The organism is Pseudomonas sp. ADAK18 (genome assembly GCF_012935695.1).
GTDB lineage: Bacteria > Pseudomonadota > Gammaproteobacteria > Pseudomonadales > Pseudomonadaceae > Aquipseudomonas.
On record NZ_CP052859.1, the window covers coordinates 1,529,996 to 1,644,052 of the forward strand.

Annotated in this window: 99 protein-coding genes and 1 riboswitch (1 of these 100 running past the window's edge); of the genes, 43 read left to right on the forward strand and 56 right to left on the reverse strand. The window is 60.7% G+C overall.

Translation table 11 applies throughout. The features are described 5' to 3' along the window. The first annotated feature begins 91 nt into the window (after nt 1-91). A complete protein-coding gene (locus HKK55_RS06895) occupies nt 92-505 on the forward strand; it encodes a PaaI family thioesterase (RefSeq protein WP_169353958.1) in 414 nt (137 codons plus the stop codon). Between the two features lie 189 nt (nt 506-694). Here HKK55_RS06895 and HKK55_RS06900 read toward each other — a convergent pair whose 3' ends face one another. The 3 genes from HKK55_RS06900 to HKK55_RS06910 are packed head-to-tail and all read right to left on the reverse strand — an operon-like array spanning nt 695 to nt 3,286. Continuing rightward, nucleotides 695-1,876, reverse strand: coding sequence for an acetyl-CoA C-acetyltransferase (locus HKK55_RS06900; protein ID WP_169353959.1), 1,182 nt, complete (start codon nt 1,874-1,876; stop codon nt 695-697). Between the two features lie 11 nt (nt 1,877-1,887). After that, nucleotides 1,888-2,553 (reverse strand): CoA transferase subunit B, encoded by a 666-nt coding sequence (locus HKK55_RS06905; RefSeq protein ID WP_169353960.1) that lies wholly within the window; start codon nt 2,551-2,553, stop codon nt 1,888-1,890. A 34-nt stretch (nt 2,554-2,587) separates the two neighbouring features. Then, nucleotides 2,588-3,286 carry a CoA transferase subunit A gene (locus tag HKK55_RS06910; protein ID WP_155584608.1) on the reverse strand — a complete coding sequence of 233 codons (699 nt, stop codon included), beginning with the start codon at nt 3,284-3,286 and terminating at the stop codon, nt 2,588-2,590. A 133-nt stretch (nt 3,287-3,419) separates the two neighbouring features. On the opposite strand from HKK55_RS06910, the gene HKK55_RS06915 reads away from it, so the two are divergent. Then, nucleotides 3,420-4,322, forward strand: a complete 903-nt coding sequence (locus HKK55_RS06915; protein WP_169353961.1) for a LysR family transcriptional regulator — start codon at nt 3,420-3,422, stop codon at nt 4,320-4,322. Between the two features lie 123 nt (nt 4,323-4,445). Here the strand turns inward: HKK55_RS06915 and HKK55_RS06920 are convergent, their stop codons facing one another. From HKK55_RS06920 to HKK55_RS06945, 6 genes are all read right to left on the reverse strand, one after another. Beyond that, entirely contained in the window at nt 4,446-4,775 is a 330-nt protein-coding gene (locus HKK55_RS06920) for a hypothetical protein (protein ID WP_169353962.1), read from the reverse strand. A gap of 458 nt (nt 4,776-5,233) precedes the next feature. Beyond that, nucleotides 5,234-6,085, reverse strand: a complete 852-nt coding sequence (locus HKK55_RS06925; protein ID WP_169353963.1) for an NAD-dependent protein deacetylase — start codon at nt 6,083-6,085, stop codon at nt 5,234-5,236. 7 nt (nt 6,086-6,092) lie between these two features. Beyond that, a complete protein-coding gene (locus HKK55_RS06930) occupies nt 6,093-6,533 on the reverse strand; it encodes a CBS domain-containing protein (protein WP_169353964.1) in 441 nt (146 codons plus the stop codon). A gap of 134 nt (nt 6,534-6,667) precedes the next feature. Continuing rightward, entirely contained in the window at nt 6,668-8,617 is a 1,950-nt protein-coding gene (locus HKK55_RS06935) for a DNA topoisomerase III (protein ID WP_169353965.1), read from the reverse strand. Nucleotides 8,618-8,910: 293 nt separating this feature from the next. Beyond that, nucleotides 8,911-10,533, reverse strand: a complete 1,623-nt coding sequence (locus HKK55_RS06940) for an MFS transporter (RefSeq protein WP_169353966.1) — start codon at nt 10,531-10,533, stop codon at nt 8,911-8,913. A 64-nt stretch (nt 10,534-10,597) separates the two neighbouring features. Next, complete coding sequence (locus HKK55_RS06945; RefSeq protein ID WP_169353967.1) at nt 10,598-12,244, reverse strand: GMC family oxidoreductase; 1,647 nt, start codon at nt 12,242-12,244, stop codon at nt 10,598-10,600. Between the two features lie 129 nt (nt 12,245-12,373). On the opposite strand from HKK55_RS06945, the gene HKK55_RS06950 reads away from it, so the two are divergent. Beyond that, nucleotides 12,374-13,261 carry a LysR family transcriptional regulator gene (locus HKK55_RS06950; RefSeq protein WP_169353968.1) on the forward strand — a complete coding sequence of 296 codons (888 nt, stop codon included), beginning with the start codon at nt 12,374-12,376 and terminating at the stop codon, nt 13,259-13,261. A gap of 155 nt (nt 13,262-13,416) precedes the next feature. On the opposite strand, the gene HKK55_RS06955 is transcribed toward HKK55_RS06950, so the two are convergent. The 4 genes from HKK55_RS06955 to HKK55_RS06970 all read right to left on the reverse strand — a co-directional run bounded on the left by HKK55_RS06955 (nt 13,417) and on the right by HKK55_RS06970 (nt 18,627). Next, nucleotides 13,417-15,276 carry a DUF3857 domain-containing transglutaminase family protein gene (locus HKK55_RS06955; protein WP_169353969.1) on the reverse strand — a complete coding sequence of 620 codons (1,860 nt, stop codon included), beginning with the start codon at nt 15,274-15,276 and terminating at the stop codon, nt 13,417-13,419. A gap of 151 nt (nt 15,277-15,427) precedes the next feature. Then, nucleotides 15,428-16,525, reverse strand: coding sequence for a DNA alkylation repair protein (locus HKK55_RS06960; protein WP_169353970.1), 1,098 nt, complete (start codon nt 16,523-16,525; stop codon nt 15,428-15,430). Between the two features lie 164 nt (nt 16,526-16,689). After that, the gene (locus HKK55_RS06965) at nt 16,690-18,036 is read right to left on the reverse strand and encodes a glutamine synthetase family protein (RefSeq protein ID WP_169353971.1); all 1,347 of its coding nucleotides are present in this window, start codon (nt 18,034-18,036) and stop codon (nt 16,690-16,692) included. Between the two features lie 33 nt (nt 18,037-18,069). Then, nucleotides 18,070-18,627 carry a helix-turn-helix domain-containing protein gene (locus HKK55_RS06970; RefSeq protein ID WP_169353972.1) on the reverse strand — a complete coding sequence of 186 codons (558 nt, stop codon included), beginning with the start codon at nt 18,625-18,627 and terminating at the stop codon, nt 18,070-18,072. A gap of 87 nt (nt 18,628-18,714) precedes the next feature. Between HKK55_RS06970 and HKK55_RS06975 the strand changes: the two genes are divergently transcribed. Further along, on the forward strand, nt 18,715-19,083 hold the full coding sequence (locus tag HKK55_RS06975; protein WP_178128832.1) for a DUF4440 domain-containing protein: 369 nt from the start codon (nt 18,715-18,717) through the stop codon (nt 19,081-19,083). Between the two features lie 130 nt (nt 19,084-19,213). On the opposite strand, the gene HKK55_RS06980 is transcribed toward HKK55_RS06975, so the two are convergent. From HKK55_RS06980 to HKK55_RS06990, 3 genes are read right to left on the reverse strand one after another with little or no spacing between them, the layout of a single operon-like run. Beyond that, nucleotides 19,214-21,382: a WG repeat-containing protein gene (locus HKK55_RS06980; protein ID WP_237151319.1), complete on the reverse strand. Its 2,169-nt coding sequence runs from the start codon at nt 21,380-21,382 to the stop codon at nt 19,214-19,216. A 37-nt stretch (nt 21,383-21,419) separates the two neighbouring features. Beyond that, the gene (locus HKK55_RS06985) at nt 21,420-23,321 is read right to left on the reverse strand and encodes a M48 family metallopeptidase (RefSeq protein WP_169353975.1); all 1,902 of its coding nucleotides are present in this window, start codon (nt 23,319-23,321) and stop codon (nt 21,420-21,422) included. Between the two features lie 21 nt (nt 23,322-23,342). Then, nucleotides 23,343-23,942 (reverse strand): LemA family protein, encoded by a 600-nt coding sequence (locus HKK55_RS06990; RefSeq protein ID WP_169353976.1) that lies wholly within the window; start codon nt 23,940-23,942, stop codon nt 23,343-23,345. 176 nt (nt 23,943-24,118) lie between these two features. Between HKK55_RS06990 and HKK55_RS06995 the strand changes: the two genes are divergently transcribed. Then, the gene (locus tag HKK55_RS06995) at nt 24,119-25,303 is read left to right on the forward strand and encodes an MFS transporter (RefSeq protein WP_169353977.1); all 1,185 of its coding nucleotides are present in this window, start codon (nt 24,119-24,121) and stop codon (nt 25,301-25,303) included. 168 nt (nt 25,304-25,471) lie between these two features. Here the strand turns inward: HKK55_RS06995 and HKK55_RS07000 are convergent, their stop codons facing one another. The 3 genes from HKK55_RS07000 to HKK55_RS07010 form a co-directional block, all read right to left on the reverse strand. Further along, entirely contained in the window at nt 25,472-25,741 is a 270-nt protein-coding gene (locus HKK55_RS07000; protein WP_155584592.1) for a DUF1652 domain-containing protein, read from the reverse strand. Nucleotides 25,742-25,751: 10 nt separating this feature from the next. Continuing rightward, entirely contained in the window at nt 25,752-26,003 is a 252-nt protein-coding gene (locus HKK55_RS07005; protein ID WP_169353978.1) for a CsbD family protein, read from the reverse strand. Nucleotides 26,004-26,134: 131 nt separating this feature from the next. Further along, complete coding sequence (locus HKK55_RS07010; protein ID WP_169353979.1) at nt 26,135-27,631, reverse strand: PAS domain S-box protein; 1,497 nt, start codon at nt 27,629-27,631, stop codon at nt 26,135-26,137. 184 nt (nt 27,632-27,815) lie between these two features. Between HKK55_RS07010 and HKK55_RS07015 the strand changes: the two genes are divergently transcribed. From HKK55_RS07015 to HKK55_RS07025, 3 genes are all read left to right on the forward strand, one after another. Then, on the forward strand, nt 27,816-28,784 hold the full coding sequence (locus HKK55_RS07015) for a hypothetical protein (protein ID WP_169353980.1): 969 nt from the start codon (nt 27,816-27,818) through the stop codon (nt 28,782-28,784). A 129-nt stretch (nt 28,785-28,913) separates the two neighbouring features. Then, nucleotides 28,914-29,534 carry a hypothetical protein gene (locus HKK55_RS07020; RefSeq protein ID WP_169353981.1) on the forward strand — a complete coding sequence of 207 codons (621 nt, stop codon included), beginning with the start codon at nt 28,914-28,916 and terminating at the stop codon, nt 29,532-29,534. Between the two features lie 15 nt (nt 29,535-29,549). Then, complete coding sequence (locus tag HKK55_RS07025) at nt 29,550-29,891, forward strand: FKBP-type peptidyl-prolyl cis-trans isomerase (protein WP_169353982.1); 342 nt, start codon at nt 29,550-29,552, stop codon at nt 29,889-29,891. 315 nt (nt 29,892-30,206) lie between these two features. Here the strand turns inward: HKK55_RS07025 and HKK55_RS07030 are convergent, their stop codons facing one another. The 7 genes from HKK55_RS07030 to ctlX form a co-directional block, all read right to left on the reverse strand. Beyond that, nucleotides 30,207-30,704, reverse strand: a complete 498-nt coding sequence (locus tag HKK55_RS07030) for an Lrp/AsnC family transcriptional regulator (RefSeq protein ID WP_029296543.1) — start codon at nt 30,702-30,704, stop codon at nt 30,207-30,209. A gap of 14 nt (nt 30,705-30,718) precedes the next feature. Continuing rightward, nucleotides 30,719-31,573, reverse strand: a complete 855-nt coding sequence (locus HKK55_RS07035; RefSeq protein WP_237151320.1) for an ABC transporter ATP-binding protein — start codon at nt 31,571-31,573, stop codon at nt 30,719-30,721. 3 nt (nt 31,574-31,576) lie between these two features. Next, a complete protein-coding gene (locus HKK55_RS07040; RefSeq protein WP_169353983.1) occupies nt 31,577-32,290 on the reverse strand; it encodes an ABC transporter permease in 714 nt (237 codons plus the stop codon). Then, the gene (locus HKK55_RS07045) at nt 32,287-32,988 is read right to left on the reverse strand and encodes an ABC transporter permease (protein WP_169353984.1); all 702 of its coding nucleotides are present in this window, start codon (nt 32,986-32,988) and stop codon (nt 32,287-32,289) included. Before HKK55_RS07045 ends, HKK55_RS07040 begins: the two co-directional genes overlap by 4 nt. A 247-nt stretch (nt 32,989-33,235) precedes the next feature. Beyond that, nucleotides 33,236-34,015 (reverse strand): ABC transporter substrate-binding protein, encoded by a 780-nt coding sequence (locus HKK55_RS07050; RefSeq protein WP_169353985.1) that lies wholly within the window; start codon nt 34,013-34,015, stop codon nt 33,236-33,238. 406 nt (nt 34,016-34,421) lie between these two features. Beyond that, complete coding sequence (locus HKK55_RS07055; protein ID WP_169353986.1) at nt 34,422-35,468, reverse strand: ornithine cyclodeaminase; 1,047 nt, start codon at nt 35,466-35,468, stop codon at nt 34,422-34,424. Between the two features lie 11 nt (nt 35,469-35,479). Beyond that, nucleotides 35,480-36,406, reverse strand: coding sequence for a citrulline utilization hydrolase CtlX (gene ctlX / locus HKK55_RS07060; protein WP_169353987.1), 927 nt, complete (start codon nt 36,404-36,406; stop codon nt 35,480-35,482). Between the two features lie 299 nt (nt 36,407-36,705). Between ctlX and HKK55_RS07065 the strand changes: the two genes are divergently transcribed. Next, a complete protein-coding gene (locus HKK55_RS07065) occupies nt 36,706-37,596 on the forward strand; it encodes a GNAT family acetyltransferase (RefSeq protein ID WP_169353988.1) in 891 nt (296 codons plus the stop codon). Between the two features lie 150 nt (nt 37,597-37,746). Here HKK55_RS07065 and HKK55_RS07070 read toward each other — a convergent pair whose 3' ends face one another. From HKK55_RS07070 to HKK55_RS07090, 5 genes are all read right to left on the reverse strand, one after another. Continuing rightward, nucleotides 37,747-38,766, reverse strand: coding sequence for a branched-chain amino acid aminotransferase (locus HKK55_RS07070; RefSeq protein WP_169353989.1), 1,020 nt, complete (start codon nt 38,764-38,766; stop codon nt 37,747-37,749). A gap of 226 nt (nt 38,767-38,992) precedes the next feature. Continuing rightward, a complete protein-coding gene (gene lpdA, locus HKK55_RS07075; protein ID WP_169353990.1) occupies nt 38,993-40,369 on the reverse strand; it encodes a dihydrolipoyl dehydrogenase in 1,377 nt (458 codons plus the stop codon). Nucleotides 40,370-40,372: 3 nt separating this feature from the next. After that, nucleotides 40,373-41,641 (reverse strand): dihydrolipoamide acetyltransferase family protein, encoded by a 1,269-nt coding sequence (locus HKK55_RS07080; protein WP_169353991.1) that lies wholly within the window; start codon nt 41,639-41,641, stop codon nt 40,373-40,375. After that, nucleotides 41,642-42,700: an alpha-ketoacid dehydrogenase subunit beta gene (locus HKK55_RS07085; protein ID WP_155584576.1), complete on the reverse strand. Its 1,059-nt coding sequence runs from the start codon at nt 42,698-42,700 to the stop codon at nt 41,642-41,644. A gap of 1 nt (nt 42,701) precedes the next feature. After that, nucleotides 42,702-43,937 carry a 3-methyl-2-oxobutanoate dehydrogenase (2-methylpropanoyl-transferring) subunit alpha gene (locus HKK55_RS07090; RefSeq protein ID WP_169353992.1) on the reverse strand — a complete coding sequence of 412 codons (1,236 nt, stop codon included), beginning with the start codon at nt 43,935-43,937 and terminating at the stop codon, nt 42,702-42,704. A gap of 195 nt (nt 43,938-44,132) precedes the next feature. Here HKK55_RS07090 and HKK55_RS07095 point away from each other — a divergent pair, with 195 nt between their 5' ends. Continuing rightward, nucleotides 44,133-44,618, forward strand: a complete 486-nt coding sequence (locus HKK55_RS07095) for an Lrp/AsnC family transcriptional regulator (RefSeq protein ID WP_155584574.1) — start codon at nt 44,133-44,135, stop codon at nt 44,616-44,618. A 75-nt stretch (nt 44,619-44,693) separates the two neighbouring features. On the opposite strand, the gene HKK55_RS07100 is transcribed toward HKK55_RS07095, so the two are convergent. Beyond that, complete coding sequence (locus tag HKK55_RS07100) at nt 44,694-45,557, reverse strand: MBL fold metallo-hydrolase (RefSeq protein ID WP_169353993.1); 864 nt, start codon at nt 45,555-45,557, stop codon at nt 44,694-44,696. Between the two features lie 95 nt (nt 45,558-45,652). Here HKK55_RS07100 and HKK55_RS07105 point away from each other — a divergent pair, with 95 nt between their 5' ends. From HKK55_RS07105 to HKK55_RS07115, 3 genes are read left to right on the forward strand one after another with little or no spacing between them, the layout of a single operon-like run. After that, a complete protein-coding gene (locus HKK55_RS07105; RefSeq protein ID WP_010166774.1) occupies nt 45,653-45,988 on the forward strand; it encodes a helix-turn-helix transcriptional regulator in 336 nt (111 codons plus the stop codon). A 50-nt stretch (nt 45,989-46,038) separates the two neighbouring features. Next, a complete protein-coding gene (locus tag HKK55_RS07110; protein ID WP_169353994.1) occupies nt 46,039-47,283 on the forward strand; it encodes an FAD/NAD(P)-binding oxidoreductase in 1,245 nt (414 codons plus the stop codon). A 9-nt stretch (nt 47,284-47,292) separates the two neighbouring features. Further along, a complete protein-coding gene (locus HKK55_RS07115) occupies nt 47,293-48,099 on the forward strand; it encodes a sulfite exporter TauE/SafE family protein (RefSeq protein ID WP_169353995.1) in 807 nt (268 codons plus the stop codon). 188 nt (nt 48,100-48,287) lie between these two features. Here HKK55_RS07115 and HKK55_RS07120 read toward each other — a convergent pair whose 3' ends face one another. From HKK55_RS07120 to pvdM, 3 genes are all read right to left on the reverse strand, one after another. Then, on the reverse strand, nt 48,288-49,115 hold the full coding sequence (locus HKK55_RS07120) for a formylglycine-generating enzyme family protein (protein WP_237151360.1): 828 nt from the start codon (nt 49,113-49,115) through the stop codon (nt 48,288-48,290). 74 nt (nt 49,116-49,189) lie between these two features. Beyond that, nucleotides 49,190-50,467 (reverse strand): aminotransferase class V-fold PLP-dependent enzyme, encoded by a 1,278-nt coding sequence (locus HKK55_RS07125; protein ID WP_169353997.1) that lies wholly within the window; start codon nt 50,465-50,467, stop codon nt 49,190-49,192. Nucleotides 50,468-50,487: 20 nt separating this feature from the next. Next, entirely contained in the window at nt 50,488-51,840 is a 1,353-nt protein-coding gene (gene pvdM / locus HKK55_RS07130) for a pyoverdine-tailoring dipeptidase-like protein PvdM (RefSeq protein ID WP_169353998.1), read from the reverse strand. Nucleotides 51,841-52,014: 174 nt separating this feature from the next. Between pvdM and HKK55_RS07135 the strand changes: the two genes are divergently transcribed. Next, entirely contained in the window at nt 52,015-53,619 is a 1,605-nt protein-coding gene (locus tag HKK55_RS07135) for a PvdJ/PvdD/PvdP-like protein (RefSeq protein ID WP_169353999.1), read from the forward strand. Between the two features lie 129 nt (nt 53,620-53,748). Further along, nucleotides 53,749-54,783 carry a hypothetical protein gene (locus tag HKK55_RS07140; RefSeq protein WP_169354000.1) on the forward strand — a complete coding sequence of 345 codons (1,035 nt, stop codon included), beginning with the start codon at nt 53,749-53,751 and terminating at the stop codon, nt 54,781-54,783. A gap of 45 nt (nt 54,784-54,828) precedes the next feature. Here the strand turns inward: HKK55_RS07140 and HKK55_RS07145 are convergent, their stop codons facing one another. Genes HKK55_RS07145 through HKK55_RS07155 form a run of 3 tightly spaced genes read right to left on the reverse strand, consistent with a single transcriptional unit; the run spans nt 54,829 to nt 59,371 of the window. Further along, nucleotides 54,829-56,217: an efflux transporter outer membrane subunit gene (locus HKK55_RS07145; RefSeq protein ID WP_169357797.1), complete on the reverse strand. Its 1,389-nt coding sequence runs from the start codon at nt 56,215-56,217 to the stop codon at nt 54,829-54,831. Nucleotides 56,218-56,224: 7 nt separating this feature from the next. Further along, nucleotides 56,225-58,198, reverse strand: a complete 1,974-nt coding sequence (locus tag HKK55_RS07150; RefSeq protein WP_169354001.1) for a MacB family efflux pump subunit — start codon at nt 58,196-58,198, stop codon at nt 56,225-56,227. Next, nucleotides 58,199-59,371, reverse strand: a complete 1,173-nt coding sequence (locus tag HKK55_RS07155) for an efflux RND transporter periplasmic adaptor subunit (protein ID WP_169354002.1) — start codon at nt 59,369-59,371, stop codon at nt 58,199-58,201. Nucleotides 59,372-59,640: 269 nt separating this feature from the next. On the opposite strand from HKK55_RS07155, the gene HKK55_RS07160 reads away from it, so the two are divergent. Both HKK55_RS07160 and HKK55_RS07165 read left to right on the forward strand, forming a co-directional pair. Beyond that, on the forward strand, nt 59,641-60,123 hold the full coding sequence (locus HKK55_RS07160) for a sigma-70 family RNA polymerase sigma factor (RefSeq protein ID WP_169354003.1): 483 nt from the start codon (nt 59,641-59,643) through the stop codon (nt 60,121-60,123). 126 nt (nt 60,124-60,249) lie between these two features. Next, on the forward strand, nt 60,250-61,587 hold the full coding sequence (locus HKK55_RS07165; RefSeq protein ID WP_169354004.1) for a lysine N(6)-hydroxylase/L-ornithine N(5)-oxygenase family protein: 1,338 nt from the start codon (nt 60,250-60,252) through the stop codon (nt 61,585-61,587). A gap of 721 nt (nt 61,588-62,308) precedes the next feature. Here the strand turns inward: HKK55_RS07165 and HKK55_RS07170 are convergent. Further along, a complete protein-coding gene (locus HKK55_RS07170; RefSeq protein WP_169354005.1) occupies nt 62,309-63,250 on the reverse strand; it encodes a transporter in 942 nt (313 codons plus the stop codon). Between the two features lie 202 nt (nt 63,251-63,452). On the opposite strand from HKK55_RS07170, the gene HKK55_RS07175 reads away from it, so the two are divergent. From HKK55_RS07175 to uvrA, 6 genes are all read left to right on the forward strand, one after another. Beyond that, nucleotides 63,453-64,490 (forward strand): AraC family transcriptional regulator, encoded by a 1,038-nt coding sequence (locus HKK55_RS07175; RefSeq protein WP_169354006.1) that lies wholly within the window; start codon nt 63,453-63,455, stop codon nt 64,488-64,490. 76 nt (nt 64,491-64,566) lie between these two features. Next, a complete protein-coding gene (gene lexA, locus HKK55_RS07180; protein ID WP_169354007.1) occupies nt 64,567-65,184 on the forward strand; it encodes a transcriptional repressor LexA in 618 nt (205 codons plus the stop codon). After that, nucleotides 65,184-65,801 (forward strand): translesion DNA synthesis-associated protein ImuA, encoded by a 618-nt coding sequence (imuA, locus tag HKK55_RS07185; RefSeq protein WP_169354008.1) that lies wholly within the window; start codon nt 65,184-65,186, stop codon nt 65,799-65,801. Before lexA ends, imuA begins: the two co-directional genes overlap by 1 nt. A 7-nt stretch (nt 65,802-65,808) precedes the next feature. Next, complete coding sequence (locus HKK55_RS07190) at nt 65,809-67,224, forward strand: DNA polymerase Y family protein (protein WP_169354009.1); 1,416 nt, start codon at nt 65,809-65,811, stop codon at nt 67,222-67,224. Further along, nucleotides 67,200-70,298, forward strand: a complete 3,099-nt coding sequence (locus tag HKK55_RS07195) for an error-prone DNA polymerase (protein ID WP_202020920.1) — start codon at nt 67,200-67,202, stop codon at nt 70,296-70,298. Before HKK55_RS07190 ends, HKK55_RS07195 begins: the two co-directional genes overlap by 25 nt. 133 nt (nt 70,299-70,431) lie before the next feature. After that, nucleotides 70,432-72,963, forward strand: a complete 2,532-nt coding sequence (gene uvrA / locus HKK55_RS07200) for an excinuclease ABC subunit UvrA (RefSeq protein ID WP_169354011.1) — start codon at nt 70,432-70,434, stop codon at nt 72,961-72,963. Between the two features lie 55 nt (nt 72,964-73,018). On the opposite strand, the gene HKK55_RS07205 is transcribed toward uvrA, so the two are convergent. Genes HKK55_RS07205 through HKK55_RS07220 form a run of 4 tightly spaced genes read right to left on the reverse strand, consistent with a single transcriptional unit; the run spans nt 73,019 to nt 77,651 of the window. Beyond that, nucleotides 73,019-74,284 carry an efflux RND transporter periplasmic adaptor subunit gene (locus HKK55_RS07205; protein ID WP_169354012.1) on the reverse strand — a complete coding sequence of 422 codons (1,266 nt, stop codon included), beginning with the start codon at nt 74,282-74,284 and terminating at the stop codon, nt 73,019-73,021. Further along, nucleotides 74,274-75,758, reverse strand: a complete 1,485-nt coding sequence (locus tag HKK55_RS07210; protein ID WP_169354013.1) for a TolC family protein — start codon at nt 75,756-75,758, stop codon at nt 74,274-74,276. Before HKK55_RS07210 ends, HKK55_RS07205 begins: the two co-directional genes overlap by 11 nt. Continuing rightward, nucleotides 75,751-76,950, reverse strand: a complete 1,200-nt coding sequence (locus HKK55_RS07215; protein ID WP_169354014.1) for an ABC transporter permease — start codon at nt 76,948-76,950, stop codon at nt 75,751-75,753. The genes HKK55_RS07210 and HKK55_RS07215 overlap by 8 nt, the downstream gene beginning before the upstream one ends. Continuing rightward, the gene (locus HKK55_RS07220) at nt 76,947-77,651 is read right to left on the reverse strand and encodes an ABC transporter ATP-binding protein (protein ID WP_169354015.1); all 705 of its coding nucleotides are present in this window, start codon (nt 77,649-77,651) and stop codon (nt 76,947-76,949) included. Before HKK55_RS07220 ends, HKK55_RS07215 begins: the two co-directional genes overlap by 4 nt. Nucleotides 77,652-78,006: 355 nt before the next feature. Between HKK55_RS07220 and HKK55_RS07225 the strand changes: the two genes are divergently transcribed. Further along, complete coding sequence (locus tag HKK55_RS07225) at nt 78,007-78,762, forward strand: TetR/AcrR family transcriptional regulator (RefSeq protein WP_169354016.1); 756 nt, start codon at nt 78,007-78,009, stop codon at nt 78,760-78,762. A gap of 195 nt (nt 78,763-78,957) precedes the next feature. Here the strand turns inward: HKK55_RS07225 and HKK55_RS07230 are convergent, their stop codons facing one another. Next, nucleotides 78,958-79,839 carry an alpha/beta fold hydrolase gene (locus HKK55_RS07230; protein ID WP_169354017.1) on the reverse strand — a complete coding sequence of 294 codons (882 nt, stop codon included), beginning with the start codon at nt 79,837-79,839 and terminating at the stop codon, nt 78,958-78,960. Between the two features lie 103 nt (nt 79,840-79,942). On the opposite strand from HKK55_RS07230, the gene HKK55_RS07235 reads away from it, so the two are divergent. Next, nucleotides 79,943-80,806 carry a LysR family transcriptional regulator gene (locus HKK55_RS07235; protein ID WP_169354018.1) on the forward strand — a complete coding sequence of 288 codons (864 nt, stop codon included), beginning with the start codon at nt 79,943-79,945 and terminating at the stop codon, nt 80,804-80,806. Here the strand turns inward: HKK55_RS07235 and HKK55_RS07240 are convergent, their stop codons facing one another. Continuing rightward, a complete protein-coding gene (locus HKK55_RS07240; RefSeq protein WP_169357798.1) occupies nt 80,807-81,868 on the reverse strand; it encodes an FUSC family protein in 1,062 nt (353 codons plus the stop codon). 95 nt (nt 81,869-81,963) lie between these two features. Then, on the reverse strand, nt 81,964-83,589 hold the full coding sequence (locus HKK55_RS07245) for an NADP-dependent glyceraldehyde-3-phosphate dehydrogenase (protein ID WP_169354019.1): 1,626 nt from the start codon (nt 83,587-83,589) through the stop codon (nt 81,964-81,966). Between the two features lie 139 nt (nt 83,590-83,728). Here HKK55_RS07245 and HKK55_RS07250 point away from each other — a divergent pair, with 139 nt between their 5' ends. Then, nucleotides 83,729-84,595 (forward strand): Dyp-type peroxidase, encoded by an 867-nt coding sequence (locus HKK55_RS07250; protein WP_169354020.1) that lies wholly within the window; start codon nt 83,729-83,731, stop codon nt 84,593-84,595. 21 nt (nt 84,596-84,616) lie between these two features. On the opposite strand, the gene HKK55_RS07255 is transcribed toward HKK55_RS07250, so the two are convergent. Continuing rightward, nucleotides 84,617-85,369, reverse strand: coding sequence for a carbonic anhydrase (locus HKK55_RS07255; RefSeq protein ID WP_169354021.1), 753 nt, complete (start codon nt 85,367-85,369; stop codon nt 84,617-84,619). A gap of 261 nt (nt 85,370-85,630) precedes the next feature. On the opposite strand from HKK55_RS07255, the gene HKK55_RS07260 reads away from it, so the two are divergent. Continuing rightward, entirely contained in the window at nt 85,631-86,995 is a 1,365-nt protein-coding gene (locus HKK55_RS07260; RefSeq protein WP_169354022.1) for an MFS transporter, read from the forward strand. A 70-nt stretch (nt 86,996-87,065) separates the two neighbouring features. Beyond that, the gene (locus HKK55_RS07265) at nt 87,066-88,190 is read left to right on the forward strand and encodes an MFS transporter (RefSeq protein ID WP_169354023.1); all 1,125 of its coding nucleotides are present in this window, start codon (nt 87,066-87,068) and stop codon (nt 88,188-88,190) included. A 141-nt stretch (nt 88,191-88,331) separates the two neighbouring features. Here the strand turns inward: HKK55_RS07265 and HKK55_RS07270 are convergent, their stop codons facing one another. Then, complete coding sequence (locus HKK55_RS07270; protein WP_169354024.1) at nt 88,332-88,865, reverse strand: DUF3087 family protein; 534 nt, start codon at nt 88,863-88,865, stop codon at nt 88,332-88,334. Between the two features lie 152 nt (nt 88,866-89,017). Here HKK55_RS07270 and HKK55_RS07275 point away from each other — a divergent pair, with 152 nt between their 5' ends. Next, nucleotides 89,018-89,191 carry a hypothetical protein gene (locus HKK55_RS07275; protein ID WP_169354025.1) on the forward strand — a complete coding sequence of 58 codons (174 nt, stop codon included), beginning with the start codon at nt 89,018-89,020 and terminating at the stop codon, nt 89,189-89,191. Nucleotides 89,192-89,214: 23 nt separating this feature from the next. Further along, nucleotides 89,215-89,409: a DUF6021 family protein gene (locus HKK55_RS07280; protein ID WP_169354026.1), complete on the forward strand. Its 195-nt coding sequence runs from the start codon at nt 89,215-89,217 to the stop codon at nt 89,407-89,409. A gap of 56 nt (nt 89,410-89,465) precedes the next feature. On the opposite strand, the gene HKK55_RS07285 is transcribed toward HKK55_RS07280, so the two are convergent. Beyond that, entirely contained in the window at nt 89,466-89,714 is a 249-nt protein-coding gene (locus HKK55_RS07285) for a DUF6555 family protein (protein ID WP_169354027.1), read from the reverse strand. Between the two features lie 158 nt (nt 89,715-89,872). Between HKK55_RS07285 and HKK55_RS07290 the strand changes: the two genes are divergently transcribed. The 9 genes from HKK55_RS07290 (at nt 89,873) to HKK55_RS07330 (ending at nt 103,126) form a co-directional block, all read left to right on the forward strand. After that, on the forward strand, nt 89,873-90,706 hold the full coding sequence (locus HKK55_RS07290) for an arylamine N-acetyltransferase (protein WP_169354028.1): 834 nt from the start codon (nt 89,873-89,875) through the stop codon (nt 90,704-90,706). A 141-nt stretch (nt 90,707-90,847) separates the two neighbouring features. Further along, a complete protein-coding gene (locus tag HKK55_RS07295) occupies nt 90,848-91,216 on the forward strand; it encodes a cytochrome c5 family protein (RefSeq protein WP_169354029.1) in 369 nt (122 codons plus the stop codon). Nucleotides 91,217-91,301: 85 nt separating this feature from the next. Further along, entirely contained in the window at nt 91,302-92,630 is a 1,329-nt protein-coding gene (locus tag HKK55_RS07300) for a D-arabinono-1,4-lactone oxidase (protein WP_169357799.1), read from the forward strand. Nucleotides 92,631-92,698: 68 nt separating this feature from the next. After that, nucleotides 92,699-93,907 carry a DSD1 family PLP-dependent enzyme gene (locus tag HKK55_RS07305; protein WP_169357800.1) on the forward strand — a complete coding sequence of 403 codons (1,209 nt, stop codon included), beginning with the start codon at nt 92,699-92,701 and terminating at the stop codon, nt 93,905-93,907. Between the two features lie 497 nt (nt 93,908-94,404). Beyond that, on the forward strand, nt 94,405-97,173 hold the full coding sequence (mgtA, locus tag HKK55_RS07310) for a magnesium-translocating P-type ATPase (RefSeq protein WP_169354030.1): 2,769 nt from the start codon (nt 94,405-94,407) through the stop codon (nt 97,171-97,173). A 16-nt stretch (nt 97,174-97,189) separates the two neighbouring features. After that, on the forward strand, nt 97,190-97,906 hold the full coding sequence (locus HKK55_RS07315; protein WP_169354031.1) for an MgtC/SapB family protein: 717 nt from the start codon (nt 97,190-97,192) through the stop codon (nt 97,904-97,906). Between the two features lie 380 nt (nt 97,907-98,286). Then, nucleotides 98,287-98,913, forward strand: a complete 627-nt coding sequence (locus HKK55_RS07320; protein ID WP_169354032.1) for a response regulator transcription factor — start codon at nt 98,287-98,289, stop codon at nt 98,911-98,913. Nucleotide 98,914: 1 nt separating this feature from the next. After that, nucleotides 98,915-102,544, forward strand: coding sequence for a transporter substrate-binding domain-containing protein (locus HKK55_RS07325; RefSeq protein ID WP_169354033.1), 3,630 nt, complete (start codon nt 98,915-98,917; stop codon nt 102,542-102,544). 147 nt (nt 102,545-102,691) lie between these two features. Further along, nucleotides 102,692-103,126: a response regulator transcription factor gene (locus HKK55_RS07330; RefSeq protein ID WP_169354034.1), complete on the forward strand. Its 435-nt coding sequence runs from the start codon at nt 102,692-102,694 to the stop codon at nt 103,124-103,126. Here the strand turns inward: HKK55_RS07330 and dkgB are convergent. The 5 genes from dkgB to HKK55_RS07355 all read right to left on the reverse strand — a co-directional run bounded on the left by dkgB (nt 103,123) and on the right by HKK55_RS07355 (nt 108,621). Further along, complete coding sequence (gene dkgB, locus HKK55_RS07335; protein ID WP_169354035.1) at nt 103,123-103,926, reverse strand: 2,5-didehydrogluconate reductase DkgB; 804 nt, start codon at nt 103,924-103,926, stop codon at nt 103,123-103,125. The two genes, HKK55_RS07330 and dkgB, sit on opposite strands and share 4 nt — an antisense overlap. Nucleotides 103,927-104,158: 232 nt before the next feature. Further along, complete coding sequence (locus HKK55_RS07340) at nt 104,159-105,085, reverse strand: ABC transporter substrate-binding protein (RefSeq protein ID WP_169354036.1); 927 nt, start codon at nt 105,083-105,085, stop codon at nt 104,159-104,161. Further along, a complete protein-coding gene (locus HKK55_RS07345; protein WP_237151321.1) occupies nt 105,082-105,429 on the reverse strand; it encodes a ferredoxin in 348 nt (115 codons plus the stop codon). Before HKK55_RS07345 ends, HKK55_RS07340 begins: the two co-directional genes overlap by 4 nt. An 11-nt stretch (nt 105,430-105,440) precedes the next feature. Beyond that, complete coding sequence (locus HKK55_RS07350) at nt 105,441-107,366, reverse strand: TonB-dependent siderophore receptor (RefSeq protein WP_169354038.1); 1,926 nt, start codon at nt 107,364-107,366, stop codon at nt 105,441-105,443. A gap of 92 nt (nt 107,367-107,458) precedes the next feature. Next, nucleotides 107,459-107,665, reverse strand: a riboswitch (cobalamin riboswitch). Nucleotides 107,666-107,754: 89 nt separating this feature from the next. Next, the gene (locus tag HKK55_RS07355) at nt 107,755-108,621 is read right to left on the reverse strand and encodes a LysR family transcriptional regulator (RefSeq protein WP_169354039.1); all 867 of its coding nucleotides are present in this window, start codon (nt 108,619-108,621) and stop codon (nt 107,755-107,757) included. A 93-nt stretch (nt 108,622-108,714) separates the two neighbouring features. Between HKK55_RS07355 and HKK55_RS07360 the strand changes: the two genes are divergently transcribed. The 4 genes from HKK55_RS07360 to HKK55_RS07375 all read left to right on the forward strand — a co-directional run bounded on the left by HKK55_RS07360 (nt 108,715) and on the right by HKK55_RS07375 (nt 111,455). Next, nucleotides 108,715-109,269 (forward strand): DUF4865 family protein, encoded by a 555-nt coding sequence (locus tag HKK55_RS07360; RefSeq protein ID WP_169354040.1) that lies wholly within the window; start codon nt 108,715-108,717, stop codon nt 109,267-109,269. 69 nt (nt 109,270-109,338) lie between these two features. After that, nucleotides 109,339-109,905, forward strand: a complete 567-nt coding sequence (locus HKK55_RS07365) for a histidine phosphatase family protein (RefSeq protein WP_169354041.1) — start codon at nt 109,339-109,341, stop codon at nt 109,903-109,905. A 59-nt stretch (nt 109,906-109,964) separates the two neighbouring features. Continuing rightward, nucleotides 109,965-110,723, forward strand: a complete 759-nt coding sequence (cobF, locus tag HKK55_RS07370; RefSeq protein ID WP_169354042.1) for a precorrin-6A synthase (deacetylating) — start codon at nt 109,965-109,967, stop codon at nt 110,721-110,723. Nucleotides 110,724-110,735: 12 nt separating this feature from the next. Beyond that, nucleotides 110,736-111,455: an alpha/beta hydrolase gene (locus tag HKK55_RS07375; RefSeq protein ID WP_169354043.1), complete on the forward strand. Its 720-nt coding sequence runs from the start codon at nt 110,736-110,738 to the stop codon at nt 111,453-111,455. 155 nt (nt 111,456-111,610) lie between these two features. Here the strand turns inward: HKK55_RS07375 and HKK55_RS07380 are convergent, their stop codons facing one another. Then, nucleotides 111,611-112,192 (reverse strand): hypothetical protein, encoded by a 582-nt coding sequence (locus HKK55_RS07380; RefSeq protein WP_169354044.1) that lies wholly within the window; start codon nt 112,190-112,192, stop codon nt 111,611-111,613. Between the two features lie 72 nt (nt 112,193-112,264). Then, nucleotides 112,265-114,057 carry the 3' portion of a monovalent cation:proton antiporter-2 (CPA2) family protein gene (locus tag HKK55_RS07385; RefSeq protein ID WP_169354045.1) on the reverse strand. The gene runs 16 nt beyond the window's last position, so 1,793 of the gene's 1,809 nt are visible here — the last part of the coding sequence; its start codon lies off the right edge, out of view; it ends in the stop codon at nt 112,265-112,267.

Sequence of the window (114,057 nt, forward strand, 5' to 3'; positions counted from 1 at the left end):
AGTATCGCCGGGGATTTGCGGGGCTGATCTTGATAGCTGCGATAGGCACGCCGAGTTACACCTCAAGCCAGACTCCCAAGAGGAACTCGTCATGATCACTATTCCTGAAGGTTTCATCCCTCTAGCCCGCAGCAGCCCGCTGTTGGACCTGCTTGGTCCGGTGTATTGCCGGGGCGAAGGCCTGCAACTGGAAATCGGCCTGCGTGCCGACCCGCGTCACGCCAATGGGCGCGGCACAGTACATGGTGGTGTGTTGGCAACCCTGGCGGATATCGGCATGGGTTACGCCATGGCGTTTTCCAGCGAGCCGCCGCTGGCACTGATTACGGCGAGCATGACCCTGGACTATATGGGCGCCGTGCAGGTGGGAGAGTGGATCGAGGTGCGGCTGGATAACCACAAGCGTGGCCGGCAGATGGCGTTTGCTACAGTCAGCTTGCAGGTGGGGGAGAAGGTGGTAGTGCGGGCGAGTGCGGTGTTTGCGGTGCCGCAGGTCCAGGGCTGATCACGATTTTTTGACCAAGCAAGACCTGTGGCGAGCGGGCTTGCCCGCGTTGGGCTGCGAAGCGGCCCTAAAACCTGACACCTCAATCGGTCTGAAAAAATGCGGTGTCTGTATTGGGGCTGCTTCGCAGTCCAACGCGGGCTTGCCCGCTCGTCACAGTCGGGCCTGTTCTGTGTTGCTCGCTACAAGTCAGCTGCGTTCGAGCGCCAATGCCACACCCTGACCGCCACCGATGCACAAGGTCGCCAGACCTTTCTTGGCATCACGCTTGATCATTTCGTGAAGCAGGGTCACCAGCACTCGGCAACCTGACGCACCGATCGGGTGACCGATGGCAATCGCGCCGCCGTTGACGTTGACCTTGGCCGCATCCCACTCCAGTTCCTTGCCCACTGCCAGCGACTGCGCGGCAAAGGCTTCGTTGGCTTCGATCAGGTCCAGGTCATCCAGTTTCCAGCCGGCCTTGTCCAGGCAACGACGGGTGGCCGAGACCGGGCCAATGCCCATGATCGCCGGATCAACGCCAGCATTGGCGTAGCTCGCGATGCGGGCCAGTACCGGCAGGCCGAGGGACTTGGCCTTGTCAGCACTCATCAACAGCACCGCAGCGGCGCCGTCGTTGAGGCTGGAAGCATTGCCAGCGGTAACGCTGCCGTCTTTCTTGAACGCCGGCTTGAGCTTGGCCAAGGATTCTGCCGTCGTGCCAGCACGGGGTTGTTCGTCCACCGAGAAGGCAATCGGGTCGCCCTTGCGTTGGGGAATCAGGATTGGCGTGATCTCATCGGCAAAACGCCCGGCCTCAACGGCGGCAGTGGCTTTTTGCTGGGACGCAGCGGCGAACGCATCCTGGGCTTCACGGCTGATGCCGTACTTGTCCACCAGGTTCTCGGCGGTGATGCCCATGTGGTAGTCGTTGAACGCATCCCACAGACCGTCGGTGATCATGCTGTCGAGCATCTTGGCGTGACCCATGCGCAGGCCGGTGCGGGCGGCTGGTAGGACATAGGGCGCAAGGCTCATGTTCTCCATGCCGCCGGCGATGATCACGTCGGCGTCACCGCAACGGATCGCTTGCGCTCCTAAATGCAGGGCCTTGAGGCCTGAGCCGCAAACCTTGTTCAGGGTCATGGCCGGCACGGCGTGTGGCAGGCCGGCGAGGATGGAAGCCTGGCGTGCGGGGTTCTGGCCCGAGCCTGCGGTGAGTACTTGGCCGAGGATTACTTCGTCCACTTGCGCGGGGTCAAGGCCCGTCTGCTCCAGCAGGCGGCGGATCACCGCAGCGCCCAGCTCCGGTGCCGGGATACTGGCCAGGGAGCCCTGAAAGCTGCCCACGGCGGTGCGGGTGGCAGCAACAATGACGACGTCTTGCATGGAATCTTTCCTCACTGGGCAGCGAACTGCATTTCTGGAACATGGTCCGGGACGATCAGTTTACCGGCGGTCTTGCTGACAATCTCTTCAACACTGACGCCAGGTGCGCGTTCCTTGAGGACAAAAGCGCCATTTTCGATTTCCAGGTAAGCCAGGTCCGTCAGTACGCGCTTGATGCAGTTGGCACCGGTCAGCGGCAGGCTGCAACGGCTCAGCAGCTTGGACTCACCGTCCTTGGAGGCGTGGGTCATGATCACGATGATGTTGTCCGCACCGGCTACCAGATCCATGGCACCACCCATGCCTTTGACCAGCTTGCCGGGGATCATCCACGAGGCGATGTTGCCCTGGACGTCGACTTCAAAAGCACCCAGCACCGTCAGGTCGACATGCCCGCCGCGAATCATCGCGAAGGACTCGGCGGAGGAAAAGATCGAGGCGCCGACGCGGGCGGTGACGGTCTGTTTGCCGGCGTTGATCATGTCGGCATCGATGGTTTCTTCGGTCGGAAAGGGGCCCATGCCCAGCAAGCCGTTTTCCGACTGCAGCATCACTTCCATGCCGTCGGGGATGTAGTTGGCCACCAGGGTCGGAATGCCGATGCCGAGGTTGACGTAGAAACCGTCCTGCATTTCGCGGGCGACGCGTTGAGCCATTTGTTCGCGGGTAAGCGCCATGTTTTGTCTCCTTATTATTCGGGCTGGGACGGGATTATTTGCGGACGGTGCGCTGTTCGATGCGCTTCTCGAAGGTGCCGCAGATGATCCGGTCGACGTAGATGCCAGGGGTGTGGATCTGCGACGGGTCCAGCTCGCCCGGTTCAACGATTTCTTCGACTTCGACCACGGTGATCTTGCCGGCGGTGGCGGCTAGCGGGTTGAAGTTCTGTGCGGTGTGGCGGTAGATCACGTTACCGAAGTGGTCGGCTTTCCAGCCTTTGACGATGGCAAAGTCGCCGGTGATGGATTCTTCCATCAGGTATGGGCGACCGTTGAATTCGCGGGTTTCCTTGCCTTCGGCCACTGGGGTGCCAACGCCGGTGGCAGTAAAGAAGGCCGGGATACCGGCGCCGCCAGCGCGCATTTTTTCCGCCAGGGTACCTTGGGGCGTCAGGACCACTTCGATTTCGCCGCTGAGCAATTGCTTCTCGAACAGGGCGTTTTCACCGACGTAGGAGGCGATCACTTTGCTGATCTGCTTGCCTTCCAGCAACACGCCCAAACCGAAGCCGTCGACGCCGCAGTTGTTGGAAACCACGGTCAAGTCGCGGGTGCCTTTGCGCTTGATCTCATTGATGAGGTTTTCCGGGATCCCGCACAGGCCAAAGCCACCGGCGAGGACCGTCATACCGTCTTCCAGACCCGCCAGCGCTTCCTCATAGGACGCCACGCGTTTATCGAAACCTGCCATATGCACCTCTTTTATTGTTTGTGGGCTAGCCATATGCCCCGAGTGTTGCGCTGACGAATTGATTTGTTAAGTTGTTTTTTAAGGTTGATTGATTTAAAAAACAGCACAATCGTCGGTTGTCTGGAGCAGCGTCATGACAGTTAAACAGATGCGGGCCTTTCTTGCCGTGGCCCAGAGCCTGAGTTTTGCCGCCGCGTGTGAGCGCTTGCACCTTTCCCAGTCGGCCTTGAGCTTGACCATCAAAGGCCTGGAAGAAGGGTTGGGTGGGCGCTTGTTCAGCCGCAATACCCGCAACGTCGCGCTGACGCCCGAAGGCGAGTCGCTGTTGCCCCTGGCCCGGCGCCTGATTGCCGACTGGGATAACGCCGAGGACGAACTGCGCCAGCGCTTCACCTTGCAGCGCGGGCGGGTAACAGTTGCGGCGATGCCATCGTTCGCCGGCAACTTGCTGCCGCCGGTGCTGAAGATCTTTCGTGCGCGCTATCCCCAGGTCAACGTAACGGTCAACGACGTGATCAACGAGCAGGTGCTGGAGATGGTTCGCGACCGTCAGGTGGAGTTAGGCGTGGCGTTCGAGCCGTCGGCCGGTTCGTCCTTGGCGTTTACCCCACTGTATTTGGATCGTTTTATTGCGGTCGTGCCGGGTGATTCGCCATTGGCCCGGATGGCCGAGATCGACTGGAAAACCTTGCTGGAGCAACCCTTCATTACCTTGCAGCGACCATCCACGGTGCGGGTGATGTTGGAAGAACACCTGGGGGCCCTGAACATGAAGTTGCCGGTGGCATTGGAGAGCCATCAATTGGCAACAGTGGGCAAAATGGTTGCCAGTGGATTGGGTGTCAGCGCGGTGCCGGCGCTCTGTGCGCGGCAGATGGAGGAGGCGGGCGCCCATTGCATCACCCTTCGGGCCCCGGTGATCGAACGGCCGATTGGTGTCTTGACCAAACCCGGTCATGAACTGTCGGCGGCGGCCCAAGCCATGTTTGATATTTTTCGAGATGAGGCGGGGAAGGGATGTTTCCCAGGGCTTTAAGTTGGCACAAATACGTGTGGGAGCTGGCTTGCCTGCGATAGCTATTTAACATTCAACATAGTTGTCGACTATTAAACCGTTATCGCAGACAAACAGCTCCCACCTTTAATCGAGTGGCGGGTTTCAGCAGTATCTATCGATTACTTTAACCTGCGAGTGGCCCTTGAGGTTCTGCCATTCGGTATTAAGTGTGTGGAACACCTGCTCGATAAAGTTGCGATCGGCGGCAGCCTTTTTGCCGACATAACCCTGGCCACGGCGGTACATCTTCAGGCGTGCGGCCAGTTCGCGGTTATTGTTGTCGAACTCTTCTTCCAAGGTATGGGGCGCCAGGCAGTCAATATGGACCTGGCCCGATTTACCAATCCAGAGGATATGGTCGTCGAGCTTGTCTTTCTGCGCTGCGAACATCTCAGCCAATTCTTCAATAGTTGGTTGGTTGTTCAGATTCATGTGTAAGCCCCTTGACCAGTTGGCGATCTTCAGTTGATTCGTTAGTTGTCTCCGGTTCCGAAAACCGGGCGTCAGTGACGGTCTGCCGAGTACGGGCAGGGTCTTGAACCTGATGCATGTAGTCTTGCTGATGAACTGCTACGCAATGGTTTCATAACGAAGACAAGCAGCGTTTGAGCTCCTTGTACCGATCCTTTCGGGCCGGTCAGCTTCATCAATCTGCCTTGTGGGCAGTGCACATCCGGAAAAAACAGCTCGGCGGTCAGACGAGCTTGTTCAAAACGCGTGTTACCAACGCTCCCGATCCGGGAGACGCTTGAATCATGCAATTACAAAAAGGTTACGTCAACGATTATGTAGTGATTATTTTTGAGCACTACATAAATCGTTGTGGGGGCGGGAGAATGCGTGGAAACGTGACTTATGCGTCATTTTTTGTGCGGTTGGTCGGGTGGTTTCTACTGCCCCAACCGCTCTACCAAGAGGGGTAGCAAACGCTCACAGGAGGCTTCGATCTTTACCTGCAGTAGCTCATCACCCCGGGTTTTACCCAGGTTGATGGCGATGACAGGTTTGTCCTGGTCAACCATCGTCTTGCACAGGCGAAAGGCCGAATAGGCCATCAGCGACGAGCCCACCACCAACAATCCTTCGGCGTGCTCCACGGCGGCCATCGCCCTGGTTGCGGTGGCTTGGGCGACGTTCTCACCAAAAAACACCACGTCGGGTTTCAGCCGCTGGCCATTGCAATGCGGGCAGTGGGGCACCAGGAAACGCTCTTCGAAGGCAGGGTCCAGCAACGTGTCGCCGTCGGGGGCCTGGATGGCGTCGACACCGGCGAGGTAGGGGTTCTCGGCCTCCATCAGGTGCTGTATCAGGTCGCGCTCGCTGCGCAGATGGCAGTCGAGGCAGAGCACCCGGTGCAAGCTGCCATGCAATTCAATCACGTCACGGCTGCCAGCCTGATCATGCAGAGTGTCGACGTTCTGCGTGATCAGCCCCGTGATGAGCTGACGCTCTTGCAAGGTCGCCAGCGCGAGATGGGCCTTGTTCGGCTGCGCGAGGCGTACCCTCGGCCAACCGAGCATCGCCCGCGCCCAGTAGCGTCGCCGCGCTTGCGCGGTGGCCAGAAAATCCTGATACATCATCGGCGCCTTGCCCCGGCGCACGCCTTCGCTGTCGCGATAATCGGGAATCCCCGAAGACGTGCTGATACCCGCACCGGTCAGGACCAGAAACCGCCGTTCGGCCATGGCCCGGTGCAGGATGTCGAGGTGAGTATCGGTTTGATGGTCCAGGGGATCGAGCATGGAGCCCTCATTCGCCGCGAATGTATTGTTCCAATTGTTTGATCAGGTCGGCCTGTTCGGCGATGGCTTCCTTGACCAGGTCACCGATGGACAGCAGGCCAAGGAGTTCTCCGTTCTCTACCACAGGCAGGTGCCGCAGATGGCGGTCGGTCATGATATTCATGCAGGTCTCGACACTCTGGTGGGTGTCAACGGTAATCACCGGTGAATTCATGATCTCGTAGGCCTTGGTCGTCACGGAGGACAAACCATGGAGGATCACCTTACGGGCGTAGTCACGCTCACTGATTATCCCGGCTACCTTTCCATCCTTCATGACCGGCAAGGCCCCGACGTTTTTCGACGCCATCACGATCAGCGCCTCAAACACCGTGTGGTCATGGGGAATGGTGTGGACTTGCTGGTTTTGCTGGTCTTTGGACTTGAGCAGTTGCGCAACGGTTTTCATGGAGGCCACTCCGGTGTTGTTATCGTTGGGAGGTTAGCAGTTCCTACAGAATCCTAGACCGCCCGCGACGGGGCAAGGTCCAAAGCGCCACATAACCGGTCGAAAAACGTCATTGTCGGGAATTTTTGGTTGTTTCAGCCTTTGCTTGCCGGTTTTGTTGCCCTTTTCGGAGCTGCGCTTGTCTTGCGCTTGGCCGGTTTGCGTTTGTTTTTCCACGGCACGGCGCCACGTCCTGCGGGACTGGCCGGACCGCTGATGGTCAAGCGCATGCCAGTGCAGCGCGCTATCTGCTTGCTCATCCAGGCGGCCTGTTTGGCGACAAATTCTTCCAGGCTCATTTCACCGCTCTGGACCATGTCCAGGGCTTGTTCCCAGATGGCCGTAGTGCCTGGATCGGCAATCGCCCGAGGCACCGCATCGATCAGGCTGAACGCCGCCGGTGTCGCCGACAGGGCCTTGCCGTTTTTCACCATATAACCCCGGTCCAGCAAGCCCTGGATAATCCCGGCACGGGTGGCTTCGGTGCCAATCCCGGTGGTGTCCTTGAGTTTCTGTTTGAGCAGTGGGTCTTCCACCAGTTTGGCGACGTTTTTCATCGCCTTGATCAGGTTACCTTCAGTGAAGGGCTTGGGCGGCTGGGTCCACAAGTCCTTGAGGTTGACCTTGGCCACGGCGTAATCATTACCCTGTACCAGCATCGGCAAGGATTGCGGCGCAGGGGCTTCACGACCTTTGGCTGGTGCCAGTGCTTCGGGCAATGCACGTTTCCAACCGGGTTCGACGATGACTTTACCCACCGCCCGCAAGGCTTCGCCCGCGCAATCGAAGTCAGCCTGAGTACGGTCGTATTCGTGGTTGGGCAGGAACTGCGCCAGGTAGCGGGCGCGAATCAGGGTGTAGACCGCCCGGTGTTTACCGGTCAGTTGCCCGAGGTCCTTGCCTGCGCCGGTGGGGATGATGCCGTGGTGGGCGCTGACCTTGGCGTCGTTCCAGGCTCGGGAGCGGCGTTGCGGGTCGATGTGCGGCATCAACGTCTGGACCGCCTGATCAGCCCGACCCAGCGCAGCAAGAATGCCTGGCGCGTCGCTGTGTTGGCTCAGGGGCAAGTAGCCGCAATCGCTGCGCGGGTAGGTGATGACTTTGTGGGTTTCGTAGAGTGATTGGGCAATGTCCAGGGTTTCCTGGGCGCCCAGGCCGAGCTTTTTCGAGCAGATTTCCTGCAGCGTGCCGAGGTCGAAGGGCAGGGGTGCGACTTCGCGCATGCGCTCGGTGCGCAGCTTGATCAACCGCGCGGTAGCGGCGTTGCTCATGGCGGCTGCCGCATCCCTGGCCAGTTGCGGGTTCAGGCAACGGCCCTGGTCGTCACAGGCGTCTTCGGTGGCGCGCCATTGGGCGGTGAAGGTGATGTGGTCGTGGAGCAGATCGACATCGATGGCCCAGTAGGCCACGGGGACGAAGTCGGCGATGCTGCGATCGCGGTCGACCACCAGGCGCAGGGTCGGGGTTTGCACCCGGCCGACCGGCAATACGCCCTGATAACCGGATTGGCGCCCCAGCAAGGTAAACAGGCGACTCATGTTCATGCCAATCAGCCAGTCGGCTCGGGATCGCCCGAGGGCCGAGTGATACAGGCTGAAGGTTTCAGCACCGGGTTTGAGCGCGGCCAGGGCCTTGCGGATCGAGGCCTCATCCAGTGCTGACAGCCACAAGCGCTGGATCGGCCCGCGATAACGGCAATGCTCCACCAGTTCCCGGGCGATCATTTCGCCCTCACGGTCGGCGTCGGTGGCGATTACCAGTTCCTGGGCTTCCCCGAGCAGGCGCTTGACTGCCTTGTATTGGCTGGCGGTTTTGGGTTTGACCAGCATCTTCCATTTTTCCGGGACGATGGGCAGGTCGGCCAGTACCCAGCGTTTGTATTTGGCGTCATAGGCGTCGGGCGGGGCGGTTTCCAGCAGATGGCCAATGCACCAGGTCACCGTGACGCCCGGCCCCAGCCAGCAACCGTCGCCACGCCGGCTTGCACCGAGCACGGCGGCGATATCCTTGGCCTGGGACGGTTTTTCACAGAGGAACAGCCGCATGGTCACCACATTCGAATCGGATTGATGGTGTGCAGGATGCTCAGTACAGCGGATTTCAGCAACTATTATCTGTATGGATGTACAGCAATTTATGTGTTCAACCCAAAAACCAAATGTGGAGGCTTGCGCGTGAAGGCCTTTGTAGCCGCTGCCGAAGAATGAGGCTGCGATGCGTGTCCGCAGGACCGCCCTGGGGCCGCTACGCTGCCCATCGCAGCCTCATTCTTCGGCAGCGGCTACAACGGTCCCCGCGAGCACATTGGAACTCCAGCGCAATGAGACTTGGGCATTCTTCAGTTGTTATCGATGTCCACATTCCTGGTTTCTTTCAGGCAAATCAGCCCGACAATCAAACTCACCCCGGTAATCACCACCGGGTACCACAAGCCGTAGAAGATATCGCCGGTGTACACCACCAAGGCAAACGATACCGTCGGCAGGAAGCCGCCGAACCAGCCGTTGCCGATGTGGTAGGGCAGGGACATCGAGGTGTAGCGGATGCGGGTGGGGAACAGTTCCACCATCAGCGCCGCCAGCGGTCCGTAGCACATCGCAGCGATAAGGATCAGCGCGACGATCAGCACCACCACCATGGTTTTGTTGACCTGTGCTACATCGGCCGATTGCGGGTAACCCGCCAGTGTCACCGCACCTTTCAGGGCGGCCTCGTCATAGCCGTCGATACGCACGTCACCCACGCTCACTTGCACCGCACTGCCCGCTGGGGCCGCAGCACTGTGGTAGGGCAGGCCCTGTTTCACCAGGAAGGTCTTGACCTTGTCGCACGGGCTGTCGAAACGCGCCTTGCCCACCGGGTCGAACTGGAAGGTGCAGGTGGCCGGGTCCGCCAATACGGTGATGGGCGCCTGGGTACTGGCCTGGTCCATCGCCGGGTTGGTGTAGTGGGCCAGGCCCTTGAAGATCGGAAAGTACAGCGCGGTGGCCAGCAGCAGGCCGACCATCAGCACCGGCTTGCGCCCCAGCTTGTCCGACAGCCAGCCGAAGAAGATAAAGAATGGTGCACCGATCACCACACTGATGATCAGCAGCATATTGGCCAGGGCCGGGTCCATCTTCAGGAACTGGGTGAGGAAGAACAGCACATAGAACTGCGCGGCGTAGAACGTCACGGCTTGCCCGGCGTTGATGCTGAACAGGGCGATCAGCACCACCTTGAGGTTTTCCCACTTACCGAAGGACTCGCGGATCGGCGCCTTGCTGGTCTTGCCTTCTTCTTTCATTTTCAGGAAGGCCGGCGACTCATGCAGGCTCATGCGGATCCAGGTGGAGACCCCCAGCAGCACGATCGACAGCAGGAACGGCAGGCGCCAGCCCCAGACTTCGAATTGGTCACCGGTGAAGTAACGGCAGGCCAGTACGACCAGCAACGACAGCAGCAGGCCGAGAGTGGCGGTGGACTGAATCCAACTGGTGTGGAAGCCGCGCTTGCCGGCCGGTGCGTGCTCAGCCACGTAAGTGGCCGCGCCGCCATACTCGCCGCCCAGGGCCAGGCCCTGAAGCATGCGCAGCGCCACCAGAATGATCGGCGCGGCGATGCCGATGCTCGAATAAGTGGGCAGCAGGCCGACGCAAAAAGTCGCCAGGCCCATCAGGATAATGGTGGCGAGGAAGGTGTATTTGCGCCCAATCATGTCCCCCAGTCGACCGAACACCAGCGCGCCAAACGGGCGCACCACAAAGCCTGCCGCAAAGGCCATCAGCGCAAAGATGAACGCTGTGGTGTCGTTGACCCCGGCAAAGAATTGCTTGCTGATCACCGCCGCGAGGGCGCCATACAGGAAAAAGTCATACCACTCGAACACCGTCCCCAAGGAGGAGGCGAAGATGACTTTTTGCGTGTCGTTACTGGATCGCACGCCGATAACGGGGTCCAGGGGTTGAGCATGTTCTGACATTGGGTAGCCCTCACAGTGATTATTTATTGTTGTTCCACTGTCGACGCCGGATCGGCGCCGCTGTTCAGATTGCGGTAACGAGTTCTTTCTCCGGGGCGAAGCTCCTTGTGTTCGGCGAAAGGATTAGCTGCGCGGCTTTTTCCGCGATCATCAGCGTCGGTGAGCAGGTGTTGCCGGAGGTGATGCGCGGCATGATCGAGGCATCGGCGATACGCAGGCCGGGGACGCCATGCACCCGCAATTGCGCGTCGACCACGGCGTCCTTGTCACTGCCCATGCGGCAGGTGCCCACCGGGTGAAAGATGGTGGTGCCGATCCGCGCGGCGGCTTCTTGCAGTTGTTCGTCACTCTGCAATTCTTCGCCGGGCAAGTACTCCACTGGGTTGAATTGACGCAGCGCAGGTGCGCCGACGATACGTCGGGTCAGACGAATCGCGTCGGCGGCGACCCGCAAGTCTTCCGGATGGCTGAGGTAGTTAGGGCGGATCAGCGGCGCATCAGCCGGATTGGCCGAGCGAATATCGATGCGTCCACGGCTTTGCGGACGCAGGTCACAGACCGACGCGGTAAAGGCCGGGAAGGCGTGCAAGGGCTCGCCGAAGCGCTCCAGGGACAGCGGCTGCACGTGGTATTCGAGGTTGGCCGAGGTCTGCTCCGGCCCCGAGCGTGCAAACGCGCCAAGCTGGCTGGGCGCCATGGACAGTGGGCCGCTGCGGTCGTAGAGGTAACGCAAACCCATGCCCATCTTGCCCCACAACGTGCCGGCGATCTGGTTCAGGGTGCGAGCGTTTTCCAGCTTGTAGATCAGCCGCAATTGCAGGTGATCCTGCAGGTTGCCGCCGACACCGGGCAATTCATGCAATACCTCAATCCCCAGCGGCTTGAGCACACTGGCCGGGCCAATGCCGGAACGTTGCAGGATGCCGGGCGAGCCGACGGCGCCGGCGCACAGGACGATTTCCTTGCGCGCTCGCCAGGTGATTTGCTGGCCTTGCTGGCGCCCGATGACGGCGGCGGCGCGGCCGTTTTCCAGCGGCACACGGTCGACTTCAACGCCGGTCAACACCGTGAGGTTGGGGCGCTGGCGAATCGGCTTGAGAAACGCCTTGGCCGCGTTCCAGCGCACCCCGGATTTCTGGTTGACCTGGAAGTAACCGCACCCTTCGTTATTGCCCTGGTTGAAGTCGCTGATGTTGGCAATGCCGCTTTGCTCGGCCGCATCGCGAAAGGCATCGAGGATCGGCCAGTGCAGGCGCTGCTGTTCCACGCGCCATTCACCGCCGTCACCGTGAAACGGCGAGTCGCCGGCAAAATGGTTTTCGCTCTGCCTGAACAGTGGCAGCACGTCGTCCCAGGCCCAGCCGGGGTTGCCTTCAGCCGCCCAGCCGTCGTAGTCCCGGGCCTGACCGCGCATATAAATCATGCCGTTGATCGATGAGCAGCCGCCCAGCACCTTGCCTCGTGGGTAGCTCAGGGCACGGCCTTGCAGGCCTTCCTGGGCTTCGGTCTTGAAGCACCAATCGGTGCGCGGGTTGCCGATGCAGAAGAGGTAGCCGACGGGGATATGAATCCAGGGATAGTTATCGCGCCCACCGGCTTCAAGCAGCAGCACGCGATGGGCAGGGTTGGCAGAGAGCCGATTGGCCAGCAGGCAGCCTGCGGGGCCGGCGCCTACCACTACGTAATCGTATTGCGCAGTTGCAATGGGCATCTGAGGTCTCGCTTGTTTTTCTTATTGGTTCCATCCTAGTTGTTAGTTTTCGTCTTAAAAATGTTAGTTTTTACCCACCTGCTGTGCGTTTTTAGACAGTGCTGCTCTTATTGAGTGAGGGGAGGCGAGATGTTCGACTGGAATGATCTACGGTTCTTTCTTGAGTTACAGCGTAGCGGACGCCTGCTCACTGCCGCGCAACGCCTGAAAACCACCCACGCCACGGTGGCCCGGCACATCGAGGCGATCGAGAAAAGCCTCGGCACCGCGCTGTTTGTCCAGCACGCCCAAGGCTATGAATTGACGCCATCCGGCGAAGCGCTGCTCAAGCACGCCGAGGCCATGGAAAACGTCGCGCTGCTGGCCGAGGAGGAGTTGACTCATTCCGCCGCACCCCTGGGCAAGATTCGCCTTGGCGTGGCCGAAGGGCTGGGCGTGATGTTTCTGGCCGGGCGCATGGGTGGTCTGTTCGAGCGTTATCCGGGGCTGGAAGTGGAACTGGTGGCGGTACCGCGCTTTGTCAGCATCCTCAACCGCGAAGCGGAAATCAGCATCCACCTGGAACGGCCCAGCGTCGACCAACTGGTGACCCGCAAACTGACCGACTACCGCCTGGCCCTTTATGCCAGCCGCAGCTACCTGGACCGAACGCCGCCGATTGAAAAGCGCGAAGACCTGGCGGTACATGCCTGGATCGATTACGTCGATGACCTGCTGTTCAGCCAGGAACTGAAATTCCTCAGCAGCTTTTGCCGCAATCCAAAGGTGGTGTTCCACAGCACCAGCGTCATCGCCCAGCACCAGGCGGCGCGCTCGGGGTTGGGGATTGCCGTGTTGCCGTGCTTCATGGCGGCAGGGGATCCGGATTTGGTGCCGCTGTTGCCGGGGGAAAGTATCCAGCGCAGTTACTGGATCAGTTCAAGGCGCGAGCTGCACAAGTCGGTGCGGTTGCGGGTGTTGTGGGATTACGTGGTGGAATTGTGCGCGCGGGAGCAGGGGTTGTTGCTGGGGCAATGATGATCGCTGATCAAAATGTGGGAGCGGCGGTGCGACGATTCGACTTGCTCGCGAAAGCAGGGTGTCAGTCAATATATTTGCTGACTGATTCACCGCATTCGCGAGCAAGCCCGCTCCCACAGAAGCCCACTCCCACATTGGATTTGCGCTGAGGCTTAGAGCTTCACCACCTGACGCACCTGCTCTCCACAGGCGCGGGCTTCGTTGAGCATTTTCTCAAACGGCGCACTGACGATCTCATCATGGCTCAACCAGCGTTTTTTCTGGACGAGCGTGTAGTGGTAGCGCCAGTCGCCTTTGACCCGATCACCTTTCAGGTCGAGGTCGTACCACGGCGAGCGCACTTGGCAGCCCTGGATATCCTTGTCGAACCGGCCACCGGAAAGGGTGATGGTGTAGTCGAGCGTCTCGGGGTTGCCCATGTACAAATCCCCCAACTGGGCATTGCGCCGGTAGTTGAGCAGTCCATCCCAATTGTCTTGCAGCAGGCTGTCGGTGTAGAGGTGGTCGCCCCCCAGCGGCTCCATCGGACGCAGGTCGGTCAGGGTTGCGCTGACCTTGTAGGTGGCCGGAACCACAAACGCGGTGGCAGGGCGTTTGACCTGACAGTCGGTGATCTGCTTGCCGAAGTTGTCGCAGATGTTCTGGTCAGTGGCCGTGGTGCCTTGTTGGCGATCGGCGACGCTCAGGTGCATCAGCGGCAGGCCGCGGAAGTCGACGGTGGCTGAGACGTGGGCGTTGCCCTTGGCATCGAAGTGTTCATGTTTGTCGAGGATCAGCGTGGTGTCGGCGGACTGCAGCGGGATGTGTTCTTCACGCACCTGGCCCTGGGCGTCGCTCACCAGTACCCAGCGGTCTTGGATGTCGGGCAGGGTCTGGCCGGGGGCGAAGACCGGGTTGGTCGGGTCCAGCCACCACACCTTGCCGTCGACTTCGGCACGGACGATGGCGTGGTTCGGCGCATTAGTGCCCGGAATCAGTAGGGATTCGACCACATCGCCTCGGCTGACCCACGCGCTTTCGGCCTTGATCCCGCTGGCCTTGAGCATCGCTGCCAGCAAGGTCGACAGGTCTTTGCAGTCGCCGTAACCGTGCTGTTCGATCTGCGCCAGGCTGAACGGTATATAACCGCGATCCGACGCGCGCCAGTCGCCCAAGTAGCGGTAGTGATCGTTGATGTGCTGCATCAGCGCCGAGACTTTTTGCGCGTGTGGCAAGTCGAGAGCGCTGGCCACGGCGGCGGCGCTGTGGGTTGGCAAATTCGCGCCGAGGATTTCGTTGTAGCGCTGGGCAAAAGGGCCAAAGTACTGCTGACGATCCAGCGAACTGCCCACTTCGATACGCGGGTTCATACGGATGTAGGCGTTGGCGGACTCGTTGATGTAGTTGACGTAGGTCGGGGCCTTTTGCACCACGTCCAGGGTCTTGCGGTTGGCCGACGGCGTGAGGGTGAAGCCGTCCATCAACTCGCTGCGCCACTCGATCGGGCGTTCGGCGGTGAAGCGTATCTTGAACCGGTCGCGGCGTGCAGCGCTGGGGCCGAACTGCAGGGCGTAGTGGAACTCGGTCATCAAGGGCTTGGCGGCGTGATGCTCGCGCACCGTGTAGCGCACTTGTGTACCGACCCGCAGGTTAGGGAAGGCCAGGGAGGTTTGTTTCTCCCGGGAAAAGCCCTGGTCCGGGTTGGGGGCGGTGCGGGTGTCGATCTGTGTCTTGTCCAGGGGAACCGGTTTGCCGCCGGGTTCTATGGATTCAGCCTTGAGCAATTCGAACCCGTCGCCTTCCGGGTAGCTGAAGTCGATCCGCGAGAGCATTTCCCGGCCGCTGGGCTTGAGAATGGTGTAGTGGTAGGTGGTGGTGCAGTCCGTGCTGGCGTCGCGATTGAAGTGACAGTGCAGTTCGGTGTCACTGGCCAGCGGCGCTTCGGCCACAGGTTGCAGCGCGGCAAACACGGGGTGGCTGACAAGCCCCAGACTGGCGCAAATCAAAGGGCGGTAAAACGGTAAACGGTGCATGGGCGCCTCAAGTGGAACATTGTCACAGGCACCATACTGGTACCGAGAAGGCGCCAAATGATAATGGATCGCAAATGATAATGCCAGTATTGTCCGACAATTTATTTCTCTGAAATGCCCGAGATAGAGCCTTCCGTTGTGTGAGAGTAGTTCAGGATTGCAGTTCGAACTCAGTGCTGGCCAGCTTTTCGCCATTAACCAGCACATGCACCGTGTGCTTGCCAGGGTAGTGCTTGCGGGTGGTCAATTCACGTATGTGTTGGGCTCGGGTAATCGCGTGGTGTTCACCGACGCCTAAGGTGAAGGCCTTGAGCTTGAATACTTTGGCGGCGCTATGGCCGGCACTTTTCACGTAGTCGATGGCGTAATCCACCACCAGTTTCTGCGGGGCGTTGGCGATCGATTCCAGGGTGAAGGACAGGTTGATTCGGTCACCCAGTTTGACCACCGCAGGCGTCACCTTCAGGTGCTGGATGTTCACCTCGGCTTTAGCACCCGCGCCCATGATCGTCAGCGCCCGGGTGTTGCCCTGTTTGATCAAACTGCGCAGGGCATGGCGGGCGATCCAGGCGGTGTGGGGATTATCCAGCGACCAGCCTTCGATCAGGGTCAGCACCCAGTCCGGATGGTCCTTGGTGATGTCATTGAGGTGATTGGCCACTGACTTGCGTACGTAAAGACTGCTGTCGGCCTTGAGGTTATCGAGGATCGAGGCGCAGAGCGTTGGGTCTGCCTGCACCTGGGCCAGGCGAAACGACCAGGGCAATCTCGGCCTGGAACCTTCACTTGCCAAGCGTCGCACGTGCTCGTTGGCGTCCAGCGACCACTGTTGCATCACCATCAAGGTGCGTTCGAAGTCCCGTAGCAGGAAATGCCGCACGGCAAATTCGGCGGAACCAAAGGTGGTGAAATACTTGAGGGCCGCCATGGAACGCTTGAAGTCATCGGTGCCGTAGCTCGCCACGAAGTGAGGCAGGAACAGGCTGACGAAGCTGCTGTTGATCCGAGGTGCGAGGGCATACAACAGTTTTAGCGTCTGCGGATAATCCAGCGGAATCACCGCGTGCAGGCTTTCGCTGACCCGGGCCATGCGCTGCATCACCGACAGCTCAGCCAGCCCGGCCTTGGCGTGCTTGAGGAAGCCCTTGGCGTTGAACGCCGGGTACACCGCGGTCATCTCAGTGGCGATGTGTTGCAGGCGTTCGACGTTGAAGATTTCCTTGAGGGCCGGGGCGCTTTGGTCGGTCATGGGCAATTCCTTTTATTGTGTAGCCGCTGTCGAGGCACGAGGCTGCGATGGGCTGCGAAGCGACCCCCGAGGGCGCTCCTGCGGACACGCATCGCAGCCTCGTGCCTCGGCAGCGGCTACAGGTTTATAGGTTTATAGGTTTATAGGTTTATAGGTTTATAGGTTTACAGATACCAGCGATATTCCCGCGCATGGATCTCCTGCTGGAAGGCCAGATGGTCCTGGCGTTTGTTTTCGCAATAGACGTCGACAAACTCCGCCCCCAACCCTTCGCGCAATGCCGGTTGATGCTGCATGGCACGCACTGCATCGAGCATTTCCAGAGGGAAATCTGCACCGCTATTGCGGTCTTCGTTCAGGGGCGCGATGGGCTCGAGGCCGGCGTCCAGGCCATGCTCCAGGCCCACCAGAATGGCGGCGAGCACCAGGTACGGATTGGCGTCGGCACTGGCCAGCCGATGTTCAATCCGCAGGTTGCGCGGGTCGGACTCAGGGATACGCACACACGCATCGCGATCCTCAAACCCCCAGCAAGCACGGGTCGCGGCATTGACCGTACCACCCAGGCGGCGGAAGGCGTTGTGGTTGGGCGAGAAAATCGGCATGCAATGGGGCAGCAGTTCCAGGCAACCGGCCACCGCGTGGCGCAGCGGTTGCTGCTGATGGGCTGCCAATAGGTTATTGCCCGCCGGGTCATACAGGCTGACATGCACATGCATGCCGCTGCCCGGATGCTGCAAGTACGGCTTGGCCATGAAGCTGGCGCGGTAACCGTGCTTGAGGGCCACACCACGGGTGCTGCGGCAGAACAGGGCGGCCCAGTCGGCGGCGCGCAGGCCGTCATCCAGGTGGCCGAAATTGATTTCAAACTGGCCCGGGCCCAGTTCTGCGGTGATCACGGTGATGTCGAGGCCTTGGGCCTTGGCGGTTTGCGCCATGTCATCCAGCACCGTGCCAAAGCGCGACAGGCGCTCGATGTGCAGGTTGGGCTGATCGTCGCTGTCACCGCTCAACGGGTCGCGGGCAAATTGCGGCAGGCCGTCGTCGAGTTTTTTATCGAACAGATAAAACTCCAGTTCGAAGGCCACCACCGGGTGAATCCCCTTGCGGTGCAGGCGCTCCAGAACCTTGGCCAGCACTTCGCGAGGTTCGAACTCGATAGGCGCGTCGGTGCCGTCCGAGGTGATCAGCATCTGCCCCAGGGGTTGCGCCTCCCAGCTCACCGGTTTGAGGGTGCCAGGCACCAGGCGGCGATTGGCATCCGGGTCGCCGTCGTTGAAGCAGTAATCGCCAATCTTGAACAGACCGCCCTGGGCGCCGAGCAGCACGGCGTTCTGTGGCAGTTTCAGAGGGCTGCCGGCGGCGACTTTCTCCAGCATCTCCACCGGGTAGCGCTTGCCGTAGAAGTGCCCGGGAATGTCCAGGGCGATCAGGTCGACGTAGCGCACCTCAGGATGGTTCTGGCGAAAGGTCCGGACTTCGGCCAACAGCGTGGAAGACTTGCTTTGCACGGGTGACGCTCCTTTGTGTGCCGTGATCGGCGCTCAGTTATAGACCCACAGGACGCGGGCGGGCAGATCGGTCAGGTTGCCGTAACGGCAGTGGGCGAAGCTGGCCAGGTGAAAGCTGTCGCCGGGGCCCAGGGTCACCGAATCGGTTTCGCCCTCGACCCACAGCGTCAACTCACCCTCCAGCACGTAGCCGGCTTGTTCGGCACGGTCGCTCATGGTCTGTTCGCCACTGTTGGCGCCGGGGGCGAGCAAACTGTCGAGGATCGAGAACGCCCCCTGCATGCTCGGCGAGACCAGGATGTCGGTGATGCCGTTGGCGTAATACACCGTGCGCCGTTCGTTGGGCCGGGTGACCCAATCCACTGCCTTGGGTTTGGACAGGCTGTAGAAGTAGGTGGTGGGCACATCCAGGGCGTGGCTGATAGCGGTCAAGTCGGCCACCGTCGGCCGGGACAGGCCGCGCTCCACCTGGGACAGGAAACCCACCGACCGGTCGATTTTTTGCGCCAGTTGGGTCAGGGTGAGTTTCTTGTGCTTGCGCAGGTCGTGGATCAGGATCGCCAGGGCGGCCAGTTCTTCTTGTTTGTCCATGGGGTGGCGTCGTGAAATTCTTGTCAAGAAATTTCATGAAAAATTACAGGATTAATTTCATGGGTGCAATGACTGGGGGAGGTGGTGATGGATTTATATGCGCATTTGCAGGAGTTGGAGGGTGAACTTCATCAGTGCTCGACGCGTACTGATGGGGAGAGACTGGCGCAGTTGCTGGCGGATGATTTCGTCGAATTTGGGGCCAGTGGTCATGTATGGGGCAGTCGGGCCGAGGTGATTGCCGGGTTGCGGGATGAGGTATTTTCGGCTCGCAGCATGAGTGAGTTTGCGCTGAAGGTGTTGGCTGAAGGTGTTGTGCTGGTGACGTATCGTTGTCGCCGGACGGCAACTGTGGTTACAGCGGGGGCAGATTCGTTGCGCAGTTCAGTGTGGCGGGAGGAGGAGGGACGGTGGCGGATGGTGTTTCATCAGGGCACGCCCGTTGCTGAGTTGTGAGCCCCGGCGAGGCTGCGATGACGTCGGCACAGCAAACATTGATGCTGCCTGACCCACCGCTATCGCAGCCTCGCTGGGGCTCGACAGCTCCCACAAGGGCTTCACTTCTCCGGTTGATTGAGGTCGGTGTTCACTCCCGCACATAGCTATTCGTTTGCTTGCCATCGGCATCAAACACATTGATCCGGTTTTCCTCCTTGGCGTCCCACACCTGATACATCGCATCATTGCTGTTGGCCTTGATCTCGGAATAGAGCCGATGCCCCAGCTTTTTAACCAGCGTGTTGTCTTTGTCGATCAGCACCAGGCCATCGAAGCCTTCCATCTCGACGGCGGCGAGGCTTTTCTGGAAGAAGTTGATTGCTTCATAGGTAGGCGGTACCCGCACCTTGCCGGTCAGGTCAATGGCGCCGTAACGCTCATCCTTCCTGATCACCGCCATGCCATTGGAAAAGCTCTCGACTTGATCGTACGGCAGGCTGATGGGCAGGGTTTTGCCCTGGGTGTCGATGAAGGCGAACTTACGGGTCTTGCGGTCCTGTATCAGCAGCGGCTGGTCGTCGGCGAAGACGCCGAGTGCAGTGAAACCAGGCGGGGTGATTTTTTTCAGGGCCAGGTCGTAGACGTCATGCTGATCCTTGTCAGTGGCGGTGGTGTAGATAAACCCATCCTTGGCACTGATGGAACGATAACGCGGCGGTAGCAGTTCCTTGCCCGAGAGGGACCAGATGCCGTAGTAGGCCTCGGTCTGGTAGGTCTTGGTACCAGGCCGGGCAATGAACAGTGAGCCCACCACCTCTGGATTGACGTATTTCATCGGCACCACGATCTGCTGCTTCTTGATGTCGAAGACACCGTAGGGGCCATTGGTGATCTGTTCGACGACGATCAGGTCGTCGTTGATCTGTTGCTCGATAATGTCGAACGGCAGTTGCTTGAGGGTGTTAGTGCCGGGCGTGAACATGAAGTACTTGGTGATGAGTTGCCGCCACCCGTCATCGTCACCGTCACCGAGGGGTTTTTCACCCACCACCATGTTGTAGATTCCCGGCACCTGGCTGTAGTCGACCCGTTCAAAGCGTGGTTTCACCACCCAAATGCCATTCTTGTCGATGAAGCCGTTCTTTTCGGTCTTGTTGTCGTAGGCGATGTAGCGTTCCTGGGCCGCCACACTATTGTTCATGTCCAGCGTCAGTGTCTGGGGTTGGGCCGGGTCCAGCAGATAGATCACGATGCTTTCGGGGGTATCTTCAAAGCGGTAATGGGCCTGGATGTTGTTCAGGTCGTTGTCGGTACTCGGCAGGTTCTTGGCGAACTGCTCCAAGTGATCCTGCACGGCTGCGGCACTCTTGAAGCTCGAAAAGTTGTCTTCCATGCGCAGCAACTCGTCGTAGTACTTGCGCAGGTTGGCCTTTTGCCCGGTGGTGGGCGAGGAGTTGGAGCTGTTGCCCCCACTGAACAGAGGCTTGCCGTCGGCGGTCAAGCCTTGGATCACATAGGTTTTACCCTTGGGCGTAGCCAGCAGCAGGGATGCGCTGGCGTCGGCCAGGGCGGTCAGTTGATACACTTCGCCACCGTCAGCGGTGACTTTCGGATGGGCCTTGTCCAACACCACCTTCTTGAAGCCGGGATAGCTCTGGTAAGTGAGCGCGACGCTGATGCGCTCCACCGGTTTATTCAGCGTGAGCTCCGCCTTGGTGGTGTCCTGCTCTTGCTCGTCAACGCTGCTGTCCTTGACCGCGATCTCGGCGAACGGTTGTTGCGTGCCATCGCGAAAATAAACGGTCTGTACCTGATAGCGCTCTTCCGCCTGCAGGCCGGGCAGCGCACCGCGTTTGAGCACGTCGCGAATGGGCTCGACCGCCAGTTTCAGCCCGGACTGGTTGTCGAAAAACAGTTGCTGGAACTGCGCCGGTGTTTGCTTGAGGGATACCAGTGCAGCTTGCAGATCTTGAGTGGGGAAGGGCACAAACGGCTGCTCATATTGCAGCTCTTTTTTCTCCTGGGGGTCCGCTGGCGTGGCTTTAGTCGAGGAAACCTCCAGGCGCATGCCCTCGATCATCGCGATACGGTTAATGCTGTCGCGTACATCGAGGACCAGGTAGTTGAGGCGTTTTTTCGCTTCCGGCAGCGACAGTGCCTTGAGGTCCTCGACGCTGCCTTCATTGAGCTGTTCCTCGCTGTACTCAACCCCGGTGAGCAGGCCATTGTCTTCGCGCCTTTCCATCAGGTAATACGCCGAGCCGCCGATCACCGCGATAACAATCAGGGAACTGGCGAGAAGCTTGGTTCGGGTCATGGCTGTTTTCATTGTTATCAGACTCGATGATGGGCGGTCAGGGGGTTGCCAGTAAGGGCGGCATCGGGCAATCCAGTACGTCGGCCACGGCCCGCATCAGCTCTGCTTCGGCAGGCGTGATTTGACCGTCTTGCTCGATACACACGGCCATGGCCTTGAGCAGGGTGGGCTTTTCCAGGGGCTTGAGTTGGCGTAGGCGGTTGAGGGCGGTTTCAAGGTCTTGCCATTCGTTGGCTCCGGCGGCATTCAGCGTCAATGCCGGCAATGGCAGGCTGGAACTGGCTTGATCGAAGGCCTGTCGGACCAGAGCAGGTTCGCTGTTGCCAGCGCGGGCGAGTGAACCGAGCAGCAAGGCGATGTCGTTTGCCACTTGGTCGAGGTTGTATTTGGCGCTGACCTTGGGCGCGCCCAATACGTTGCGTTCAACGATGCGCAGCAGGGTCCATTCCATCAGGTCGATGCGGTCATCCGCCAGGATCAGCAGGGCCAGGTGGCTTCTGAAGGTCTTGAACTGTTCGACGCTCAGTTGCTTGAGGGCCGGGATCGCCAAGTCGATAAGCGGCAGGCGCAGGTGCTGATCCAGGCTGGCCAGGACAGGGCGCAGGGCTTCCAGAGCCTGGGCGATATCGGGCGCAAGTTTGGGCAGCAGGCGCTCCAATTGCTGGGCTTGTAAGAACGGCACTGGGTCCAGCAGTAGCCCGCAGATCAAGGCCTGGGCACCGTTGCTGCTATGGGCGGCGTCCCGCAAGGCGTCGGGCAGGTTATTCAGGGCCGACTGCGCGTGGTCCAGGTGTGCCGGGCCGGGCTCACCAATGGCGGCGATGGATTGCTGGATGGCCAACAGGTCGAACACCAGCTCCTTGGCGGGGGCGGGTTCGTTCAAGCCGGCCTGGAAACCGGTGCTGGGCGGCGGTTTCTCTCCCAGGAACTCCACAGCGGGAAACTGCCCATCCCACTGTGGGTCGACCCGTTGAATGCGCACTTCCAGCGGCGGATGGGTCGCCATCATGCCGCTCATGGCGGCCTTCACGCCGGCGCCAAAATACAGATGGCTGAACTCAGCCGCATGGGCCGCCTGCAACTGCGAGCCCTGGGCGTGGCCGCCGATTTTCTTCAGCGCGCCGGCAATGCTCTGGGGGTTGCGGGTGAATTGCACCGCCGAAGCATCGGCGAGGAATTCCCGCTCGCGGCTGACGGCCGCCTTGATCATGTTGCCGAAAAACGTCCCGGTATACCCCAGAACCCACAGTGCGCCGCCGACCGCCATGATCGCCATCGCCCCGTTATTACCGCTCTTGTTACTGCTTGAAGATGAACCGCGATAGGACACCCCGCGCAGAATCAACGCGCCGATCAACCCCAGCAGCAACAGCCCGTGGATCACCGCCGTCAGACGGGTATTAAGGCGCATGTCACCGTTGTAGATATGGCTGAACTCGTGGGCGATCACCCCTTGCAGCTCTTCGCGATTGAGCAGGGCCACGGCGCCCCGAGTAACGCCGATCACCGCGTCCTGGGGCGTTAACCCGGCGGCGAAGGCGTTGATCGAATCGTCATCCAGTACGTAGACTGCTGGCACCGAGGTGCCCGAGGCGATGGCCATTTCTTCGACGATGTTGAGCACCCGGCGTTCGTCCAGGCCTTGCGGGTCGAGGTTGATCAATCGGCCGCCCAGACGTTCGGCAATCACCTTGCCACCCGCCCGTAGCTGGATGGTTTTGTAAAGGCTGCCCAGCAACACCACGGCGAACACCACAATGGAGACGTCCAGCAGCAGTTGCCAGTTGGAGAAGTTCACCGACAGGTCTTTCTGGCTGCGCAGGATCACGATCAGCACCACGCTGGTGACCACGATCAGGCTCAGCACCGCCGCGCCCATCAACAGCACCAGCCGCCCGGTGTGGCGCCGGGCGCGGTCTTGGTGTTCGAAAAAGTTCATCAGGCCATCCGTGGGCGAGGGTTAGTTGAACGACACCTTGGGCGCGTCCTGGATCTGTACGCTGTCGGCAAACTCCAGCAGGCTGGCATCGGCGCTGTGCCCGAACACGTTGGCGAACAATACCGGCGGGAAGGTCTGCTTGTAGGTGTTGTAGGCCATGACCGAGTCGTTGAACGCCTGGCGCGAGAAAGCCACCTTGTTCTCGGTGCTGGTCAGTTCTTCGCTCAATTGCTGCATGTTCTGCGATGCCTTGAGGTCCGGGTAGGCTTCCATGGTCACGTTAAGGCGGCCCATGGCGCTGGTGAGCGCCCCTTCGGCCTGGCCCAGTTGTGCCATTGCCTGCGGGTTGCCGGGTTGGGCTGCCGCTGCCTTGAGGCCGGCCAGTGCGGTATTGCGCGCCGCGACTACCGCTTCGAGGGTTTCGCGCTCATGGCTCAGGTAGGCCTTGGCGGTTTCCACCAGGTTGGGGATCAGGTCGTAGCGGCGCTTGAGTTGCACTTCGATCTGGGCGAAGGCGTTCTTGAAGCGATTACGCAGGGTCACCAGCTTGTTGTAGATCCCGATGGCGTAGAACACCAGCAGGGCGGCGATGACCAGAATCACGATGGTGGTGACAGACATGGGGATATCCTTATCGGCTGCGAGGGAGTGAGCGATCTTAGCTTATAAACAATGCATTTATTTTTTGCATAAGTGCATAAATCAGCCTTTTTTGTCCTTCATCTTGGGTTAAGGTACATCCGCCCGCCGGCCGCACCAGCGTCCTTGAGCGGCGCCCTTGAAAGAATGAGAGCAGGATGCTGAAGACAATAAAAAACTACCCCCGTGCCGTGAATCTGTTGCTGTCGGCCACGTTGATCCTGACGCTGGCCAGGGCGATTACCTTTCCGTACCTGGTGATTTACCTCACCGACCAGTTTGCCCTGAGCATCAGCCAGGTCGGCCTGGTGATCGGCAGTTCCTTGATCGTCGGCTCGCTGCTCAGTGTGTATGGCGGTTTCCTGGTGGACCGGATCAGCAGTTATCGGCTGTTGCTCGGCTTGAGCCTGTTGTTTGCCCTGGGATTCCTCGGGACAGTCCTGGCGCGCGGAATCGAGTCATTCTATGCCTGCCTGATCCTGATCAGCCTGGCTTACTCGGTGATCGACATCGCAGTCAAAGCCGGCTTTGCCAGCCTGTTGCCCGAAGACGCACGCAGTGAAGTGTTTTCCATCAAGTACACCCTGACCAATATCGGTTACGCGGTGGGGCCGTTTTTTGGGGCGATGGTGGCGAAGGTCGATATCAGCCTGCCTTTTATGTTCTCGGCGGCCTTGGGGGTGGTTTTCTTCCTGCTGTATTGGCGTTGGGGTGACAAGACCCTAACCGCCGCTGAGGTTGCGCGAAAGCCAGTGCCATTCCTGGCCGTTCTCCGGGTGCTGGTGCGGGATCACCGGTTGGTGTGTTTCACCCTGGGCTGCTTGCTCAGTGCTGTGGTGTTTGGCCAATTCACGGCGTACCTGTCTCAGTACCTGGTAACCACCAGCACAGCGGAGTATGCCTACAGCGTTATCAGTGCGGTGCTCACCACTAACGCATTGGTGGTGATTGGCTTGCAGTATGCGATTGGTCGGCGCATCTCCCATCGCCACCTCAGCCGCTGGCTGATGCTGGGCTTGGGCATGTTCATGCTAGGGGTGATTGGGTTCGCGCTGGCCAGCAACCTGTGGTGGTGGGTGGCGGCGATGGTGATTTTCACGGTGGGGGAGATCATCGTGATTCCGGCCGAGTACATGTTTATCGACCGGATTGCCCCGGACCACCTGCGGGGCATGTATTACGGGGCGCAAAACCTGTCCAACCTCGGTGCCGCCCTGGGGCCGGTGTTGTGCGGGCTGGTACTGGCCAGCCTGCCGGCCCACTACATGTTTTACATGTTGGCGGCGTTTATTGTCGGTGGCGGGGTGTTCTACTTTATTGGGGCGTCACTGAAGGCACGCTGATCTGTAGATAACGTCTTGCGCGTCACCAGGCAAGAGCCCTGTCAGGTCATACATTTGGCCCGTTGTAGCCGCTGCCGAGGCACGAGGCTGCGATAAGGGCCGAAGGACCTTCAGCAGTTTCAAGACCCTGGCGACTGCTGTGCAGCCGATCGCAGGCTGCGCCAGCGGCTACACAGGGGCGAGGGGCAAGTCATCCAGATTGACCCGGCCCACTGTGTTGCTTTGCAGCTCGTAACGCAGTTCCTCGACCATCGTTTCCACGTCTTGCGGGGTTTTCAGTTTGTTGACACTGATCCCCGTCACCACCAGGTCCACCCGGCCGGTTTCGGCATCGAAGACCTTCAGGGTCAATGACGCGTCCCGGCACAGGGTGAATTCGCAGGTCAGGGGCAGCAAGGCTTCTTCGATGCAGTTGCGCAGTTGCGAGAGGCTAAACATTCAGGCCCCCTCAGCGACGACGCAGCAACAGGCCCAGCACCAGGCCGACACCGGCCACAATGGCCACGGTCGCCAGGGGTTTGTTCTTGGCAAAGTCACCGACGGTGTCCAGCGCATCGCCGTAGGTTTGCTGCAATTGGCCGGCCGCCTGACGGGCCAGGCCTTCGGCTTGCAGCTGTTCGTCACCGGTCAGGTCACCGACAAAACCCTGAGCCTTGCCAGCCACTTTTTCGACGGCGCCTTTGACGTGTTCGCTTTTCATGGTGAATTCCTTAAAGGGCAAAAAAACGCTTTGGCACGGGATTCAAGCCCTGTGCCCACCCTTCAAGGTTAAGTAGTGCATCCTCACCAGATAAGGCGAATTTGCACCGGTCGCACTAGTGCATTTGCACTCTATTTCTTCGGCTTCACCCGATGCTCACCGGCGAACAACCCTCGCTCCCTCGCCCAGACAATGGCTGCACTGCGGCTATGCACGCCGAGTTTGGAATACACCGTCGCCACATGGTTGCGCACGGTGTTCGGCGCCAGTTTCAGGCGTGAGGCGATCTCTTTGTCGGCCAGGCCTTCACAGATCAAACCCAGCACATCGCGCTCGCGGGCGGTGAGGTCGGTGAAGGAAACGCTGGGCAGGTTGGGGCTGTTGACGTTTTTGGCGTTGGCCAGTTTCTCAATCAGCGTCTGGCTGAACCAGGAGGCGTCCTGCATGACTTCTTCAATGGCCGCCACCAGTTCCAGCTCCGAGCGCTTGCGTTCGGTGATGTTCATCAACACCAGCAGGTAGCAGGGCACGTCCTGGATACTGACGGTGTCGGCGGACAAGACGCAGTCGATCACTTCGTTGCCTTTCTTGCGGATCTTCAGGTCCAGGCTGTCGACATTGCCGGCCTTCTCCAGCGCGGCGAACACTCGCGTGCAATTCTGGGCACCGTCGATAAAGTCGATCTCTGCCACGGATTTGCCGATCAGTTCTTCACTGGTGTAGCCGGTGGTGCTCATGAAGGCTTCGTTGATGTCCACCACCTGCTGGTTGTCGGCGCTGCACACCAGGGTCGGAACCGGCGTCAGTCGAAAGGACTTGGCGAACCGTTCTTCGCTCTGGCGCAACGCGGTTTCAGCTTTGCGCCGAGGCTCAAGGTCGGTGAAGGAAAACAGCATGCAGTCTTCTTCGTTCATGTCCAACGGCTGGCCGGCTACGATCACCAGTTTACTGCCGCCTTCGGGCAGCCTCAGTTCCGCCTGCATCTGTGGGATGGTCGCGCCTTCTCCCAGGCGCTGGATCGCCAGGTCCTTGCGTTCGGCCTGTTCCAGCACATCGAGTTCATACACCGAGCGGCCGATCACCTGGTCGCGGTTGTAGCCGGTCATCTCAAGGAAGCCCTGATTGACCTTGATATAACGCAGGTCGCTCAAGCGGCAAATAACCGCAGGCGCAGGGTTGGCGTTGAAGGTCTTCTCGAAGCGCTGCTCGGCACTGGCCCATTCGGTGGCGTCGCTGAGGATTAACACCAGCAACTCCGGCTCGCCGGAAGCGTCGTTGAGCACCAGACTGCGCAGGCGGTGGACCCAGGTTTTTTCGTCGTCGCCAGTGGGTGTGACTTCCACCACCACATCGCTGAATTCTTCCCCGTCCGCCACCCGGCTAAGCGGGTAGTTCTCCAGGGGCAGCGGGTGATTGTTGCGGTAGCGCAAGGCGAAACGGGTTGCGTATTCCTTGGTGTTGGCCCCCAAGGCTTCGACGTTGTCGACACCATGCATGGCCAGCGCGGCTTCGTTGGCCCAGAGGATCGTCTGGTCGACCTCTGTAAGGATCACCCCGTCGGACAGCCCGGAGATGATCTGTTGCAGTTGGCGGCGGTTGGTTTCTTTGGCGAGGACGGCCTGGCTCATGGTTTCTCCGGGGGGGGTAGGTCGCGTGAGAAGTACGACACCTGGGGCTCAGGATAGTGCAGAGAAAGTCCCGGGCGCGGGGTGCGAATGCACCAGTGCGCCTAGTGCAATTGTGCCGAGACCGCAGAACGCGGGCTCGACACACTGAGCCGGTCTGTACTTACTCACTGTCAAAGGATCGATCATGACCACTGTCTATGAAAGCAACCGTTCGCTGTTTCGCGTGTCCTGGGGCTCGGTATTGGCCGGTAGTGCAATTGCCCTGGTGACGTACCTGGTACTGAGCGTGCTGGGCACCGCGATTGGCGCCAGTGCTGTCAATCCGATGGCGGCCGGTAACCCGTTGAGTGGCTTCGGCACCGGGGCCGGGATCTGGCTGTTTGTCTCGACCCTGTTGGCCATCGGCGTCGGCGCGTTTGTTGCCGGGCGCACGGCACCGGATCGCGGCGGCCTGCATGGCGTCCTGAGCTGGACCATCACCACCTTGCTGACCACCTGGTTGCTGGCGGCGTTGGCCACCAGTGTGGTGGGCGCCGCCGGGAATGTCGTCGGTAAAGGCCTGTCGGCAGCCGGCAGCGGGATTGCCGCCGTCGCACCCGGCATCAGCGACAGCGTCAAACAGCAACTGGACGAGAAGGGCATCAGCCTGGATTGGAACAGCTTGCAAGGCCAGTTGGACACCTTGCTCAAGCAGACTGGCAAGCCTGAGCTGGACCCGGCCAACATCGAACACAAAGCTGACCAGGCTGCAGCGGATGGCAAGCAATCGGCCAGCGACGCCGCCACTAACCCGGCCCAGGCCACTGAAGAACTGAAACAGTGGTTCGAGCGGGTCAAGGCATCCGGTGAGCCCGCCTTGAATGCAGCGGACAAAGAAGCGCTGGTCAACATCGTCGCCGCCCGCACCGGCAAGAGCCAGGCCGAAGCTACTCAGATCGTCGACAACTATGCCCAGGCCTATCAGCAGGCGGTGCAGAAGGTTGAAGAACTGAAGAAGCAAGCCGAACAGAAAGCCCGTGAAGCCGGCGAAGTTGCCGCCAAGCAACTGTCCCGTGCCGCGTGGAGCACCTTGCTGATGTTGCTTCTGGGCGCAGCGCTGAGCTTCGGTGTCGGCCGGATGGCAATTTCTACCCGTAAAGTGCCATTGGCCTGATGCACCACCGTGCAGGCGCCGGCCTGGTTCCTGCACAGTGAACAAGGCAAATTGATGTCTTATCGGCATCACCTTCCGTGAACGCGTAAACTGTCGACTTTTTTACGCGGATCACGCGAAGGTGAGCTTTTGAACCTGGCAAAAACCATAGCCCTCTTACTACTGACCTCCCTGCTGGCAGCCTGCGGTACTTCGCCGCCACGCACTCCTGATGATCTCTGCGGCATCTTCCGGGAAAAGGACGATTGGTACGACGCGGCCAAGGTCACCCAGAAGCGCTGGGGTGTGCCGATCCAGGTGCCGTTCGCCATCATGTACCAGGAGTCGGGCTTCCGGCAGAACGCCAAGACCCCGCGCAAATACCTGTTGTGGATCATCCCCTGGGGCCGTGTAACCACCGCTGCCGGCTATGCCCAGGCCAAGGATGAAGTGTGGAGCGACTACCGCAAAAGCACCGGCCGTAGCTGGGCCAGCCGCCAGGACTTCGACGACGCCATCGACTTTGTCGGCTGGTACATGGACAAGACCGCCACCATCAACGGTGTGTACAAATACGACGCCTACGGCCAGTACCTGAACTACCACGAAGGCTGGGGCGGTTATCGTCAGCGAACCTATGCCAGTAAAGCGTGGTTGCTGCCTGTTGCCGGGAAGGTCAAGGCGCGCTCCGATATGTACGCGCGGCAATATGCGGGGTGTAAGGCGGATCTGGATCGGGGGTTCTGGAGTCGGTTTTGGCATTGGTTGTGAGTGAGGTCTAAAGGTATGAACAACGAACTAAAAATCACCGACACCCGCCTGGGCGACGGCAAAGCCGTGGTCAAGGGGGCGCTGATCACCACGCAATACACTGGCACCCTGGAAGACGGCACGGTGTTCGATTCATCCTGGGAGAGAGGCAAGCCGTTCCAGTGTGTCATCGGTACCGGACGTGTGATCAAGGGCTGGGACCAAGGCCTGATGGGCATGAAAGTCGGCGGGATTCGGACACTGTTTGTGCCGGCGCACCTGGCTTATGGCGAGCGGTCGATGGGCGCCCATATCAAGCCCAACAGTGATTTGCGCTTTGAGATTGAGTTGTTGGAAGTACTGACGCGGGACGATTGAGGGGTGGCAAACATGGAGGTTGCGACAACAAGCAGTGCGGGGCTGGGAGGGGATCAAAGATGGCGCGGCTATCCAGGTCAAGCCGCTGGCTGGTGCAGATATTGAGTTTAGTCTTGCGGGATCGCCCCGATGCTCCGTGAGTCTGAGCACGGTTGAAGTGTGGGAGCTGGCTTGCCTGAGATAATGTGTAGCCGCTGCCGAGGTACGAGGCTGCGATGGGACCGGGGTCGGGCTCGACCGTAGCGGCCCCAGGGGCGGTCCTGCGGACACGCATCGCAGCCTCGTGCCTCGGCAGCGGCTACAACGTATCGGGCATCAGGCCAACTCGGTCGCGGTGTTTTTCACCACCGCCAACTCCGGATGCGCCACCAATTTATCAATGTGCAATTCGTCATTGTTCAACCAGGTTTCCGTCAGCACCCGGTAGTGCTCCATGTCCCGGCAGCGCATGCGCAGGCTGTAGTCGAACGGCCCGCTGATCAGTTGGCATTCGAACACCTGTGGGCAGGCTTTGACGCAGGCTTCGAAGGCTTTTTGCGCCGAGCGTCCGCTCTGGTTGGAGAGGGCCACCAGCACCAGCAGCGACAGCCCCGGCGAGACCATCTGTACATCGATGATCGCGCCGTAACCGCGGATCACCCCCCGTCGTTCCAGTTTGCGTACCCGTTCCAGGCAGGGCCTGGGGGTCAGGTGCACCAGTGATGAGAGTTTCTCGTAGGTGATACGCCCCTGATGACGCAGCACATCAATGATGGCCTCGTCGATGCGATCCAGCGCAGGGGAGGAATGGGGTCCGTTGGCCTTGGTATCCATGGTTGGCTTCGTGTTCACTTCAAACGGTTGGAAAGAAATTGCTGCAGGCGTTCGCTGTTGGGGTGGTCAAGGATCTCGGCGCCGCCGTGTTCTTCGACTCGGCCCTGGTGCAGGAATAACACCTGGCTGGACACCTTCCGGGCAAAGCCCATTTCGTGGGTGACCATGAGCATGGTACGACCTTCCTCAGCCAACGTCTGTATGACTTTGAGGACTTCTCCTACAAGTTCAGGGTCAAGTGCCGAGGTGGGTTCGTCGAACAGGATAATCTCCGGCTCCATGGCCAGGGCCCGGGCAATCGCCACCCGCTGTTGCTGGCCGCCGGAGAGAAACGCCGGGTATTGATCGGCAGCCCGGCCCGGCAGGCCGACCTTGTCCAGGTACATCCGTGCGCGTTTTTCCGCCTCGGAGGCACTCACGCCCAGCACGCGTCGAGGCGCCATGCAGATGTTTTCCAGCACGGTCATGTGGCTCCACAGGTTGAAGTGCTGGAAGACCATGGCCAGGCGTGTACGCAGGTTTTGCAGTTGGGCTTGATGAGGGGCCTGGACACCGGAGCGGCCCTGGCGCATTTCAATGCTGATGCCATCCAGGGTGATTACCCCAGCGTCCGGCTGCTCAAGAAAGTTGATGCAGCGCAGCATCGTGCTTTTGCCGGAACCGCTGGCGCCGATCAGGCTGATCACGTCGCCATTGCGCGCGTTCAGCGAGACGCCTTTGAGCACCTCGTGTTCGCCATAGCGTTTGTGCAGGCCCTCGACCTGGAGTTTGACGTTGGCGTTTTCCGCCACCACGGTGGCTCGCGGAGCGGGGCGGGTGTCGATGACGGAAGCGGGAGGTGCGGCCAGGGCCTGCGCGGACTGATTCATGAGTTAGCCTCGGGTAGGAACAAGAAAACGCATCCAGCGACGTTCGGCCAGTCGAAACAGGCCCACCAGTGCAAAGGACAGCAGCATGTACAACAGAGCGGCAATACCGAACGCCTGGAAGGTCAGGAAGGTCTCGGCATTGGCATCGCGCGCCACCTTGAGGATGTCGGCGATGGTGGCGGTAAACGCCAGGGACGTGGCATGGAGCATCAGGATCATTTCGTTGCTGTAGGCCGGCAGTGCGCGGCGCAAGGCGGCGGGCACGACCACAAACAGGTTCAACCGCCAGCCGTGCAAGCCGTAGGCTCGCGCCGCTTCAATCTCGCCGTGGGGGATGTTGCGAATCGCCCCGGCGAAGATTTCCACGGTGTAGGCGCAGGTGTTCAGTACAAAGGCCAGCAGCGTGCAGTTCAGCGCATTGCGGAAAAACTGGTTGAGCAGGGCATTGTCTTGCACCACGTCCAGGCCGTAGAGCCCGGTGTAGCAAATCAACAGTTGGATATACAGCGGCGTGCCGCGAAACAGGTAGGTGTAGACCTCCACCGGCCAGCGAATCCAGAAGTGCTCCGACACCCGCGCGATCGCCAGCGGGATCGACAGGAAGAAGCCCAGCACCACCGAGATAATGAACAACCACAGGGTCATTGCCACACCGGAAAAGCCTTCGCCATCGGTAAACAGATAGGCCATGCCGTATTGCTGGATCAGTTCGATCATCGTGCCATCCCCTTGATGCCGATGTTGTAGCGCCGCTCCAGGCGTTTGAAGATGCGGTTGGAGAGGGTGGTGATCACCAAGTACACCAGGCCCGCGAGGATCAGGAAATACAGCGGGTTGTTGGTGGTCTTGCCAGCGTTTTGTGCGGCCTTGACCAAGTCCGATAGGCCGATGATCGACACCAGCGCCGTGGACTTGAGCAGCACTAGCCAGTTATTGCCCAGGCCCGGTAGGGCGAAGCGCATCAGTTGCGGGAACAGCACCAGGCGAAAGCGCTGCCAACGGCTCAGGCCGTAGGCGGTTGCGGCTTCGAGTTGGCCCGCTGGTACGCTAAGGATTGCGCCGCGAAAGTTCTCGGTGAAGTAGGCGCCGTAGATAAAGCCCAGGGTGATGACGCCGGCGGTAAACGGATCGATTTCGAAGTAGTCCCAGCCGAGCATCTCGGTCAGATCGTTCAGCCACAGTTGCAGGCTGTAGAAGATCAGCAGGATCAGTACCAGGTCCGGCACGCTGCGAATCAGCGTGGTGTAGAGCGTGGCCGGGACCCGCAGCAGCTTGACGCTGGAGAGCTTGGCACCGGCGGCGATCAATCCCAGGGACAGGCTCAGGGCCAGCGCCAGCAGGGCCAACTTGACCGTCATCCAGGCACCCTGGGCCAGCAGTGGGCCGAAGCCCTGCAAGTTGAGGAATTCATTCATGGGGAAACTCTCTATAGAACGGACGATCATCGGCACATCTTCATCTCCCCCGCGTAGCAGCTGTCGAGCTCCAGCGAGGCTGCGTAGGTCGCGCCGCTGTCATCGCGCCTGCTCAACACCGAGGCGCTCTTTACGCAGCCTCGCTGGAGCTCGACAGCTGCTACGGCCGGGGGGCTTGCCGGGTGAGGTTCAAGACGGTATCTACGGGAGTGTTATTTCAAACGTTGGGAGATGCGCAGGCCGTTGTTCATTCGTTGTAGATATCCTGATCGCCGAAGTACTTCTTCTGGATCTGCGTGTAGGTGCCATCGGCCTGCACGGCGGCGATGCCTTTGTTGATCAGCGCCAGCAATTCCTTGTCGTTCTTGCGCAGGCCCATGGCGATGTCGAGCGGCAGGGTTGGGTCCTTGAAGGCCGGCCCGGTCTTGAAGTCGGCGCCTTCGGGCTTGGACAGGAAGTTGAGCTGGGCTTCGAGCTTGTCGGTCAGGGTGGCGTCCAGGCGACCGTTTTGCAGGTCGGCGTAGTTCTGCTCCTGGGACTGGTAAGCCTTGATCTGCGCGCCGAGTTTGGCGAGGTGAGCGCGGGCATAGGCTTCTTGTAGCGAGCCTTGCAGCACGCCGACTTGTTTGCCTTTCAGCGATTCAGGGGTGTCGCCGAAGTCGGCGCTTTTGCGGGTGATCACCGAGGTCGGGCTGAGGAACAGCCGGTTGCTGAAGTCGATGACTTTCTGGCGGGCCGGGGTCACGGCCATGGAGGACATGATGGCGTCGAACTTGCGAGCACGCAGGGCCGGGATCATGCCGTCGAATTCGTTGTGGACCCACACGCATTTGACTTCAAGCTTGGCGCAGATGGCGTTGCCCAGCTCGATGTCGAAACCTTGCAGGCTGCCGTCGGCGGCGACTGACTCGAAGGGTGGATATTCGGGGAAGACCCCAAAGCGGATTTCTTTCCATTCCTGGGCCTGGGCAGCAGAGGCGCACAAAGGCAGGAGCAGCGCAGCGAAAAGTGATCGGAGCGGAGTCATGTGTATTCCCTATATTTTGTAATTGATGTCAGGGCAGTTAAAAGGTGGAATCAGAATTTTTGTGTCGAGCTGGCTTGTTGTTTGTGGCGAGCGGGCTTGCCCGCGTTGGACTGCGCAGCAGTCCCTAAACCCGTTACCTCATTTTTTCTGAAAGAACTCTGTGACGTTGATGGGGCCGCTTCGCGACCCAACGCGGGGCAAGCCCGCTCGCCACAACGAGCCTTCACTGGCCACAAGAATGCTTCATGAGGGTGCGTTTTTTGTGTCGTTTACCCCCGTTGTGGCGCTCGGAATGTGCTGTTAAAACGCGGATGTCGGCGGAATCGGCTGTGTCACCCGCAAAATCGGCTTTTTACGCGCTGTTGTCTGGCCCGCCCTGTGCCCAAAGCTGCAGGCCAGAGCGGTCTCAGGCGCGCTTTTTGTGCTGTGCCGCAGGCCGTTGCGCAAGGCGGGCAAACAGGTCCTTCGGGTTCGCCAGCTCGGGCACCAGTTCCAGGGTGCTGCCAATGTCCAGCGCCTTCGCCACGTCCAACACGTAACGCAGGGCCGAGTAGTCTTCGATGGCAAAACCCACCGAATCGAACAGGGTGACCTGGCGCGTATTTTCCCGGCCGGCCACTTGGCCGTTGATGACTTGCCACAGTTCGGTGACCGGGGAATCTTCCGGCATGTGCTGGATTTCGCCTTCGACGCGGCTTTGTGGCTCGTATTCGACGATCACCCTGGCGCGTTCGACGATGCGTCGGTCCAGTTCGGTCTTGCCCGGGCAATCGCCGCCCACGGCATTGAGGTGCATGCCGGGCTCGATCATTTCGTCAGTAAGAATGGTGGCGTAGGCTTTGTCGGCGGTGACGGTGGTGACGATGTCGGCACCGCGCACGGCCTCGGCGACGCTGCTGGCCAGGATCACCTTGATCGCTGGGAATGCCTTGAGGTTGGCGGCCAGTTTGGCGGTAGCTTTGGCGTCGATATCGAACAGGCGGATTTCGTTGATACCCAACATGGCGTGGAAGGCCAGGGCCTGGAACTCGCTTTGCGAGCCGTTGCCGATCAGCGCCATGCTGCGGCTGTCTTCACGGGCCAGGTAGCGGGCGACCAGAGCCGAGGTGGCTGCGGTGCGAATCGCGGTGGTCAGGGTCATTTCGCTGAGCAGCACCGGCGCGCCTGTGTCGACATCCCCCAAGGCGCCGAACGCCATGACCGTGAGCATGCCGCTTTGGGTGTTTTTCGGGTGGCCGTTGACGTACTTGAAGGCGTACAGCGAGGCGTCCGACACGGGCATCAATTCGATCACGCCTTCCGGTGAGTGATTGGCCAGGCGTGCGCACTTTTCAAAGTCCTGCCAGCGCAGGTAGTCGGCACGGATGTACTCGGCCATCTCGCTGATGCAGGTTTGCAGGCCTTTTTGCGACACCAGATAGCTGAGGTCGTTGACGTCGATATAACGGGTCATGGCAGGACTCCTTATTGGAATGAAGGGCGGGCGGGCAAATGCACTTCCGCCAACATGCAGCGGGCACTGCCGCCGCCGATGCGTTCGATGTGGTCGATGTTCACCACCACCGGCCGGGTGTGGCGTTCCACGTGCTGGCGCTGTGTGGGCTTGAGGGATTGCCAGGCACTGGCGGACATCACCAGCAGCGGCTGGCCGTCGCGGTCGTGGACTTCCAGCATGTTGCCGGCGAAGGCCTCCAGTTGGTCGAAGTCCAGGGCGAGGATGTCTTTGCCGGTGTCCCGTAGGGAGCGCTCCAGGGTCAGGCGTTCCTGGGTTTCGGGCAGCGCTTGCAGGCACACCATGGAGAGGTCGCGGCCGACGCTCATCATTACGTTGCTGTGGTAGATCGGCGCGTGGTGACGGTCGACGGCATGGAACACGCAGACCTGATAGTTGAGGCGCTCGGCAAATTGGCGCAGGGCATCTTGATGCGTGCGCCCGGAGTGGCAGGCGTAGCTGATACGGTGCTGACGGTCGAGGACCATGCTGCCGGTGCCCTCGAGGAAGATGTTTTGTTGTTCCAGATGGCTGAGGTCGATGGTGTCGCGGATCGCGAAGCGCTGCTCCAGCACTTGCAGCACGCCTTTATTGCGCTCCAGTCGTCGGTTCTGGCCTTCCATCGGGTACAGCACCAGGCTGCCGTCGGCGTGGCTGCTCCACCAGTTGTTGGGGAAAATCGAATCCGGGGTATGGGGCGCCAGGGTGTCCTGCACTACCAGCACTTCCACCCCGTGTTGGCGCAGGGTCTCGACATAACCGTCGAATTCTTCCAGCGCTTTCTGCTGCGCGCCGAGTGGGTCCAGGGGCGGGCGCTGGAAGCGGTTGTTGATCGCGGTGTCCGGGTTGAAGGCAAAGCGCGCCGGGCGAATCATCAGGACGGTGTTGGTGGTTTGCATGGGGGGCACGGGTCCATGGAGTTGGGCATTGAGGCTATTTTGTGCGCGGTGAAGGAAGAATCCCGGCTGTAGTGAAGGGGTAGCTCAGCCGGGAAAGCTGAAAAGTGAGGCGTTGCAGCCGAATCGGTTGCGTGGGGATGGAGATTAAAATGTGGGAGCGGGCTTGCTCGCGAAGGCGGAGTGTCAACCGATACATTTGTGACTGATCCACCGCCTTCGCGAGCAAGTCGAATCGTCGCACCGCCGCTCCCACATTGGTATTGTGCTAACAGTGATATCCGTGTCAGGAAGGAGTGCCCATGCCCACTGAAGTCCGTCTCGCCCAAACCACCGATGCCGAGGGCATCAGCCAGGTGATCCTGGCGGCTCTGCATGACAGTAACGCCCGGGATTATCCGGCTGATGTCATCGCCCGAGTGGCGAGCAACTTCACCCCCGACGCCGTGCTGGCATTGCTCCAGCGCCGAACGGTGCTGGTGGCGGTCCAGGACGAAGGGATCGTCGCCACTGCCGCCCTTGATGGCAACGTGGTGCGCTCGGTATTCGTCAACCCGGTGTTGCAAGGGCAGGGCATTGGTCGCCTGCTGATGATCGAAATCGAACTGCGTGCCCGGGAGGCCGGCGTCACGGTGCTCAATGTACCGTCCTCGCTGACTGCCGAGCCGTTCTACATCAAGCTGGGTTTCCATACGGTGCGCGACGTCTACCACGGCAATGAACGCACGCTGGTCATGGAAAAGGCCCTGTCGTCACGTCATCCCATCGGTCTGTATCGCGACCGTCAGCATCGTGGCCAAGTGATAGCGTTGTGGCAGACAGCCTTCGGTTATGACACCGCACACAATATGCCCGCCTTGGCCATTGATAAAAAACTGGCGGTCAACGATGCCTTGTTCTTTGTCGCCACGGATAAGAAAGCCGTGATTGGCACCATCCTCGCCGGTTATGACGGCCATCGTGGCTGGCTGTATTCGGTGGCGGTGCATGCCGACTATCGCCGCCAGGGCCTGGGCGCCTCACTGGTGCGACATGCAGAACAGGCCTTGATTGCCTTGGGCTGCATGAAGATCAACCTGCAGGTCACCAGTGGCAACGAAGCGGTGGTGGGGTTTTATGAAGCACTGGGGTATGGGGCGGAGCCGAGGATCAGCATGGGCAAGAAGATTGTGGATAATATTTCGAAAGACTGAGGAGTAAATGTGGGAGCTGGGTTTGTGTGGGAGCGGGCTTGCTCGCGAAGGCGGTGGATCAGTCGATATATTCTGCGACTGACACTCCGCCTTCGCGAGCAAGCCCGCTCCCACACAAGCCCGCTCCCACATTTTATTCAGCGGTGTTGGTCAGACCTTGACGATCCAACCTTCAGGCGCTTCAACATCGCCGGACTGCACGCCTGTCAGCTCTTTATAGAGCCTCTGGGTGACGGGGCCGACGTCTTTCTCGCTGTAGAACACGTGCAGCTTGTCCTTGTACTCGATACCACCGATCGGCGTGATCACCGCAGCAGTACCGCAGGCACCGGCTTCCTTGAAGTCCGACAGCTTGTCGACGAACACATCACCTTCAACCACTTCCAGGCCCAGGCGGGACTTGGCCAGCTCGATCAACGACAGGCGAGTGATACCCGGCAATACCGATGGCGAGTTCGGGGTGACGAACGTGTTGTCGTGGGTGATGCCGAAGAAGTTGGCCGAACCGACTTCCTCGATTTTCGAGTGGGTTTGTGGATCCAGGTAGATGCAATCGGCGAAGTTGGCTTTTTTCGCCAGGGAGCCCGGCATCAGGCTCGCGGCGTAGTTGCCACCAACCTTGGCCGCGCCGGTGCCGTTGGGCGCGGCACGGTCGTAGCCGGAGATCAGGAAGTTGTGCGGGGTCAGGCCGCCCTTGAAGTAGGCGCCGACCGGGATGCAGAAGATCGAGAAGATGAACTCGGGTGCCGTACGCACGCCGATGTTGTCACCGGTACCAATGACGAACGGACGCAGGTACAGCGCGCCGCCAGTGCCGTACGGCGGGATGAACCGCTCGTTGGCGCGGACCACGGCCTTGCAGGCTTCGATGAAGGCTTCGGTCGGCACTTGCGGCATCAGCAGGCGTGCGCAGCTGCGCTGCATGCGCAGGGCGTTCTGGTCTGGACGGAACAGGTTGATCGAACCGTCCTTGCAGCGATAGGCCTTCATGCCTTCGAAGCATTGCTGGCCGTAGTGCAGGGCGGTGGAGCCTTCACTGATGTGCAGCACGTTATCTTCGGTCAGGGTGCCTTCTTGCCAAGCGCCATCCTTCCAGGTCTGGAGAAAACGCTTGTCGGTCTTGATGTAGTCAAAACCCAGCTTGTCCCAATTGATGCTTTCGTTACCCATGACACCCTCTATCTCTTGTCAACCGCCTGGTCGAAGGCAGGCTTGTGGTTTATTTCTGGATGGGCGCAACAATACTTCATTCTTGGCCAGTGTGGGAGCGGGGCAGGTGGACCATTCGGCATCTTGGTTGGCCGATCCACCGTCATCGCGGGCAAGCCCGGCTCCCACATTATGTGGGAGCTGGCTTGTCGGGTCGCCGCATCGCTGCGATGGCGTCACCGCGGTTTCAAAGGTGCAACGCATGCCCCAACGCCCGCAGTGCTGCTTCCTGCACCGCTTCGCCCAAGGTCGGGTGGGCGTGAATGGTGCCCGCCACATCTTCCAGCCGCGAGCCCATTTCCAGGGACAGGCCAAACGCGGTGGACAGCTCCGACACGCCAGCCCCTACCGCCTGCCAGCCGACGATCAGGTGATTGTCGCGCCGTGCCACCACCCGCACGAAGCCGGTTTTCGACTCCAGGGTCATGGCTCGGCCATTGGCGGCGAACGGGAAGCTGGACACGATGCAGTCCAGGCCGGCCGCTTTCGCTTCATCGGGGGTCTTGCCGACCACCACCAGCTCCGGGTCGGTAAAGCACACGGCCGGGATCGCTGCCGGGTTGAATTCGCGGTGTTTGCCGCTGATCAGCTCCGCCACCATTTCGCCTTGGGCCATGGCGCGGTGCGCCAGCATGGGCTCGCCGCTCAGGTCGCCAATCACCCAGACATTGCGCATGCTGGTCTGGCAGCGGCTGTCGATCTTGATCGCCGAGCCATTCATGTCCAGGTTCAGCGCTTCCAGGTTCCAGCCTTGGGTGTTGGGTTTGCGCCCTACGGCCACCAGCACCTGGTCGGTTTCCAGGGACAAGGTGTCGCCATTGGGATCGCGCACTTGCAGGGTGTTGTTTTCAAAACCGGTGACACTGTGTTTCAGGTATAGCTTCACCCCCAATTGCTTCAGGGACTCGGCCACCGGTTGCGTCAGCTCGGCGTCGTAGGCCGGCAGGATGCGATCCTGAGCCTCCACCACACTGACTTCGGCACCGAGCTTGCGATAAGCAATCCCCAGCTCCAGGCCGATATAACCGCCGCCCACCACGATTAGCCGCTTGGGTACGCTTTTCGGCGCCAAGGCTTCGGTGGACGAGATGATCGGGCCGCCAATCGGCAGCATCGGCAGGTTGACGCTTTTCGATCCGGTGGCCAGCAGCAGGTGCTCGCACTGGATACGCTGGCCGCCGACTTCCACGGTCTTGCCATCGATGACCTTGGCCCAGCCCTGGATCACCTGCACTTTGTGTTTCTTCAGCAGCGCCGCGACGCCGGTGGTCAGGCGATCGACGATGCCGTCTTTCCATTCCACACTTTTTCCGATGTCCAGGGTCGGTGCGGCAACCTTGATCCCCAGGTTCGAACCCTGGCTATGGTGCATGGTTTGCTGGAACTGCTCGGCGACGTGAATCAACGCCTTGGAGGGAATGCAGCCGATATTCAGGCAAGTACCGCCCAACGATTGGCCTTCCACCAGAATGGTCGGGATGCCCAGTTGGCCGGCACGAATCGCCGCCACGTAACCGCCAGGGCCACCGCCGATAATCAGCAGCGTGGTATTTAAGGCTTGCATGGCTTACTCCAGAAACAGGCTGGCGGGTTGTTCGAGCAGGCCACGGATGGCCTGGATGAATTGCGCCGCGTCCATGCCATCGACCACCCGGTGATCGAAGGAGCTGGAGAGGTTCATCATCTTGCGGATCACAATCTGACCCTTGATCACCATTGGCCGCTCAACAATACGGTTTACGCCGACGATGGCCACCTCCGGCAAATTCAGCACCGGTGTGCTGACAATCCCGCCGAGCGCGCCAAGGCTGGTCAGGGTGATGGTCGAGCCCGACAGTTCATCGCGGCTGGCCTTGCCATTACGTGCGGCGCTGGCCAAACGGGTGATTTCTTCGGCCGTGCCCCACAGGTTTCGGGCCTCGGCGTGACGCACCACGGGCACCATCAGGCCGATATCGCTCTGGGTGGCGACGCCGACATGCACTGCGCCAAGGCGAGTGATGACCTGGGCTTCGTCGTCGTAGCGCGCGTTGATTTGCGGGAAGTCCCGCACGGCCACCACCATCGCTCGCACCAGGAATGGCAACAAGGTCAGTTTGCCGCGTGTAGCGCCGTGTTTTTCATTGAGGTGCACCCGCAGCTCTTCGAGGGCGGTGACGTCGATTTCTTCCACGTAGCTGAAATGCGCGGCGCGTTGGGTGGCGTCCTGCATGCGCTGGGCGATCTTGCGGCGCATGCCGATCACCGGGATTTGCTGTTCGTCGTTGCGTTCGGCATACGGGCTGGCCGAGGTAGTGCCTTTTACGCTGCCTTGCTGCAAGTAGGCCTCAAGGTCTTCATGCAAAACGCGACCGGCCGGGCCGCTGCCCTGGACCAGACGCAGTTGGATGCCAGCATCCAGCGCATGTTTGCGCACGGCCGGGGAGGCCAGCGGACGCTCATCGGCGTCGCGTGCGACAGGTGCCTGAGCCACAACCGGCTTGGTTACAGGTTTGCTTTCGACGACTGGCGCCTTGGCTTCAACCTTCGGCGCAGGTGCAGGCGCTGCCTCTTCAACCACGGCTGACAACGCCGACTCCTTGGTATTGCCCGCGCCTTCCACTTCAATGCTGATCAAAATACTGCCGACCGCCATGACTTCGCCCGGCTCGCCGCCGAGGGAAATCACCTTGCCATGCACCGGTGAAGGAATATCCACCATGGCCTTGTCGGTCATCACATCCGCCAGCACCTGGTCCTCTACCACCAGGTCGCCAACCTTGACGTGCCACACCGACAATTCAACTTCCGCGATGCCTTCGCCAATGTCCGGCATCTTGATAACGTGCGTGCCCATTCAGACCTCCATAACCCGATGCAAAGCCGCGCCCACACGGGACGGGCCAGGGAAATACGCCCACTCTTGCGCGTGGGGATACGGCGTATCCCAGCCGGTGACGCGCTCGATCGGCGCTTCCAGGTAGTGGAAGCAATGCTCTTGCACCAGCGCCACCAGCTCGGCGCCGAAGCCGCAGGTGCGCGTGGCTTCGTGGACGATCACGCAGCGGCGGGTCTTTTTCACGGAGTTGACGATGGTTTCCAGGTCCAGCGGCCACAGGCTGCGCAGGTCGATGACTTCGGCATCAATGCCGGTCTCCTCGGCGGCCACTTGCGACACATACACCGTGGTGCCGTAGGTGAGGATGGTCACATCCTTGCCAGGGCGGGCGATGGCGGCGACATCCAGCGGCACGGTGTAGTAACCGTCCGGCACTTGTGCTTGCGGGTGTTTCGACCACGGGGTTACCGGGCGGTCGTGGTGGCCGTCGAATGGGCCGTTGTACAGGCGCTTGGGTTCCAGAAAGATCACCGGGTCATCGTTTTCGATGGAGGCGATCAGCAGGCCCTTGGCGTCGTAAGGGTTGGACGGCATCACCGTGCGCAGGCCGCAGACCTGGGTGAATACCGCTTCAATACTCTGGCTGTGGGTCTGGCCGCCGTAGATGCCGCCACCGCAAGGCATGCGCATGGTCAACGGGGCGGTGAACTGGCCGGCCGAGCGATAACGCAGGCGCGCGGCTTCGGAAATGATCTGGTCGGTGGCCGGGTACACGTAGTCGGCGAACTGAATCTCGGCGACCGGGCGCAGGCCATAGGCGCCCATGCCCACGGCCACGCCGATGATCCCGCTTTCGGAGATCGGTGCGTCGAACACCCGGGAGGTGCCGTACTTGGTCTGCAAGCCTTCGGTACACCGGAACACGCCGCCGAAGTAACCGACGTCCTGGCCGAACACCACGACGTTGTCGTCGCGCTCAAGCATCACATCCATGGCCGAGCGCAAGGCCTGGATCATGGTCATGGTGGTCGTGGTCATGGCGGTTTCCAACTGGATATTGTTGTTGTGATCGTTCATGTCAGATCCCCAGTTGCTGGCGTTGGCGCTTCAGGTGCTCGGGCATTTCCTTGTACACATCCTCGAAGATCGAGGCGGCGCTAGGGATCTGGCCGCCGGCGAGGGTGCCGTACTGCTCGGCTTCTTTCTGGGCCTTGATGACTTCGGCTTCAAGCTCGGCACTGACCGCGGCGTGTTCCTCCTCGGACCACTGGCCGATGCGGATCAGGTGCTGCTTGAGACGGGCAATCGGGTCGCCCAACGGGAAGTGGCTCCAGTCGTCGGCGGGACGGTACTTGGAAGGATCGTCGGAGGTGGAGTGCGGGCCTGCGCGGTAGGTGACCCACTCGATCAGGGTTGGCCCCAGGTTGCGACGGGCGCGCTCGGCGGCCCAGGCGGAGGCGGCGTACACCGCGACAAAGTCGTTGCCGTCCACACGCAAGGAAGCAATCCCGCAACCCACGCCGCGTCCGGCGAACGTCGTGGCTTCACCGCCGGCGATGGCCTGGAAGGTGGAAATAGCCCACTGGTTGTTAACGACGTTGAGGATCACCGGCGCCCGATAGACGTGGGCGAAGGTGAGGGCGGTATGAAAGTCTGATTCAGCAGTGGCGCCGTCGCCGATCCAGGCCGAGGCGATCTTGGTATCGCCCTTGATCGCCGAGGCCATGCCCCAGCCCACGCCCTGTACGAATTGGGTGGCGAGGTTGCCGGAAATGGTGAAGAAACCGAAGTCTTTTACCGAGTACATGATCGGCAGCTGGCGGCCCTTGAGCGGATCGCGCTCGTTGGACAGCAGTTGGCAGATCAGGTCCACCAGCGGCACTTCCCGGGCCATCAGGATGCTTTGCTGGCGGTAGGTGGGGAAGCACATGTCGTCGATGTTCAAGGCCAGGGCCTGGGCGCTGCCGATGGCTTCTTCGCCAAGGCTTTGCATGTAGAACGACATCTTTTTCTGACGCTGGGCAACCACCATGCGGTTGTCGAAGATCCGCGTCTTGAGCATGGCGCGCATGCCCGTGCGCAGGATGTCCACCGGCACGCCTTCGGCCCACGGACCCAGGGCCTGGCCCTGATCGTCGAGCACGCGAATCAGGCCTTTGGCCAGGTCGGCGGTATCGGCGGGTTCTACGTCAATTGGGGGTTTGCGCACCAGACCGGCGTCGGTCAGACGCAGGTAGGTAAAGTCGGTCTTGCAGCCTGGGCGGCCCGAAGGTTCGGGAACGTGCAGGCGCAGCGGTTCGTACGGCTGAGTCATGGCTTTCTACGCTCTATCTTGTGAATTTCTTGTAGTGGGCGCGCTAGCTGACAGTCAGTCTTCGGGTAGAAGAAATCTTGTCCTACAAACATCATAGGCTCGGCTTGGGAGAATATTTATCTCTGTTTCGTTGCGTTGGAGATCATTTGAGGATAAAAAAACTGCATAAACATAATAAACAGGTGGTTTTGTCTCATGCGCAAACTGGACCGTATCGATATCGGCATTCTTAACGCCCTTCAGGAGAATGCCCGCATCACCAACGCCGACCTGGCCCGCTCGGTCAACCTGTCGCCCACGCCGTGTTTCAACCGGGTCAAGGCGATGGAGGAGTTAGGGTTGATTCGCGACCAGGTGACGCTGCTGGACGCCGACTTGCTGGGGCTGCACGTCAATGTGTTCATCCATGTCAGCCTGGAAAAGCAGAACGAGCTGGCGTTGCAGCAGTTTGAAGGGGCGATTGCCGACCGCCCTGAAGTGATGGAGTGCTACCTGATGGCCGGTGACCCGGACTATCTGATTCGGGTGCTGGTGCCGACCATTCAGTCTCTGGAACATTTCATGATGACGTTCCTGACCAAGGTGCCTGGGGTCGCGAATATTCGTTCCAGCTTTGCCCTCAAACAAGTGCGCTACAAGACCGCGTTGCCGTTGCCGGCCAATGGCATCAACCTCGGTTAGTGTGGGAGCCGGGCTTGTGTGGGAGCGAGCAAGCCCGCTCCCACACAAGCCCGCCCCCACAGTTGGCAATGTATTTCATAGTTGGTTGAGCGGGATCTTCAGGTACACCACACCGTTATCTTCCGCCGGCGGCATATGCCCGGCCCGCACATTGACCTGGATTGCCGGCAGCAACAGTGTCGGCATGCCCAACCCGGCATCCCGCTCGGTGCGCATCTTCACAAACGCGGCTTCATCCACCCCCTCATGCACATGAATATTCCCCGCGCGCTGTTCGGCCACCGTGGTCAGGCACTTGGCCACGCGGCCTTCGGGTGGGTAGTCGTGGCATACGTATAGGCGGGTTTCGGGCGGGAAGGCCAGCAGCTTGCGCATCGACGCGTAGAGCTGGTGCGCGTCACCACCGGGAAAGTCGCAACGGGCGGTGCCGACGTCAGGCATGAACAAGGTGTCGCCCACCAGGATCAGTTGCCCTTCGATCAGGTAGGCCATGTCCGCAGGGGTGTGGCCGGGGACATGCAGCGCTTGGGCTTTGAGGTTGCCAATGTGAAACACCTCGTTGGGCGCAAACAAGTGATCGAACTGTGAGCCGTCGACCCGAAACTCCGGTTCCAGGTTGAACAGGTGCTTGAACACGTCTTGCACCTTGCTGATGGACTGGCCGATGGCGATCTTGCCGCCCACTTGCCGGCGCAGGTAAGGCGCAGCAGACAGGTGATCGGCATGGGCGTGGGTTTCCAGCAGCCATTGCACCTGCAGTTGATGTTCGTGGACAAACGCGATCACCCGGTCGGCCTGGGCGGTGTCGGTACGTCCGGCCGCCGGGTCATAGTTGAGCACTGAGTCGACAATCGCACATTGGCCGCCGTCGTGTTCATAGACGACATAGGTGTAGGTCGACGACGCCTCGTCCAGAAAGGATTGAATCAACGCTGGCATAACGGCTGTCCCAAGTGGCGTAAATAAGTAGTTACAATCACTTTACGTTTACACATAATGTTTTGAGCTTAAGTGAGAGAGAGAGTCTGAAGCAAATGGAATCGAACCTGAGTGAAGGCGAAGTCGCCCAGTTGCGCGCGTCGGCCTCCAAGGCCTGCGCCTTGCTCAAGGCCCTGGCCAATGAGGACCGGCTGCTGATTCTCTGCCAGTTGACCCAAGGCGAGCGCAATGTCGGTGAGCTGGAAACCATGACCGGTGTGCGTCAGCCCACGCTGTCCCAACAGTTGGGCATCCTGCGTGACGAAGGGCTGGTGGCCACCCGCCGTGAAGGCAAATACATTTTCTACGGGCTGGCCAGCCACGAAGTGATCCAAGTGATGAAGACCTTGTCCGGCCTGTATTGCGGGGCGGTGATCAAAAGCTGGGCGTGATGCCATACGGCGGCGACCCTTGTGTGCATTCAGAAAAAAAGGCGAAGACCATGAACGACCAACACTGGGGACCTACCATCAGTGGCGACATCGTTGTCATCGGCGGCGGTTCGGCAGGCATCGGCCTGTTGGCCAGCCTGCTCAAGCGCGACCCGCACCTGAACATCACCCTGATCGAACCCAACGACACCCACTACTACCAGCCCGCCTGGACCCTGGTGGGCGGCGGCGCCTATGACGTGAAGAAGACCGCACGGCCCATGGCCGACGTGTTGCCCGACGGCGTCACCTGGGTGCAAGCGAGCGTCGCCGAGTTGCTGCCCGATGAGCAGACGCTGGTGCTCGACAGTGGCCAGCGCGTGACGTGGAAGAACCTGATCGTCTGCCCCGGCCTGCGCCTGGCCTGGGAAAAAATCGACGGCCTGCCAGAGACCCTTGGCCAGAACGGCGTCACCTCTAACTACAGCTACCAGCACGCCAGCTACACCTGGCAACTGGTCCGCCAGCTCAAGGGTGGCAAGGCGATCTTTACCCAGCCGGCCATGCCGATCAAATGCGCCGGTGCGCCGCAGAAGGCGATGTACTTGTCATGCGATCACTGGCTCAAGCAAGGCGACCTGAAAAACATCAACGTCGAATTCAACCTGGCCGGTGCCGCGCTGTTTGGTGTGGCGACCTTTGTGCCACCGTTGATGAAGTACATCGAGAAATACTCGGCGCAGTTGGCCTTCAATTCCAATCTGGTCAAGGTCGACGGCCCGGCGCGCAAAGCCTGGTTTGAGCTCAAGGACGCTGAAGGCAACGTCACCGTCGAGGAAAAGTCCTTCGACCTGCTGCACGTCGTGCCGCCGCAAGTCTCCCCGGACTTTATCCGCCAGAGCCCGTTGGCCGATGCCGCTGGCTGGTGCGAAGTGAATCCCCAGAGCCTGCAACATGTGCGTTATTCCCACATCTTCGGCCTCGGTGATGTGTGCTCCACCACCAACGCCAAAACCGCCGCTGCGGTACGCAAGCAGATTGTGGTGGTGGCCGAAAACCTGCTGGCCCTGCGCAAACAGGCCCCGATGCTCCTCAAGTACGACGGCTATGGCTCCTGCCCGCTGACGGTAGAAAAGGGCAAGGTGGTGCTGGCCGAGTTTGGCTATGGCGGCAAGTTGCTGCCAACGTTCCCCCTCGATCCGACCGTCGCCCGGCGTTCTGCCTGGTTCCTAAAGGCTACGTTGCTGCCGTGGTTCTACTGGAACGGCATGCTCAAGGGTCGCGAATGGCTGACCAGCCTGTCCAAGGTGGATTGAGAAAACCCTATGCTGCTGGCAAGTTTTTTTGGCGTGCTCATGGGCTTGATCATGGGGCTGACGGGGGCCGGTGGCGGCATTCTTGGTGTGCCGGCTCTGGTACTGGGGCTTGGCTTGACCATGACTGAGGCAGCGCCTGTGTCGTTGTTCGCCGTGGGCGCGGCGGCGGCCGTCGGTGCGATTGACGGCTTGCGCCATGGCCTGGTGCGCTACCGGGCGGCGCTGTTGATCGCGTTGCTCGGCGCGCTGTTTTCACCGCTTGGGGTGTTCTTCGCCCATCAACTGCCGGACAAGATCCTGATGGGCCTGTTCAGTGCGCTGATGGTGCTGGTGGCCTGGCGCATGTTGCAGCGCGAGAAGGTCGAGGCCGGGCCCAGTGACCATGGCACCGCGTCCTGGGGCCAGAAGAACTGCATGCTGGATCAACAGACCGGACGCTTTTCCTGGACCGCCAAATGCACGGCAACCTTGGCCGCCCTTGGCGCGGTGACGGGCGCAGTGTCGGGGTTGCTGGGGGTCGGTGGCGGGTTTTTGATTGTGCCGGCGTTCAAGCAACTGACGGATGTGCAGATGCGCGGGATTGTCGCCACGTCGTTGATGGTGATCAGCCTGATTTCCCTGGTCGGCGTGGTGGGTGCGTTTCATGCCGGGGTGAGCATTGACCGAATGGGGTGGGTGTTTATTGGTGCGAGCGTCGTGGGAATGGTGGTGGGGCGCAGGCTGTGTTCGTTGATCCGGGCGCGTACCCTGCAAGTCGGTTTTGCCGCGCTGTGCCTGGGGGTGGCGGCCTGCATGCTATTGAACGCCGTGATTTAGTGTGTGGCTCGCCTGCGATAGCCATGGATCAAATCACTGAAAACTCTGTAGCCGCTGCCGAGGTACGAGGCTGCGATGGGTTGCGCAGCAGCCCTCGACGGCGGTCCTGCGGCCCGCATCGCAGCCTCGTACCTCGGCAGCGGCTACAACGCATCGCAGGCGGCGGCAGAGGAGCGTGGCTTTGCCGTTCAGAGCTCTCTTGCCACCCTGAACCCCAGCCAATCCCCCCGAGTCGTCGCCGGTCGATCATTACGATTACCCGAACGCGAGAAAATCGGCGCCTCGCCCCAATCGTTCCCTCGGATATGCCGGGTTTCGCAGTTCTTGTCCTGCCAGGCACTGCCATCAGTCGGCGCACCGACGTAGCTGTCGTGCCAGCAATCGGCAACCCACTCATACACATTGCCATGCATGTCATACACACCAAAGGCATTGGGCGGGTAGCTGCCGGCGGGCGAGGTGAAGCTGTAGCCGTCTTTCGGCCCGTAGGTATTGGCGTGCTGGCTGATGCCGTATTCGGTGTCCGGGTCCATGGGGAACGGGAAGGAACCCGTACTGCCGGCGCGGGCCGCATATTCACGTTCGGCTTCGCTGAGCATCCGGTATTTCTGGCCGGTCTTTTTCGACAGCCAGGCGACATAGTTTTCGACGTCCTGGAAGTCCATGCACACCGCCGGCTGCTTCGGCCCTTGGGTGTACGTCGGCTTGCTGGCCTTGCACGCACGGCCGGGGCGGGTGTCGCCGTCGGCGATCTTGACCCCACTCTGGCGAATATAGGCGTCCCATTCGCTGGCCTGGACCTGGAAGCGGCTGATGGCAAACGGCTTGGCAAACGTCACCGTGTGCAGCGGGCCTTCGTCCGACTGGCGGCCCAGTTCGTCGTCTGGCGTGCCCATGACAAAACTGCCGGCCGGCAGAACCACCAGCTCCGGGCAGCCGTCCTTGCAGTCCTTGAACACCTTGCCCGGCGCAGGTGTTGCAGCGTGGGCGCTGCCTGCAGCCAGTGTGGCGAGCATCACACCCAGGGACAGGCGATACAGTGCGGTTCGAGACATTATTTGCAGCCTTCTCGTCAGTGTCAGGAAAGGGTTCAGTATTTGTTCGTCAGCACAGCCATGGCCCGGTCGATCTCCTGCTCGGTGTTGAGCAGGCCCGGCGCCATACGCACCACCGGGCCGACATCACGGTCCACGGCATCCACCACAATGCGGTTTTGGTTCAGGTAAGCGGCGACTGCGTCGACGTCCTGGCCCTTGACCCGGAAGAAGGTGAACCCCGCTGAGAGCTGCGCACTGTCGGGCGTGACGAGCTCGATGCCGGCGTGTTCTTTCAGGCGCTGCTTGAGGTAGGTGTTGAGCTGATGGATGCGTGCCTGCACCTCGGCCTTGCCCAATTGCAGGTGCAGTTTGAACGCCTCGCCCAAGGCCCAGCGATGCTCGAAAGCGTGATAGCCGCCGGGGGTCATGATGGTGCCGAAATCCTTGTTTTCCGAGAACGTCGGAAAGGTCGGCGTCAGGTCGCTCATTTGCTCCGAGGCGGCGCAAATGATCCCGGTGCCCCGTGGCCCAAACATCCACTTATGGGTGCCCGCAATGAAGTAGTCACACTTGAAGTCAGCGAAGTTCATGTCCTCGACGCCGAAACCATGCACGCCATCGACCACGTAGATAATCCGGTCCTTCTCATCCCGCTGGCGATTGTGCTCGCGCACCAGTTCACCAATCTCTCCCACGGGCAGCTTGACCCCGCTGCCCGACTGCACCCAGGTCATGCCCAGCACCCGGGTTTGCGCGCGGATATTGCGCGAGATATTGCCCAGCACTTCATCGCTGGAGACGCTGCGCGGGTCCTTGAACAGGCTGATCTTGCGCACCTGAGTGCCTTCGCGCTTGACCCGGAAGTTCAGGGTGTTGCGGGTGGAGTAGTGCTCGTGTTCGGTGGTGAGGATTTCCTGGTTGGCGTTGACGTGCAGCCCGCCATAAATCATCACCAGGCCTTCGGTGGTGCTACCGGTCAGGGCGATCTGCCGTGGCTTGACGTCCAGATAGCGCGCCGCCCAGTCGCGCACTTCGCCTTCGCGTTGCCATTCGGCCTGGGTTTCCCAGTCGACCCACTTGGCCGGGTTGAGATCCAGTTCGGCGCGGTAGCGGTCGATGGCGTCCTGCACCGGTTTCGGGTGTGAGGTGATGAGGAAGTTGGCGAAGTGCGCGTAGTTGGGGTCGAGCTTGAACAGCTGGCGCAGGGCTTGCCATTTATCCGTGGCGACAGCCGGCGTGGCGGCTGCCGCCGAGGGGATCAAGTGACTGCTCAACGGCAGGCTGGCCGCAAGTACGCCTGCGGTTTTCAGAAAGGTACGGCGATCGGTCATGGCAAGGCTTCGCTGCGGATTCAAGGTTGGGTGAGGGCGACAGGCTGGGCGGCTTTTTGCACCTGCTCCCAGACCCTGAGGAAATTGCCGCCCCACAGCTTGGCGATGTCCGCTTCGGAGTAGCCACGAGTAATCAACTCGGCGGTCACGTTGCGAATTTCACTGACGTCCTTGAAGCCTTTCACGCCGCCGCCTTCGTTGAAGTCCGAACTGATGCCGACATGGTCGATACCCATCTTCGTCACCGCATAGTCGATGGCGTCGCCCAGGTCCTTCAGGCTGGCCTGGGGTTCTTCATCGAGGATGTCGTACAGCGCGCTGGCGTACTGGCCGAACTTCTGCGAGGGCCACGCGGCAATGATCGGGTCGCCGGGCATCAGTGCCACGTGCAGGTTGGGCAGCGGCGGCAGGTTGAACTTGGCACGCAGGCGGTTGAGTTTGTCCTGGGTGGCTTGGGTCAGCGGGCGCAAGTAGGCGGAAAACGCCACGATCTGCACCACGCCACCGCTGTTCTTGATCAGCTGCATTTCCTTGTCGCTGAGGTTGCGCGGGATATCCACCAGCGCCCGTGGCACCGAGTGCGAAGCAACCATCGGCGTGCGGCTGAGCTTGGCCACTTGCTCCAGGGCCTTGGTCGACATTTGCGAGACGTCGATGATCACCCCAAGGTCGTTGAGCCGGTGCACGGCGCGTTTGCCCAGGTCCGATAAACCATTGAATGCGTCGGGTGTGTCATTGAAAAATGGCAGCGGTCGAGAAGAGTCGGCCCACGGGTTATTGCCCACGTAGCTGAAACCGAACATGCGCATGCCGCGCGCGGTCCACAGGTCCAGTTGGCTGATGTCTTCGCCCAATGGGTAGGCATTGAGCATGCTGATAAATACCGCGAACTTGCCTTCACCGTGCAGGCGTCGGAAGTCGTCCGGGGTGTAGGCGATGCCCACCTGATTGGGGAAGTCGCGGACCATCCCGGTGATCGCCTTGTAGCGCACTTCCTGCTGCTGGCGAGATTGGTCGACAAAGGCTGCGGTGGGTTTGTGCGGGGCATTGGGGCCATTCCACATTTCCGGCCAGCCGAAAATCGTCAGGGCCGCCCCCGAGAGGCGCCCACGCTGGGCCTTGACCAGGTCGAACTTGTCCAGCCCGTCTTTATCCGCTTCGTCACCCTCGCTGCCGAAGCGCAAGGGCAGGGTGATGTGGCTGTCGAAGGAAATGATCCGGTCTTGCAACTCGTCGGCCTGCTTCATGACCTTGAGCGGATAACCCGCGCTGTCGTACAGGTATTTCCAACCCAGGAAACCGCCGCCGGCGGCAATCGCCAGCGCCAGTGGCAGGCCGATCAGAAGAGCTTTTTTCGAGCGCGTTTTGGTCATTGCCATCTCAGTGTCGCTTTCCGGTGGATGAGGTGCAGGCGAGGCCTTTGCTATCTGGGAAGAACGAGTGATGGAGGGGGAAATTTAGGTGCTTGCCCAGGCCCCTAAATTTGTTCGGCCAATGCTCGTTCTAGCTTGGATAAAGCCTGCTCCATGGCTGACACAGGTAGGGCAATGACGATTTCTCGACGAGGCTTCATCGCGGGCCTGGCACTGACCGGCGCTGCGGTGCCAGCCGCCTATTACGCCCATCGTCAATTGACGCTGCCGGATGAACCGATTACCCCGGGTGAGGCCACGGTGGACCTGCCAGACATGGCCGGCCAGCAGATGGCCAATGCCTTGCGGGGCGTGTGGGACATTCGTCTCGAAGGCCGTGATGCCGGGCTCGATGGCGTGCCCGGTGAAGGCTTGGAACTGTTGCTCGATATCGCCGCCCGGGGTCGTGGTGTGCGCGGGTATTTGGACAGCGCGCAGGGATTACGTAGTGATGCCGTGCCGCGCTATGAAGTCCTGGGCGACCTGGCAGACGTCAAGCAAGGGCAAATCAGCTGGCGGCTGCTGGACAGCCGCAGCGGTATTATCCGGTATCAGTTTGTCTCCACCCTCGATGAGGTCTGGGCGGCCTTCGGTAATGCCGGCACCGCGTCGCTCAGTGGGCGTGTGTTGCGTATGGACCGTGCCCTCGGCTTGCCCGAAGACGACAACCGGTTTGTGGCGATCAAGCGGTTGTTCCCCGAAGCCCGTGAGCGGGCGCTGCTCAATCCGACCCTGGAGGCCTGGCTGATTTCGCCGGAGCACCGGCTGTTTCACCAGCTATGGCATGCGTCCCGGGACAAATGGCACAAACTGCCCGAAGACAAGCGCGAGGCCCTGCGGGGGATCGGCTGGCAACCCGGCCCTCGTGACCGTGAGCGTGATGCTCGCGGGCCACGCAAGGACCGCAATGGCTCGGGCATCGACTTCTTTTTCATGCACCGGCATATGTTGGGCACGGCGCGTTCGATGCAGGATCTGCCGTCCTGGCCGCGCTTTCCGTTGCCGCAGCCAGAGCTTGAGCGCGATCGCCTGGGGTTTATCCGTTACTTCGATAATCACGATGGCTTTTCGGTGCCGCCGACCTGGGTTTCCCGGGGGGATGACACCTTTACCCAGTGGGTCAGCGATATCAAAAGCGGCGAGACCTATTGCAGCAATTTCCAGGTATGGGAGTCGCAGTATCGGGATCCGGCTTATCTGTCGCGCATGACGTTGGGGCAGTTTGGTTCGCAGGTGGAGCTGGGGCTACACGACTGGTTGCATATGCGCTGGGCGTCGGTAGCACGTGATCCATCCAATGGTGCGCCGGCACCGTTGGCCCGTGATCCGGCAGACTTTGCCGGGCGTTGGTTCGGACCGGAGAACGACTTTCTCGGCGATCCGTTTTCGTCCCATGTGAACCCGGTGTTCTGGCACTTTCATGGGTGGATTGATGATCGGGTCGAAGATTGGTTTCGCGCCCATGAGCGGTTCCATCCGGGGGAGGTTCAACGCCTTGAGGTGAACGGCGTGCCTTGGTTTGCACCGGGGCGGTGGGTGGAGGTGGATGACCCGTGGTTGGGGCCGGATACCCATGGCTGCAGTACCACGCCGGGGTTGCAGATGGGACGGTCGATGGAGATGGATCCAGAGACGATGAAGTTGGCGTTGCGGATTACGTTTGGGGATGAGCAGACGGTCAAAAGTTTGTTCAGGAAGGTGCCGAGACGGCCCTGGTATGCGCGGCACTTGAAGGTCTAGACGGCGGTATCGAAGGATTTGATTGTTACTCTTTGTGTCGCGACTGGAAGATGAATTTGGGTGGTGGCACAATGTCACTATCGGGCCTCTTTATCGTTGGCTGCGAACCGAATTTGGCGTTATGGATTTATGTTTTCTAATCAACTCCTCTATCTGCTCTATGGCAACAAATCTGTTTACCGGTACGAAGCAAAATTCAGCATTTTGTCAGCCCTGCGTCACCGGAAAGATCCGGCCAGTTTCACGATCACAGTGATGACGGATCAGCCCGAGTCCTTTGATGGCTGGCCGGTCACTGTCCTGCCTCTTGACACGCAGACGCTGGATACCTGGAAAGGCACCGCAGGCTATTACCATCGACGTAAGGCCTGTGCTATCCAGGCCGGTGTTCAACTCGCCGACAAAACCATCTTCATCGATACCGATACGGTCTTCTTCAAAGATCCCGCCGAGCTATTCGGGCGTGTCACGGATAATCAGTTTTTGATGGATGAGTTCGAGTGGAGTTGGGCCCAAGCGTCCCAGCGCTCGGAGTACCGCGCATTCGCCGAGGAAGTAGACGCCGGAAATGAGCGCCCGGCGCCATCTTTGAAACTCTTCAACAGTGGCATCTGCGGGCTGACCAGGGCCAACGTCGCCATTCTCGACGGTACTATCGGTTTGATCGATCAGTGGGCCCATCATGGCGCCACACTGCTCACCATTGAGCAGATTGCGGTGTCCTTCATGCTGGACGGCAAGAAAGTCGTCGAGGCCAACGACTGCATCAATCACTACTTTTCAGTGAAGAACTACCACCATGCGATGTTAAAGGTGTTCTTTGACCAGCATGGCGAGGCCTATCGCGATAGCCTGCCGCAGATGACATTTTCGGTGCCCAATGGCCTTCCAAAAAATGCCCTCTACGACCGACTGCGCCTGAAATGGAAGCTCAAGGGCCAATGCACGACGTCGCGAAAGGTTGCCAAATTCTATCTGCTGGGCAAACAGGCCAAACGGTGTACCTACCTGAATGCTTGCAGGCCGCTGTGGTGGGAAAAGGCGCTTGAAGAGCTGAAGACGCTGGAGGCTGGTGACGAAACCCGGGTAAAACTGGATTCGTTCTGGCACGCAGACTCGGAGTTTGAAAGCTTCGCAAAGAAGCAGGTCGCAGAGCCGGCGTGATTGCCGAGTAGGGCCATCAGGCGCGAATAACCCCCTGATGGCCTGTCACAACACTCGCCATCCACCCCCTAACGCTTTGTACAGCGCAATACTCGCCTGCACCCGCGCCAACCTGAGCTGCACATTCAAATCCTGCGCCGCGTACAACGTTCGCTGCGTCTCCAGCACCGTCAGCAGATCCTCGGCCCCCGCCTGATAGCGACGCTCGGCAATCTCAAACGCTGTCTGCGCCTGCTGCAGTTCCTCAGCCTGCCACTGGCGCTGCTGATCCAGCCTGGTAATGCTGCTGAGGGCCTTCTCTACATCAGCAAAACCATTAATGATCGACCCGCGATAAACCTCCAGTAACTCCTCTTGCCGCGCCCTGGCCCGATCGCGCTCGGCACTCAGGCGCCCATTGTTGAACACCGGTCCCACCAACCCCGACGTGAGGGTGTAGAACGGGCTGCGCAACACATCGGCCGCTTTGCTCGACCCCGACCCCAGCGACGCTCCCAGCGTCACCGTCGGCAGCATCGCCGCGCGGGCCACGGTGACATCCGCTTGCGCCGCCGCCATTTGCGCCTCGGCACGGGCAATGTCGGGACGGCGCGTCAACAGGTCGCTGGGAATGCCAGCGCCAATAGTCGGCCAGGTCAGGACCTGGAAACCCTCGGTGCCCAGGTTCAGGGCTTGCACTGGCTGGCCCAGCAGGGCGGCGAGGGTGATCAGCGATTCCTCGGCTTGTTGTTGAATCAGCGGCAGTTGCCGTTGCTGGCTGGCCACCAGGCTTTTCTGCTGGGCCAGTTCCAGGGCTGTGGCCGAGCCCGAGTCGTAGCGGGTCTGTACCAGATTGAGGACGTTGCGGGCATTGGCCAGGTTGAGTTCGGCTATCTGCCGACGTTGTTGGGCCGACAAGGTCTGTGCATAACGGTCGGCGACGTTGCTGAGCAAAGTCAGCTCCACCGTCGCCTGATCGAACTCACTGGCGCGCACGGTTTGCAGCGCGCTGTCGCGGGCGGCGGCGCGACCGCCCCAGAAGTCCACTTCATAGCTGGCGGTGAGGTTGGCGCTGTAGTTGTTGACCGTGCTGCTGGTGTCAGAGCTGTCTGCGGTGCTGCTGCCACTGATGCGTTTCTGGCGACTGGCCTTGAGGTTCAGACCCACCTCCGGCAACAGCGGCGCACCGGCAATCACTGCACTGGCCTGGGCCTGACTCACTCGGGCCATGGCTGCAGCCACGTCGTAGCTGTCGTGGCGGGCCTGGTCGATCAGGTGGTTCAGTTGCGGGCTGCCAAACTGCGTCCACCATTGCTGGTTGGTGGACTGGTTTGCCTGGCGCTCGGCGAATTGCCAGGTCGTGGGCGGTGTAATGTGCGTGTCGGAGGAGGGCGCAGTGCCGGTGCAGGCGTTGAGCAGCAGGCACAGGCTGAGCAGGGACAGTCGCGGGGTCATGGATCGTTTATTCACTGGTCAACGCCTTTACCGGATCAAGCCGGGCAGCTTTGCGGGCCGGCATGAAGCCGAAGACAACACCGGTGACGAGTGCGCAGCCAAAGGCGCCGAGCACGGCCAACAGGGAAAATTGCACCGCCACGTCGGCGAGGACGAGTACGCCGCCGACGATCAGCGCCAGGGCGACACCGCACAGGCCGCCGACCACCGAAAGCATTACGGCCTCGGTAAGAAACTGACGCAGGATGTCGCGCTGGCGTGCGCCGGTGGCCATGCGGATACCGATTTCCCGGGTGCGTTCACGCACGGTCATCAGCATGATATTCATCACGCCAATCCCGCCTACCAGCAGAGAAATGGCGGCAATCGAGCCGAGCATCAACGACAGGGTGTTCTGTGTGCGAGCCTCGGCCTGGATCATGGCTGCGTAATTGGTCACCACGAAGTCCCGGCGGCCGTTGTGCAAGCCCAGCATCAGTTCGTCGATGGCCTGTTCGGTCTGTTTGACCTGGGAGGCGTCGGCGGCTGCGATGGCTACGTACTGCGGGTTCTGGCTGCCAAACAGACGGATGCTGGCAGCGGAGTAGGGCACGGCGATCCGGTCGTCGCTGTCCTGGTCGCCGGAGCTGGCGCCTTTTTCCTGGAGCACGCCGATCACCTGGAACGGCACGTTCTCGATCAGGATGTACTGGCCGATGGGGTCGCTGAAATCCTTGAGTAGTTTGTCCCGTACCTTCTTGCCGATGACGGCCACAGCGGTGGCGCTGTCTTCGTCGGCCTGGGTGAAGTAGCTGCCTTCGACCACCGGCCAGTTGAAGATTTCCGGGAAGTTAATGCCGTTACCGCCGACATAACTGGCGTGGTCGGCATTACCAAAACGCACCGTGGCCTGCGAGCCATTGACCGGCATGATCATCTTCACCTGAGGCAGCATGGCCACGGCGGCGACGTCGGTCAGGCTGACGATGCTCCTGGGCGCTCGCGGGCTGGAGGACAGGCCGCTGAGGTAGAGAATGTTTGAGCCAAAGGCACCCATCTGCGCCATGACTTGGCGCTTGCTGCCTTCGCCGACGGCGAGCATTACCACCACCGAGGCCACACCAATCACGATGCCCAGCAGGGTCAGGGCGGTGCGGAAGCGATTGATCCACATCACGCGCCAGGCCGCGTGCACGGCGTCCACCAGTTCACCTTTCCAGGCACCGTTGTGCTCGCTGCCGTCTTCCAGGCGCTGGCGTAAGTCGACGGCTTGCAGGGCGTTGGCGTTGGCGCTGTGTTGCACCTCGGGATGGTCGGCGGCGGTGTCGCTGATGATCAGCCCGTCGCGGATTTCGATGACGCGCTTGGCTCGCGCCGCCACTTCGCGGTCGTGGGTAATCAGGATCACCACGTGACCCTGGGCGGCGAGTTCGTCCAGCAGCGTCATGACTTCGGCGCCGCTGTGGCTGTCGAGGGCGCCGGTGGGTTCGTCCGCAAGAATGATGTGGCCGCCGTTCATCAAGGCCCGGGCAATCGACACCCGTTGTTGCTGGCCGCCGGACAACTGGTGTGGGCGATTACCGGTGCGCTCGCCCAGGCCCAGGCGTTCCAGCAGGGCGGTGGCCCGGGCGTGGCGTTCGGCGGCCGGGATGCCAGCGTAGATGGCCGGCATCTCGACATTTTCACGGGCCGACGCGGCGGGGATCAGGTGGTAGCCCTGGAACACAAAACCGAAGGCTTCGCGTCGCAGCCAGGCCAGCTCGTCGCTGTCCAGTTGTGCGACGTTTTCTCCGGCAAACAGATACTCGCCGCAGGTGGGGCGGTCGAGGCAGCCGAGGATGTTCATCAAGGTCGACTTGCCGGAGCCGGACGCGCCGACAATCGCGACAAACTCGCCGGCATGGATCGACATATCAATCCCGCACAGCACTTCCACCAACGGCGCATCTCCGCCGCCGTAGGACTTGCGAATGTCCGACAGGGTGATCAGGGGCGTTTGCATTCAGCCTCCGCTATTGGTGGCGGGGCCGATCAGCAAATGCTCACCCTCGGCGAGCCCTTCAACCACCTGGATACGCAGCCGGTCGCTGAGGCCGGTGCGCACCTGGCGTGGTTCAATGTCGCCATTTTTCGCCACCACCCGCGCTTGCTGCAGTTCGCTCCCAGCGCCGCCCTTGAGGGCGGCGACCGGTGCGGTCAATACGTTCTGCGCACGGCCGGCGACGAAAAACACCTGGGTGGTCATTTCGGCCATCAAGGCGTGATCCGGGTTGTCGACGTCCAGCAGCACGGTGTATAGCACCACGCGGCCACTGCCGCTTTTACTGCTGCTGGCGGGGCTGCCGTTGCCCTGACTGGTTTCATTCAGCGGCTTGGGCGGCACCGGCAGGATCTGCCGCACGGTGCTGGTCCAGCGCCGGGCGCCGCCGCTGAGGGTGGTGAAGTAGGCATGCATGCCGGGTTTGACGTGGCCGATATCCGCCTCGGAAACCTCGGCCCAGACCGTCATCGGCGACAGCTTGGCGATACGCAGGATCAGCGGTGTCTGTTGCTGGGCGTTGAGGGTCTGGCCTTCCCGTGCATCCACCGCGACCACGGTGCCGCTCATGGGCGCATAGATGCGGGTGTAGCCCAACTCGGCTTCGTCGCTGCGCAAACTGGCCTGGGCTTGGCGGATCTGCGCCTGGAACATGTCGACCCGCGCCTGGGTGGCGCTCAGTTCGGCTTTGGCCGTTTGTACGTCCTCTTCACGGGTGGCATTGCCGGCCGCGAGTTTTTGCTGGCGCTGGTACTTCTGCCGCGCCAGTTCATGCTGGGCCCGTTGTTCCTGCAACTGAGCCTGCAGGTTCTCGATGGCGTAGCGACTGGCGTCCAGCTTGGCCTTTTGGGTGGACGGGTCGATCTCTACCAGCAATTGGCCTTCCTTGACCTCGGCACCGGCCTCCACGTGGATTTTCTGGATCTGCCCGGAGGCCTGGGCGCCGACGTCAACGTAGCGCCGAGGTTGCAGGGTGCCCAGGGCGGTGACGCTGCTTTCGATATCGCCACGGGTCACGGTGACAGTCGCCAGTTTGTCCCGGCCCGGTGGCAGGACCTGCCAGGCGGCGACGGCAATAACGGGGATCAGGCACGTCATGACAAACAAGGCGCGCCGGGCGGGTCGAGGACGTTGCATGCTTAGGTTCCAGCCGGGAAAGAACGGGCCGCAGGTGCGGGAAGCTGCAAGGTAAACGAGAAAATTGCCCGGCAATTTAGGCTGTTACATATGCGGTTACAGGTGCCACAGAGAAATAAATGGGCCGTTGATACAAGTCTTGTTTAAATCTAGATGAGAATTACTATAAATTACGCATATTCAAACTGCCATCACCGAACCGCATCGCTGAATCGGCTGTTGTCTTCGCACTCAAGGACCTAATGCCGCCCTCCAGGCGGTCGGGAGTCATGTTGGAAAACTACTATCGCGAGCTGGTGTGTTTCCTTAACGCCAAGCTGGGCAACCGCCAGGTGGCCGAGGATGTGGTGCATGACGCTTATGTGCGGGTACTGGAGCGGGCGAGCGACACCCCCATCGAGCAGCCCCGCGCGTTCCTTTATCGCACGGCCCTGAACCTGGTGATCGATGGCCACCGGCGGAATGCCCTGCGCCAGGTGGAGCCATTGGACGTGTTGGACAGCGAAGAGCGCTTTGCCACGGCGTCCCCTCACGCCAGCCTGGATCATGGCCAGCGCCTGGAGATGTTGGAGCGCGCCTTGGGGGAATTGCCGGCGGCCTGTCGTGACAGCTTCATGCTGCGCAAGCTTGAAGGTTTGTCCCATCCGGAAATTGCCGAGCGCCTGAATATTTCCCGCAGCCTCGTGGAGAAACACATCGTCAACGCCATGAAGCACTGCCGGGTGCGGATGCGTGAGTGGGACACGCACTGATCGCGTCGCGGCTAAATTTTTTTTCATTGTCCTCGTTTCCTATCAACACACGACCTGTTGTTCTGCCTTCAGGTCTCTGAGGCTTTCCCGCCCCACCGCCACGGGGCTTATCCAGAGGACACTGGAATGACACAGGCAATTGCATCGCCCGCGGTTCACGACCTGATCGGTATCGGTTTCGGCCCTTCGAACCTGGCGCTCGCCATCGCCCTGCAAGAGCGCGAGAAGGCCCAAGGCAAACTGGACGTGCTGTTTCTCGACAAGCAGGCCGACTACCGCTGGCACGGCAATACCCTGGTAGCCCAGAGTGAATTGCAGATTTCCTTCCTCAAGGACCTGGTCACCCTGCGCAACCCCACCAGCCCTTACTCCTTCGTCAACTACCTCAAGGCCCATGGCCGTTTGGTGGACTTCATCAACCTGGGAACCTTCTACCCATGCCGCATGGAGTACAACGACTACCTGCGCTGGGTGTCCGGGCAGTTCCAGGCACAAAGCCGTTATGGCGAGGAAGTGCTGGCCATCGAGCCGATCCTGCATCAGCAGCAGGTCGAGGCACTGCGGGTGATTTCCCGGGATGCCCAGGGTGAGCAACTGGTGCGCACGGCGCGTTCGGTGGTGGTCAGCGCCGGCGGGACGCCACGCATTCCTCCAGCGTTCAAGGGCCTCAGGGAGGATGGTCGGGTGTTCCACCATTCCCAGTACCTGGCGCGCATGGCCCAGCAGCCGTGTGTCGATGGCAAGCCGATGCGCATTGCGATCATCGGCGGCGGCCAGAGCGCGGCCGAAGCCTTTATCGACCTCAACGACAGCTTCCCGTCGGTGCAAGTAGACATGATCCTGCGGGGCTCGGCCCTCAAACCGGCCGACGACAGCCCGTTCGTCAACGAAGTGTTCTCGCCGGAATTCACCGACTTGGTGTTCCAGCAGGCCAGCGGTGAGCGCGAGCGCCTGGTCAACGAATACCACAACACCAACTATTCGGTGGTGGACCTGGACCTGATCGAGCGCATCTACGGGATTTTCTATCGCCAGAAAGTTTCGGGTATTGCCCGTCACGCGTTCCGTACCCTGACCGCTGTGGAAAAAGCCACTGCCGGCCCGTTGGGGGTCGAGTTGGCCCTGCGCAATAACGCCACTGGGGATACCAGCCTTAACCATTACGACGCGGTGGTGTTGGCTACCGGGTATGAGCGGCAGATGCATCGCCAGTTGCTGGCGCCGATGCAGGAGTACATGGGCGACTTTGAGGTCAGCCGTGACTACCGCGTGGTGACGGATGAGCGCTGCAAGGCGGGTATCTATATGCAGGGGTTCAGCCAGGCCAGTCATGGTTTGAGCGACACGCTGCTGTCGATCCTGCCGATTCGGGCGGACGAGATTGCTGCGTCGTTGTATGAGCATGATCGTAGTCGTGGGCAGGGAAGGTCGGTGCGGGATTTGTTGTTGGCTACTGCTAGTTGAGTGGGGGTGGGTTGGGTGGATTGGGGGGCATATCCGTTGCTGCGGTTATGGCCACTGTTGGTTCCGCCCTTACGGCGGGTCACTTTTGGAAAAGAGCCCCAAAAGTAACCAAAAGGGCTCTTGCCCCACCACTCGGCACCTCGCTAGTGCTCGGTGTGCCTTCTCTCCGGCATTGGTCCGTGGGCCGCCGCAATGGGCCATCCCTGGCCCAGTGCGGCTAAACCGGCGTCCTGCCGGTTTACCCACGGACCAATGCCTACGCTCAGCCAGCGTGGTTTAACGGGGCGCCTAAGATCAAAAACAGAGCGAGGCGGCCTAGTAGCCGACCTAGTATCTGAAGCGTATGCGTTGTGGCTTTTACATCCTTATTCGCTGACGAAGTCAGCGGTCTTTTGATCTGGCTTTTGCTGTGGCTTGTGATTTTGATCTGAGGCGCCCCGTTAAACCACGCTGGCCGTAAGCCGATATTGATTTGGGGGGTAAACCGGCAGGACGCCGGTTTAGCCGCCCTCGGCCAGGGATGGCCGATGGCGGCGGCCCCCCAAATCAATGTCGGATTACGGGCACACCGAGCATGAGCGAGGTGCCGAGTGGTGGGGCAAGAGCCCTTTGGTTACTTTGGGGCTTTTCCAAAGTGACCCGCTGTAAGAGCGGAACCAATAGTGGCCATAACCGCAGCAACGGATATGTCCCCCAACCCAGCCCAACCCAATCCCCCGTATTACAGCGCAAACGGAATCGTCAACTTAGCCCACAACATATCCCCCTCCGGCCGATTCTTCACATCAAACTCCTTGGCCCACCGCACCTCCGCACTCGCGTACTTGAGAAAAGTGAAATACACCGCCGGACCGATGGCAAACACCTGCCCCTTCACACCGTCATCAACATCCTCCCCATAGATATTGACCACCGTACGCCCGTACTGCTTATCGTCAGTGGTCTGCTTGAGGTAGTACCCATTCACCCCCAGGCTCAGGTTATCGGTCACTTTGTAGCTGGCCGAATAATCAAAGTGGAAAATCTGCCCTGAGCGGTAATGGGTATCAGGGTTTTCCTTGTTGAAACTGTAGGTAGTCTTGATCGACAGCTCGGTACGCTCATTAGGCATCCAGGTCGCGGACACCAGCGGTTTGTAGGTATAGAAGTTGTTGCTTGTATTGGCCAGCCGCGTGGCGTCGTACTCGCCGGTGGGCAAGGTGATCTCCAGGGCCGTCGCCAGGGTCAGGTTCTTGCCCATGTCCCAGAGGATGATCGGGGCCAGAGTGGTATCGCCCATGCTTTCGCGCTGGTCAGACATGCCGAACATCGACACCTGCTGTTTAATCCACGGCTGGGCGATGTAGGCGCCCAGTCGCCCGCCCAACACCCGCACCGGGCTGAGGTAATCCAGGCGCGGGATGACGGCATCGGACTGGATATCCACCCCCGACACCTTGCCACCCAGGGAGCTGATATTGAGCTTCCTGGCTTCGTAGTGGTTGTAGTAGAGGTTGAACGCAAACATGTGGTCCGGCAGGTTGTTGACGTCCAGCGGCAAGATGTAGAAGCCGTCGGTGCCGGGGCCGATGTTGTCGACACCGCCTTCGGTGGCCAGGGCCGGCAGGCTGATCAGGGTCAGCAGGGCGAGTTGCACGGGGCGAAGCGCACGGATCGGTTTCATGTCTGGGCTCATTATTATTGTTAGGGGGACGCTACCTATACAAATAAGCCCTTGGCGCCCAACGGGGCAGGGTATTGGCGGCCAGATAGGGGGACTTTGGCGGACAGTTTTCATCCAGAGTGCGGCGAATCTGGCAAGCGCCTATGATTGTCAGGATGTTTCTAAAACAACAACCGAGCACTCAGTCGGGAATCGAAGATCCATGCAAAGCAAAGCCGTTGATCCGCACTATGAACTGGCCCTGGTCTCGCCATTTCTCCTGCAAACCCTCGGGCAAGTCGTCGCGCAAAAGGGCGCCAGCGCCGAGCACCTGTGTCGCGGCCTGGGTTTTACCCTCGACGACCTGGATGACCCGGCCCAGCGGATTTCCTATCGCCAGGCGGTCACCATGATTCAGCGGGCGCTCAAGGTCTTGCCCGACCAGGGATTGGGCTTGTGTGTGGGCCATCAGAATGTGCTGGGTACCCTGGGCCTGCTGGGGCATGTGATTTCGCTGTGCAAGACCTTGCGCGATGCGTTCGCCGTCGGTGAGCGCCATCAACATACCTCCGGCGGCATTGCCACCACGCGTACCCATGAAAGCGCCGACGAGGTGTTTGTCGATATCGAATGCCTGTTGCCCTATGCGCAGGTGCAAGTGTTTGCCGCCGAAGAGTTCTTTGCCAGCCTCATGGTCTATGGTCGGGCGTTGGTAGGCGCCGACTTCATGCCGCTGCGGGTGGAGTTCATGCATGCCGCGCCGTCGTATGTCGCCGAGTACCTGCGGTTGTTCGGTACGGATGTGCGTTTTGGTTGCCTGCACAATCGCATGGTCCTGGCCCGTCATTGGCTGGACGTACGCCTGCCCAATCATCATGCCCTGGCGTTGCGCCAGGCCCTGGAACTGCTGGAACTGGAAAGCGCTCAACTGCACCAGAAGATGGACTTGATCCAGGCGGTGGAGCGCGCGATTTCCCGTGACTTACAGGGCAGCCAGTTGGAAAAGGTCGCCAGTGACTTGAACATGAGCGGCCGCACCTTGCGCCGGCGCCTGACCGAACATGGGCTGACCTTTGAAGGGTTGCTGGAACACGTACGGCGCGCGCGCACCATGGGTTTGTTGAGCAACCCGGGGTTGTCCATCGAGCGCATCACCGAGGAGGTGGGTTACAGCGATGTACGCAGTTTCAGACGGGCGTTCAAACGCTGGACGGGGCTGAGCCCCAGCGCGTTTCGTGGTGAAGGAGGAGGGGTCGTGTGATGTTGGGGCGATTCTTGGCAGGCTGATATCCCTCCCGACTGGCGGTGCTTGTCAGCTATTTCTCGAAAGAGTACAAATGTACTCCATGACGACCCTATCTCCCCGCCGCTCCGCCATCCTGACCTTCATTCGCGACCGTATCGCGCAGCAAGGCCAACCCCCGAGCCTCGCCGAAATCGCCGAGGCCTTCGGCTTTGCTTCCCGTAGTGTCGCCCGCAAGCATGTGCTGGCTCTGACCGAGGCCGGTTTTATCGAGGTCAATCCTAATCAGGCCCGCGGTATCCGCCTGCTCAATCAACCGGCACGCCCCGAATGGCTGGACATCCCCGTCCTCGGCCGAGTGGCAGCAGGCTTGCCCATCGGTGCCGACGCCGAAGTCCACAATCGCCTGATGCTCGACCCGGCCACCTTCGCCCGAATACCGGATTACCTGCTGCGGGTCCAGGGCGACTCAATGATCGAAGACGGCATCCTCGATGGCGACCTGGTGGGCGTACGTCGCAGTGCCGAGGCAGTGAATGGGCAGATTGTGGTGGCGCGCCTGGACGGTGAAGTCACCATCAAACGCTTCGAGCGCACCGGCGAAAACGTACGTCTGCTGCCACGTAACCCGGCTTATGCACCCATCGTGGTCCGGCCCGACCAGGACCTGGCCATCGAAGGCGTGTTCTGCGGTCTGGTGAGGCAAGGTTGATGGGCGCCGTCGTTGCCCTGGACTCGTTGTTCAATGGTGGTCGAGTCTGGAAGGGCCGGCCCGTTGCGCCACCGGCCAGCGTTCATGCCACCGGGCTCGCCGCCCTGGATGCGGTGCTGCCTACGGGAGGCTGGCCGGAGTCGGCCTTGAGTGAAATCCTGGTGGCCAAGGAGGGTGTGGGCGAGTTGCAACTGGTATGGCCGACCCTGGCGCGACTCTCGGCGGCGGGGGAGCGGATTGTGCTGGTGGCACCGCCCTATATTCCCTATCCCCATGCCTGGCAAAACGCCGGTGTGGACCTGCGCCAGCTCTCGGTGATCCAGGCGGATGAACGCGACGCCTTGTGGGCAGTGGAGCAATGCCTGCGTTCCGGCAGTTGCGGGGCGGTGTTGTGCTGGCCGCGCAAGGCCGACGACCGAGCCTTGCGTCGTTTGCAGGTGGCGGCGGAAACCGGCCAGACCCTGGCGTTTGCCTGGCGCCCGTTGAGCGAGGCAATCAACCCGTCGCCGGCGGCTTTGCGTCTGGTGGTCGAGGCCAGGCCCGCCCAGGTACGGGTGCTCAAGTGCCGGGGCGGGTTGGCTCACCCGGCGCCGATTGCTCTTGCGAGCGGGCACTGAGGTTGGCATGCGCTGGGTCTGTATTGTCTTCCCGCAATTGGCGCTGGACGGGGTGCTGCGTCTGCGTCCCGAACCGGATCAGCCCTTGGCATTACTGACGGGTACCCCGCAGCGGCGGGTGCTGCAAACCGTCAACGAGGCTGCGCGCAAATTGGGGCTGCGCCCTGGCCAGTCCCTGACGGCGGCTCATGCCCTGACCAAGGCCTTTACCTGCGCCGAATACGATCCGGTGGACATCGAGCGCTGGCAGCAATTTCTTGCCGCCTGGGCCTACCGTTTCAGCTCCCAGGTCAGTGTGTTTTACCCGCGCGCCCTGTTGTTCGAGATTGAGTCGAGCCTGGGTCTGTTCGGGCCATGGCCGCAGCTCGAAGCACGCCTGCGCAAGGAACTGACAGCGCTGGGTTTTCGTCACCGCATCGTTGTCGCCCCCAACCCGATCGCCGCCCGGGTGCTGGCCAATGTCTACGACGGTGTGGCCGTGGCGGATGATGAAGTTCTACAGCAAGCCTTGGGTCCGATTCCCATCGACCGCGCCGGTCTCGACCCGCAAGCCGCCACCGCCTTGTCGCGGATGGGCCTGCGCACCCTGGCTCAGGTGCAGGCCTTGCCCCGGCATACCCTGGCTCGGCGTTTTGATGCGGCATTGCTCAAGCACCTGGATGCGCTGTCCGGCCAGCGCCCACTGGCCCTGGCTTTCTACCTGCCGCCAGACCAGTTCGATGCACGCATCGAACTGAACTTTGACGTGCTGTCTCACCAGGCGTTGCTGTTTGTGCTGCGTCGCCTGACGGGCGACTTGTCGGCGTTTCTGTGTGGACGAGACAGTGGCGTGCAGCGTTTCGACCTGCATCTGGAACATGCCGAGGAGCCGGACACGCTGATCAAGGTTGGCCTGCTCAGTGCGGAACGTGATCCGGCGATGTTATTCGAGCTGGCCCGAGGGCGCCTGGAGCAGGTCCAGGTGACATCGCCGGTGCGCGGCTTTCGCCTGACGGCCCAGGACCTGCCGGTGTTTGTGCCCCAGCGCCAGGACCTGTTCGATGAGCGCCCGCAACAAACCCTGCCTTGGGAGCAGTTGCGTGAACGCCTGCGGGCGCGCCTGGGTGACGAGGCGGTACAAGGCTTGCGTTTTCAAGCCGATCATCGCCCGGAATGTGCCTGGCAACCTGGCGTCGACAGCCGGGCGTGTCCGCCATTGAGCAAGGTGCAACGGCCCGGCTGGTTGTTGAGTGAGCCGACGGTATTGGCCGAGCAGGGCATACAGGTCCTTATGGGCCCGGAGCGCATTGAATCCGGCTGGTGGGACGGTGCCGATGTGCGCCGTGATTACTACCTGATCCAGACCCGCACGGGCCAGCAGGGCTGGGCCTATCGAACCGTGGGCGAACGCGGCGTGCTGTGGCTGCAAGGCTGGTTTGCATGAACCCGGATTACGCCGAGCTGCACTGCCTGTCCAATTTCAGTTTCCAGCGCGGTGCGTCCAGTGCCCGCGAGCTGTTCGAGCGGGCCAGGCAGCAAGGCTACCAAGCGCTGGCAGTCACCGATGAATGCACCCTGTCGGGCATCGTCCGTGCCTGGCAGGCGGCCAAGGAGGTCAAGCTGCCGTTGATCATCGGCAGCGAGATGCGCATCGAGAACGGCCCGAAACTGGTGCTGCTGGTGGAAAACCTGGAGGGCTATCAGCACCTTTGCCGGCTGATCACCCTTGCCCGGCGTCGTGCCGAGAAAGGTCACTACCGCCTGCTGCAAGAAGACTTCGCCAATCCTGTACCGGGGTTGTTGGTGCTGTGGGTGGCCGAAGAGGCCGACACCCAGGCCGACATCCAGTGGCTGTGCAATACGTTCGCCCAGAGAGTGTGGCTGGCGGTGCAGTTGCATGGTGGTCAGGACGATGCCCGTCTTCTTGAGCAACGCTTGAAGCTGGCGGCCCGTTGGCATATCCCGGCAGTCGCCTGCGGCGATGTGCATATGCATGTGCGCAGCCGTCGTGCGTTGCAGGACACCATGACCGCGATCCGTCATCACGTGCCGGTCGCCGAGGCGGGCGCGCGCCTGTATCCCAATGGCGAACGCCACTTGCGCAGCCTTGACGCCATTCGTGCCCTGTATCCGCCGCACTTGCTTGAAGCGTCGTTGAGCATTGCCCGCCGTTGCACTTTCGACCTGAGCCAACTGCGTTATCAATACCCACGGGAGTTGGTACCCGAAGGGCAGGACCCGAAATCCTGGCTGCGGATCTTGACCGAGCAGGGCATGGTCCAGCGCTGGCCGAACGGCGTCACGCCCAAGACCCTCCAGCAAATTGACAAAGAACTGGAACTGATCACCGAGCTGGGTTACGAAAGCTATTTCCTCACGGTGCATGACATCGTGCGCTTTGCCCGCAGCCGTTCGATCCTCTGCCAGGGCCGTGGCTCGGCCGCCAACTCGGCAGTGTGTTATGCCCTGGGCATCACCGAAATCGACCCGATCCTGACGAACATGCTGTTCGAGCGCTTCCTGTCCCGGGAGCGCAACGAGCCGCCAGACATCGACGTCGATTTCGAACACGAACGCCGGGAAGAAGTGCTGCAATACGTGTTCCAGCGCTACGGCCGCACCCGCGCCGCCTTGACGGCGGTGGTCAGCAGCTACCACGGTGCCGGCGCGGTACGTGACGTGGCCAAGGCCCTGGGCCTGCCGCCGGATCAGGTTAACGCGCTGGCTGATTGCTGTGGGCGCTGGAGCGATGAAGCGCCGCCCTTGGAGCGCCTGCGTGAAGGCGGTTTCGACCCCGACAGCCCGGTGCTGCGCCGGGTACTCAGCCTGACCCAGCAACTGATTGGCTTTCCCCGGCACCTGTCCCAGCACCCCGGTGGTTTCGTGATTTCCGAACACCCGCTGGACACCCTGGTGCCGGTGGAAAATGCCGCCATGGCTGAGCGCACCATCATTCAATGGGACAAGGACGACCTGGATGCCGTCGGCTTGCTCAAGGTCGATATCCTGGCCTTGGGTATGCTCAGTGCCATTCGCCGGTGCTTCGACCTGCTGCGGCGTCATCGCCACCGTGATCTGACCTTGGCCGGTATTCCAAAGGAGGACCCGGCCACCTACGCCATGATCAGCCGCGCCGACACCATTGGCGTGTTCCAGATCGAGTCCCGGGCGCAGATGTCGATGCTGCCCAGGCTGCGGCCGAAGGATTTCTATGACTTGGTGATCGAGGTGGCCATCGTGCGTCCTGGACCGATTCAGGGCGGCATGGTGCATCCGTACCTGCGTCGGCGGAACAAGGAAGAAGAAACGACTTATCCATCGCCGGAGTTGGAAGTTGTGTTGGAACGTACCTTGGGCATTCCGCTGTTCCAGGAGCAAGTGATGCAGATCGCCATTGTCGCTGCCGACTACAGCCCCGGTGAGGCCGATCAGTTGCGTCGCTCCATGGCAGCTTGGAAGCGCCACGGTGGCCTGGAGCCTCATCAGGAACGACTGCGCAGCGGCATGGTGAAAAACGGCTACACCGAAGCCTTCGCCGCGCAGATTTTCGAGCAGATCAAGGGCTTTGGCAGCTATGGTTTTCCGGAGTCTCACGCCGCCAGTTTCGCCTTGCTGACCTACGCCAGTTGCTGGCTCAAATGCCATGAGCCGGCGGCGTTTGCCTGCGCCCTGATCAACAGTTGGCCCATGGGCTTCTACAGCCCGGACCAGGTTCTCCAGGACGCGCGCCGTCATCACTTGCAGATTCGCCCGGTGGACGTGAGCGCCAGTGACTGGGATTGCAGCCTGGAACCCATCGAGGGCCAGCAGCCGGCAATCCGCATGGGGCTGCGCATGGTTTCGGGATTTCGTGAGGAGGATGCACGGCGCATTGAAACCGCGCGCCAGGGCGGTGATTTTTTCGACATTGCCGACCTTGGCGAGCGCGCCCGGCTGGACACTCGCGCCCAGGAACTGCTGGCGGATGCCGGTGCGTTGCGCAGCTTGGCCGGGCACCGATATCAGGCGCGCTGGGAAGTGGCCGGGGTACAGCGGCAGATGGGTTTGTTTGCCGGCGTGCCCAGCCCCGAAGAGTCTGTGGTGGCGTTGCCGCAACCGACGGTAGGCGAAGACCTGCAGGCCGACTATGCCAGCGTCGGTACTACCCTGGGCCCACACCCGTTGGCGCTGCTGCGTGATGAACTGCGCACGCGACGTTGCCGCAGTTCCCGGGAGCTGCTGACAGTGGAGCATGGGCGTCATGTCAGCATCGCCGGTTTGGTGACCGGCAGGCAACGGCCTGGGACCGCCAGCGGAGTCACCTTTGTCACCCTGGAAGATGAGTTCGGCAATATCAACGTGGTGGTCTGGCGTGACCTGGCAGAGCGTCAGCGCCAGGTGCTGGTAGCGTCGCAGTTGCTCAAGGTAGACGGGCGCTGGGAGGCGGTGGGGGAGGTCCGGCACTTGATCGCCGGGCGCTTGAGTGACCTGACGCCATTATTGGCCTGGATCAATGTGCGCAGTCGGGATTTCCATTGAAATTCTGGCCGTGCGCCTTGCCCGTTCATGGCGGCATAAGCTATATGGATTGCCGCCGGTGCTCTGCACTGCGATTGAACGTTCGCCTGCTTTTCTCGATCAACACCTGGACTCACCCCTTATAAGGTTGACCATGACTTCACAACGCAACTTGCCGCCAGACACTGCGTTATCCAAGCAGCGCACCGGCTTCGTCCGGGTACGGGGCGCCCGGGAACACAACCTGCGCAACGTCGACGTGGACATTCCCCGGGATGCCCTGGTGGTGTTTACCGGGGTGTCGGGATCCGGCAAGTCGTCCCTGGCCTTTTCCACTGTGTACGCCGAGGCCCAGCGCCGCTATTTCGAATCGGTGGCACCCTATGCCCGGCGCCTGATCGATCAAGTAGGCGTGCCGGATGTGGACTCCATCGAAGGCCTGCCACCGGCCGTGGCCCTGCAACAGCAGCGGGGCACGCCGAGCACGCGGTCGTCGGTGGGCAGCGTGACCACCTTGTCGAGCCTGATCCGCATGCTGTATTCCCGCGCCGGCAGCTACCCGCCGGGGCAGCCGATGCTGTATGCCGAGGACTTTTCCCCCAATTTACCCCAGGGTGCCTGCCCGCAATGCCATGGCTTGGGTCGAGTGTATGAAGTCACCGAGGCGCTGATGGTGCCCGATCCGTCCCTGACCATTCGCCAGCGGGCGGTGGCTTCCTGGCCGCTGGCGTGGCAGGGGCAGAACCTGCGGGACATCCTGGTGACGATGGGTTATGACGTCGATATCCCTTGGCGCGACTTGCCGAAAAAACAGCGGGACTGGATTCTCTTCACCGAAGAAACCCCGACCGTGCCGGTGTATGCCGGCTTGACCCCGGCGCAAACCCGCGACGCCCTCAAGCGTAAGCTGGAGCCTAGTTACCAAGGGACGTTCAGCGGCGCCCGGCGCTATATCCTGCACACGTTCACTCACTCCCAAAGCGCACTGATGAAAAAGCGCGTCTCGCAATTCATGCAGGGCAGTCCGTGCCCGTTGTGCGAGGGCAAGCGCCTGACGCGGGCGGCGTTGTCGGTGAAGTTCGCCGGTTATGACATTGGTGAGCTGTCGCAGATGTCATTGCTGCAACTGGCCGAGATGCTGCGCCCGGTGGCAGAGGGGCAGGACAAAGGCACGCTGTCGGTGGAAAAACGCCTGGCGGCCCAGCGGATTGCCCAGGATTTGCTCGAGCGGGTCAGCACCCTGACCGACCTGGGTTTGGGTTATCTGGCCCTTGAGCGCAGCACACCGACGCTTTCCTCCGGCGAGTTGCAACGCTTGCGGCTGGCCACACAATTGGGTTCGCAGTTGTTCGGTGTGATCTACGTGTTGGACGAGCCCTCGGCAGGTTTGCATCCTGCGGACGGTGAGGCACTGTTCGCGGCGCTGGAACGTTTGAAGGCCGCGGGCAATTCGTTGTTTGTGGTGGAACACGACCTGGAAACCATGCGCCGCGCCGATTGGTTGATCGACGTTGGCCCGGCAGCCGGCGAGCATGGCGGCCAAGTACTCTACAGCGGCCCGCCAGCGGGCTTGGCTCAGGTCGAGGCTTCGCAAACCCGCGAGTACCTGTTCGCCGAGCAGCGTCCGGCCAGCCGTTCGCCCCGTCAACCGACAGGCTGGTTGAGCCTGGAAGGGGTGAGGCGCAATAACCTGGAGGGCGTGAGTGTGGACTTCCCGCTGGGTTGCTTTACCGCGGTCACCGGAATCTCCGGTTCGGGCAAGTCCAGCCTGGTCAGTCAGGCGCTGTTGGAATTGGTGAGCGCCGGGCTGGGCCGTGTGGTGCAAACCGAAGAGGACGAGCCAAGCCTTGAGGATGAGCCAGCGCAAACCAGCGGCGGCCGTATCAGCGCCGGGCTTGAACACATTCGACGCTTGGTGCAGGTGGACCAGAAACCCATCGGCCGCACGCCGCGCTCGAACCTGGCGACCTACACCGGCCTGTTCGACAACGTGCGCAAACTGTTCGCCGCCACGCCAGCGGCGAAAAAGCACGGTTACGACGCGGGGCAGTTCTCCTTCAACGTCGCCAAGGGCCGTTGCCCGAACTGTGAAGGCGAAGGTTTCGTCAGCGTCGAATTGCTGTTTATGCCCAGCGTGTATGCGCCGTGCCCGACCTGTCACGGGGCGCGCTATAACCCTGAGACCTTGGCGATCACCTGGGAAGGTTTGAACATCGCCCAGGTGCTGGGACTGACCGTCGAGCAGGCCGTGGAGGTATTTGCCGAACAATCCGGCGTCCTGCGCTCGCTGCAGGTGCTGAGGGATATCGGCCTGGGCTACCTGCGATTGGGGCAGCCGGCGACTGAGTTGTCCGGCGGTGAAGCCCAGCGGATCAAACTGGCCACTGAGCTACAGCGCAACGCCCGGGGTGCGACCTTGTATGTGCTGGATGAACCGACCACCGGGTTGCATCCGCGAGATGTCGACCGCTTGCTCAGCCAGCTCAATCATCTGGTGGAGGCGGGGCATACGGTAATTGTGGTGGAGCATGAAATGCGCGTGGTGGCCCAGAGTGACTGGGTGATTGATATTGGACCGGGGGCAGGGGACCGAGGCGGGAAGGTTGTGGTGAGTGGGACGCCGCAAAAAGTCGCCCGGAGTAAGAGCAGTCGTACCGCGCCGTTCCTGGCGCGGGAACTGCCCTGACTCCTGCGTCGGAATGCCGCACCAAACCCATTGCAACCTCGTACCTCGGCAGCGGCTACAGGGCGGGGACTTTTACCAACCCTGGCTTAAGCCCAAACACCTCCACCCCCTGCGCAGTCGACTGCCCTGTCGTCACACTCACCCGCTCCACCGGCTTGTCCATCGCCGCCCGATACTCCACTGATAACCCACTGTCCCCACGAGTGATCGCCTGGGCCGGCACGATGATCGCCTGGTCATTGTTGTAGGTCACGATGGTCAGCCGAGCGCTCATGCCCAGGCGCACCCGTTGCAGTTGTTGCGGGGTCAGCTTGGGGATCGACAGGGTCACTGGGAATTGCGCACTGCCTTGACTATCACTGGCAATTGCCAGGCCGCTGACCACGCTGACGGAGCCAGTCAGCCGCTCACCATCAAAGCCATCACCCATGACTTCCACCGCTTGGCCCTGGTGCAATTGGTTGATATCCAGCTCCGAGACTTTGGCGACGATTTTCAAGCGTTCGATATTGGCCAGCCCGAACAGTACCTGGCCCTGGCTGACCTTGCTGCCGGCCTGTACCGGTGTGTTGTTGGCGGCGCCCCCTTGGGGCGAGCTGCTGCCGGGTGCCGGCACCACGATGCCAGAGAACGGTGCCTTGACTTCCTTACCGTCGAGCAGCGTGCGCAAGGCTTCATATTTCACCGTGGCGTTGGTCAGTTCCATATCGGCGATCTGTCGGTATTCACCTTTGCCCTGGTCCAGCGCCTGTTGCAACTCGCTGCGGGCGGCCGTCAGGTCCAGTTGTTGTTGCTGGGCCTGTTGCTTGAGGTCGTCCAGTTCGTTGCGGGGGATAATGCCGCGCTTGAACAGGTTTTCGCTTTCGGTCAATTTGCGCTGAGTGTTGCCGGCGGTCATTTGCGCCGTGCGCAGGCTGCGCCGGGCGCGGCCGACCAACTGGCCGCTGTCCCAGTCCTGCATTTCCTGCACCGTGCGCCGGGCCTTGAGCTGGGCGGAAAGGGCGTCGCGCAGTTGCACTTCGAGGGTGGCCGGGTCCATGCGCAGCAGCACCTGGCCGGCGTCTACCCGTTGGCCCTGTTCCACCAGATTGGCCTGCACGTTGCCGTCGAAGGGCGCGGTGAGGGTGATGGTGGTGTCGGGCTCGATCTTGCCCACCAGGCCAATCTGATGCACCAGCGGATCGGTCTTCACCGCCAGCCACTGCTCCGCTGTGGCGGGCTGGTCAGCGGCGGGGCTGCGATAGCTGACAAGCGCGATCCCGGCGCCGGCCAACAGCACGATCAACACAGCGCCCAGCAGGCGTTTTCGATTAGTAGTCATTGAGGGCGATTTCCCAACTTTCCAGAGTCATGCCCAGGGTCAGGTCGAGCTGGGTCTGGGCATTCAAATAGGCAATCAGCGCATTGAGCCGTGAGTTCTCGGCGTTGCGCAGGTCGGTCTCGAAACTCAACACCTGGAAGTTGGTGGAGCGCCCGGCGCTGAGTTTTTCCCGTTCAATTTCGATCTTGCGCTTGGACAGCTCGACTGCCCGTTGCGAGATTTCATACTGGCGCCAGCGGGTACCCAGGTCGCGCACCACATCGTTGACGTTGCGCTCAAGCTCCTGCTTGGCGTCATCGATGGCGATCTGCTGGTTTTCCACATCGACCCGGGCGTGCACCTCAGCCTGACGCGTACTGATGTCGCCGATGGGAATCTGCACCTGAATACCGGCGTAGCTGTCCCAGCGCCGAGTGTTGGTATTGCCGTCGTCATTGTTATAGGCATCACGAAACTGATTACCCCCGGCGATCAGGTCCACCTGCCAACGACCTGAGTCCTTGGCGATGACCAGGTTGAGGTCAGCCTGCTGGCTCCCGAGCAGGGCGGCCAGGTATTCGGGTTGCTGGTTCTGGGCGAGGTTGAAGGCCTGGCGTTTGTCGATGTCCATGCGTGCGGCTTCCAGGGCTTCGGTGGCACGAATCGGCGTGGACAGGTCCAGGGCCAGTAAACGCAACAGGGCCAGGCGGCTGGTGTCCAGTTGGTTCTGTGCTTCTTCCACGCCCAGTTGCTGGGTGGCGATGTCGGCTTCGGTCTGCACGATCTCGAATTCGGCCATGCGCCCGGCGGCGATCAGCGCCTTGTTGACCTCAAGCAAGGTATTTGCGCGCTTGAGCGCGTCCTGGACGATACTCAGTTGTTCCTGGGCCCGCAGCAGTTCGCGGTAGGTGGCGATGATCTGGCTGATGGTTTGCGCCACGGTGGCCTTGAGGTTCAGCCGGTTGGCCTGCTCTGCCAGCCGCGACAGCCGCAGCGGCGCGGTGGTGGCGTCCCAGCCGGCACCGCGCATCAATGGCTGGATGATTGCCAGGTCGAGGCCGTCGCTGCGAAAGCGTCCGGCACGGTTGGCGTTATTCATCTGTTGGGTCCAGGACATGCTCAGCCGGGTGCCGTATTCACCGAGCAAGGTGGCGGCAGGTGCCACGTTGCTATTGCGGGCGTTGTCTGCCGAACCCCGGTTAGCGCGGTAGTAGCTGTTAAGCACGAGTTTGGGGTTGAAGGTGTCTTCGGCCACCCGCAGGTCGAACTTCTGCGCGACCCGTTGCAGGTAACTGCTGCGAATCGCCGGGTTGTTGCGCAGGCCCAGGTAGACCGCGTCGCCCAGGGTCAAGGTGGTGGTCTGGTTGCTGAGGGACACACTGCGGTCATAGCCGCTGCGGGTGGTGCTCGGCGCCGAGGGATTGATCACCACCTCGGCGGCCAGGCTGGGCAAGCTGATAACGCCGATCAACAGCAGAACGTGGCGCTTATTCATCACGCAACGCCTCCACCGGCTGTAACCGCGACGCCGACACCGCCGGGTAGATGCCAAAAAACAGCCCCACCAGCAACGTACTGCCCACACCCAGGGGCAAGGCGGCTATCGCCAGGGAAAACTGCCAGCCGGATAGCCACGCGTATAGATAAGCAGCGGTCATTCCCAGCACGGCGCCACACAAGGCTCCGACGGCGGTGAGGGTGACCGCTTCCAGCAGAAACAGGTTGCGAATATCTCGCTGGCGGGCGCCCAGGGCCATGCGAATGCCAATTTCACGACGCCGCTCCGAGACGTTCATCAGCATTACATTCATCACCCCGACGCCGCCGCCCACCAGGGAAATCGCCCCCAGGGCCAGCAACAGATAGGCGAAAGTGCGGCTTTGTCGGGTCATGCCGTCGATCATTTGCTGGGGCACCTGGATGTCGACATCGTGGTCGGCGAGCTGGGTTTTCAGCGCGGTGGCGGCGTCGCGCGCGATGCGTTCCATGTCCTGGCCCGGTATGGCGCGGATGACCACATTGCTGATTTGGGGCGTGGGGTAGATGCGGCGCATGCCCTCGGCGGGGATGAACATCGCTTCGTTGGCTTGCACCGGAATCAACATGGATCGAGGTTGGCTCTGCAGGATGCCAACGATCAGGAACAGGTAATCGCTGATCCGCACCCGGTCACCCAGTTGCAGCGGGTCGCCTGGGGTGCTGAGGGCCTGAGCGACCTGATCGCCAATCACCGCATAGATTTCGCCACCGTCAAATGGCGACAGGAAGCGCCCTTCGCGCAGGGACAGGCGCATGGCGTCCTTCAGGCCCGGCGTGCTGCCGATGATCCCCGTATTGAACGTGCGGCCATGGAACACCACCGGCCCGCTGAACTGCGAAATCGCGCCAATATGTGCAATGCCCGGTACGGTCTTGCGTATGGCGTCCAGGTCCAGGCTGGCGCGCATGGGCGCGGTGCTGCTGCCGCGCGGCGGGAATTGCGCCACCAGGGTGTCGGTGCCCATGTCTTTGAAAATGGCCGCCGCGTCTTCGGCCGCGTTGTGGCCGATATTGATCAGCGCCACCACCGAAGAGCTACCGATGACGATCCCCAGCAAGGCCAGGATCGAACGCTTGCCCAAGGTCCGCAGGCTGACAAACGCCTCGTGCAGCAGTTGGCTCAGGCTCTGTTCGACCCGCAGGCTCATAGGCGCCCAGCCTCTTGCACCACGCCATTGCGCACCAGGATCTTGCGATTCAGGCGTTCGGCAATGTGTGGGTCGTGTGTGACGATAATCAGCGTGACCTGTTGCTCGCGGTTGAGGGCCAGCAGCAGGTCCATGATTTCCTGGGCGGTGTGGCTGTCGAGGTTGCCGGTGGGTTCGTCGGCGAGGATCACCGAGGGTTTGCCCACCAGCGCCCGGGCAATCGCCACCCGTTGGCGTTGGCCGCCGGACAGATCAGCCGGGCGGTGGTGGGCGCGTTCGGCCAGGCCCACCTGATCGAGCATGCGCAGTGCCTGCTCGACTGATTCGTGACGGGATATACCGCGATAACTCAGGGGCAGGGCGACATTGTCCAGGGCACTCAGGCGCGGCAGCAGGTTGAAGCTCTGGAATACAAAACCGATCTGTTGATTGCGGATGGCCGCCAGTTGATCGGGGCTGGAACTGAAAATGTCATGGCCGGCAAAGTGGTATTGGCCGCAGTCGGGCAGGTCCAGCAGGCCGAGGATATTGAGCAGGGTGCTCTTGCCGGAGCCGGAAGCGCCGAGGATGCCGCAACTGTCGCCGTTGGTAATGGTCAGGCACACATCATTGAGAATGGACAGGTGCTGCCCGGCCAGCTGATAGCTTTTGCCGATGCCTTGCAGGGAAATGAAGCCTGGGAGCGTGGGGGTATCTGTCATCGTGACTACGCCTGCAGCCTCGACGCTCCTGCCATACTCCTGAAAATTCTTGTAACAAGTTCAGGGGCTGCCTGGTACACGTCACGGACTGGTTTTATTTCTTGTTTTTAAAATATTGTTTGAATAGTAACCTCGATCATCCCACTCCGCCAGCCACAGAGATAGAGCGGTTTTACCCCTCCGAGTAGCCGTGCAATCTCACTGTGCAAGGTGCTGTAGTCAACACCCGCGCGGCGGCCAGCGGTGTCCTCGTAGAGGGATGGCGCAGTGTCACTACTTGCTTTCGATCCGCGCCCCCGGTATAAAAAATCAAATTTATTTTTAAAACATAATATTTCCTACCCGTGGAACCCCTATGGTCGCGAAGAAACTCAGCGCTCCAAACGTTACCAAGACTCGATTGCTGGATGCGACAGAGGCTCTTTTCATCAAATACGGCTATGACGCTGTTTTGTTGCGGCAGATTACCGAGAGGGCCCAGGTCAATCTCGCTGCGGTGAATTACCACTTCGGGGACAAAGATTCCCTGATGAAGACCTTGCTGATGCAGCGCCTGGAGCCGCTCAACGAGCAGCGCCTGGAACTGTTGGCGCGGTGCGAGGCCGAGTCCGACGGCCCGCTGGATTGCGACACCTTGCTGGGCGTGCTGTTTGCGCCGGCCATGGGCATGGAACGCGCCGACCCGGCCAGTGGCGAAGGGCGGTCCTTCATCCGTTTCCTGGGGCGGGTGTACAGCGACACCTCACCGTTTATCCAGGAATACCTCAAGGTGCATTACCAGCCGGTATTCCAGCGCTTCTTCGAAGCGTTCGCCCTGGCGCTGCCGGACTTGCCGCGCAACGAGCTGGGGGTGCGCCTGCAATTTGCCCTCAAGGCGATTTCCGGGGTGATGGCGGGAACGGAATTGCGCTTGCTGATGAACTCCATGAGCCTGGGACGGCCGGCCACGGACGCCGAAGTCATGGCCAAGCTGATCACCCTGGTGTCGGCGGCCATTCGCGTGCCCCAGCAAAGTCCCGAGGCGGAAACGGCTTTGGCGCGGGTATTGGATACCCAGCGGGCGATTCGCGAGCAAGCACCCGTAGCCTTACCGAGCAAGGCTGCACGCTAACGTAAAGCCGGCTCGCAATGAGCCGGCGCAGCATTCCTCTACACACCTTCCTTGATTCGTACCCACCTAAAACGCAGGCAAAAAAAACCCGCTGGGGCGGCGGGCTTTAGATGAAACGTTTGTAACGGATGAGGCTTCACCCTACGGTGGCGGATGTGAATAATTCGTGAAAAAATTGTAAGTGAAAGTGTGAATCTATTCGGTTGTGTAAACGGGCCGACGAGTTACATTGAGCACCCCCGGATCTGTCTGATGGATAAAGCCCTGTAGGTATTTACTCACCCGCTCCGGAGCGTCCTCCATCAGAAAGTGCCCGGCCTTTTCCAGCACATGCAAGGTTGCCCCAGGGATATCGCCCAGCAGGCGGCGCGCATATTCAACGGGCTGCCATTCGTCGTCGGCCCCCCACAGAATCTGTACCGGCAGGTCCATGCCCGGCAGGCGTTCGGTAAAGTCGCGGGTATAGCGTGAGTCGTAATGTGCCACCTGATGCTGATAGAACGCCGGCTGGCCAATCACGCCGCTGATCGGGGCCAGATAGGCCTCCAGCAATGGGCCCTGCATCAACGTCTTGTTGAAGACGGCCATTGCCAACTGCCGCTCCATCAGTGCGCGATGCTGGTCTGCGGGCATCCGGGCGTACTCGTCGAAACGCTCATGAATGTCGCACCAGGTCGGGGAGGGCCAGGAGTCGTAGCTGGGCAAGTCGGCGATGGTCAGTGAGTGCAGCCGTTCAGGGTGATCCAGGGCAAACAGCACCGCGCTGACGCCGCCGATGTCATGCCCCACCAGGTGCACGCGGCGCAGTCCCCAGTGGTCGAGCAGCGCTGTGACCAATTGGCTTTGCGCCGCCACTGATGTGTCTGCCTGGCGTGGGCATTCCGACGCACCAAACCCCAGAAGGTCGAACAGGTGAACCTGCATCCCTGCAGCGGTCAGGCGCGGCACGATGTTGCGCCAGATAATGCTGTGGGCCGGCGTGCCGTGCAGCAACAGCACGGGGATCCCGGCGCCATGGCGGCCCGTGGCAATACGCTGGCCGTTGATCAGTACGGTTTCGTTGAGCAGGGTGGTCATGGCAAATCCTCGCGCAGTGAGAGCTTTACTCTACGGCGGCGCTGGTCATGACGCCAATGACAACTTACTCTTCTGTAATCCCGTTTTTGTCATAGGTGAGGCCATGAACCAGCGTTTGCCCATCGATGTATTGCGTGCCCTGCAAACCGTGGTTGAAACCGGCAGTGTCACCCGCGCCGCCGAGCGCTTGCACCTCAGTCAATCGGCCGTGAGCTGGAAAATCAAACGCCTGGAGAAGCAGTTGGATCGGCCGTTAATCCAGCGTGACGGCCAGCGCTTGGTGGCCAGTGAGGATGGTGCACAATTGCTGATTCATGCCCGGCGCATCCTGGAGGCTCACGACGCGGCGTTGGCCCATTTCAATCCGGTGCAACTGCAAGGCTGTGTACGCCTTGGCGCGACGGAGCAGGTGCCCATGGCTGAGTTATCGAGCCTGCTGGCGCAGTTTTCCCGGCAGCACCGCCAGCTTGATGTGCGGATCGTGATTGAGCAGAGTCATGTGCTGCGTCAGGCGCTGGTGGACGGTGAGCTGGATGTGGCGCTGCATCAGGACTTCACCCATCGTATCGAGGCCAGGGATCAGTTGTTGTGGACCGAGCATGTGCATTGGTGCGCCCGTCCAGGCTGGCAACCTGAAGCCGACGGTGGCGTACGCCTGGTCACCTTTGGTCCCGGCTGTTTTTACCGGCAACTGGCCCAGGAACGCCTGAGTGCCCTGGGCATTCGCTGGCAGGTCGCAGTGGAGTGCGGCTCGGTGGAAGGCGTGGTGTCGGCGATGGCCGCCGGGCTGGGCATCGGTTTACTCAGCAGTGCTCACCTGGACAAGCGGATCGAAGTCTATCGGCCATTCGAGCAGCGTTTGCCGCTGCCCGAAGTGGCGAATGTGCTGCGCTTTGGCAGTGATAATCCAGAGCCCAGGTTGCTGGCCTTGCATGACCTACTGATGCAGGCGTTGCAACGGGGTTGATCAAATCTTCCAATGGCTGGCCGTTTTAGCCAGACGTTGGCGCATGGCATCAATGTTTGCCACTAATTGCAGCGTCAACAACCGATACCCATCCAGCGCACTGTGTACTGGAGCCTCCAACGTCGTTTCGCTTGCGTGGACGTGGCTGGGCCGCTCCAAGCGTTCCGTCACTCCAGATTTCAACGCCCGTGCCATCCCGATCAACTGCACCCGAATCTGCCGATGCTCGTCTTTCAGTGTGAGCTGCATGCGCGCCATGGTCTGTTCACTCCGAGGGTCCGGCCGGGTATTGCCGAGGATCTCCAGGGTGCTGATGCACATGCGCAGATGCCGCTGAATCGCGTCCAGTTCGGTCATGGAAATCCGCACTTCCTTGGACACTGATGGCATCAGCGAGCGCAGTTGCACCATGGCCGCGTTCAAGCGGCTGAGTAGTTTGAGGTGTTCATCATCAGTGACCGACTGGCTGCTGATGATCCGGCTGTAGATCGCCGCGCAATCGCGCAGTGCGCTGGCCAGGTTGTAGCGCCAGGAGTACACGGCATACAGCGGCAGGGCGAACGAAAACGCCAGGGCCAGGGCGATGCCGATCAGGATATCGACGGTACGCCACAGGCCGTCGGACAGCGGATTATCGCCATGGCCGGCGACGATAAATACGGTGATGGCCGACAGCAGCGCGGTGTACCCACCCTTGCCGATGGCGTGGTAGGAAAAGAAGCCGCAGACCACTGACATTAGCAGGTAAGTCAGCAGTGGCTGGCCCAGGTACGCCTGTTGCGCCACCAGCAGCAACCCGACGCTGGCGCCGATCAACGTGCCGTATGCCCGCTCCACGGCTTTTTTGCCGATGTTGCCGTGGTGCTGCAAACCGCCGATCACCACCAGCATGGTCACCGAGGCCCATTCGCCGTGGGGCAGGTTGATCCCGGTGGTCAATAGGATCGTCGCCAGCAAACCAAGGGAAACCCGTACGGCGTGAATCAGTTTGGCATGGCGGTAACGACGGTAAGGGTCCAGCAGGGGACGCAGCAGGCGGCGGGCGAAAGGGGGCAGGTGCAGGTTCATCGGTATTAAGTCGGCCTCGATAGCAAGGGTTCATCGATCAAATGTGGGAGCGAGCAAGCCCGCTCCCACATTTGGATCTGTGTTGGCTATTAGAAAATATAGTCCGTGGTCAAAAAACTCGACGCCCGATCATGAATGATGTCGCTGATCAGCGCCTTGTTGCTGTCCTGGAACTTGGTCGCCACCAACGTGCGGATCGAAAACACCCGCAGCGCATCGTGTACCGATAGCGTGCCCTCGGCCGAATTCTTGCGGCCGTTGAACGGGAAGGTGTCCGGCCCGCGTTGGCACTGGGCATTGATATTGATGCGGCCGACCTGATTGGCGAAGGTGTCCACCAGGCGTCCCACTTCAAGCGGGTCGGTGCCGAAGATACTCAACTGCTGGCCGAAGTCCGATTCCAGCACGTAGTCGATCACCGTATCCAGGTCGCGGTACGGCACGATTGGCACGACCGGGCCGAACTGTTCTTCGTGGTAGACCCGCATCGCGGTGTTCACCGGGTACAGCACTGCCGGGTAGAAAAACGAACCACGGCTGGCACCGCCATGGACATTGACCACCTTGGCGCCTTTCTCTTCGGCGTCGGCCACCAGCGCATGCAGGTAATCGACTTTGCCCGGTTCCGGCAACGGTGTCAGGGACACGCCGTCTTCCCAGGGCATGCCGGGTTTGAGGGTTAGCAGCTTCTGGTTGAATTTCTCGATGAAACTGTCGACCACGTCTTCATGCACAAACAGGATTTTCAATGCGGTGCAGCGTTGCCCGTTGAACGACAGCGAGCCGGTGACCGCTTCGTTGACCGCATTGTCCAGATCCACCTGAGGCAACACGATGCCCGGGTTTTTCGCATCCAGGCCCAGGGCCGCGCGCAGGCGGTGAGGGCGCGGGTGCAGTTTCTTCAAATCGCTGGCGGCCTTGTTGGTGCCGATAAAGGCAAAGATATCGATCTTGCCGCTGGCCATCAGCGCGCTGACGGTTTCCCGGCCGCTGCCGTAGATCACGTTGATCACCCCGGCCGGGAAGCTGTCGCGGAACGCTTCCAGCAATGGACGGATCAGCAGCACCCCGAGCTTGGCCGGCTTGAACACCACCGTATTGCCCATGATCAGCGCCGGGATCAGGGTGGTGAAGGTCTCGTTCAGCGGGTAGTTGTAAGGGCCCATGCACAGCGCCACACCCATGGGGACGCGGCGGATTTGCCCAAGGGTGTCCTGTTCCAGCTCGAAACGGCTGGAGCGGCGGTCGAGTTCCTTGAGAGCGTTGATGGTGTCGGTGATGTAGTCGCAGGTGCGGTCGAACTCTTTCTGCGAGTCCTTGAGGTTCTTGCCGATTTCCCACATCAGCAGCTTGACCACCGCGTCCCGCTGTTCACGCATGCGCCGCAGAAAAGCTTCGACGTGCTGGATGCGCTCGACCACCCGCATCGTCGGCCAAGTGCCTTGGCCACGGTCATAAGCACGCACGGCGGCATCCAGTGCAGTCAAGGCGGTCTCGGCATCCAGCAGTGGCGTACTGCCGATGATCACCGGGGTGTCGCCATCGGGGCCGTGCAGTTGAACCGGGCTGCGTACTTGGGCCAAGGGACCGGCCCAGACCTGCAACTGGCCGTCCACCAGGTAGTCGCGCTGTTCAATGGGCGCCGCCAGCCGGTATTGCTCGGGAATGTCGGCGGCAGTAGGAAACAGATGGGCGAGCAGGTTGTCGGTGGTCATGTCGCTACCCCAAGGCTGATTGCAAGATATGTCTAGAGATTCACCCATCCAAGGGCTCTGTTGCAAGGCCTGTGCGCTTTCCACTACGCATAGGCACGCTGTGGCGGGTAAACTGCGTGGCTTTCTTGAAGGAGTTCACATGAGTCACTACCAGCCGGGCATTCTTGCCGCACCGGTGCCGTTGCAGGCACGCCATTTGTTTTTTGCCCTGGAGTCGGTGGATGCCGTGCCAGCTGCTTTCGATGCGCTGGTGCAGTTAACGGATGCTCAGGCAGTAGTCGGTTTCGGTGAGCCGCTGGTCAACGCCCTCGGCGCCCGAATTGACGGGTTGCGGGCATTCCCCCACGTCAGCGGCCCGGGCGCCGATAACCCGTCCACCCAGCAAGCCCTGTGGGTCTGGTTGCACGGTGTGGACCGTGGCGAGTTGCTGATGCGTAGCCGCTCCTTTGAAAAAGCCCTGGCGCCGGCCTTTCGCCTGGTGCAGATGACCGAAGGTTTCCGCTACAAGACCGGTTTTGACCTGACCGACTATGAAGACGGCACCGAAAACCCCCATGACGACGCCGCAGTTGACGCTGCCGTGGCCACCGGCGGTGCCAGTTTCGCCGCGATCCAGCAATGGCAGCACGACCTGGATGGCTTTGCCGCATTGCCGGCGCAAGAGCGCGATCACATCATCGGTCGACGCCATGGCGACAACGAAGAACTGGACGAAGCGCCGGAGTCGGCCCACGTCAAACGTACCGCCCAGGAAAGCTTTACCCCGGAGGCCTTTGTGGTGCGCCGCTCCATGCCGTGGGCCGAAAATGGCCAGGCCGGGCTGATGTTCCTCGCCTTCGGTCATTCCTTTGATGCCTTTGAAGCCCAGTTACGCCGCATGAGCGGGTTGGACGATGGGATCGTTGATGGCTTGTACCGTATCAGCCGGCCGCTGACCGGTGGTTATTACTGGTGCCCGCCGCTCAAGGATGGGCGCCTGGATTTGAGCATTGTTGCAACGAACTAAAAGGCGTAACGGTGGCGGTCGTTACACCACCCGCTCGACCTTACCTGTGTGCAGTTTGTAAACACCACCCACGATATTCAGTGTGCCTTTGGCCATGGCACTGGATAACAGGCTGGACTCACGCTGCAGGCGTGCGACGGTGTCCTTGACGTTCTGCACAATAGCGTTATCCAGCAGTTCGCCCGGTTGCGTCAGCACTTTGGCGACCGATGGTTTGATCGCATCGGCCAGGCTCTGAATGTGCCCGGGAAACCGGGCATCGTCTTTCAAGGCCTTGACCCCGGCTGATACCGCACCGCAGCTGTCATGACCCAATACCACAATCAGCGGAGTGCCGAGTACCGCGACGGCGTACTCCAGACTGGCGAGGCCGTCTGTGGTGACAAAGTTACCTGCCACCCGTACCGCGAACAGATCGCCTCGGCTGGTATCGAAGGCGTACTCGGGCGCGATCCTCGAGTCAGCGCAACCCAGCACAGCGGCAAAAGGATTTTGCCCACTCGCCAGCGCGTCGCGCTCGCTCATGAAGTCATGACGTTTGGTTACGCCATCGGCATATCGGGCATTGCCGTCCATCAAGCGCGTCAGGGCATCGTCGGGGGATATGGCGTTCTGAGGCTTGGGAAGCGACGCCGCGACGCCGGTGGCGTAGGCCACCTGATTCGGTAGCACTCCGGCCAGCATCAAGGCGCCCGCGCCTGTGGCGGCAAGACACAGGAAGCGGCGGCGTTCGTTGATTACAGGGGCTGACGTTGGTTTGTGGACCTTGCACATCGGCAGTTCACTCTGGGTAGCGGAGTAGGGATAACTCGATGAGACAAGGGTGCAGAGAGTCTGCGGGGCGCGGATGTAGGACTTGTCCGCAGATTGCGAGAGGTCGACTTGTCCCGATGGCTCTTGCTGGAGACGGTTCTCTTCCTCACCGCCCAGGACATTGATCCCAACATGAAAATTTGGACAGCCACCCATTTGTCCGCTGAAAAAATCCGCCGCTGCCCGTAATCTAGGCGCCTTTGCCACGCGCGCGGATCCGCCATGTCTTCAGTTGTCGATGGGTTACCCAGTCACAAACGTCTACCGGCGGTGATCGCTATTTCCCTGGGGATCGGCATGGCGACCCTGGACACCGCCATCGTCAACACCGCGCTGCCGACCCTGGCCGCAGGCATTGGCACCGACTCTGCGTCGGTGATCTGGGTGGTCAATGCCTACCAGCTGGCGATCATCGCCACGGTGCTGCCATTCGCTTCCTTGAGTGATGTGCTGGGGCACCGCCGGGTGTACCTGGGCGGTTTGCTGCTGTTTATCGTGTCGTCTCTGTTTTGCGGGCTGGCCGACTCGCTGGTGACCCTGACCGCCGCGCGCGTGGCCCAGGGCCTGGGCGCGGCGGCGATCATGAGCGTCAATACCGCGTTGTTGCGGTACATCTACCCCTCAAAAATGCTCGGCCGAGGGCTGGGCTACAACTCGCTGGTGGTGGGCCTGGCCTTTACCCTCGGGCCTACCGTGGCCTCGGGGATTCTGTCGGTGGCCACCTGGCACTGGCTCTACTTGATCAATGTGCCGCTGGGGCTGTTGGCCTTGGCGTTGGGCCTGCGTTCGTTGCCGGCGATTCCCATGACCGGGCACGCCTTTGATCGTTTCGCGGCGTTGTTGTGCACGGGGCTGTTTGCCTTATTGGTGTTGGGCCTGGGCACAGCGGTGCATGGTGCCCAAGGCGCGCTGACCTTGGGGCTGATCGCGGTGGCGCTGGTGTGCGGCGCCTTGCTGATTCGTCGTCAGGCCGGCCATCCAGCGCCGATGCTGGCCCTGGACTTGTTCAAGCGGCCGGTGTTTGCCCTGTCTTCATTGACTGCAATTTGTGCGTTCAGCGCCCAGGGATTGGCGTTTGTGTCCTTGCCGTTCCTGTTGCAGGCGGTGCTCGGTCACAGCCAGGTGGCGACTGGTTTTCTGATGACGCCCTGGCCAGCTGTGGTGGCGGTAATGGCGCTGGTGGCGGGGCGCCTGGCCGATCGGGTGTCGTTGGGGTTGCTGTGCGGGATCGGCCTGCTGATGCTGAGCGCGGGCATGGCGGCTCTGGCGACTCTGGGCAATGACGCCACGGCCTTCGAGATTGGCTGGCGCATGGCGTTGTGCGGCGCCGGTTTCGGCTTCTTCCAGTCGCCCAACCTCAAGGCCTTGATGACCAGTGCGCCCTTGGCCCGCAGTGGCGGGGCCAGTGGCATCGTCGCGATCTCCCGGTTGCTGGGGCAGACACTCGGTGCGTCGTTGGTGGCCCTGTGTTTCCACCTGTCATTGAGCAGCGGTCCGCAGTACGCGCTGTGGCTGGGGTGTGGGTTCGCCTTGGTGGGTAGCGTTGCCAGTGGCTTGCGCTTGTTGCAGTTTGCCCCCAAGGACTGATTGGTCCTTGTAAAACACTGAGTGAGAACGCTAACGTTGCAGCCCTGATATTTCTGAATGTTTCAGCTATATGCCCAGCTTGGTCCAACGCACTGCTGATTCCACCTCGCGCCGCGCCGCCCTGACCCTGGGTTTGTGCCTGCCCAGTGACGTGTTGCTCTACCTGCTGCTGCCCATGGAGTCCCAGGCCTTTGGCATTACCCTGGCCCAGGCCGGGGTGTTGCTGGCGGCCAACCGGCTGGTGCGAATTTTCGGTTATCGGCATGTGCTGAACTTCTACGCCCGCCGGGGTGACCGGCTGACCTGCATGCTGGCGGCGGGTGCGGCAACGGTGTGTGCCCTGGGCAATTCATTCCTTTCCGGCTTTGCCGCGCTACTGGTGCTGAGGTTGATCTGGGGCTTGTGTTTTGCCGCGTTGAACCTCTCGACCCAAGTGTTGGCCACTTCCGAACCCTTGGGCGCGGCGCGTAGGGCCGGGCGCTCCCGGGCGTTGATCGCCCTCGGTCCGATGCTGGCTTTGCCCCTGGGCGGTTTGCTGACGTTATGGGCCGGGCCACGGCCGATCTTTTTGATTCTGGCGGTGTGCTGTCTGCTGGGCCTGTGGATGGCGCGCGGACTGCCCACGGCAGGCCATGATTTGCACGGCACCCCCGGCCGGCGTTTTCGCTTGCCGGACACTGTAGCGGTATGGTCGTTTATCGAAGGCGTGGCCCTGGACGGCCTGTTTATTTTCGGCTTGTCGATCCAGGCGCAAAAAATCCTCGGCGGCGATGCGGTGCTGATCGCCGGTGGCTTGATGGCCTTGCGTTATGTCTCGGAATTGCTCCTGAGCCCCTTGGGCGGGCGCGCGGCGCAGCGGTTCGGCGCGACGTCCATGTTACTGCTGTTTTCCTTCTTGAGTGCCCTGGCCCTGACGGCGTTCGGCAGTTATTGGGTCATTGTCGGCGCCGCTGCGGTGCTGGTACTGCGGGCGTTGCAGTTGCCGTTGGTGACCACGCTGGTGGCCGAGCGCAACCCAGGGTCCATGCGCGTTTCAGCCTTGGCGTCCAATGCCGTCTGGCGCGATATCGGCGCCGGGCTCGGGCCGTTATTGGCGGGTTTGCTGCTGCCGGTAGCGTCGGCGCCCTGGGTGTTTGGCGTGGCCGGTGCGGCAATTGCGGTCAGTGCGGTGTTTTGCTGGCGGGCAAAGGCCTGAAAGGCGACACCTATCTGAAGGCTGGAACTCCCGTAGTAGCTGTCGAGCGCCAGCGAGGCTGCGCCAGAGGCGACTCGGTGCCTGATTAGGGTGGTGCGGCCGACGCAGCCTCGCTGGTGCTCGACAGCTGCTACGCGAGAATTATCGGGGCTGCTGCGGGGTTTTCATCGCCGCCAACCAGGCCGGGTCGAGACGCTTCTGTTCGGTCTCGATCCCCAGCGTTTCCATCTTCGCCTTGTGCGCTTCGATCTCCTGGACCAGTTGCGCCTGGGCGCTGGAGTTGGCATCCAACTCATGCATCTGCGTCAGTCCCAAGTGGTAGAAGCGCAGCAACTTGAGCGCCGCCGGGTTCTTGGCCTGCACCTGTTCGGTGACGGTGTGCATCACGTTGGTCACGCTCATCAGGCTGCGCTTGAGCCGCCAGCCGTAGATCGCCGGTGCGAGCCAGGCTTGCGACCAGAAGGGGCCGCGCACCAGGGCCACGGTCAGCAACACCCCAGCCATGACGCCCCCCACGTTGAAGCGAAAATTGTCCCCGCCAGGTTCGCCAAACGCCATCACGGCCAGGCTGGACAGCAGCATCGCCAGGGCCACAAACATCACAGCAACGATCAACGTGCTGCGACGGGTCTGCTGACGATAGGTTTGCGGGTCGCAGGGTTTGATCTCGAACATCCGGTGGCAGTCTCCATGGGGCGAGCAGGGGTATAGCGAAGCTCGGCATCATCGCATGCTTCGTGGTTTCGGGGGCTGTAATCAGGTTGAACGATGGCGGGCCCTGCGTCCTCTAACGTCAGTAGGCAACGAACGTCCCAGGGAGGTGAACCATGACTCAGTATCAGCAGCAACCCGGCACGCCCCATCCCGACGACCGAACACCCGGGGAGGAGGAACGCGACAACGACGCCCAGCGTCCCAATGATCCGGCCAAGCGCAAGGATGATGTGAAACGGGTTGAAGACGACCTGGAAAACCTGCACGACAAGGCGCGGCCGTTGTAACCCGGAGAGCGGAGGAGGTAGTGATGAGCAATCGTTCAACTGGACCGCATTCATCGGAACATTCCAGCGGCAAGGATGAATTGGGTTTTGACCCTGATTCGCCGGACTTGGCCGACCCCCAGGTCGACCCGACAGGTCCTGCGATTGCACCGCTGGACAAGAAAGATAAGCCAGGCAACAAACCGCCTTACGATCCCTTGGCGGACCTCAAGCCCTGAACAGAGCCCCGCCATTGAGCGGGGCTCTTTTTTACCGTGCGCCGATCAGTTGCCGTTCATTCGCCAAACCTCTTCGGTGGCGCCCAACTGACGTCGGTGATGCCGTATTTTTCCGCCCATGGCCGGCTGGTCTTTTTGACCCGTTCATGCCCCGGTCGACCGACGCGGGCAATGTGAGCGACCCCTGCATCGCAGGCTGCCCAATGCCAGGCCTCGGCGTTATTCATCAAGTCGGCACGTACGACAAAAGTTTTGGGCTCACCGTGCAGCAAATAGTGGATGGTGTAGATCGTTGCGGTACTCATATTACCTCCCTGTGTTGTTCTGAATGGATGCAAAGCGGCTCAGAAAGGTTCAGAAATTTTATGGCCCCACACGGTATGTTTTGATGTAGGTCACAATTGGCAAGTCGCGACCTTCAGGGTATTAGTGACGTCTTCACCTCATGCTCAAGGATCGCTTCATGTTTGAGGAATCCCCCCGTCTGACCCACAGCCGCTTGTACCTGCAGCGCCTGGGGTATGACACGCCGCCCGCGCCGACCCTGCAAACCCTCAAAGACTTGCAACTGCGCCATGTCAGCACCTTTGCCTTTGAAAGCCTGTCGACGCTGTTGCGGGCGCCTGTGCCGATCGACTTGCCCAGCGTCGAGCAAAAAGTCCTGTTTGATGGGCGGGGCGGTTATTGCTACGAACTGAACCAGATGTTCCTGGCCTTGCTGCAAGAGCTGGGCTTTGAGGCACGGGGCATTACCGGCCGGGTGGTGATGGGCGGGCCGCCCGATGCACACACGGGGCGTACGCATCGCTTGAGCCTGGTGACCATCGACGGAGTGCGTTATGTCAGCGACGTCGGCTTTGGTGGCATGGTGCCGAGCAGCCCGCTGCAACTGGACACCGAAGCGCCCCAGGCCACCGCCCACGAACCCTTTCGCCTGAGCTTGCATGAAGGCAGCTATACCCTGTGGGCCCAGGTCGCCGGGGAGTGGCGCGGGCTGTATGTGTTCGATTTGCAGCCGCAGTCGCACTTCGACTATGAAATCGGCAACTGGTACGTCTCGACCCACCCACAATCGCCGTTTTTTGGCACGTTGAAGGTGGCACTGCTCGCTTCGGGCCTGCGCCGTACCTTGAATAACGGCCACTACGCTGTTCACTACCTGGACCGCGACAGCGAAAAACGCGCGATCCAGGATGTGGATGAGTTGATGGCGCTGCTGCAAGACAGCTTCGGTATTCGCCTGCCCGAACATCCGCAACTGCGTGAGCGTCTTGGAAGTTTGCTGACTGCGCCCTGAGGCACTGCGGGAGCGAGCAGGCTCGCTCCACCCAACCCTGGCCGCCGAAGCCCCCCTTTATGTCCCCCAATACCCTCAACGCCCGGGCGCCTCTGCCTTAGTGTGGATCAGGCTTTCCACACAATAAGAGAGAGGGTGGCTATGTCGGCAACAACCCCTTGTCGCCTCGGTCTGCTGCTGGCCTTGATTGGCCTGCTGGCGGCCTGTGGCGATGGATCGAAACCTTCCCCGCAACGCGCTACATCGGCCACCGCCATGCCCACCGACCCGGCGTTGGCCCAGGTGTACGACACCAGTTGCAAGCTGTGCCACGGCAACCCGGCCTCCGGCGCGCCGTTGACGGGTGACGGCCAGGCCTGGAGCCCGCGCATTGCCCAGGGCGCGGACACCCTGCTGGACCATTCGATCAATGGCTACAACGGCATGCCACCCATGGGCCTGTGCATGCAGTGCTCCGAGGAGCAATTCCTGGGGCTGATCAGCTTTATGTCCGGTCAACACATCCAATAACAATAATGGGGTAGCGGGTATGGCGATGGACCTTTCACGGCGGCAACTGTTGCAGCGTTCGGCGCTGGCGGGGGCGTTCCTGGCGTTGAACAGCAACCCGGTGCTGGCGCAACTGGCCCGCGCGCCACGGCTGATTCCCTGGCGCAACTGGTCGGGGGCGCAAAACTGCCTGCCCCTGGCGCGCCTGGCGCCGAAAAACCTGGATGAACTGGTGCAGGTGATTGGTCAGGCCCCGGGCAAGATACGGCCGGTGGGTGCGGGCCACTCGTTCAGTGCCTTGGTGCCCACGGACGGGACATTGCTGTCCCTGAGCTTTTTCAACGGGCTGCTGGATCACGACCCCAAGACTTTGCAAGCGACCTTTGCCGCCGGTACGCCGATGTCGCGCATGGGCCCGGCCCTGAAGGCCGTCGGCCAGGCCTTGCCCAATATGGCGGATATTGATTACCAGACCCTGGCCGGCGCTATCTCCACCTCGACCCACGGCACCGGCGTGGGCTTCACCTCGTATTCCGGCTGCGTCACCGGCCTGCAACTGGTCACTGCCCAGGGCGAGGTTCTGGATTGCGATGCCCAGCGTCATCCCGAGGTGTTCAACGCCGCGCGGGTGTCCCTCGGTGCTCTCGGCGTGGCGACTCAAGTCCGTTCGCAGAACCGTGCGCCGTATCGCCTGCGGGAACGGCAATGGATCGCCAAGACCGAAGAGTTGCTGGAAGACGTAGAAAAGAACACCCGGGAAAACCAGCACTGGGAAATGCTCGTGGTCACTCATTCCGATTACGCCCTGTCCATCGCCCTGAATGAAACCACCGACGCCGAGACGCCGCCCATCGACCCGGCCGAGGCGGGCGGCAATGAGTTCGTCTCGATCATCGAGAAGCTCGACAAATACGGCAGCGACTTCCCCGAGGCCCGACGCACCTTGCTTAACAGCCTGCGCTATTTCGCCAGCTTCGAGGACCGGGTCGCCGAGTCGTTCCAGGTCTATGCCAACGTGCGCAACGTGCGCTTCAACGAAATGGAGTACTCGGTACCCGCCGAGCACGGCCCGGCCTGCCTGCGGGAAATCCTCAAGCTGATCAGCGACAAGGACCTGCGCACCTGGTTTCCCATCGAGTACCGCTACGTTAAGGCTGACGACATTCCCTTGAGCATGTTCGAAGGGCGTGACAGCTGTTCGATCTCCGTGCATCAGCACTACACCATGGACCATCACAACTTTTTCGCGGCTGTGGAACCGATCTTCTGGAAGTACGCCGGCAGGCCTCACTGGGGCAAATTGCACACCCTCAATGCGCGCAACTTGCAGCCGCTTTACCCGCGTTGGGAGGAGTTCACGCGGGTGCGTCAGGCGCTGGACCCCAGCGGTAAGTTCCTCAATGCGCACCTGTCATCGATCCTGGGAGTGGCCTGATGAACCGCAGAAACTTCATGCTCGGTACGCTTGGATTCGGAGCGCTGGTGGTCGGCGGTGCAGCCTTGCTGCGCCCAGGTGATCGCGGCAGTCCCTACAGCGACTATTTCCGCGCATTGAACCAGGAGCTCAAGGCCCATGGGCCGATGCGCCCGGTGATGCTGATCGACCTGGACCGTCTGGATCACAATATCGATGTGGTGATGCAGTCGGTGCAGCGCGGGGGCAAGCACCTGCGCCTGGTGGAGAAATCCCTGCCGTCGCCAGGGTTGCTGACTTACATCGCCAAACGTGCCGGTACCCAGCGCTTGATGTCGTTTCATCAGCCGTTCCTCAACCACGACGCCGAGGTTTTTCCCGACGCCGATATCCTGCTGGGCAAGCCGTTGCCGGTACGTTCTGCCGAGCTGTTTTATCAACTGCACAAGGGTGCATTTGATCCAGCGCGGCAGTTGCAGTGGTTGCTGGACACCCCCGAACGTTTGCAGCAGTACCTGGCGCTGGCCCAGGGCATGGGGACGAAGATGCGGGTCAATATCGAGCTGGATGTGGGCCTGCACCGTGGCGGTATCAGCGACAACGCCGTGCTGGGGCAGATGCTCGGGATGATCAGTGCTCATCCGCAGCACTTGGAGTTTTCCGGGTTTATGGGCTACGACCCGTTTGTTGGTATGGGCGTGCCGGGGATTCTTGGCTCGCCCCAGGCACTGTTCGACAAGGTCATGCAGCAGTACAACGGCTACGTCGACTACACCCGCCAGCAGTTTGCGCCTTTGTGGCGTGATGATCTGACGCTGAACACCGCCGGCAGTCCGACCTATCGCATTCATGAGCAGGAGCGTCTGAGCAGTGAAGTGTCGGTGGGTACGGCGATGCTCAAGCCGACGCACTACGACTTACCGTCTTTGAGTGAGCATGTGCCGGCGGCCTTTATTGCCACGCCGGTACTGAAAAGCACGGGGGCGGTGAATATTCCGGCGTTGGATGACAAGTCCCGGTTGTTCTCGTGGTGGGACCGTAACCAGCGAGCCACGTTCTTTATCTATGGCGGTAATTGGCTGGCGCAGTTCGAGTCGCCCGAGGGGCTGCAAAGCAATGAATTGTATGGGCGTAGTTCTAATCAGGAGATGGTGAATGGGTCGCCCAAGGTGGCCTTGAACGTGGAGGACCAGGTGTTTTTGCGTCCAACTCAGAGTGAGTTCGTGCTGCTGCAGTTTGGGGATTTGTTGGCGGTGCGGGGTGGGAAGATTGTTGAGCGTTGGCCGGTTTATGGCTGACCGGCTGGTTGAATTTGGGGTGCATATCCGTTACCGCAGCAACGGATATGTACCCAGCCCAAGCCCAACAACCTGAACCATTCCTGAAGAATCCTCCTATTCCTCCTGCGGAAACTTTCCTACGGTTTACTCTCCATGTAACGGGGCGTAAGCTTCGCGCGTTTTCATCAATAGCGGAGACCCTCAGTGGGTACTTGTTCGAGTGACAGTCGTCGGCTGGTTGTAGTAACCGGCACATACTTGGCAAGATAACGCGCATTTTCCTGTGCCGTTGTCTCGCCGAAAAAGCGAGAAACGGCATCCCGTCACGGCCAGTCCTGGCCTGTGGCCCGAAGTCCTCTCATCGACGCTGAACAGTACGTGATGCCTTGCATCGCAGTACTACGGACGCGCCTGTCGTTTGCGACAGGCGGGCCTATCCTGTCGTGCCCGTGACCCGGCCACGGCCCCAGGACGGTCGTACCTGCCCGAAGGTTTCCTCGCGCAGGAGTTACACCATGAAACTCACTCTGTTGAAAGAGTTCTTCGCCGGCTTCCTGCGGACCCGGCATATCGCCCGGCACTTCCGGCGTCTGGCCCTGTTTGAAACCTTGACCGATGCCAGTGTCAGCCGCGAGGTGCCGCCCACCCTGGCACAAACCCTGGTGACGGCGGCCAATAGTGAGCCCGTGCCGCTGCTGGTTCGCTTGGGCAGTCATGTTGACGGCTTGCGCGTCCAGGAAGCCGATGCGCTGCGGGTTCAGTACGGCCTCAATGAAGTCGAGCACGAGCAGCCGCTGCCGTGGTGGGTGCACCTGTGGCACTGCTACAAAAACCCGTTCAACTTGCTGCTGACCTTGTTGGCGTTAATCTCCTGGCTGACCGACGACATGAAGGCCGCCACGGTGATTTTTTCCATGGTGGTGCTGTCGACGTTGCTGCGGTTCTGGCAAGAGGCCAAGTCGAACAAGGCCGCCGATGCCCTCAAGGCCATGGTCAGCAACACCGCCACCGTATTGCGGCGGGACATGGGCAATGAGCCGGCCCATGGCTTGGGCCGATTCCTCGGTGCGGCAGCGCTGGCGGCCGAAGGCGTGCAGCGTATCGAGTTGCCGATCAAGCAACTGGTACCGGGTGATCTGATCGTGCTGTCGGCCGGCGACATGATCCCCGCCGATTGCCGCGTACTCAGCGCCAAGGATTTGTTTGTCAGCCAGGCAGCGATGACCGGTGAGTCCATGCCGGTGGAGAAATTCGCTCAGCAGCAGGACGCCAAGACCCTCAACCCCCTGGACTTGGACAACATCCTGTTCATGGGCACCAACGTGGTGTCCGGCGCGGCCACGGCGGTGGTACTGACCACCGGCAACAGCACCTATTTCGGCACCCTGGCCCAGCGGGTCACCGCGACAGATCGGGTGACGACCTCGTTCCAGCACGGCGTCAACAAGGTCAGTTGGTTGTTGATCCGCTTCATGTTCGTGATGGCGCCGCTGGTACTGTTCATCAACGGTTTCACCAAGGGCGACTGGACCGAGGCCCTGTTGTTTGCGCTGTCGATTGCTGTGGGCTTGACCCCGGAAATGCTGCCGATGATCGTCACCTCGACCCTGGCCAAGGGTGCGGTGTTCCTGTCGCGTAAAAAAGTCATCGTCAAGCGCCTGGACGCGATCCAGAACTTCGGCGCCATGGACGTGCTGTGCACTGACAAGACCGGCACCCTGACCCAGGACAAGATCTTCCTCGCACGCCATGTGGACGTGTGGGGCGAAGAGTCGGATGACGTGCTGGAAATGGCTTACCTCAATAGTTACTACCAGACCGGGCTGAAAAACCTGCTGGACGTAGCGGTGCTGGAACACGTTGAAGTGCACCGCGAGTTGAAAGTCGGTACGGCATTCCAGAAGGTCGACGAGATCCCGTTCGACTTCAACCGGCGGCGCATGTCGGTGGTGGTGGCCGAGCAGGGCCAGCCACACCTGTTGATCTGCAAGGGCGCCGTGGAAGAAATCCTTGCGGTGTGCAACAACGTGCGCCACGGCGATATCAACCAGCCGTTGACGGACGAACTGTTGACACAGATTCGCCAGGTCACTGCTGCCTTCAACGAAGAAGGCCTGCGGGTGGTCGCTGTCGCGGCGCAACCCATGGCGGCTGGGCGCGACACCTACAGCCTGGCCGATGAGCGCGACCTGACCCTGATCGGTTATGTGGCGTTCCTCGATCCACCTAAAGAAAGCACTGCGCCCGCGCTCAAGGCCCTGAAGGCCCACGGTGTGGCGGTGAAAGTCCTGACCGGCGACAACGAACTGGTGACCGCGAAGATCTGCCGCGAAGTCGGCCTGGAGCAGCAAGGCCTGCTGATGGGCAACGACATCGAACGCATGAGCGACACGCAACTGGCCCAGGCGGTGGAAACCACCAACGTGTTTGCCAAGCTGACGCCGTCCCACAAGGAGCGCATCGTGCGCCTGCTCAAGGCCAACGGCCATGTGGTGGGTTTCATGGGCGACGGTATCAACGACGCGCCGGCCCTGCGTACCGCGGACATTGGTATTTCGGTGGACAGCGCCGTGGACATCGCCAAAGAAGCGGCCGACATCATTCTGTTGGAAAAGAGCCTGATGATCCTGGAGGAGGGCGTGCTGGAAGGCCGTCGCACCTTCGCCAACATGCTCAAGTACATCAAGATGACCGCCAGTTCGAACTTCGGCAACGTGTTCTCGGTGCTGGTGGCCAGTGCCTTTATCCCATTCCTGCCGATGTTGCCGATGCACTTGCTGGTGCAGAACCTGTTGTATGACATTTCGCAGATCGCCATTCCATTCGACAACGTCGACGAGGAGATGCTGAGCAAGCCGCAACGTTGGCAGCCCGGTGACGTGGGACGCTTCATGCTGTTCTTCGGGCCCATCAGTTCGATCTTTGACATCACCACGTTCGCCTTGATGTGGTATGTCTTCGACGCTAATACGCCGGACCATCAAACCCTGTTTCAGTCAGGCTGGTTTGTGGTGGGACTGCTGACCCAGACGCTGATCGTGCACATGATCCGTACCCCGAAAATCCCCTTCCTGCAGAGCCGTGCGGCGATGCCGTTGATGGTGATGACGGGCGTGATCATGGCGGTGGGGATTTTCCTGCCGATGGGCCCGTTGGCGCATTACTTCAAATTGCAGGCGCTGCCGTCGCTGTATTTCGTGTTTCTGCCGGTGATCCTGCTGGCGTACATGGCGCTGACTCAGGCGGTGAAAGGTTTCTATATTCGTAAGTTTGGCTGGCAGTGAACAAGGAAGGTTTTTCATGCAAGCAATCAACAACATCAACCTCAATTCCCTGATCGACACCCTGGTCAGCCTCAGTGCGGCCTTCATCCTCGGGGGGCTGATCGGGTTTGAACGTCAATACCGCCAGCGCACCGCCGGTTTGCGCACTAATGTGCTGGTGGCGGTGGGGGCGGCGATTTTCGTCGACATGGCCAACCGCCTGGGCGGTGCGGAAGGGGCCGTACGGGTGGTCGCCTATGTGGTCTCGGGCATCGGTTTTCTGGGCGCAGGTGTGATCATGCGCGAGGAAGGCAATGTGCGCGGCCTGAACACGGCGGCCACCCTGTGGGCCTCGGCGGCCGTGGGTGCCTGTGCCGGTGCAGACCTGATCCTTGAAGCGCTGCTGGGCACGTTGTTTATCCTGGCGGCCAATACCTTGCTGCGACCTATCGTTAACAACATCAACCGCCAGCCTCTGGATGTGGTGTCGGCCGAGGTCACCAACATCCTCTACGTGATCGCCCGCCGCACCCAGCAAAAGGCCGTATTGGCCTTGTTGGAAGCGGAACTGGCGCGGTGTAACTATCCGGCCAGTGACGTCGACGTGCGCCCCTTCGGCAGCGAAGAAGTGGAAATCGAGGCTACCCTGGCGGTGACGTCGGTGGACGGCGACGAACTGGACGCGCTGGTCTCGCGTATCTCCACCTCGGCCCTGGTGGTGCAAGCTTTCTGGAGCCCGAGTACTACCGATTAGCTCATGCTGCTTGTCAGCAAGCGCCATGGCTGTCCTTTGCAGAGAGGAAGAGTGCCGTAGCCTGCCTCCCTCGGTGATTTTTACTATGCTTCTCATGAGGATAAATCCTACATGTGAGTAGGAATTACCCTTCATCTGGAAAGCGTTTCCATTGCTAATGTTGCGCGCTTGCGCCTAGCCGGTAAGGAAGGTGCTGTTTTTTAAATAGAGGGCCAGGCTTGTCTGGGAGGCTTGGGAGTACGCAGTGCCGTTCGTCGGAACTGTCATTTCTCACAGGTAGCCAGGCCCCGTGCGGCGTGTAAGGGTATTGACGCCTTGATGAATTCATCAAGCCGTCAGTGATGGAATCAATGAGGCAGGAGTCTTCTCAAGGGAGTCGCATGAGTAAAGCGCTAATAGTGGATGATCATCCGTTTATTCGGTCAACCGTCAAGTATCTGCTCAGGCAGGAAGGCTTCGACAAGATTTTTGAGGCCGGCAACGGTGCTGATGCCATGCAGTTCGCCAGGGAGGAACGGCCGGACCTGATCATTCTCGATCTGGCCATGCCGAAGCTGGGTGGGCTGGAGGTGATCAGCCGGGTCAAGGCGTTAGGCCTGCCGTGCAAGATCCTTGTGCTGACCTCGTACCTGGCGGTGTTTTTTTCCGCGCGCTGCATGCGTGCCGGTGCGATGGGGTTTGTTGCCAAAACCGGTGAGCTGGACGAGCTGCAAAAAGCCATCAAGGCGGTCATGTCCAACTACAGTTGTTTCCCCAGCCTGCCCACCAGCTCGGTACGCCGGGATGATTTGCAGTCCACTGAGCTGGAGTTGGTCGCCGCACTTTCGGACCGTGAACTGACGGTGTTGCAGAAGCTTGCCTTGGGCTTGGGTAATAAGGAAATTGCCGAGGATATGCTGCTCAGCCACAAAACCATCAGTACCTATAAAACCCGGTTGAAGGAGAAACTGAAGATGTCCTCGGTGGTGCATTTGTCCAAGTTCGCCCAGCGCAATCATCTGATCTGAGATGACCACATTCCGGGCGTCATGGCTCATCGCATTCCTATGGGTAAGCCTGCTCTCCATGTTGGGAACGGCCCTTGGCGAGCCACACTCGCTGCGCTTGTTGGGACATTCCAGTCTTGAGGGCCGAACCGTGACGCTGGAGGAGGTCGACTGGCGCTGGTTGCGAGAGCGGCGGATGTTGTCGATGGGGATTTCTGCGCCCGATTACTCGCCATTCGAATTGAGCAACAATAACGATGAACTTGAAGGGATTACCGCTGATTACGCGGCGCTGGTTGCCGAGGCGCTAAATATCAAGATCAAGGTCCGGCGTTATGACAACCGGCATGACGTCATCGCCGCCCTCAAGCGTGGCGAGGTCGACTTTCTGGGTTCGGCCAACGGTTACGAGGCCGCTGACCCACAACTCATCCTGTCGCGCTCCTATGCCAGCGATCAACCCACGCTGGTGACTCGAGCGGGAGATAGTCAGGCTTTAAGCGTCGATCTGGCGGGCAAGCGTCTGGCGATGCTTTATCACTACATGCAACCTGACGCGGTAAAGGCGTTTTATCCCGATGCCACGTTGCAGCTGTTTCCGTCGACCTTCGAGGCCATCGGTGCCGTAGCGTTTGGTCGGGCGGATGTCTATCTTGGAGATGCGATCAGCGCCAATTACCTGATCAACAAGAACCACCTGAACAACGTACGAATGGCCGACTTTTCGGCACTGGAGGTTAATCCCTTTGCCTTTGCATTCGCGCGGGACAATACCCGTCTATTGCACATCATAAATGCGGCGCTGGCAGTGATTCCTGCTAACGAACAGATGGAGATATTGCGCCGCTGGAGTGCGGGTAATCTCGGTTTTATCGGTTCGGAGCGGTTGCGCTTGAGTACCAGCGAACAACGTTGGCTGGAGAGAAATCCGCGAGTAAAAGTCGCGGTGCTCGACAAGTTCCTGCCGCTTTCATTTTTTAATGAACAGGGTCAGTTTCAAGGCCTGAGTGCCGAAGTTCTGGCACGGATCAGCTTGCGTACCGGGTTGAAGTTCGATGTGGTGCAGGGCAGCTCGTTATCCCGACAGATTGATCAGGTCAACGCCGGTACCGCAGACATGATTGCGGTCGTCACTCCCAGCACTGAACGGGCGGACAAGATCCGTTTTACCAGGCCTTACCTGACCAATCCGTTTGTGCTGGTGAGCCGCAACAGCGCGAGCAGCCCGGTCACGCTGGAGGATATGTCGGGAAAACGCCTGGCGCTCAATGGTGGTAATGGCATATGGGAAGGGATCGCTCATGAGTTTCCCGACATCCGGCTTGTGGACGTTGAAAACCCCGAGCAGGGCATGGCGCTGGTGGCCAACGGAGGTGCCGATGCGACGGTCAACATGCTGATCAGTGCGCGCTACATGATCGCCCACCAGTACCGTGATCGCTTGCGGGTGACCAGTACCGTCGGTGCCGAGCCGGCGCAGATCACCTTTGGCGTTAACCGCAGTCAGTTGGAGTTGTACTCGATCCTGGACAAGGCGCTGTTGAGCATCACGCCCCAGGAAATGGATGAGTTGGCTAACCTCTGGCGCAGTGAAGTGGTGATCGAAGACAGCCATTGGCTACGCCATCGCAACACGATTATTCAGGGCTTTGGCCTGGCGGCGTTGCTTTTGCTGATTACCCTGGGGTGGGCCATCTACTTGCGCAGCCTGATACAAAAGCGTGCCCAGGCCGAGCGTGCCCTGAGTGATCAGATGCGTTTCATGGGCGTGTTGATCGATGGTACGCCTCACCCGATTTATGTCCGCGATCGCCTGGGGCGGCTGATGGCCTGCAACAGCGCCTACCTTGATGTGTTTGGCTTCAAGCTGGAGGAGGTGATAGGCAAGACAGTTGTAGAAACCGACAGCGGCAACTCCCCGCAAGCCCAGTCTTATCATGAAGATTATCTGCGATTGATGGAGCGCGGAGAGCCGCAGATTCATGATCGTGTGCTTAAAGTGCCTGGTCGCGCGATCTTGACCATCTACCACTGGATGCTGCCGTACCGGGACGGTGACGAGAAGGTAGTGGGCATGATCGCCGGCTGGGTGGATGTCAGTGAGCGGCAACTGTTGCTGGGCCAATTGCAAGAGGCCAAGGACGACGCCGATACGGCTAACCGCGCCAAGACGACGTTCCTGGCGACCATGAGCCATGAGATCCGTACGCCCATGAATGCGGTGATCGGCATGATCGAGTTGGCCCTGAAAAATGCCGAGCAGGGCCGGGTGGATCGTGATGCGCTGGAGGTCGCCTCGGTGGCTTCGCGAGGCATGCTGGAATTGATCGGCGATATTCTCGACGTTGCCCGCATCGAGTCCGGCCATCTGTCCCTGGCCCTGGAACCCTCGAATCTGCGTGAGCAACTGGAGTCCGTGGCGCGGGTCTTCGAAGGCCTTGCGCGTGCCAAAGGACTGGCGCTGCTGGTGGAGCTTGATCCGTTGATTGATCGCCCTGTGCTAATCGACCCGATGCGTTTCAAACAGGTGGTATCCAACCTGCTGAGTAACGCGATCAAGTTCACCGAGAGCGGCCAGGTACGGCTCAGTGCTTATGGATCACCCGCTGTTGCCAATGGCTATCTGAGTTTGCGGCTATGTGTGGAGGATACCGGTATCGGCATCAGTACCGAAGATCGGCAACGACTGTTCAGCCCGTTTATCCAAGGGGGCAATAATACTGAGCAATCGGCACGCAGTGGCTCTGGTCTGGGGTTGGTGATCAGTCGCAATCTGTGCGAGATGATGGGCGGTCAGTTGCAGTTGAGCAGCATCCTGGGGCAGGGCACGCGGGTGGATGTCACGCTGGCGTTAGCGGTGGCGACGTCACCCCCGGTGCCGGTGATACCCGTTGCGCTGGAAGCGCCACCTGCTCATGTGTTGAGTATCCTGGTGGTGGATGACTATCCGGCCAATCGCCTGCTGCTAGCTCGGCAATTGAGTTTTCTCGGGCACCGGATCAGTACCGCCGAGGATGGTGTGCAGGGTCTGGAGTGCTGGCGGGCCGGGCGCTTTGACGGTGTCATCACCGATTGCAACATGCCCTTCAAGGACGGGTACCAGTTGGCACGGGACATTCGTGAGCAAGAGCGCGAACGTGGGCTGGCACCTTGTCTGTTACTGGGGTTTACCGCCAACGCCCGGCCGGAGGAGAAGGAGCGTTGCTTGGAGGCCGGTATGGACGGCTGCCTGTTCAAACCCACGGGGCTTGAGGATTTACACGCGGCATTGGCTTCGCGGGCGGCCAATCCATCGGTGGCTGAGAACACCCTGGCTGATATTGACTTGAGCCATCTGGTGAAGCTGACGGGTGATGACGCCGAAGCGATTAGAGAGTTGCTGGCCCCGTTACTCGACAGCCTGTCGGCTGACCGCGCACTGCTGCCACAACTGCAGCACAAGGTTGATTTTGCCCAGTTGCATGACCTGGCCCACAGGGCCAAGGGTGGCGCGCGCATGGTCAAGGCCCAGGCGCTGATTATCGGTTGTGAGGCATTGGAAGGTGTCTGTGAGCGCAAGGACCGTGAAGCATTGGCTGCGGCGGTGGAAGGTGTACGCAACGCCATTGATCTGCTGCATCACACGCTGACCACCTATTGCAATCGGCCTTGACTGGCATATCGCATTGTTTGCAGTCGCTTGAGGTATTTGGGAGAACTCCTACGCGAAGGTGGAACAAGGCTGATTTTGTCTTCGGAATATGTCTGGAGAATGGGCCGCTCCTTTCTTCAATGAGCGATGCATGCTCAGGGGTTCACCATGCCAAACAAAGCACTGACCATCCTGATCGCCGATGCACAGCACCTGCCACGGCTGTCCATTGAAAAAATGCTCAACCAACTGGGCTACTACCGCATCGTCCCGGTGCAGACCTTCGAAGAGGTACTGATACTTACGGCCCTGCCGGCAGAGCCATTTGACGTTCTGATTTTCAACGCAGGCCTGGTCACGGGTGATGACGAGGTCGCAGCCTTCCAGCAACAACACCCGCAGATTCGCCATGTATTGGTCTACGACGATCAGGAACGGAGTACGGCCGCTGTTGCGACACCTTCGCTCGTTGTGCGATTGCCGGGGGTGCCAGACAGCATCAACCTTGAGCATTTCATGGACATCATCGACCCTCCGTCATCGGCTACCGGCTTACGGGTGCTGCCGTGGCTGCGGGAGTTGTCCCGCAGCCGAGCCCATTAGTCCCAGTTCGGCGCGATACCCTTGGGACTGGTCAGGCGATGGCCGCGTTCCAGCCCAGCGATCTGGGCCATGTCGGCCTCGCTCAAGGTCAGCTCCAGGGTCTTGAGGTTGCTTTGCAGATTGGCACGCTGGGTCGAAGAAGGGATTACCGCGTAGCCCAATTGCATGGCCCAGGCCAGGGTGACTTGTGCAGCGGTGGCGTGATGGCGTTCGGCGATCTGTTGGATGATCGGATCTTTCAGCACTTCGCCGTAGGCCAGGGTCATGTAGGACGTGATCTGAATGCCTTGGGATTTGGCGAACCCCACCACGGTACGGTTTTGCAGGTACGGGTGCAGTTCGATCTGGTTAGTGGCGATGTTCTCGGCGCCCACGGCGGCAATCGCTTGTTTCATCAGGTCGACGGTGAAGTTGGATATGCCTATTTGTCGCGTCAGGCCCAGGCGCTTGGCTTCCAGCAACTGGCCCATGAATTCGGCGACCGGTACCTGGTCTTCCGGCGATGGCCAGTGGATCAGCGTCAGGTCCAGGTAATCGGTCTGGAGCTTGCGCAGGCTTTCCTTGAGGCTGGGGATCAACAGTCCTTCGGCGAAATGGGCGATCCAGATTTTGCTGGTGATAAACAGCTCGTCCCGTGGGATACCACTGTCAGCAATGGCTTGGCCGACGTCGGCTTCGTTTTCGTAGATTTGCGCGGTATCGATGACGCGGTAACCCAGTTCAAGGCCGGTACTGACGGAATCGATGACGACCTGGCCTTGCAGGCGAAAGGTGCCGAGGCCGAATGCGGGAATAGACATGAATGACTCCTGATGGGGCGTGAACAATGGTGTCGAGTATCCGCCCCCGGTTCCTTGAGAAAAACCGCCGAATCCGAAAAGGACTCTTTACCAAAAGTCATGAGTGTCAGGGAAACTTGAGTCGCGAAGAGTCCCCGTAGCCGCTGTCGAGCCCAAGCGAGGCTGCGTAGGTCGCACCTCGGTTACCCCTCCGAGTCGCATTCGACGCAGCCTCGCTTGGGCTCGACAGCGGCTACGGAGGGAGTGATAAATCTTTGAGTTTTTGTGCCAGGTCCAACACCACGCGTCCACTGCCCACCGTCGGTACCAGGTGGGTGAAGGGGATATCAATCATGCGATTTTCCCGCACCGCCCTTAGCCGAGACAGCACCGGATCCCGAGTCAGTAGCTGGCGTTTGCGCCGGGCCGGGGACCATACGGCGTCGGCCAGCAGGATCACGTCCGGGTCGCTCATCAACAGGGTTTCACTGCTCACTGTTACCCGGTATTGATTGATTCCGGCGAACAGATTGCGGGCGCCCGCAGCGGCCAGCAAGGCGCTGACAAAACCACGCTGGCCTTCGCTGTCCAGACCGTTGACTTCACTGTCCAGGTAGAACACCGAGAGCGGTTTGCCTGGTCCGATCAGTGTCTGGGCGCGGGCCAGGTCGGCGTCCATGGCGTCGCTCAGGTCCCGGGCCAACTGCTGTTTATGCACCAGGGTACCGAGGGTGAACAGGTCGTTGCGAATGTGACCGAAGTAATCCAGGGAATGGCCGTCACAGGCCGATTCCAACAGGTAGGAACCAACGCCATTACCGGCCAGCCCGGTTCGGGACGTGACGCCATTGCCGAACGCCGTGGCGAAACCGCCCACCACCAGGTCCGGTTTTTGCGCATACAGTACTTCGCTGGAGGGGTAACGGGGAGCAATCACGGGCACGCCGAAATACTCACCTTGGCGCTGGGCGATGCCATCGTCGTCCAGGTACGCCACACCCACCAGCGTCGGGCCGACATCCAGGGCTAACAACAGATCGGCGGCATGCTGGTTCAGGGCCACAATGCGTGAGGGTGGCGAGTGGGCAAGGGGCCAAGCCTGGCCGCAATTGCGGTAACTGTCGGCCACCGCCGTGGTTGTCCAGAGCAGTGCGCTCAAGAGTAGCCAAAGCCTTCTCATGAACGGGCCTTTATCAGCAGGTCGTCGACGACTTCACCACCCACCAGGTGCACTTCTACCAGCCGTTGCACGTCCGCTTTTGTGCGCACGCCGTACCAGCAGGTGTCCGGATACACCGTCACAATCGGTCCCAGGTTGCAGGGGAACTGGCAGTGGGTGCGTGTCAGCAGCACGCCCCCCGGGATTTCGATGTACGCGTGCTCGAGCAACTGGCGGCGCAGCGTTTTCCACAACTGTAAGGCGCCACGCTGGGTGCAGCGTGGGCCGGTGCACAGGAACACGTGGCGGGCGTGGTCGGGGATGTGCGACCAGTCTGGGTGGGTTTCTACAGTGTCGTTTTGCACGGGCTTATTCATCAGAAGCGATACGTATAACGCACCTCGGAGGTGAAGGGCCGACCGAGGTTATCGACGTTGGCGGAGCGGCTGGTGACGTAGTCGCGGTCGAACAGGTTCTCCACCAGCAGGCTTACGCGGTGCTGATGGGCGTTGTCGAGATAGCGATAGGCGTCGGCATCCACCACCGAGTAGTGGCCGTATTCGACCTTTTTCGAGCTGATGACATCGCGGATATAACGGATCGCGCCGCCCGCGCCCCACATCCGGTCCGCCGATTCGTAGCCGACCCGCAAGCGCGCAAAGAAACTCGGGATATCGTTGAGGGTCACACCCGCCCGGGACTCGGTGAGATTGCGGGTCATGTCCGCCTGCAGGCTCCATTGATCGTTGAGTGCCAGCTTGGCGTCGGCCTCGAAGCCGCGCATCTGGATCTGGCCTTGACCGTTGACCCACTGTTCGCCGTCTTGGGTAATCAGGTCGGTGATTTTGCGTTTGAACACGGTCACGCTGGCGCTGAAGTCGCGGTCGAGCAGGTTGCCTTTGTAGTCGGCGCCCAACTCGGCATTGCGGCTTTTCTCCGGTTTCAGGTTACGGTTGCCCATCTCGTCGCCCGGCTCGTTGACGAACAGCTGTTCGGCGTTCGGCAGCTTGTAGGCCGTGCCGTACTGCCCGCGCAATGCCCAGTTATCGTTGAGGTTGTAGAGCGACGTGAGCATGCCGACGGTGGCACTGTCGCCGCCGCTCATGGCCTCGTGACGGATGCCGAGGCTGGGGTGCCAGTCGGGCAGGGCGTCGATCTTCGGTCGCAACTGGGTATACAGCGCATGGGCCTGGGCCTTGTTGTTGTCGATGATCAGCACATCGTCCTGGCCCTTGAACCACTGGTTGTCGGAGCCGAACACCAGCACATGATCACCGGGCAGTACCGCCTTGCCTTCGGCTTGTATGCCCCAGTCTGTGAAGCCCCAATAGTCGTTGTGATTCTTGACCGTGGTGCCGCCATTTTCGGTGTTGAGGATCTTGGTGTAGCGCGTGTCCCAGTCGTTGATATGACCCTTGATGAAGTAGCTCAGCTGCTCGTTGAGGCTCTGCTCGAAGGTCGCCGTGGCGATTTGCTGCACCCGGTCATTGGTGGTCTTGTGGTGGTTAGTGGCACCGGCGAAATCCAGGTTGGCGTCAGCATATTGGTAGAACAGCTCCAGCCGTGAGTCATCACCGAAAGACTGAATGGCTTTGCCGCCGAAGGTGCTGACTTCGTAGGAGCGCTTCTTGTCGGTGACGTTTCTCATATCACGGTTGCGAAACGGTTGGTAACCTTCGGAGACGTTACGGTTGACATACGCCAGCAAGCCCAGGTCGCCGAAGTCGTTGTTGAAAATCTTCTCTGCCCGTGCATCGCCGGTGGTTCCGCCGAACGTATCCACGCCCAGGTTCACCTCACCGGACACCTCGCGTGACTGCGGGCTGCGGGTGACGATATTGATCACCCCGGATACCGCCTGGGTGCCGAATAACAGGCTCTGCCCACCCTTGAGTACTTCAATGCGCTCGATGGCGTTGGCTGGCAGAGTGTCCAGGTACAGGCCGCCGTACAGGCGATTGTTCAGGCGCACGCCGTCCAGCAGGATCAGCGTGTCATCGTTACGTCCGCCCAACAGGGAATAGGTGCCGTAGTCGAACGGGCCGTTTTTTGGCGCGACGTAGAGACCGGGGATAAACATTTGCATGGCCCGCGAAACATCGGCGCCAGGGCCGGCGCGTTCGATCTGTTCACGGGTGACGACTTCCACCTTGCTGCCGTACTGAGCCATCTCGGCAACGGTGGTGGACTCCACCGAGGGTGCAGAAACGATCTGCTGCTTGAGCACCAAGACTGTTTCATCGGCGAGCAGGAGCGGGCTGAACAGGCAGCCCAACAGGGAAGTACAGGAACGTCGAATCATAGTCTTCTCGAAAAGTTTCTTTCGCAGAAGCACGCAGGAGAAGGCATCGAGCACACGCCAATACCGGCCCATGCCCGCCCACCGCAGGATTTTGCCAAACAGAAATTCCAGGCCGGTCTCCGGGCTCACGAGGCTCGATCCCTTCACCTTCCCATGGCGGATTGGCCACAGTGGTGTGTCGAAGGGGTCACTCGTATACCGTTGCGGGGGCAGCACCGGACTGGCTCGGAAAGAGCGTACCGGTTTCCCGTTTCACCCCATGCACGGCGGCATGAGGCACCTGAAACTGGGCGGCATCTGAACACTCGCAAGACCGTTCGTCAACTTGGGTAGGGAATTTTCAGGCCCTGAGGTGCAGGCGCAACGACGGTGAGGTGTTCAAGTGGCCTTAGCGTTCCAGAACGCCTCTGAATGTCGCACTTAACGCCCGCAACGTTTCTTTGGAGCGCCCGTCGCTGATCCGGCTGTACAGCACGACTTCGCTGACGGGCAGCGCGGGTAATCCCCACTGTGCGCTCACGTCCACCGCACCCGCCGGTGCCACGCGACGGGCGAGGGCTGCCACGCCCAAGCCGGCACTGACCGCTGCACCCACGGCCATGACGCCGCCGCCGACAAACACCTCGGTCCAGTCGATTCGCGCCTCATCCAGCGCTCGCACCGCCAGGTGTCGTACACCGCAGGGCGGGGCCATGGTCGCCATGCGCAACGGCGTGCCGGGCGTGTGCTGCCAGGTGGGCGCGGCGAACCAGCCAAAGCGCTCCACCACCAGCACTTCACCGTCCTGGCGATCGCCCTCGTTACGCACGATCACGGCGTCCAGTTCGTTGCGGTCGAAGGCCGCCACCAGGTCACGGGATGAGGCAATTCGTACTTCCAGAATCACCAGCGGATCGTAGGCGGCCAGGCGGCTGAGCCACACCGGCAGGTCAGGCCCGGCGACGTGGTCGCTGATGCCGATGACCAAACGGCGTGTTGTGCTGGCGCTCATATCACCCAAAGCCCGTTCGTGGGCATTGAGCAAGGCGCGGGCGGCGACGATGAACTGCTCACCTTGAGGCGACAGGCGCACATGCCGGGGCGTGCGCTCCAGCAGGCGATAACCGAGGCGTTCTTCCAGGCGCTTGAGCTTGAGGCTGATGGCCGCCTGGGATGTATCGAGAGCCTGGGCTGCGCGGGTGAAACTGGCGAAATCCGCCACCAGTACGAACGCTTGCACGGTGTCGATATCCAGAGGTTTGAGTGTGCCAATCATTTCTATTCCTTATCATACCTATATCAAGCGATATCTTGATGAAATCACTGAGACTGCGCAAGCTCAACACTCATCTTGCACAGGAGCGCCAACATGTTCGCCAAACAGTATTCACATCGGCTGCCCGCCGATTACGACATGGGCATCATTCGTCAACGCGCGGCGCAACTGGGGCCGCTGTGGGATGACACCGAGGGGTTGTTGTTCAAGGCCTTCATTGCCCAGACGCGGGGGCAGGGCACAGGCGTGGGAAACTTGTATGCCTCGGTGTACCTGTGGGCCGACCCTCTGGCTGCGGCAGACTTTTTATTGGGCGAGCGCTTTCAGAAAGTCCTCGACAGTTTTGGCCAGCCGCACATTGAGTCCTGGTTGCCGCTGGACGTGCGACGGGGCCCGGCGCAAAACGCCTTGAGCGTGTATCGGGAAGAGTGGGCGCTGGCGCCGGGGGCGGATCGTGCCCAGTTGCTGGCAGTTGAAAAAGCACGCAATCAACAGGTGGCTGACAGCAGCGATAACTTTGCGGTGTTCCTGGCACTGGATGTCCAGGCGTGGAAGCTGATACGGATTACCTTGTCGGCCAAGGCACGGGAGGACAACCACCCCGGCAGGGGGTATGAGGTGCTCTACCTGGCGCGTCCGGGGTTGTAAAGACGGCTACAGAGAAGGGTGTTCCTGTGTCAGGATGCGTCCTTTACCTTGATGCTAGGGCGATTTTCGATGCAGGCCACTCGCTTGACCCTCATTTGCCATGCCAGTACGCCGGCTCAAAAACGCGCCCGCTTCGCGTTGGACGAACCCTTGGAGATGGTGTGGCAGTCGGCGGCGTTGTCATTGGCCAGCCGCTTCAAGCGCGCACCCCGTTTACTGTGTGGCCCCGAGGTGCGAACCCGGCAAACGGCGATGTTGTTTGGCGAGCATCCGCAGGTAGAAGAAGCCCTGCGCGACTGTGATTTCGGGCGTTGGCAAGGTAAGGGCCTCGACGAGCTTCAACAGGCCGAGCCCGACGCCATGCAGGCCTGGCTGACGGACTGCACCGCCAATCCCCATGGCGGTGAATCTGTGGCGCAATTGTGCGAACGGGTAAGGCGGTGGCTGCAATCGCTGGAGCAAACACCGGGCCATGTGCTGGCGGTGACTCATCCCTTTGTGATTCGCGCCGCGTTGCTGCATGTCATGCAATGCCCGCTGGCGATGTTCAATCGAATCGACGTGGAGCCATTGTCATCCACCGAGCTGCGTTTCAACGGCGTCTGGCGCTTGCGCCTGGAAACTCACGCCACCTAGGGTTACGAACATGGCAAAATCGGCCTCCCGCACTGAGAACACCCCATGAAGACTTTCCCATGAAGAGCATCCTGATCATCGGCATCGGCGCCGGCAACCCCGACTACATCACCATGCAGGCGGTCAAGGCGCTCAACCGTACCGACGTGTTTTTCCTGATGGACAAGGGCCAGAGCAAGGACAAGCTGATCGACCTGCGCCGGGAAATCTGCGAGACCTATATCAACGCCGACCACGCTTACCGCTTCGTCGAAGCCGATTGCCCCGAGCGGGTGCGTGGCGAGATCGACTACACCACCGCCGTCCAGGACCTCAACCGCGACAAGCAACAGACCTTCGAGCGGATGATCAACGAGCAAATGGCCGACGGTGAGTGCGGCGCTTTCCTGGCCTGGGGCGACCCGGCGTTGTACGACAGCACCATCCGTATCCTGCAGGCGATTCTTGCCAGTGGCCGCTGCGAATTCGAATTCGAAGTGATCCCCGGCATTACCAGCGTCCAGGCCCTGGCCGCCCAGCATAAAGTGCCGTTGAACCGTATCGGTCGCTCCATCGAGATCACCACCGGCCGCCGGTTGGCGGCAGGGCAGGCCAGCGATGCCGATACCCTGGTGGTGATGCTGGATGCCGAGGACTCCTACCGCACCGTGGCCGATCAGGATCTGGATATCTATTGGGGGGCTTACCTCGGTACACCGGATGAGATTCTGATCAGTGGCAAAGTGGCCGAGGTGGCCGATGAAATCGAGCGCGTACGCAAGGCGGCGCGTCAGGCCAATGGCTGGATCATGGACACTTATTTATTGCGCAAGCCCTAGAGGTTCATTCCCATGCTCAGATCGATTGCCTTGGCACTGGCCCTGTTTGCCGGCACGGCTCAGGCTGAAGACACGCTGCACACCGACTTGCCGCTGCTCTATCTGGAGCAGACCATGAGTGACGCACGCAACCAGCCGTTGGTGATTTTCCTGCACGGCTATGGCAGCAATGAGCAGGACCTGTTCGGCCTGCGGGATCGGTTGCCATCGACCTGGACCTATTTGTCGGCGCGTGCACCGCTGCCAGTGGATCCGCATGGCTATCGCTGGTTCACCAAGACGCCGGGGGATGGCGATTACGACGGCGAGACCGCCGACTTGCAGAGCAGCGCCAAATTGATTGGCGATTTTGTCGCCCAGGCCACGCGTAAATATCACACCGAAAGCGATCGGGTGTTTCTGGTGGGGTTCAGCCAGGGAGCGATCATGTCGTACGAGGTAGGGCTGCGTCATCCTGAAACCCTGCGGGGGATTGCGGCGCTCAGCGGCAGTTTGCTGCCGGTGCTCAAGGCCGAGTTGAAGCCTGATGCGCAGCTTGAAAAACTGGCGATTTTTATTGGCCATGGCACGTTGGATCAGGCGCTGCCGTATGTGTCGGCGACGCGGGCCAACGAGGTGTTGAAGGGGCTTTCCTTGACGCCAAAATTCCACGGTTATCCGGGGATGATCCACACCATAGGCGAGGCGGAAGTGCAGGACCTGAAGAACTGGCTGGAAAACAGTCTTCGGTAATGGCGGTGTGAACGCAGTCTAATGTGGGAGCGGGCTTGCTCGCGAAGGCGGTGGATCAGTTACATGGATGCTGAATGACACACCGTATTCGCGAGCAAGCCCGCTCCCACACAAGCCCGCTCCCACATTTAACCGGCGGTGTTGATACAAGCCTGTTACTTCCCGCCGGTAATCTGCTTCACCAATACCTCATGGCCTTTCACATCATCCGCCCGTGAAATAGCCTGGATCACCAACAGGTGATCGCCGGAGCCAGCAAGGAAGGTCGAGTTCAGCGTTTTGCCGCCGCCCATGGTCGCGGTGCTGTCCACTTGGCGCAGGCCCAGGCCCTTGACGGTCAGTTTCTTCTCGGCCTGTTTCTTGAAGTCCGGTAGGGCCGCGCTTTGGTCCTTGACGAAACCGGCGACGGCGCCATCGAGGAACTGCGGGTCGTTGTCCTTGATGGTGATGCCATCGTTGCGCACGGTCTCGGCCACGATCACCACGCTTTTCGTGGCCTGGTTCGCGTACATCGTGCCGCTGGTGCCGGCGGTGCCGTCAGCTTCATTGCCCGTTGGCAACGCATCGCCGACATAGTCCTTGGGCAAGTTGAAGGTGAACTTGCCGCCCAGGGTCGAGATGCTTTGTGTGGCCGCTTTCTGGGCGGCCGGTTTGCTCGCGGCAAACACTTGGCTGGCGCCGAACCCGACGGTCAGCGCGAGGGCCAAGAGGGCTGAGGTCTTGCTGAGGGTGGCCATGAAGCTCTCCAGGAAAGAACGAAATTGCGCTGCATTCTGTCAGAAAATTCGCAAAATCGTTCGAATCCATCCTCAGGCCTTGTCGGATTCCTCTTCCAATCGATCCATCTCAAACAACCGTGCCAGTTCCGTCCGGGCTTCCTGGGCGCTCTGCATGACCTTGGCGGCGTCGTCATACACCGCATGTTGGGCGGCCAGCAGTTGCAGGTCGTGGTTTTTGAAGCGGGTGATCCGTGCATCCGCCTGAGCCTGGCTCAAGCCCAGGCCCAATAGGGTACGACGGCTCATTTCCAGGCTGGAGTAGAAGGTTTCGCGCACCGGTTGAGCATCCAGGTCCACCAGGCGATGAACGTGCTGACGGTTACGGGCCCGGGCAATGATCTTCATGTGCGGATAGAGCTTGCGCACCAGTTCAGCGGTTTTGATGTTGATCTCGGGATCATCCATGGCGATCACGAAAAACTCCGCCTGGTCGACCTTCGCGGCGTGGAGAATTTCCGGGCGCTGCGGGTCGCCGTAGAACACCGGCATGCCGCCGAAGCTGCGGGTCAGTTCGATGGTTTCCACCGAGGTGTCGAGGGCGATAAACGAGATATTTTGCGCCCGTAGGATCCGCGCCACGATCTGTCCCATCCGGCCCATACCGGCGATCACCACCCGGGGCGCATCGCCTTCGATGGCGCGGTATTCCTCGGGCACGTCCACCGGCTTGTTCTTGGGTTTGAACAGCTTCGGGCACAGCAACAGCAGCAGCGGCGTCACCGCCATCGACAGGGTGATGGTCAGTACCAGGATGTCGTACAGGTGGGGTTCGAACAGGCCCTGGTCGCGGCCAATCTTGAATACCACGAAGGCAAATTCACCACCGGCCGCCAACACCACACCCAGGCGCAGCGCGCTTTCGCGGTTGAGATCACCGGCCAGGCGGCCCACGCAAAACAACAGCGGCAGCTTGATGCCGATCAGCAGCAGCGTCAGCCCCAGCACAATCACCGGAGCGCTGAACAGCAGGCTGATATTGGCGCCCATGCCGACGCTGATAAAAAACAGCCCCAACAGCAGGCCCTTGAACGGTTCGATTTGCGATTCAAGTTCATGACGGTATTCGGAGTCTGCCAGCAGCAAACCGGCGAGGAATGCGCCTAAGGCCATGGACACGCCCACCAACTCCATCAACCACGCGGTGCCGATCACCACCAGCAAGGCGGTGGCGGTGGACACTTCCCGCAAGCCGGTCTTGGCGACGATGCGAAATACCGGCCGCAACAGGTAACGTCCGCCGATGATCACCACGACGATGCTGCCCAACACCTGTAAGCCGTGATTGAGGTCCTGGGCCGGGGTGGTGGTGTGGTCGCCGCCGGCGAGCAGCGGCACCATGGCGATCAATGGGATCGCCGCGATGTCCTGGAACAGCAGAATGGCAAACGCCAACCGTCCGTGAGGCTGGTTCAGTTCCTTGCGCTCGGCCAGGCTTTGCAGGCCGAAGGCGGTGGAAGACAGCGCAAGGCCCAGGCCCAACACAATCGCACTGTTCCACGACTGGCCAAACCCCCACAGCGCCACCACGCCAATCACTGTGCCGGTGAGCAGCACTTGGGCCAAGCCCACGCCAAACACCGCCTTGCGCATCACCCATAAACGTCTGGGCGAGAGTTCCAGGCCGATGATGAACAGCAGCAACACCACCCCCAGTTCGGAGAACTGCGCGACGCTTTGCGGGTTGCCCACCAGGCCCAATACCGATGGGCCGATGATCACACCGGCCAGCAGATAACCCAGTACCGCGCCCAGCTGCAAGCGCTTGGCCAACGGCACGGTCAGCACGGCGGCGAAGAGGAACACCACGGCTGCTTGTAACAGGT

What these genes read in the sequence shown, in the direction of transcription:
- HKK55_RS06990 (WP_169353976.1), bottom strand. Translation starts at nt 23,942, where the DNA reads ATGTCTGTCACCACCATCGTGATTCTGGTCATCGCCGCCCTGCTGGTG.
- HKK55_RS07270 (WP_169354024.1), bottom strand. Translation starts at nt 88,865, where the DNA reads ATGTTCGAGATCAAACCCTGCGACCCGCAAACCTATCGTCAGCAGACC.
- HKK55_RS07145 (WP_169357797.1), bottom strand. Translation starts at nt 56,217, where the DNA reads ATGACCCCGCGACTGTCCCTGCTCAGCCTGTGCCTGCTGCTCAACGCC.
- HKK55_RS07245 (WP_169354019.1), bottom strand. Translation starts at nt 83,589, where the DNA reads ATGACCACCGACAACCTGCTCGCCCATCTGTTTCCTACTGCCGCCGAC.
- HKK55_RS07350 (WP_169354038.1), bottom strand. Translation starts at nt 107,366, where the DNA reads ATGATTCGACGTTCCTGTACTTCCCTGTTGGGCTGCCTGTTCAGCCCG.
- HKK55_RS07315 (WP_169354031.1), top strand. Translation starts at nt 97,190, where the DNA reads ATGCAAGCAATCAACAACATCAACCTCAATTCCCTGATCGACACCCTG.
- HKK55_RS07375 (WP_169354043.1), top strand. Translation starts at nt 110,736, where the DNA reads ATGCTCAGATCGATTGCCTTGGCACTGGCCCTGTTTGCCGGCACGGCT.
- HKK55_RS07120 (WP_237151360.1), bottom strand. Translation starts at nt 49,115, where the DNA reads ATGCTCGCCACACTGGCTGCAGGCAGCGCCCACGCTGCAACACCTGCG.
- HKK55_RS07220 (WP_169354015.1), bottom strand. Translation starts at nt 77,651, where the DNA reads ATGACAGATACCCCCACGCTCCCAGGCTTCATTTCCCTGCAAGGCATC.
- HKK55_RS06945 (WP_169353967.1), bottom strand. Translation starts at nt 12,244, where the DNA reads ATGCCCATTGCAACTGCGCAATACGATTACGTAGTGGTAGGCGCCGGC.
- HKK55_RS07380 (WP_169354044.1), bottom strand. Translation starts at nt 112,192, where the DNA reads ATGGCCACCCTCAGCAAGACCTCAGCCCTCTTGGCCCTCGCGCTGACC.
- HKK55_RS07355 (WP_169354039.1), bottom strand. Translation starts at nt 108,621, where the DNA reads ATGATTGGCACACTCAAACCTCTGGATATCGACACCGTGCAAGCGTTC.
- HKK55_RS07255 (WP_169354021.1), bottom strand. Translation starts at nt 85,369, where the DNA reads ATGTGCAAGGTCCACAAACCAACGTCAGCCCCTGTAATCAACGAACGC.
- HKK55_RS06975 (WP_178128832.1), top strand. Translation starts at nt 18,715, where the DNA reads ATGGATTTATATGCGCATTTGCAGGAGTTGGAGGGTGAACTTCATCAG.
- HKK55_RS06995 (WP_169353977.1), top strand. Translation starts at nt 24,119, where the DNA reads ATGCTGAAGACAATAAAAAACTACCCCCGTGCCGTGAATCTGTTGCTG.
- HKK55_RS07080 (WP_169353991.1), bottom strand. Translation starts at nt 41,641, where the DNA reads ATGGGCACGCACGTTATCAAGATGCCGGACATTGGCGAAGGCATCGCG.
- HKK55_RS07025 (WP_169353982.1), top strand. Translation starts at nt 29,550, where the DNA reads ATGAACAACGAACTAAAAATCACCGACACCCGCCTGGGCGACGGCAAA.
- HKK55_RS07000 (WP_155584592.1), bottom strand. Translation starts at nt 25,741, where the DNA reads ATGTTTAGCCTCTCGCAACTGCGCAACTGCATCGAAGAAGCCTTGCTG.
- HKK55_RS07055 (WP_169353986.1), bottom strand. Translation starts at nt 35,468, where the DNA reads ATGACCCGTTATATCGACGTCAACGACCTCAGCTATCTGGTGTCGCAA.
- HKK55_RS06915 (WP_169353961.1), top strand. Translation starts at nt 3,420, where the DNA reads ATGACAGTTAAACAGATGCGGGCCTTTCTTGCCGTGGCCCAGAGCCTG.
- HKK55_RS06905 (WP_169353960.1), bottom strand. Translation starts at nt 2,553, where the DNA reads ATGGCGCTTACCCGCGAACAAATGGCTCAACGCGTCGCCCGCGAAATG.
- dkgB (WP_169354035.1), bottom strand. Translation starts at nt 103,926, where the DNA reads ATGTCTATTCCCGCATTCGGCCTCGGCACCTTTCGCCTGCAAGGCCAG.
- HKK55_RS07325 (WP_169354033.1), top strand. Translation starts at nt 98,915, where the DNA reads ATGACCACATTCCGGGCGTCATGGCTCATCGCATTCCTATGGGTAAGC.
- HKK55_RS07095 (WP_155584574.1), top strand. Translation starts at nt 44,133, where the DNA reads ATGCGCAAACTGGACCGTATCGATATCGGCATTCTTAACGCCCTTCAG.
- HKK55_RS07260 (WP_169354022.1), top strand. Translation starts at nt 85,631, where the DNA reads ATGTCTTCAGTTGTCGATGGGTTACCCAGTCACAAACGTCTACCGGCG.
- HKK55_RS07110 (WP_169353994.1), top strand. Translation starts at nt 46,039, where the DNA reads ATGAACGACCAACACTGGGGACCTACCATCAGTGGCGACATCGTTGTC.
- HKK55_RS07275 (WP_169354025.1), top strand. Translation starts at nt 89,018, where the DNA reads ATGACTCAGTATCAGCAGCAACCCGGCACGCCCCATCCCGACGACCGA.
- HKK55_RS06940 (WP_169353966.1), bottom strand. Translation starts at nt 10,533, where the DNA reads ATGTCAGAACATGCTCAACCCCTGGACCCCGTTATCGGCGTGCGATCC.
- HKK55_RS06980 (WP_237151319.1), bottom strand. Translation starts at nt 21,382, where the DNA reads ATGACCCGAACCAAGCTTCTCGCCAGTTCCCTGATTGTTATCGCGGTG.
- HKK55_RS07165 (WP_169354004.1), top strand. Translation starts at nt 60,250, where the DNA reads ATGACACAGGCAATTGCATCGCCCGCGGTTCACGACCTGATCGGTATC.
- HKK55_RS07090 (WP_169353992.1), bottom strand. Translation starts at nt 43,937, where the DNA reads ATGACTCAGCCGTACGAACCGCTGCGCCTGCACGTTCCCGAACCTTCG.
- HKK55_RS07205 (WP_169354012.1), bottom strand. Translation starts at nt 74,284, where the DNA reads ATGACTACTAATCGAAAACGCCTGCTGGGCGCTGTGTTGATCGTGCTG.
- HKK55_RS07085 (WP_155584576.1), bottom strand. Translation starts at nt 42,700, where the DNA reads ATGAACGATCACAACAACAATATCCAGTTGGAAACCGCCATGACCACG.
- HKK55_RS07190 (WP_169354009.1), top strand. Translation starts at nt 65,809, where the DNA reads ATGCGCTGGGTCTGTATTGTCTTCCCGCAATTGGCGCTGGACGGGGTG.
- HKK55_RS06920 (WP_169353962.1), bottom strand. Translation starts at nt 4,775, where the DNA reads ATGAATCTGAACAACCAACCAACTATTGAAGAATTGGCTGAGATGTTC.
- lexA (WP_169354007.1), top strand. Translation starts at nt 64,567, where the DNA reads ATGTACTCCATGACGACCCTATCTCCCCGCCGCTCCGCCATCCTGACC.
- cobF (WP_169354042.1), top strand. Translation starts at nt 109,965, where the DNA reads ATGAAGAGCATCCTGATCATCGGCATCGGCGCCGGCAACCCCGACTAC.
- HKK55_RS07360 (WP_169354040.1), top strand. Translation starts at nt 108,715, where the DNA reads ATGTTCGCCAAACAGTATTCACATCGGCTGCCCGCCGATTACGACATG.
- HKK55_RS07170 (WP_169354005.1), bottom strand. Translation starts at nt 63,250, where the DNA reads ATGAAACCGATCCGTGCGCTTCGCCCCGTGCAACTCGCCCTGCTGACC.
- HKK55_RS06930 (WP_169353964.1), bottom strand. Translation starts at nt 6,533, where the DNA reads ATGAAAACCGTTGCGCAACTGCTCAAGTCCAAAGACCAGCAAAACCAG.
- HKK55_RS07320 (WP_169354032.1), top strand. Translation starts at nt 98,287, where the DNA reads ATGAGTAAAGCGCTAATAGTGGATGATCATCCGTTTATTCGGTCAACC.
- HKK55_RS07100 (WP_169353993.1), bottom strand. Translation starts at nt 45,557, where the DNA reads ATGCCAGCGTTGATTCAATCCTTTCTGGACGAGGCGTCGTCGACCTAC.
- pvdM (WP_169353998.1), bottom strand. Translation starts at nt 51,840, where the DNA reads ATGACCAAAACGCGCTCGAAAAAAGCTCTTCTGATCGGCCTGCCACTG.
- HKK55_RS07105 (WP_010166774.1), top strand. Translation starts at nt 45,653, where the DNA reads ATGGAATCGAACCTGAGTGAAGGCGAAGTCGCCCAGTTGCGCGCGTCG.
- HKK55_RS07040 (WP_169353983.1), bottom strand. Translation starts at nt 32,290, where the DNA reads ATGATCGAACTGATCCAGCAATACGGCATGGCCTATCTGTTTACCGAT.
- HKK55_RS07210 (WP_169354013.1), bottom strand. Translation starts at nt 75,758, where the DNA reads ATGAATAAGCGCCACGTTCTGCTGTTGATCGGCGTTATCAGCTTGCCC.
- imuA (WP_169354008.1), top strand. Translation starts at nt 65,184, where the DNA reads ATGGGCGCCGTCGTTGCCCTGGACTCGTTGTTCAATGGTGGTCGAGTC.
- HKK55_RS07010 (WP_169353979.1), bottom strand. Translation starts at nt 27,631, where the DNA reads ATGAGCCAGGCCGTCCTCGCCAAAGAAACCAACCGCCGCCAACTGCAA.
- HKK55_RS07225 (WP_169354016.1), top strand. Translation starts at nt 78,007, where the DNA reads ATGGTCGCGAAGAAACTCAGCGCTCCAAACGTTACCAAGACTCGATTG.
- HKK55_RS07050 (WP_169353985.1), bottom strand. Translation starts at nt 34,015, where the DNA reads ATGACTCCGCTCCGATCACTTTTCGCTGCGCTGCTCCTGCCTTTGTGC.
- HKK55_RS07140 (WP_169354000.1), top strand. Translation starts at nt 53,749, where the DNA reads ATGTTTTCTAATCAACTCCTCTATCTGCTCTATGGCAACAAATCTGTT.
- HKK55_RS07235 (WP_169354018.1), top strand. Translation starts at nt 79,943, where the DNA reads ATGAACCAGCGTTTGCCCATCGATGTATTGCGTGCCCTGCAAACCGTG.
- HKK55_RS07250 (WP_169354020.1), top strand. Translation starts at nt 83,729, where the DNA reads ATGAGTCACTACCAGCCGGGCATTCTTGCCGCACCGGTGCCGTTGCAG.
- HKK55_RS06950 (WP_169353968.1), top strand. Translation starts at nt 12,374, where the DNA reads ATGTTCGACTGGAATGATCTACGGTTCTTTCTTGAGTTACAGCGTAGC.
- HKK55_RS07175 (WP_169354006.1), top strand. Translation starts at nt 63,453, where the DNA reads ATGCAAAGCAAAGCCGTTGATCCGCACTATGAACTGGCCCTGGTCTCG.
- HKK55_RS07155 (WP_169354002.1), bottom strand. Translation starts at nt 59,371, where the DNA reads ATGCAACGTCCTCGACCCGCCCGGCGCGCCTTGTTTGTCATGACGTGC.
- ctlX (WP_169353987.1), bottom strand. Translation starts at nt 36,406, where the DNA reads ATGCAAACCACCAACACCGTCCTGATGATTCGCCCGGCGCGCTTTGCC.
- HKK55_RS07030 (WP_029296543.1), bottom strand. Translation starts at nt 30,704, where the DNA reads ATGGATACCAAGGCCAACGGACCCCATTCCTCCCCTGCGCTGGATCGC.
- HKK55_RS07065 (WP_169353988.1), top strand. Translation starts at nt 36,706, where the DNA reads ATGCCCACTGAAGTCCGTCTCGCCCAAACCACCGATGCCGAGGGCATC.
- HKK55_RS07035 (WP_237151320.1), bottom strand. Translation starts at nt 31,573, where the DNA reads ATGAATCAGTCCGCGCAGGCCCTGGCCGCACCTCCCGCTTCCGTCATC.
- HKK55_RS06960 (WP_169353970.1), bottom strand. Translation starts at nt 16,525, where the DNA reads ATGACCGACCAAAGCGCCCCGGCCCTCAAGGAAATCTTCAACGTCGAA.
- HKK55_RS07280 (WP_169354026.1), top strand. Translation starts at nt 89,215, where the DNA reads ATGAGCAATCGTTCAACTGGACCGCATTCATCGGAACATTCCAGCGGC.
- HKK55_RS07295 (WP_169354029.1), top strand. Translation starts at nt 90,848, where the DNA reads ATGTCGGCAACAACCCCTTGTCGCCTCGGTCTGCTGCTGGCCTTGATT.
- HKK55_RS07330 (WP_169354034.1), top strand. Translation starts at nt 102,692, where the DNA reads ATGCCAAACAAAGCACTGACCATCCTGATCGCCGATGCACAGCACCTG.
- HKK55_RS06935 (WP_169353965.1), bottom strand. Translation starts at nt 8,617, where the DNA reads ATGCGGCTGTTCCTCTGTGAAAAACCGTCCCAGGCCAAGGATATCGCC.
- HKK55_RS06900 (WP_169353959.1), bottom strand. Translation starts at nt 1,876, where the DNA reads ATGCAAGACGTCGTCATTGTTGCTGCCACCCGCACCGCCGTGGGCAGC.
- HKK55_RS07115 (WP_169353995.1), top strand. Translation starts at nt 47,293, where the DNA reads ATGCTGCTGGCAAGTTTTTTTGGCGTGCTCATGGGCTTGATCATGGGG.
- HKK55_RS07135 (WP_169353999.1), top strand. Translation starts at nt 52,015, where the DNA reads ATGACGATTTCTCGACGAGGCTTCATCGCGGGCCTGGCACTGACCGGC.
- HKK55_RS07290 (WP_169354028.1), top strand. Translation starts at nt 89,873, where the DNA reads ATGTTTGAGGAATCCCCCCGTCTGACCCACAGCCGCTTGTACCTGCAG.
- uvrA (WP_169354011.1), top strand. Translation starts at nt 70,432, where the DNA reads ATGACTTCACAACGCAACTTGCCGCCAGACACTGCGTTATCCAAGCAG.
- HKK55_RS06895 (WP_169353958.1), top strand. Translation starts at nt 92, where the DNA reads ATGATCACTATTCCTGAAGGTTTCATCCCTCTAGCCCGCAGCAGCCCG.
- HKK55_RS06955 (WP_169353969.1), bottom strand. Translation starts at nt 15,276, where the DNA reads ATGCACCGTTTACCGTTTTACCGCCCTTTGATTTGCGCCAGTCTGGGG.
- HKK55_RS06985 (WP_169353975.1), bottom strand. Translation starts at nt 23,321, where the DNA reads ATGAACTTTTTCGAACACCAAGACCGCGCCCGGCGCCACACCGGGCGG.
- HKK55_RS07285 (WP_169354027.1), bottom strand. Translation starts at nt 89,714, where the DNA reads ATGAGTACCGCAACGATCTACACCATCCACTATTTGCTGCACGGTGAG.
- HKK55_RS07265 (WP_169354023.1), top strand. Translation starts at nt 87,066, where the DNA reads ATGCCCAGCTTGGTCCAACGCACTGCTGATTCCACCTCGCGCCGCGCC.
- HKK55_RS07160 (WP_169354003.1), top strand. Translation starts at nt 59,641, where the DNA reads ATGTTGGAAAACTACTATCGCGAGCTGGTGTGTTTCCTTAACGCCAAG.
- HKK55_RS07230 (WP_169354017.1), bottom strand. Translation starts at nt 79,839, where the DNA reads ATGACCACCCTGCTCAACGAAACCGTACTGATCAACGGCCAGCGTATT.
- HKK55_RS06910 (WP_155584608.1), bottom strand. Translation starts at nt 3,286, where the DNA reads ATGGCAGGTTTCGATAAACGCGTGGCGTCCTATGAGGAAGCGCTGGCG.
- HKK55_RS07015 (WP_169353980.1), top strand. Translation starts at nt 27,816, where the DNA reads ATGACCACTGTCTATGAAAGCAACCGTTCGCTGTTTCGCGTGTCCTGG.
- HKK55_RS07125 (WP_169353997.1), bottom strand. Translation starts at nt 50,467, where the DNA reads ATGACCGATCGCCGTACCTTTCTGAAAACCGCAGGCGTACTTGCGGCC.
- HKK55_RS07005 (WP_169353978.1), bottom strand. Translation starts at nt 26,003, where the DNA reads ATGAAAAGCGAACACGTCAAAGGCGCCGTCGAAAAAGTGGCTGGCAAG.
- HKK55_RS07365 (WP_169354041.1), top strand. Translation starts at nt 109,339, where the DNA reads ATGCAGGCCACTCGCTTGACCCTCATTTGCCATGCCAGTACGCCGGCT.
- HKK55_RS07215 (WP_169354014.1), bottom strand. Translation starts at nt 76,950, where the DNA reads ATGAGCCTGCGGGTCGAACAGAGCCTGAGCCAACTGCTGCACGAGGCG.
- HKK55_RS06970 (WP_169353972.1), bottom strand. Translation starts at nt 18,627, where the DNA reads ATGGACAAACAAGAAGAACTGGCCGCCCTGGCGATCCTGATCCACGAC.
- HKK55_RS07070 (WP_169353989.1), bottom strand. Translation starts at nt 38,766, where the DNA reads ATGGGTAACGAAAGCATCAATTGGGACAAGCTGGGTTTTGACTACATC.
- mgtA (WP_169354030.1), top strand. Translation starts at nt 94,405, where the DNA reads ATGAAACTCACTCTGTTGAAAGAGTTCTTCGCCGGCTTCCTGCGGACC.
- lpdA (WP_169353990.1), bottom strand. Translation starts at nt 40,369, where the DNA reads ATGCAAGCCTTAAATACCACGCTGCTGATTATCGGCGGTGGCCCTGGC.
- HKK55_RS07150 (WP_169354001.1), bottom strand. Translation starts at nt 58,198, where the DNA reads ATGCAAACGCCCCTGATCACCCTGTCGGACATTCGCAAGTCCTACGGC.
- HKK55_RS06925 (WP_169353963.1), bottom strand. Translation starts at nt 6,085, where the DNA reads ATGCTCGATCCCCTGGACCATCAAACCGATACTCACCTCGACATCCTG.
- HKK55_RS07045 (WP_169353984.1), bottom strand. Translation starts at nt 32,988, where the DNA reads ATGAATGAATTCCTCAACTTGCAGGGCTTCGGCCCACTGCTGGCCCAG.
- HKK55_RS07340 (WP_169354036.1), bottom strand. Translation starts at nt 105,085, where the DNA reads ATGAGAAGGCTTTGGCTACTCTTGAGCGCACTGCTCTGGACAACCACG.